Annotated in this window: 92 protein-coding genes (1 of these 92 running past the window's edge); 54 read left to right on the forward strand and 38 right to left on the reverse strand. The window is 69.0% G+C overall.

The genetic code is table 11. The features are described from left to right. Together VIL76_RS00355 and VIL76_RS00360 are read right to left on the reverse strand one after the other, a co-directional pair. On the reverse strand, positions 1–1,377 hold a 1,377-nt coding region (locus VIL76_RS00355), incomplete at its 3' end, for an Ig-like domain-containing protein (RefSeq protein ID WP_332042989.1). A 549-nt stretch (positions 1,378–1,926) separates the two neighbouring features. Then, positions 1,927–3,291, reverse strand: coding sequence for a sensor histidine kinase (locus VIL76_RS00360; RefSeq protein ID WP_332042990.1), 1,365 nt, complete (start codon positions 3,289–3,291; stop codon positions 1,927–1,929). Between the two features lie 239 nt (positions 3,292–3,530). On the opposite strand from VIL76_RS00360, the gene VIL76_RS00365 reads away from it, so the two are divergent. From VIL76_RS00365 to VIL76_RS00375, 3 genes are read left to right on the forward strand one after another with little or no spacing between them, the layout of a single operon-like run. Further along, positions 3,531–5,228 carry a DUF3363 domain-containing protein gene (locus VIL76_RS00365; protein WP_332042991.1) on the forward strand — a complete coding sequence of 566 codons (1,698 nt, stop codon included), beginning with the start codon at positions 3,531–3,533 and terminating at the stop codon, positions 5,226–5,228. Beyond that, positions 5,225–7,180 (forward strand): conjugal transfer protein TraG, encoded by a 1,956-nt coding sequence (locus VIL76_RS00370; protein ID WP_332042992.1) that lies wholly within the window; start codon positions 5,225–5,227, stop codon positions 7,178–7,180. The genes VIL76_RS00365 and VIL76_RS00370 overlap by 4 nt, the downstream gene beginning before the upstream one ends. Beyond that, positions 7,177–7,638, forward strand: coding sequence for a CopG family transcriptional regulator (locus tag VIL76_RS00375; RefSeq protein ID WP_332042993.1), 462 nt, complete (start codon positions 7,177–7,179; stop codon positions 7,636–7,638). The genes VIL76_RS00370 and VIL76_RS00375 overlap by 4 nt, the downstream gene beginning before the upstream one ends. A gap of 31 nt (positions 7,639–7,669) precedes the next feature. Here VIL76_RS00375 and VIL76_RS00380 read toward each other — a convergent pair whose 3' ends face one another. Next, on the reverse strand, positions 7,670–8,467 hold the full coding sequence (locus tag VIL76_RS00380) for a DJ-1/PfpI family protein (RefSeq protein WP_332042994.1): 798 nt from the start codon (positions 8,465–8,467) through the stop codon (positions 7,670–7,672). A gap of 84 nt (positions 8,468–8,551) precedes the next feature. Between VIL76_RS00380 and VIL76_RS00385 the strand changes: the two genes are divergently transcribed. Continuing rightward, the gene (locus tag VIL76_RS00385) at positions 8,552–9,496 is read left to right on the forward strand and encodes a GlxA family transcriptional regulator (RefSeq protein WP_332042995.1); all 945 of its coding nucleotides are present in this window, start codon (positions 8,552–8,554) and stop codon (positions 9,494–9,496) included. 172 nt (positions 9,497–9,668) lie between these two features. On the opposite strand, the gene VIL76_RS00390 is transcribed toward VIL76_RS00385, so the two are convergent. Further along, complete coding sequence (locus VIL76_RS00390) at positions 9,669–9,902, reverse strand: hypothetical protein (protein ID WP_332042996.1); 234 nt, start codon at positions 9,900–9,902, stop codon at positions 9,669–9,671. After that, positions 9,899–12,832: a PAS domain S-box protein gene (locus VIL76_RS00395; protein ID WP_332042997.1), complete on the reverse strand. Its 2,934-nt coding sequence runs from the start codon at positions 12,830–12,832 to the stop codon at positions 9,899–9,901. The genes VIL76_RS00390 and VIL76_RS00395 overlap by 4 nt, the downstream gene beginning before the upstream one ends. Positions 12,833–13,146: 314 nt before the next feature. Between VIL76_RS00395 and VIL76_RS00400 the strand changes: the two genes are divergently transcribed. From VIL76_RS00400 to VIL76_RS00415, 4 genes are all read left to right on the forward strand, one after another. Then, complete coding sequence (locus VIL76_RS00400) at positions 13,147–13,821, forward strand: response regulator transcription factor (RefSeq protein ID WP_332042998.1); 675 nt, start codon at positions 13,147–13,149, stop codon at positions 13,819–13,821. Continuing rightward, positions 13,818–15,173, forward strand: a complete 1,356-nt coding sequence (locus tag VIL76_RS00405; protein WP_332042999.1) for a HAMP domain-containing sensor histidine kinase — start codon at positions 13,818–13,820, stop codon at positions 15,171–15,173. Before VIL76_RS00400 ends, VIL76_RS00405 begins: the two co-directional genes overlap by 4 nt. A gap of 41 nt (positions 15,174–15,214) precedes the next feature. Then, positions 15,215–15,712, forward strand: a complete 498-nt coding sequence (locus tag VIL76_RS00410) for a hypothetical protein (RefSeq protein WP_332043000.1) — start codon at positions 15,215–15,217, stop codon at positions 15,710–15,712. 308 nt (positions 15,713–16,020) lie between these two features. Beyond that, positions 16,021–18,015, forward strand: a complete 1,995-nt coding sequence (locus tag VIL76_RS00415) for a redoxin domain-containing protein (RefSeq protein ID WP_332043001.1) — start codon at positions 16,021–16,023, stop codon at positions 18,013–18,015. Between the two features lie 27 nt (positions 18,016–18,042). On the opposite strand, the gene VIL76_RS00420 is transcribed toward VIL76_RS00415, so the two are convergent. Both VIL76_RS00420 and VIL76_RS00425 read right to left on the reverse strand, forming a co-directional pair. Next, entirely contained in the window at positions 18,043–18,492 is a 450-nt protein-coding gene (locus VIL76_RS00420) for a hypothetical protein (protein ID WP_332043002.1), read from the reverse strand. Between the two features lie 10 nt (positions 18,493–18,502). Further along, positions 18,503–19,651 (reverse strand): zinc-dependent alcohol dehydrogenase, encoded by a 1,149-nt coding sequence (locus VIL76_RS00425; RefSeq protein ID WP_332043003.1) that lies wholly within the window; start codon positions 19,649–19,651, stop codon positions 18,503–18,505. Between the two features lie 604 nt (positions 19,652–20,255). On the opposite strand from VIL76_RS00425, the gene VIL76_RS00430 reads away from it, so the two are divergent. Then, positions 20,256–21,575, forward strand: a complete 1,320-nt coding sequence (locus VIL76_RS00430; RefSeq protein WP_332043004.1) for a CHASE3 domain-containing protein — start codon at positions 20,256–20,258, stop codon at positions 21,573–21,575. After that, on the forward strand, positions 21,572–22,744 hold the full coding sequence (locus VIL76_RS00435; RefSeq protein WP_332043005.1) for a sugar ABC transporter substrate-binding protein: 1,173 nt from the start codon (positions 21,572–21,574) through the stop codon (positions 22,742–22,744). The genes VIL76_RS00430 and VIL76_RS00435 overlap by 4 nt, the downstream gene beginning before the upstream one ends. 1,247 nt (positions 22,745–23,991) lie before the next feature. Here VIL76_RS00435 and VIL76_RS00440 read toward each other — a convergent pair. Then, positions 23,992–24,756, reverse strand: a complete 765-nt coding sequence (locus VIL76_RS00440) for a hypothetical protein (RefSeq protein ID WP_332043006.1) — start codon at positions 24,754–24,756, stop codon at positions 23,992–23,994. Between the two features lie 159 nt (positions 24,757–24,915). Between VIL76_RS00440 and VIL76_RS00445 the strand changes: the two genes are divergently transcribed. Both VIL76_RS00445 and VIL76_RS00450 read left to right on the forward strand, forming a co-directional pair. Continuing rightward, complete coding sequence (locus VIL76_RS00445; RefSeq protein WP_332043007.1) at positions 24,916–25,680, forward strand: FkbM family methyltransferase; 765 nt, start codon at positions 24,916–24,918, stop codon at positions 25,678–25,680. Between the two features lie 255 nt (positions 25,681–25,935). Then, positions 25,936–26,010 carry a DUF2274 domain-containing protein gene (locus tag VIL76_RS00450; protein WP_332043320.1) on the forward strand — a complete coding sequence of 25 codons (75 nt, stop codon included), beginning with the start codon at positions 25,936–25,938 and terminating at the stop codon, positions 26,008–26,010. On the opposite strand, the gene VIL76_RS00455 is transcribed toward VIL76_RS00450, so the two are convergent. After that, on the reverse strand, positions 26,011–26,193 hold the full coding sequence (locus VIL76_RS00455) for a hypothetical protein (RefSeq protein WP_332043008.1): 183 nt from the start codon (positions 26,191–26,193) through the stop codon (positions 26,011–26,013). A gap of 66 nt (positions 26,194–26,259) precedes the next feature. On the opposite strand from VIL76_RS00455, the gene VIL76_RS00460 reads away from it, so the two are divergent. Beyond that, the gene (locus VIL76_RS00460; RefSeq protein ID WP_332043009.1) at positions 26,260–26,823 is read left to right on the forward strand and encodes a hypothetical protein; all 564 of its coding nucleotides are present in this window, start codon (positions 26,260–26,262) and stop codon (positions 26,821–26,823) included. A 77-nt stretch (positions 26,824–26,900) separates the two neighbouring features. Continuing rightward, positions 26,901–27,107 (forward strand): hypothetical protein, encoded by a 207-nt coding sequence (locus VIL76_RS00465; protein ID WP_332043010.1) that lies wholly within the window; start codon positions 26,901–26,903, stop codon positions 27,105–27,107. A 68-nt stretch (positions 27,108–27,175) separates the two neighbouring features. Here the strand turns inward: VIL76_RS00465 and VIL76_RS00470 are convergent, their stop codons facing one another. After that, a complete protein-coding gene (locus tag VIL76_RS00470) occupies positions 27,176–27,412 on the reverse strand; it encodes a WGxxGxxG family protein (RefSeq protein ID WP_332043011.1) in 237 nt (78 codons plus the stop codon). A gap of 257 nt (positions 27,413–27,669) precedes the next feature. Here VIL76_RS00470 and VIL76_RS00475 point away from each other — a divergent pair, with 257 nt between their 5' ends. After that, the gene (locus VIL76_RS00475) at positions 27,670–27,846 is read left to right on the forward strand and encodes a hypothetical protein (protein WP_332043012.1); all 177 of its coding nucleotides are present in this window, start codon (positions 27,670–27,672) and stop codon (positions 27,844–27,846) included. 115 nt (positions 27,847–27,961) lie between these two features. Here VIL76_RS00475 and VIL76_RS00480 read toward each other — a convergent pair whose 3' ends face one another. Continuing rightward, complete coding sequence (locus VIL76_RS00480; RefSeq protein ID WP_332043013.1) at positions 27,962–29,059, reverse strand: helix-turn-helix transcriptional regulator; 1,098 nt, start codon at positions 29,057–29,059, stop codon at positions 27,962–27,964. A 248-nt stretch (positions 29,060–29,307) separates the two neighbouring features. Between VIL76_RS00480 and VIL76_RS00485 the strand changes: the two genes are divergently transcribed. Together VIL76_RS00485 and VIL76_RS00490 are read left to right on the forward strand one after the other, a co-directional pair. Then, positions 29,308–38,178, forward strand: coding sequence for a hypothetical protein (locus VIL76_RS00485; RefSeq protein ID WP_332043014.1), 8,871 nt, complete (start codon positions 29,308–29,310; stop codon positions 38,176–38,178). 247 nt (positions 38,179–38,425) lie between these two features. Next, positions 38,426–41,803 carry a VCBS domain-containing protein gene (locus VIL76_RS00490; protein WP_332043015.1) on the forward strand — a complete coding sequence of 1,126 codons (3,378 nt, stop codon included), beginning with the start codon at positions 38,426–38,428 and terminating at the stop codon, positions 41,801–41,803. A 58-nt stretch (positions 41,804–41,861) separates the two neighbouring features. Here VIL76_RS00490 and VIL76_RS00495 read toward each other — a convergent pair whose 3' ends face one another. Next, complete coding sequence (locus tag VIL76_RS00495) at positions 41,862–43,133, reverse strand: DUF418 domain-containing protein (RefSeq protein ID WP_332043016.1); 1,272 nt, start codon at positions 43,131–43,133, stop codon at positions 41,862–41,864. A 186-nt stretch (positions 43,134–43,319) separates the two neighbouring features. Here VIL76_RS00495 and VIL76_RS00500 point away from each other — a divergent pair, with 186 nt between their 5' ends. Then, complete coding sequence (locus VIL76_RS00500; RefSeq protein ID WP_332043017.1) at positions 43,320–43,802, forward strand: response regulator; 483 nt, start codon at positions 43,320–43,322, stop codon at positions 43,800–43,802. Further along, positions 43,799–44,296, forward strand: coding sequence for a response regulator (locus VIL76_RS00505; protein ID WP_332043018.1), 498 nt, complete (start codon positions 43,799–43,801; stop codon positions 44,294–44,296). The genes VIL76_RS00500 and VIL76_RS00505 overlap by 4 nt, the downstream gene beginning before the upstream one ends. A 2-nt stretch (positions 44,297–44,298) precedes the next feature. Here VIL76_RS00505 and VIL76_RS00510 read toward each other — a convergent pair whose 3' ends face one another. Continuing rightward, entirely contained in the window at positions 44,299–44,715 is a 417-nt protein-coding gene (locus tag VIL76_RS00510; RefSeq protein ID WP_332043019.1) for a response regulator, read from the reverse strand. A gap of 386 nt (positions 44,716–45,101) precedes the next feature. On the opposite strand from VIL76_RS00510, the gene VIL76_RS00515 reads away from it, so the two are divergent. Further along, a complete protein-coding gene (locus tag VIL76_RS00515) occupies positions 45,102–45,938 on the forward strand; it encodes a flagellin (protein WP_332043020.1) in 837 nt (278 codons plus the stop codon). Positions 45,939–46,036: 98 nt separating this feature from the next. On the opposite strand, the gene VIL76_RS00520 is transcribed toward VIL76_RS00515, so the two are convergent. The 5 genes from VIL76_RS00520 to VIL76_RS00540 all read right to left on the reverse strand — a co-directional run bounded on the left by VIL76_RS00520 (position 46,037) and on the right by VIL76_RS00540 (position 51,004). Beyond that, complete coding sequence (locus VIL76_RS00520; protein ID WP_332043021.1) at positions 46,037–47,059, reverse strand: hypothetical protein; 1,023 nt, start codon at positions 47,057–47,059, stop codon at positions 46,037–46,039. Between the two features lie 67 nt (positions 47,060–47,126). Further along, entirely contained in the window at positions 47,127–48,017 is an 891-nt protein-coding gene (locus VIL76_RS00525; protein WP_332043022.1) for a DUF4886 domain-containing protein, read from the reverse strand. A 108-nt stretch (positions 48,018–48,125) separates the two neighbouring features. After that, positions 48,126–48,539 (reverse strand): DUF2442 domain-containing protein, encoded by a 414-nt coding sequence (locus VIL76_RS00530; protein WP_332043023.1) that lies wholly within the window; start codon positions 48,537–48,539, stop codon positions 48,126–48,128. Further along, positions 48,529–48,771, reverse strand: a complete 243-nt coding sequence (locus VIL76_RS00535; RefSeq protein WP_332043024.1) for a DUF4160 domain-containing protein — start codon at positions 48,769–48,771, stop codon at positions 48,529–48,531. The genes VIL76_RS00530 and VIL76_RS00535 overlap by 11 nt, the downstream gene beginning before the upstream one ends. Before the next feature lie 64 nt (positions 48,772–48,835). Then, complete coding sequence (locus tag VIL76_RS00540) at positions 48,836–51,004, reverse strand: hypothetical protein (RefSeq protein ID WP_332043025.1); 2,169 nt, start codon at positions 51,002–51,004, stop codon at positions 48,836–48,838. Positions 51,005–51,272: 268 nt separating this feature from the next. On the opposite strand from VIL76_RS00540, the gene VIL76_RS00545 reads away from it, so the two are divergent. From VIL76_RS00545 to VIL76_RS00570, 6 genes are all read left to right on the forward strand, one after another. Then, positions 51,273–51,962 (forward strand): TetR/AcrR family transcriptional regulator, encoded by a 690-nt coding sequence (locus tag VIL76_RS00545; protein ID WP_332043026.1) that lies wholly within the window; start codon positions 51,273–51,275, stop codon positions 51,960–51,962. Between the two features lie 32 nt (positions 51,963–51,994). Further along, positions 51,995–53,251 (forward strand): serine hydrolase domain-containing protein, encoded by a 1,257-nt coding sequence (locus VIL76_RS00550; protein WP_332043027.1) that lies wholly within the window; start codon positions 51,995–51,997, stop codon positions 53,249–53,251. 157 nt (positions 53,252–53,408) lie between these two features. Continuing rightward, the gene (locus VIL76_RS00555) at positions 53,409–55,643 is read left to right on the forward strand and encodes a TonB-dependent receptor (protein WP_332043028.1); all 2,235 of its coding nucleotides are present in this window, start codon (positions 53,409–53,411) and stop codon (positions 55,641–55,643) included. Positions 55,644–55,700: 57 nt separating this feature from the next. After that, entirely contained in the window at positions 55,701–56,969 is a 1,269-nt protein-coding gene (locus tag VIL76_RS00560; RefSeq protein WP_332043029.1) for an MFS transporter, read from the forward strand. 303 nt (positions 56,970–57,272) lie between these two features. Further along, a complete protein-coding gene (gene gltB / locus VIL76_RS00565) occupies positions 57,273–61,925 on the forward strand; it encodes a glutamate synthase large subunit (RefSeq protein WP_332043030.1) in 4,653 nt (1,550 codons plus the stop codon). A gap of 20 nt (positions 61,926–61,945) precedes the next feature. Next, a complete protein-coding gene (locus VIL76_RS00570; protein WP_332043031.1) occupies positions 61,946–63,382 on the forward strand; it encodes a glutamate synthase subunit beta in 1,437 nt (478 codons plus the stop codon). On the opposite strand, the gene VIL76_RS00575 is transcribed toward VIL76_RS00570, so the two are convergent. From VIL76_RS00575 to VIL76_RS00610, 8 genes are all read right to left on the reverse strand, one after another. After that, complete coding sequence (locus VIL76_RS00575; RefSeq protein ID WP_332043032.1) at positions 63,379–63,930, reverse strand: DUF4142 domain-containing protein; 552 nt, start codon at positions 63,928–63,930, stop codon at positions 63,379–63,381. The genes VIL76_RS00570 and VIL76_RS00575 overlap by 4 nt on opposite strands. A 161-nt stretch (positions 63,931–64,091) precedes the next feature. Next, positions 64,092–65,264 (reverse strand): glycosyltransferase, encoded by a 1,173-nt coding sequence (locus tag VIL76_RS00580; protein WP_332043033.1) that lies wholly within the window; start codon positions 65,262–65,264, stop codon positions 64,092–64,094. Between the two features lie 7 nt (positions 65,265–65,271). Next, entirely contained in the window at positions 65,272–66,696 is a 1,425-nt protein-coding gene (locus VIL76_RS00585; protein WP_332043034.1) for a hypothetical protein, read from the reverse strand. Between the two features lies 1 nt (position 66,697). After that, entirely contained in the window at positions 66,698–67,216 is a 519-nt protein-coding gene (locus VIL76_RS00590) for a protein-tyrosine phosphatase family protein (RefSeq protein WP_332043035.1), read from the reverse strand. Between the two features lie 4 nt (positions 67,217–67,220). Continuing rightward, positions 67,221–68,141 carry a beta-xylosidase gene (locus VIL76_RS00595; RefSeq protein WP_332043036.1) on the reverse strand — a complete coding sequence of 307 codons (921 nt, stop codon included), beginning with the start codon at positions 68,139–68,141 and terminating at the stop codon, positions 67,221–67,223. Then, positions 68,138–68,920, reverse strand: a complete 783-nt coding sequence (locus tag VIL76_RS00600; protein WP_332043037.1) for a TIGR04290 family methyltransferase — start codon at positions 68,918–68,920, stop codon at positions 68,138–68,140. The genes VIL76_RS00595 and VIL76_RS00600 overlap by 4 nt, the downstream gene beginning before the upstream one ends. Beyond that, positions 68,917–69,513 (reverse strand): histidine phosphatase family protein, encoded by a 597-nt coding sequence (locus VIL76_RS00605; protein ID WP_332043038.1) that lies wholly within the window; start codon positions 69,511–69,513, stop codon positions 68,917–68,919. Before VIL76_RS00605 ends, VIL76_RS00600 begins: the two co-directional genes overlap by 4 nt. After that, the gene (locus VIL76_RS00610; RefSeq protein ID WP_332043039.1) at positions 69,510–70,634 is read right to left on the reverse strand and encodes an inositol-3-phosphate synthase; all 1,125 of its coding nucleotides are present in this window, start codon (positions 70,632–70,634) and stop codon (positions 69,510–69,512) included. The genes VIL76_RS00605 and VIL76_RS00610 overlap by 4 nt, the downstream gene beginning before the upstream one ends. Before the next feature lie 570 nt (positions 70,635–71,204). Between VIL76_RS00610 and VIL76_RS00615 the strand changes: the two genes are divergently transcribed. From VIL76_RS00615 to VIL76_RS00650, 8 genes are all read left to right on the forward strand, one after another. Next, entirely contained in the window at positions 71,205–72,317 is a 1,113-nt protein-coding gene (locus VIL76_RS00615) for an NAD-dependent epimerase/dehydratase family protein (RefSeq protein WP_332043040.1), read from the forward strand. Then, positions 72,314–73,381, forward strand: coding sequence for an SDR family NAD(P)-dependent oxidoreductase (locus tag VIL76_RS00620; protein ID WP_332043041.1), 1,068 nt, complete (start codon positions 72,314–72,316; stop codon positions 73,379–73,381). The genes VIL76_RS00615 and VIL76_RS00620 overlap by 4 nt, the downstream gene beginning before the upstream one ends. 38 nt (positions 73,382–73,419) lie before the next feature. Further along, positions 73,420–74,508, forward strand: a complete 1,089-nt coding sequence (locus VIL76_RS00625) for a glycosyltransferase family 4 protein (protein WP_332043042.1) — start codon at positions 73,420–73,422, stop codon at positions 74,506–74,508. Then, positions 74,505–75,602, forward strand: coding sequence for a CgeB family protein (locus VIL76_RS00630; RefSeq protein WP_332043043.1), 1,098 nt, complete (start codon positions 74,505–74,507; stop codon positions 75,600–75,602). The genes VIL76_RS00625 and VIL76_RS00630 overlap by 4 nt, the downstream gene beginning before the upstream one ends. After that, entirely contained in the window at positions 75,602–76,696 is a 1,095-nt protein-coding gene (locus tag VIL76_RS00635) for a CgeB family protein (protein ID WP_332043044.1), read from the forward strand. The genes VIL76_RS00630 and VIL76_RS00635 overlap by 1 nt, the downstream gene beginning before the upstream one ends. Beyond that, positions 76,693–77,799: a CgeB family protein gene (locus VIL76_RS00640; RefSeq protein WP_332043045.1), complete on the forward strand. Its 1,107-nt coding sequence runs from the start codon at positions 76,693–76,695 to the stop codon at positions 77,797–77,799. Before VIL76_RS00635 ends, VIL76_RS00640 begins: the two co-directional genes overlap by 4 nt. A gap of 70 nt (positions 77,800–77,869) precedes the next feature. Continuing rightward, on the forward strand, positions 77,870–79,294 hold the full coding sequence (locus tag VIL76_RS00645) for a phosphomannomutase/phosphoglucomutase (protein ID WP_332043046.1): 1,425 nt from the start codon (positions 77,870–77,872) through the stop codon (positions 79,292–79,294). A gap of 17 nt (positions 79,295–79,311) precedes the next feature. Further along, complete coding sequence (locus tag VIL76_RS00650; RefSeq protein ID WP_332043047.1) at positions 79,312–80,529, forward strand: MFS transporter; 1,218 nt, start codon at positions 79,312–79,314, stop codon at positions 80,527–80,529. On the opposite strand, the gene VIL76_RS00655 is transcribed toward VIL76_RS00650, so the two are convergent. Together VIL76_RS00655 and VIL76_RS00660 are read right to left on the reverse strand one after the other, a co-directional pair. Continuing rightward, positions 80,526–81,260 (reverse strand): nucleotidyltransferase family protein, encoded by a 735-nt coding sequence (locus tag VIL76_RS00655; RefSeq protein WP_332043048.1) that lies wholly within the window; start codon positions 81,258–81,260, stop codon positions 80,526–80,528. The two genes, VIL76_RS00650 and VIL76_RS00655, sit on opposite strands and share 4 nt — an antisense overlap. Beyond that, entirely contained in the window at positions 81,260–82,342 is a 1,083-nt protein-coding gene (locus tag VIL76_RS00660; RefSeq protein ID WP_332043049.1) for a CgeB family protein, read from the reverse strand. Before VIL76_RS00660 ends, VIL76_RS00655 begins: the two co-directional genes overlap by 1 nt. 160 nt (positions 82,343–82,502) lie before the next feature. On the opposite strand from VIL76_RS00660, the gene VIL76_RS00665 reads away from it, so the two are divergent. Continuing rightward, positions 82,503–82,997 (forward strand): DUF1003 domain-containing protein, encoded by a 495-nt coding sequence (locus tag VIL76_RS00665; protein WP_332043050.1) that lies wholly within the window; start codon positions 82,503–82,505, stop codon positions 82,995–82,997. On the opposite strand, the gene VIL76_RS00670 is transcribed toward VIL76_RS00665, so the two are convergent. Together VIL76_RS00670 and VIL76_RS00675 are read right to left on the reverse strand one after the other, a co-directional pair. After that, entirely contained in the window at positions 82,994–83,740 is a 747-nt protein-coding gene (locus VIL76_RS00670) for a metallophosphoesterase family protein (RefSeq protein WP_332043051.1), read from the reverse strand. The genes VIL76_RS00665 and VIL76_RS00670 overlap by 4 nt on opposite strands. Further along, a complete protein-coding gene (locus VIL76_RS00675; protein ID WP_332043052.1) occupies positions 83,724–84,503 on the reverse strand; it encodes a nucleotidyltransferase in 780 nt (259 codons plus the stop codon). Before VIL76_RS00675 ends, VIL76_RS00670 begins: the two co-directional genes overlap by 17 nt. Before the next feature lie 299 nt (positions 84,504–84,802). Here VIL76_RS00675 and VIL76_RS00680 point away from each other — a divergent pair, with 299 nt between their 5' ends. Further along, on the forward strand, positions 84,803–90,682 hold the full coding sequence (locus VIL76_RS00680; RefSeq protein WP_332043053.1) for a HAMP domain-containing protein: 5,880 nt from the start codon (positions 84,803–84,805) through the stop codon (positions 90,680–90,682). 1 nt (position 90,683) lies between these two features. Next, entirely contained in the window at positions 90,684–92,765 is a 2,082-nt protein-coding gene (locus VIL76_RS00685; protein ID WP_332043054.1) for a response regulator, read from the forward strand. Between the two features lie 217 nt (positions 92,766–92,982). Here the strand turns inward: VIL76_RS00685 and VIL76_RS00690 are convergent, their stop codons facing one another. The 4 genes from VIL76_RS00690 to VIL76_RS00705 form a co-directional block, all read right to left on the reverse strand. Next, entirely contained in the window at positions 92,983–93,213 is a 231-nt protein-coding gene (locus VIL76_RS00690) for a hypothetical protein (protein WP_332043055.1), read from the reverse strand. Positions 93,214–93,388: 175 nt separating this feature from the next. Further along, the gene (locus tag VIL76_RS00695; protein WP_332043056.1) at positions 93,389–94,468 is read right to left on the reverse strand and encodes an aldose 1-epimerase; all 1,080 of its coding nucleotides are present in this window, start codon (positions 94,466–94,468) and stop codon (positions 93,389–93,391) included. 8 nt (positions 94,469–94,476) lie between these two features. Beyond that, positions 94,477–95,820, reverse strand: a complete 1,344-nt coding sequence (locus VIL76_RS00700) for a family 1 glycosylhydrolase (protein ID WP_332043057.1) — start codon at positions 95,818–95,820, stop codon at positions 94,477–94,479. A 75-nt stretch (positions 95,821–95,895) separates the two neighbouring features. Continuing rightward, on the reverse strand, positions 95,896–96,129 hold the full coding sequence (locus tag VIL76_RS00705) for a hypothetical protein (RefSeq protein WP_332043058.1): 234 nt from the start codon (positions 96,127–96,129) through the stop codon (positions 95,896–95,898). Between the two features lie 180 nt (positions 96,130–96,309). Between VIL76_RS00705 and VIL76_RS00710 the strand changes: the two genes are divergently transcribed. The 4 genes from VIL76_RS00710 to VIL76_RS00725 all read left to right on the forward strand — a co-directional run bounded on the left by VIL76_RS00710 (position 96,310) and on the right by VIL76_RS00725 (position 99,764). Then, positions 96,310–97,140 (forward strand): SMP-30/gluconolactonase/LRE family protein, encoded by an 831-nt coding sequence (locus tag VIL76_RS00710; RefSeq protein ID WP_332043321.1) that lies wholly within the window; start codon positions 96,310–96,312, stop codon positions 97,138–97,140. Between the two features lie 107 nt (positions 97,141–97,247). Next, positions 97,248–98,318, forward strand: coding sequence for a response regulator (locus VIL76_RS00715; protein WP_332043059.1), 1,071 nt, complete (start codon positions 97,248–97,250; stop codon positions 98,316–98,318). Between the two features lie 139 nt (positions 98,319–98,457). After that, complete coding sequence (locus tag VIL76_RS00720) at positions 98,458–99,096, forward strand: cupin domain-containing protein (protein ID WP_332043060.1); 639 nt, start codon at positions 98,458–98,460, stop codon at positions 99,094–99,096. Positions 99,097–99,263: 167 nt separating this feature from the next. Further along, positions 99,264–99,764 carry a sigma-70 family RNA polymerase sigma factor gene (locus VIL76_RS00725; RefSeq protein ID WP_332043061.1) on the forward strand — a complete coding sequence of 167 codons (501 nt, stop codon included), beginning with the start codon at positions 99,264–99,266 and terminating at the stop codon, positions 99,762–99,764. Between the two features lie 122 nt (positions 99,765–99,886). Here the strand turns inward: VIL76_RS00725 and VIL76_RS00730 are convergent, their stop codons facing one another. Next, positions 99,887–100,195, reverse strand: a complete 309-nt coding sequence (locus VIL76_RS00730) for a hypothetical protein (RefSeq protein ID WP_332043062.1) — start codon at positions 100,193–100,195, stop codon at positions 99,887–99,889. A gap of 10 nt (positions 100,196–100,205) precedes the next feature. Here VIL76_RS00730 and VIL76_RS00735 point away from each other — a divergent pair, with 10 nt between their 5' ends. The 6 genes from VIL76_RS00735 to VIL76_RS00760 all read left to right on the forward strand — a co-directional run bounded on the left by VIL76_RS00735 (position 100,206) and on the right by VIL76_RS00760 (position 104,140). After that, positions 100,206–100,889 carry a hypothetical protein gene (locus VIL76_RS00735; protein WP_332043063.1) on the forward strand — a complete coding sequence of 228 codons (684 nt, stop codon included), beginning with the start codon at positions 100,206–100,208 and terminating at the stop codon, positions 100,887–100,889. 84 nt (positions 100,890–100,973) lie between these two features. Continuing rightward, the gene (locus VIL76_RS00740; protein WP_332043064.1) at positions 100,974–101,357 is read left to right on the forward strand and encodes a hypothetical protein; all 384 of its coding nucleotides are present in this window, start codon (positions 100,974–100,976) and stop codon (positions 101,355–101,357) included. Positions 101,358–101,402: 45 nt separating this feature from the next. Next, entirely contained in the window at positions 101,403–102,092 is a 690-nt protein-coding gene (locus VIL76_RS00745) for a C39 family peptidase (RefSeq protein WP_332043065.1), read from the forward strand. Continuing rightward, positions 102,089–102,631, forward strand: coding sequence for a hypothetical protein (locus tag VIL76_RS00750; protein WP_332043066.1), 543 nt, complete (start codon positions 102,089–102,091; stop codon positions 102,629–102,631). Before VIL76_RS00745 ends, VIL76_RS00750 begins: the two co-directional genes overlap by 4 nt. Before the next feature lie 68 nt (positions 102,632–102,699). Further along, on the forward strand, positions 102,700–103,926 hold the full coding sequence (locus tag VIL76_RS00755) for a transporter (protein WP_332043067.1): 1,227 nt from the start codon (positions 102,700–102,702) through the stop codon (positions 103,924–103,926). Between the two features lie 16 nt (positions 103,927–103,942). Continuing rightward, positions 103,943–104,140: a hypothetical protein gene (locus VIL76_RS00760; RefSeq protein ID WP_332043068.1), complete on the forward strand. Its 198-nt coding sequence runs from the start codon at positions 103,943–103,945 to the stop codon at positions 104,138–104,140. Here the strand turns inward: VIL76_RS00760 and VIL76_RS00765 are convergent. Beyond that, a complete protein-coding gene (locus tag VIL76_RS00765; protein WP_332043069.1) occupies positions 104,137–104,478 on the reverse strand; it encodes a hypothetical protein in 342 nt (113 codons plus the stop codon). The genes VIL76_RS00760 and VIL76_RS00765 overlap by 4 nt on opposite strands. A 16-nt stretch (positions 104,479–104,494) precedes the next feature. Then, positions 104,495–105,694 (reverse strand): amidohydrolase family protein, encoded by a 1,200-nt coding sequence (locus tag VIL76_RS00770; protein ID WP_332043070.1) that lies wholly within the window; start codon positions 105,692–105,694, stop codon positions 104,495–104,497. A 103-nt stretch (positions 105,695–105,797) separates the two neighbouring features. Here VIL76_RS00770 and VIL76_RS00775 point away from each other — a divergent pair, with 103 nt between their 5' ends. Genes VIL76_RS00775 through VIL76_RS00795 form a run of 5 tightly spaced genes read left to right on the forward strand, consistent with a single transcriptional unit; the run spans position 105,798 to position 110,068 of the window. After that, complete coding sequence (locus VIL76_RS00775; RefSeq protein WP_332043071.1) at positions 105,798–107,522, forward strand: IlvD/Edd family dehydratase; 1,725 nt, start codon at positions 105,798–105,800, stop codon at positions 107,520–107,522. Then, positions 107,522–108,271, forward strand: a complete 750-nt coding sequence (locus VIL76_RS00780; RefSeq protein ID WP_332043072.1) for an SDR family oxidoreductase — start codon at positions 107,522–107,524, stop codon at positions 108,269–108,271. The genes VIL76_RS00775 and VIL76_RS00780 overlap by 1 nt, the downstream gene beginning before the upstream one ends. Next, the gene (locus tag VIL76_RS00785; RefSeq protein ID WP_332043073.1) at positions 108,271–109,188 is read left to right on the forward strand and encodes a 2-dehydro-3-deoxygalactonokinase; all 918 of its coding nucleotides are present in this window, start codon (positions 108,271–108,273) and stop codon (positions 109,186–109,188) included. Before VIL76_RS00780 ends, VIL76_RS00785 begins: the two co-directional genes overlap by 1 nt. Next, positions 109,185–109,808 carry a 2-dehydro-3-deoxy-6-phosphogalactonate aldolase gene (locus VIL76_RS00790; protein ID WP_332043074.1) on the forward strand — a complete coding sequence of 208 codons (624 nt, stop codon included), beginning with the start codon at positions 109,185–109,187 and terminating at the stop codon, positions 109,806–109,808. Before VIL76_RS00785 ends, VIL76_RS00790 begins: the two co-directional genes overlap by 4 nt. Before the next feature lie 47 nt (positions 109,809–109,855). Continuing rightward, entirely contained in the window at positions 109,856–110,068 is a 213-nt protein-coding gene (locus VIL76_RS00795) for a hypothetical protein (protein ID WP_332043075.1), read from the forward strand. 11 nt (positions 110,069–110,079) lie between these two features. Here the strand turns inward: VIL76_RS00795 and VIL76_RS00800 are convergent, their stop codons facing one another. Beyond that, on the reverse strand, positions 110,080–112,335 hold the full coding sequence (locus VIL76_RS00800; RefSeq protein WP_332043076.1) for a family 1 glycosylhydrolase: 2,256 nt from the start codon (positions 112,333–112,335) through the stop codon (positions 110,080–110,082). Between the two features lie 114 nt (positions 112,336–112,449). On the opposite strand from VIL76_RS00800, the gene galE reads away from it, so the two are divergent. Beyond that, positions 112,450–113,502, forward strand: coding sequence for a UDP-glucose 4-epimerase GalE (gene galE, locus VIL76_RS00805; protein ID WP_332043077.1), 1,053 nt, complete (start codon positions 112,450–112,452; stop codon positions 113,500–113,502). Positions 113,503–113,786: 284 nt separating this feature from the next. Further along, positions 113,787–115,343, forward strand: the 5' portion of a protein-coding gene (glf, locus tag VIL76_RS00810; protein WP_332043078.1) for a UDP-galactopyranose mutase. It continues 738 nt past the right edge of the window; only the first 1,557 of its 2,295 coding nucleotides appear in the window; it begins with the start codon at positions 113,787–113,789; its stop codon lies off the right edge, out of view.

Raw genomic sequence — 115,343 nt, forward strand, 5'->3', positions numbered from 1 at the left:
CAGGGTCACGGTGGAGCTCGACTGGGCGCCGTGCTCGTCCTGCATGGTGTAGGTGAGGGTGACGGTCTCGCTGACGCCGAGCGCCAGGTGGTCGAAGTCCGCACCCGGGTTGAACGCCAGCTTGTTGTCGACGATGGCGACGGAGCCCTTGCCGGCCGGCGCGCCGACCGCAACCAGGGTGAAGACGTGGCCGTCGTCGACGTCGGTGTCGTTGGCGAGCACGTCGACCGTGATCGCCTGGTTCTCGGTGGTGGAGGCGGCGTCGGCCACGGCCACGGGGCCGTCGTTCGTGCCGGTGACGGTCACGGTGACCGTCGAGGTCGCCTGCGCCCCCTGGTCGTCCTGCATGGTGTAGGACAGGGTGACGGTCTCGGTCGCGCCCTGGGCGAGGTGGTCGAAGGCCGCGCCCGGGTTGAACACCAGCTGGTTGGCGACGACCGAAGCCGAGCCCTTGCCGCTGGGCGCGGTGGCCGACACGAGGGTCTTGGTCGCGCCGTTGTCCACGTCGGTATCGTTGGCCAGCACGTCGAGCGTGAGCGTCTGGTTCTCCGCGCCCGCGCCGCTATCCGCGTTGGCGACCGGACGATCGTTCGTGCCGGTGATCTTGAAGGTGACGGGCTGGGTGGATGCCGCGTTGTTGTTGTCCTTGATGGTGACGTTGTAGGTCACCATCAGGGTCTCGCCTGCGGCCAGGAAGTCCGTGAGGTTGTCGGCGAGCGAGAAGTTCACGCCGACACTGCCGACGCCGCTTCCGGTGGAGTCCGTGACCGTTGCGCTGGCCGCGGCGGCCAGCGCCGCCAGGGTGGCGGCCGGGATGACGGCGCCCCCGGACCAGGTGGCGGCGGGTGCGCCGAGGCTGACGGTATGGGTGTCGTTCAGGTCCAGGTCGGTGAAGCCGAGCGTCGCCGAGGATGCGATGACGCCCGCTCCGTCCGTGGCGCCGGCGATCTCGCTGAGCGCGTGGACCGCCGTGGTGTCGGCCGCAAGGACCGGCCCGTCATTGGTCCCCGTGACGGTCACGGTGACGGTGGCGGTGCTGAGCGCGCCGTTCGCCAGGCGGATCACGTAGGTGAAGGTGTCGGTGGCGGTCTGCCCGGCCGCGAGCTTGTCGATCTGCGAGCCGTTGGCGACGTAGCGGACCTTTCCGTCCACCATGGTGACCGTCGCGCCCAGCGCGGTCGTGGCCGTGGTAGCGACCGTAAGCGGATTGGACTGATCGACAGAGTAAAGGGACTTGGCGCTCCCGCCCAGGTCGTTGGCCATCACGTCGATCACAAAGACGCCGTTCTCGGCCCCGCTGGCGACGTCGTTCTTCGCCTGCGGCGTGTTCGAGATGCTTACGGCGGCGCCCGGATTGGTGTTCGGATCGGTCGGCATTTAGTCCCCCAGATACAATGGCTTGCGCATGGTGAGGCCACGCGTTTTCGTCGCCGCAATCAGCGGCGTTGTTCATGCTTGCCCTGGGTGATGGTCCCCCGGCCCGGACAGCCCCTCGGCGCACAGCGGTATCCGGTATCCTTCCGCGCACAAACCTTTTTTTCGAAAGCGCCCAAATGTCGCAAGAATTTCAGCGTGCGGTTGCGGAACTTCTTCTGAAATTCAACCTGAGAACCAGTCGACAGAAGGCTGCTCAACTATTTGGCTCAGTCCTGGTCTGGAAAATACTAGCGCGTGTATTCGTCTCGGACAGGGCTGGCGTTCGCCTGGGGCGCGAGCAGAATCAGGGCGCACGTCGTGGAGCCGAGGGCGCTAGCGCAAGGAGAGGCGGCTTCGCTGGCCGCCCAGCCAAGCGGGTCGCGAGAGAGGCAGCCACATCGTTCCTGGTAAGCGCTGTGCGCCAGAGGCTGGCGGCGGACCGACACACTAGCTGCGCCCACACAGCGCCGGAGGTGTGGTTTGGATGTTCGGTGCGCAAGGGCGCGGTCCTCAGCCGGAGCGCCCCTCAAGCCTGAACACGAGGCCGTTCGGCAGGTAGGCCGCTTCGGCATGACCGCCGAGATCGCCCCTGGCGAGCTTCTCGATGAGCCTGCCCCCGAAGCCGGATTGCGCCGGCGGCGTGACCGCGGGCCCTCCGCGTTCGGTCCAGACCAGGGAGAAGGCGCCTTCCTGGGGGACCGTCCAGGCGATGTCGATGCGACCTTCAGGAGTCGAGAAGGCGCCGTATTTCGCGGCGTTGGTGCAAAGCTCGTGGACGATGAGCGCCAGCGCCACGGCCCCCGTCGTCGAAAGGTTCACGGAAGGACCGTTGATGCGCACCCGCCCTTCGTGGGTGGCGAGCTCGCGCTGCAGCACCACGCTGAGCTCGGCGCCCGTCCAGGCGGTCTGCGTCAGGACATCGTGGGTGCGCGCCAGCGCCATCAGCCGGCCCTCGAAGTCCTGCATGAACTGCCCGAGCCCGCGCGCCCTGCGCGCGCTCTGCGCGGCGATGGATTGCACCGTCGCCAGGTTGTTCTTCACGCGGTGGTTCAGCTCGGCGACCATCATGGCCTGCTTCTCGCGGCTCTCGACCTCCTCGGTGACGTCCTGCACGGTCCCGAGCACGTGGCTCGGTCGGGAGTCGGCGTCGAAAAGCACCTGGCCGTGGCCGCGGATCCAGCGCCGTCGTCCGTCGCGGCCTACGGCGCGATGGACGACCGTGTAGCGGCCGCCGTCCTCCCCGAGAAGCGCCGCATCGAGGCGCGCGCGCATGCCCGGGATTTCCTCGGGCTCCAGCCGCGAGACGTAGGTCGCGTAGTCGATCGGCGCGTCGGGCGCGACCCCGAAGAGCTCCCGCGTGCGGGAATCCCACCGGACCGAGTCGGCCGCCAGGTCGAACTCCCAGAGCCCGAGGCCCGCGGCGCTGAGCGCCAGGTCCAGGCGCGCCTGCTGGCGCTCAGCCTCCAGCTGCGCCTGCGTACGCTCGGTGACGTCGACGAGGACGAACGAGACACGGGGCTTCTCACCCGGGATCGGCGAGAAGGTGCCGAGGAACCAGCCCGCGCGCCCCTGGTGATCGAAAGGATACTCGCGGGTGATCGTCCGCGCCTGGTCCCAGCAGCGGCGCAAGGTGGCGAGCCGCAGGGAGATATGGGCTTCCGAGACCCCCAGCTCGCGGCCCGTACGTCCAACAAGGTCGTGGGGCTGCAGGCCGTAGAAGGCGGCTACGCTCGGGTTTGCGAGCAGGTACCGGTAATCGTTGTCGAGCAGCTCGAAGGCTCCGGCCATGAGGCCGGAGCTCTCGAACATCGCATGCCATAGCGCCGCCTCGGCCGGGTCGCGGGAGTCCGCCCGGATGTCTGATGTGGAACTCACGCTGCGGACCTCACCATTCGACCGACCTAAGACCATGCCGCGCCGCGGAATGGCAATGGCCGCGGCCCAGTCGGGGCGCGCCCGTCTGGCCCCGCCAAGAGCTCGGCTCTTCTCCCGCTCGGCTGAGGGGGCGGCCTATTTCGCCTTCTCGAACCGCCTGTCCAGAAGGCGGGCAAATTCGCAGGGCGGCGGGGAAACGTCGGAGGGCCGGAAGCGCCGCCTTTCGATAGCTTCAGGGTATGACTGTACAAGAGGATTTCCGGGTTCGGCCGGGACGCATCGGCGCCCGCGGGGCGCGCAGCCGGGCGTTCGTGGCGCAGGTGCTGCAGGCGGCCGTGAAGGCCGGCTACGTGGCCCGGCGCGGCGGCGTCGGGCGGCGCGCTGCGGGCCGCGGACGGGGGGCGGCGATCGTCGCGGGCCTGCGGAGCCCGGCCAGGCGCGTCATCGTGAAATCGCGGATCGTCCGCCATGCGGGGCGCAACTGGCGGGCCGCGCCGCTCGGGGCCCACATCGCGTACCTGAAGCGGCACGGCGTGGACCGGTCGGGCGCCGACGGCGGGATGTTCGATGCGCGGGGGGCGGCCGACGAAGGAGCCTTCGCCGAGCGCTGCGAGGGCGATCGCCACCACTTCCGGTTCATCGTCTCGCCGGAGGATGCCGCCCAGCTGCAGGACCTGAGGGGCTTCGCGCGTGACCTCATGCGGCGCGCGGAGTCGGACCTGGGGACCCGGCTCGACTGGATCGCGGTGGATCACTGGAACACCTCGCACCCGCACCTGCACATCCTGGTGCGTGGGGTGGACGGCGATGGCGCCGACCTGGTGATCGACGGCCAATACCTGTCACGGGGCCTGCGGGCCCGGGCGGAGGGGCTGGTGGCCCTGGAGCTGGGACCGCGCACCGCGCGGGAGGTGGCCGCAGGGCTCGAGCGCGACGCGGTCGCCGAACGCTGGACGCGGCTGGACGCGCTGCTGGGGGCGCAGGCGCGCGACGGCGTCGTGGACCTGCGGCCGGGTCCCGGCGCGGTCGAACCCTCGCTGCGGCTGCTGCTGATCCGGCGCGCCGAGACCCTGGAGCGCCTAGGGCTGGCGTCGCCCGAGGGGGTGGCGGTGTGGCGTATCCGGCCCGACACCCAGGCCGTGCTGCGCGAGCTTGCCGAGCGCGGCGACATCATCGCGAGCCTGCACCGGGCGGCAGGGGAGGGGCGCCGGCTCGAGGACCTGCGGCCCTATGCCGACCAGGCCGAAACGCCGGTCCTGGGGCGGCTGGTGGAGCGGGGCCTGCACGACGAGCTCACCGGCCGCGCCTATGTGATCGTGGACGGGGTCGACGGACGGCTGCACCACCTGCGCCTGCGCGACCTGGAGGCGGCGGGCGACACGCCCGTCGGCGGCATCGTCGAGAGCCGGACGGTCGAGGACGGCGTGAGGCTGCTGCACCGCGCGGATCTGTCGGTGGGGGATCAGGTGGGGGCCTCGGGAGCCACCTGGCTGGACCGCCAGCTGGTGGCGCGAGAGCCCGCGCATCTGGGTGACCGCGGATTTGCGGCGGAGGTGCGCGAGGCGCTTGCCGCACGGGCCCGGCGTCTGGTGGACGAGGGGCTTGGCTCCGAGGGCGCAAGTGGACGGTTCCGGTTCGGGCCGGACCTGCTCTCGCGCCTGCGGACGCGGGAGCTGGCGGCCGTGGCCGCTCGGCTGTCGCGGGAGACCGGCCTGCCGCTGCTGCCGGAGTCGGACGACGGACGCGTGCGGGGACGCTATGTGCGCCGGCTCGACCTGGCGTCGGGACGCTTCGCCATGCTGGAGGACGGGCTGGGCTTCCGCCTTGCGCCCTGGGCGCGGCTGCTGGACCGGCGGCTCGGGCAGGAGGTGAGCGGTACTCTCGTCCGCGGCGGTGTCGACTGGGATCTCGGCCGCCGGCGGGGACTGGGCCGGTGAGGACCCCCGCTGCAGTCTGGGGGACGAAGGTGCTCTGGGGCCAGGTGCTCGCCGTAGCCGTCACCGTGGCGGCCTTCCTGGAAGCGGCGACCCAATGGACGGCCTGGAGGCTCGCGTTCCAGCCGCAGCTCGGCGCGCCCGTGTTCGAAGCGCTCGGCTGGCCAGTGCACCCGCCGTGGCGGATCTTCGCCTGGTGGTTCGCCTACGAGGCCTACGCGCCGGGTGTGTTCCTGGTCGGCGGCGGGATCGCGGCCTCGGGCGCCGTGGCGGCTGTCGCGGTCGCGGTGGCCATGAGTCTTTGGCGGGCGCGGGAGGCGGAGAACGTCACCACCTATGGCTCTGCACGCTGGGCGAGGCTTTCGGAGGTGCGGCGGGCGGGGCTCTTCGGCGCCGACGGCGTTGTCCTCGGGCGGTTGGCGGGTCGGTACCTTCGGCACGACGGCCCGGAGCACGTCCTCTGCTTCGCGCCGACGCGGAGCGGCAAGGGCGTCGGGCTTGTGGTCCCGACCCTGCTCACCTGGCCCGGCTCGGTCCTGGTGCACGACATCAAGGGCGAGAACTGGATGCTCACGGCCGGCTGGCGGGCGCGTTTCGGGCGGGTGCTTCGCTTCGATCCCACGGATCCGGCGAGCGACGCCTGGAACCCGCTGATGGAGGTCCGCCCCGGCGAGGCAGAGGTGCGCGACGTCCAGAACATCGCCGACATCCTGGTGGACCCGGAAGGCGCCCTGGAGCGGCGCAACCACTGGGAGAAGACCAGCCATTCCCTGCTCGTGGGCGCGATCCTGCACGTGCTCCACGCCGAACCGGACAAGACCCTGGCCGGGGTGGCGGCGTTCCTGTCGGACCCCGGGCGACCCATCGAGGCCACTCTGCGGCGGATGATGGTGACGCCGCACCTGAAGGACGGGGTGCACCCTGTCGTCGCGCAGGCCGCCCGCGAGCTGCTCAACAAGAGCGACAACGAGCGCTCCGGCGTGCTGTCCACCGCCATGAGCTTCCTGGGCCTCTACCGCGATCCGGTGGTGGCGCGGGCGACAGGCCGCTGCGACTGGAGGATCGCCGACCTGGTCGAAGAGGCTCGGCCGGTGAGCCTCTACCTGGTTGTGCCGCCCAGCGACATCAGCCGGACCAAGCCGCTGATCCGGCTGATCCTCAACCAGGTCGGCCGGCGGCTGTCGGAGGACCTGGAGGCGCGCTCACGTGGGCGCCGGTTGCTGCTCATGTTGGACGAGTTCCCCGCCCTGGGCCGGCTGGATTTCTTCGAGAGCGCCCTGGCGTTCATGGCGGGCTACCGGCTGAAGGCCTTCCTCATCTGCCAGAGCCTGAACCAGCTGGAGAAGGCCTACGGCCCGAACCACGCCATCCTCGACAACTGCCATGTGCGGGTGGCCTTCGCCACCAACGACGAGCGCACGGCCCGGCGCGTGAGCGACGCCCTGGGCGCCGCCACCGAGCTGCGCAACATGAAGAACTACGCCGGCCACCGGCTCGCGCCCTGGCTGGGACACCTGATGGTGAGCCGGCAGGAGACGGCGCGGCCGCTGCTGACGCCGGGCGAGGTGATGCAACTGCCCGCGGACGACGCGCTGGTGCTGGTGAGCGGCTGTCCCCCGGTCCGGGCGAAGAAGGTCCGGTACTTCGCGGATCCGCAGCTCCGGGCGCGCATCCTGCCCGCGCCGCCGCTCGATGGCGGTTCGGAATGGGCGCGCTACGCACCGGAGCCTTGGTCGGCGTCCGCGACGGGCCTCGCATCAGCGCGCCTTCAAGACGGTGAAGGGACGGGGCTCGGGCAGGACCAGGAGACGGAGGGCACAGAGCCGCCTCTCGGGGCGCCGGAGCTCGAAGCCGAGATCGAGCCGGCGCTGAAGCTGGAGGTCGCCGCGGGGCCGCCTACCCCGGCGCGCGATCACCGGCGGGGCGTGGAAGCAGACGACGGGATCCCGCTGTGAAGGGCAAGCTCGTCCAGACGAAGGTCTTCCTGCCGTACGACCTTGTGCGGGACCTCGACGCCCGCTCGAAGCGGCTGAGGATCACCAAGTCCGAGCTGGCCCGGACCGCTCTCGCCAGCTGGCTTTCGCCGGATGGGCCGGAACAGCTCGAGGCGGCGCTGGTGAAGCGGCTGGACCGCCTTTCGCGAGCCATGGAGCGGCTGGAGCGCGACCTCGCCATCTGCAACGAGGCGCAGGCCCTCTTCATCCGCGCCTGGCTGACCGCGACGCCGGCGGCGCCGGAGGGCCCCGCCCGCCTGGCCATGGAGGCCAAGGGGCGGGAGCGCTACGAAGGTTTCCTGGAGGCTCTGGGGCGGCGGCTGGCCGCGGGGCGGACGCTTGCCCAGGAGGTGCTGGAGGATCGGCCGGGGTCCCGCCCTGAGCCACAGCACGCCGAAGCGGAAGACCGCCAACCGTGAACGGCGGGCCGCCTCGCTTCGACGGGCGCCTCTAGAGCACGCGGAGGGCGGCGGCCTCGGCGGTGAAGGGTGACAGCGCCGCCTTCAGGAACTCGGCGATCTCCGGCCGCGCCGTGCGCAGCGAGCCGCCGCGGATCGGCGGCTGCGGGTCGTACTCGGCCAGCAGGACCGCCGCTTCCGCCGCGGGACGCCCCTGGATCTCGGCCACCAGGCCCGAGCCGAAGTCGAGGCCTGCGGACACGCCCGCGCCGGTGATCACATTCCCATCCCGCACCACGCGCTCCCGCACGGGGATGGCCCCGAACTTCTCGAGCAGAGGCACGGCGGCCCAGTGGGAGGTGGCGCGGCGTCCCTTGAGAACCCCCGCAGCGCCGAGGATGAGGGAGCCCGTGCAGACGCTGGTCACGTAGCGGGCGCGGGCCGCCCGGTCGCGCATGAAGGCGACGGTCGCAGCGTCGCGGGCGGCGGCCACAGTCCCTGCCGTGCCGCCGGGCGTGAAGAGCACCGTGAGCTGGTCCGGGCAGTCCTTCATCAGGGTGGTTGGCTGGATGGCCATGCCAAGGTCGCTGGGCACCGGCCGCAGGTCGGCCTGATTGGTGACCAGGTGGACCTTCGCTCCCGGCATCGAGGCCAGGAAGTGGTAGGGCCCCACGAAGTCGAGCGCAGTCATGCCCGGATACAGCAGCATGGCGATCTGCTCGACGCCGCCGGGCCGAAGGCCCGCCTTCGTGGCCAGGGTGCGGATGTCGGCCTGCGGCGCCTGAGCTGCCGACGGGCCGGCTGCGGCCAACCCCGCCGCCGCGGTGATGAGGGTGCGTCGCGTCATCATCGTCAGATCCTTCCTGTCTCGATGGGAGCTTGACTACGACGGCCCCGCAATGACCTAAAGGTCATAGATCGTGCAAAAAAGGTCATGCCGGTGCGTGCCGTCACCTTCCTTGTCTTCGAGGGCTTCCAGCTCCTCGATGTGAGCGGCCCTGCCGCCGTTTTCGAGGTCTCGGCGCAATTCGGCGGCGCCTATGAGGTGAGCCTCGCGTCGGTGGCTGGCGGCCCCGTGCGGAGCTCCTGCGGCTTCGTGCTCCACACCGGCGTTTTCGAGCCCGGCTTCGGCACCCTGGTGGTGCCGGGCGGCGACACGGTCCGGGAGGGGCTGCGGGACGAGGCCTTCCTTGCCGCGATCCGCAAGGCTTCAGTCCAGGGACAACGCGTGGCGAGCGTCTGCTCCGGCGCCTTCATCCTGGCTGCGGCGGGGGTGCTGGACGGCCGCAGGGCGGCGACCCATTGGGCGGCCGCGGCGGACCTGAGGCGGCGTCATCCTGGGGTGCGTGTGGACGCCGACAGCATTTTCGTGGAGGACGCCGGCGTTTGGACCTCAGCCGGCGTGACGGCCGGCATTGACCTGGCGCTCGCCATGGTGGCGCGGGACCACTCAGACGCCGTGGCGCGGCGCGTGGCCCAGCAGCTGGTGGTCTACTACCGCCGGCCAGGCGCCCAATCGCAACACTCCGCTCTTCTCGACCTCGTGACCCCCGACAATCGCTTCGCGCCGGTTCTGCAGTGGGCGCGGGAACGGCTGGCCGAGCCGCTTCCCGTGGAGCGACTTGCTGAGCGCGCCGCACTCAGTCCACGGCAGTTCACGAGGGCCTTCACCGCGGCGACCGGGATGGCGCCGGCGAAGGCGGTTGAACGGCTGCGCGTAGAGACGGCGCGTTCCGCCATCGAGGCCGGCGCACGGTCCCTCGACGAGGTGGCCCGGCGTACGGGTTTCGGCAGCGCACAACGCATGCGCCGCAGCTTCGTGAAGCTCACGGGCCAGCCGCCCTCCTATCGTCGGGTGCGATCGCGCGAGGAGGCGTGACGCGTCTTCCCGTCCGACCCGGGCGGGCACGTGACGTTCTAGCTAGGGCCGAGCCGCGCGAGCTCCTCGGCGCAGACCTGGCGCAGGCAGCCCCTCAACCAGCGATGCGCCTCCTCAGGAGCAGCGGGATCAGACAGCGGATGTCCCGCTCTCGACCTTCCGACGTGGACGGTTACGCGGCGTCTGAACCTGGATCGATCCTCGCGTGCCAGCTTCGCGCCTCCTCCTCCTCACCGGGGTGGGCGAGGTCGGGGTGCTTCGCAATGAGTTCGAGACGATCGACGGACAGCTTCTCCCAGTGCTCCGCCATCTGCAGCATCATCTGACGCTGGTCCTCGGATGGCATCCCGGCGGCCAAGTGCCGGCACTCGTGGGCATGCTGGCGATACTCGGACGCCTTCTTCATCGAGGCTGCTCCTTGTCCAGGACGGCGCGAACCTTCCGGGCAAGGTCGGCGATGCTGAAGGGCTTGGGCAGGAAGTCGACACCAGCGTCGACCACCCCGTTGTGTACCACGGCGTTGCGGGTGTAGCCGGTCGTGTACAGCACCTTCACGTGGGGGGCCTGCGCGCGGATACGGTCGGCGAGCTGGCGCCCTGTCATGCCCGCCATGACGATATCCGTAAATACCAGGTCCAACCGCTTCAGCGTATCGATGACCCTCAGCGCCTCGTCCCCGCTTCCCGCCTGATAAACGATGTAGCCGAGCTCCTTCAGCGCATCGACGCTCATGGCGCGGACGCGCTCCTCGTCTTCCACCACCAGCACAACTTCCGTGCCTGTGCCGTCCGGAGCCGGACGCGCAGTGATCGTCGAAGGCATATCCTCGGCGGCTCCGACGTGGCGAGGGAAGTAGATCTTGACTGTCGTGCCCTGGCCGACTTCGGAGTAGACGCTCACGTGCCCTCCGGACTGCTTGACGAAGCCGTACACCATGGAGAGTCCCAGGCCCGTCCCCTTGCCAACCGGCTTGGTGGTGAAGAACGGGTCGAACACCTTCGCGACAACATCGGCGGGCATGCCATGGCCCTTGTCGCTGACCGCCAGCATTACATACTGCCCTGCGCTGAGGCCGATGTGGTCCCGTACATATTGGTCATCGAGGTGCGCGTTGGCTGTCTCGATGGTGAGCTGCCCCCCGTCAGGCATGGCGTCACGAGCATTCACCGCCAGGTTGAGAATGGCGCTTTCCAGCTGATTGGGATCCACGTTCGCGAGCCACAGGCCTCCGGCGAGCACAGTCTCGATCTCGACTGTCTCGCCCAGCGTCCGTCGCAGCAGTTCCGACATCCCGCCGACCAGCTTGTTGAGGGACGTCACCCTCGGGGTCAGAGGTTGTTGCCGTGAGAAGGCCAGCAGCCGCTGGGTTAGAGATGCAGCTCGCGAGGCTCCCTCGTGCGCCGCCTCGAGATACCGCTCCGCGCCCGGTTGACCCCGGTCCAGTCGGCGCCGAGCGAGGTCGAGGCTGCCGATCACGATGGCCAACATGTTGTTGAAGTCGTGAGCGACCCCGCCGGTGAGTTGCCCCACGGCCTCCATCTTCTGGGCCTGGCGCAGCGCCTCTTCGGTGCGGCGAAGCGCCTCCGCCGCGTCGCGTTCCGCGGTGACGTCCCGCGCGACCGCGTGGATGAAGCCCTGGTCCGGGACCGCCGTCCAGGACAAGCAGCGATAGCCACCGTCCTTATGCTGATAGCGGTTCTCGAAGCTGAACGTCGTCGCCCCCTCCGAGAGCCGGCCCACTTCCTTGAGCGTCGGCTCCACGTCGTCGGGATGCACAAGGTCGAGGAACTTGCGCCCGTGAAGCTCTTCGGGCGCCCATCCGAGCGCGGTTTCCCATGCCGGATTCGCCGAGACGATCGTGGCCTCGAAGTCGGCGACGAGCATCAACTCCGCCGAGAGGCGCCACATGCGATCGCGCTCGGCGGTGCGCGCCTCCACCTGCTCAGCTAGTTCTTCTGCGAATCTGGACTGGGTCGCCTGCGCCGCTTTCCTCTCGGTGATGTCGTTGAAAATGCAGATTGCGCCAGCGTTCCGGCCATCCCGCACCAGAGGCTCGACCCAGTATTCCACCGGGACAGCCGTCCCATCGAGTTTGAAGAAGTTTTCATCCGGTACGTGAGCGGCGCCCCCGCCGGCCGCCGCGATGTAAATGGGGCACTCTTCCTTCGGGTAATGGGACCCGTCTGGATGGGTGTGGTGGATCAGGTCGTGGAGCTTCCGGCCAACAGCGGCATCTGCACTCTCAAAGCCCAGGATCCTCAGGAAGGCCGGATTGCAGACTGTAGTGACGCCTTCGTTGTCGACGGCGTAAAAGCCTGCTGGTGCGGAGTTGAGGATCAACCGCAGGAACTCTTCGCTGTCTCGTAGAGCTGCTTCGATTTCAGTGCGTCGCCGAAGTTCCTCCTGTGCGGCCTGGTAGAGGCGCGCATTGTCGACTGCAATGGCTGCCTGCGCGGCTATGCCGATCATCACCCGCTCGTCCCGTGCGTCGAACTGCGCGGGCTCGCTGTGACCGAAAAACAGCCCCCCTATGATCTCTCCTGAACGAGACGCGACCGGGACGGCTAGGTAGCTCCGCACCGGGAGATGCCCCTCCGGCATCCCGTGGTGCGGGCCCATTTTGCCGTAGCGGACATCCTTGGTGATGTCGTCGGAGCGAACGATCCCCTCGCCGGCGAAGGTGGGATGGAAGACCGGGGTGGCGCGCGGCATGCCGAAGGTCTCGAAAGCCGACCTTGGGGCCCCGGACAGCGCATAGAGCATGTACGCTCCGCCGTCTTCGCGCAGGACATTGTAGAAGAAAGCACCGAACTGGGCGCCCGTGAGGGAGACCCCGGCGTCCACCACCGCCTGCACGATCCGATCAAGGTCGAACTCGGACGCGACGAGCGCGCCAGTGCTGTTGATGATCTCCAAGGAACGGACTTCTTCGGCGAGAGCAAGTTGCTCCTGCTTTCTCTCCGTGACGTCCTCCACACGCCCGCGCATGCCAAGGACGCTGCCCTGGTCGTCATAGCTTGGCCGGCCCGACGCCAATATCCATCGCAGCTCACCTGCCGGTGTCGTGATGCGGTACTCGATGCGGTACTGGTCTCGCTGGTCCACCGCCGCGGCGACTGCGGCAGAGGCCTTGGGAGCGTCTTCAGGGTGCAGCAGGCGCTCTTGCAACTCTGTCCATGTAATCGGCGTCCCCTCAGCGAGGCCGAAGATGCGATAGCCAGCTTCTGAGAACTGGACGTCGTCGCTCTTGGCGTCCCATGTCCAGACGCCGACTTCGCTGAAGTCGAGGGGTTCGATTGCGATCGGACGGTGCAAAGCCGGCGAGATGGTCGGCACGAACTACCCCAGGCCGGCGCTCACCGGCATAGACTGTCCAACCCGCCCCCGCTGAGCTGATTATCCTTTAGCTAGTGGCCATAGGGGGGACAAGTTCATAGTCGCGCCTGCAACCAGGCGGGTGGGCGGCTCCAGATGGCAGACAGCTGGGGGAAATGGCGACGACGGGGGCGTCGGTTGCGCTTGGAGCACCCCTCATTAGCCGCTCCGTCTGGCCCATGATCGACGACGACCTTCCGATACTGACGGCGTCCGTTGGGGCGTCAGCTTGCCGTAAGGGTTGTCCTGGACACTCGCCTTGGAGGACCGCTCCCTTGCGCATCCTGCTTGCTGAGGACGACCCGGCACTCGGACCGGCGCTGCAGTCCAGACTCCGGAGCGATGGCTTTGTCGTCGATCTGGTGACCACCTGCGCCGACGCCGACGAGGCCCTGCTCGCGACCAGCTACCGAGCCGTCCTACTCGACCGCCGCCTCCCGGACGGCGACGGACTGGAGGTGTTGGCCAAGCTGCAACGCCGTTCGGAAGCGCCGCCTGTCTTGATCATCACGGCTCTCGAGGACGTCGTAGACCGTGTCGCCGGCATCGAGGCCGGCGCCGAGGATTACCTCGTGAAGCCGTTCGCCTACGACGAACTTCGCGCCCGTTTGCTCTCGCGGCTTCGTCGCCCTGCCGCGGCCGCCGCACCCTCCGTCACGCTGGGCCGGCTGCGGTACGACGTGGCCCGCCGCGAGGTCTGGATCGGGAGCGAACCGCTGACCGTCCCCCGAGGCGAACTCGCCGTGCTTGACTGCCTGGCCCGTCGAGCGGGGCGCGTGGTCCTTCGAGAGCACCTGGAAGCGGACGTCTATGGCTATGACGACGATGTGCAGGCCAACGCCCTGGAAGCCCAGGTCTCCAGGCTGCGAAAGCGTCTGGCCGACGCGGGCGCCGAGGTGGCCCTGCATGCCGTGCGCGGGGTGGGCTACATCCTCCGCGCCCAGACATGAGTCGCAGCCAACCTTCACTGGCGCGCAGGCTTGCCCTGAGTTTCGTCATCGCCACGACGGTGTTGGCGAGCGCCGGGGTGACGCTCGCGCTCGTGGCGCTGGACGGGACCTACGCCGCCGTCATGCACGCAAGCCGCTCGGTGGCAGGTGACTTGCGTCGCGCCGCGAACGGCTCCCTCGCGCTGGCCACCTCGGGAACCACGGCGAACCTCCGACGCCGCAATCCCGGCTTCTGGGCGCTCGCCGTGGACGACCGGGGCGCGCGGCTCCAGATCGGGGAGCCACCGCGTCTCGCAGTGCGATTTCTGGAAGCGACGCCCGCGACGATCACCGGCGCCTCCGGTATCGATTTCAGGATCGAGGGCCCTGGCCGTACGAGCCAGGCTCGTCTGGTGCGCACCGGGAGCCCGGCCGGCGTGGTTCGGCTTGCGGTTGGGGGTGTAGATCCTGGGACAGTGTCGCCGCTGGCGTGGGTGGCGACGGTGCGCGGGATCGGGCTCGTCGCAGCGCTCATGGTGCTGGCGGTTCTGGTCATTGCGCTTTGGCTGCTGCTCGTGCCCCTGGTGTTGAACGGACTGCGACCCCTGGCGCGCTCCGCCGCGCAGATTGATGGGAGCGACCCCACGCGAAGGCTGCCCGAGGCAGGCGTGGTGGTTGAGCTGCTTCCGATGGTGCGGGCGTTCAATGGCGCGCTGGACCGGCTGGAGGACGCGCTGGAGCGGCGGGCGCGGTTCATGTCCGACGCGGCGCACGAGCTGCGCACCCCGCTGGCCGTCCTCAACTTGAAGCTCGAGGACCTGCCGACAGGACCTGTGAGGACTGAGCTCAGGCAGAGTGTCTTTCGGCTGAGCGGGATGGTCGGCCAGATGCTCGACGCCGAGCGCCTCAGAGCGTCCCCGCAGGTCCGCCGGCCGGTGGATCTTGTCGCGCTCGCAAGGACGGCGGTGGCCGACGTGGCCCCGCTTGCCTATGCCGCAGGGTACGAGCTGGAGCTCAAAGCCGAGACTGACCGGGTTATGGTCGATGCAGATCCGCCGTCCATTCGCAGAGCTCTGACCAACCTGCTGTCCAACGCCGTCGCTCACGGCGGTGGCTGCGGCATGATCGAAGTTCGGGTGGCGCCCGAAGGCGCGATAGAGGTCTCCGACGCGGGGCCAGGGGTGCCGGAGGCGGAGAGGGAGCGGATCTTCGAGCCGTTCCACCGCGTCCAGTGGGACCGCGACGGCTGTGGGCTGGGACTTTATCTGGTGCGGGAGATCATGCGTCTGCACGGCGGGGATGTCGCCTTGGTGGCCGATCGATCTCCCGGGGCCTGCTTCAGGCTTTCTTTCGGGGGTGTCAGGCCGACGTAAGCCTGCGGGTTCATAGTCTTCGGACCAACCGGAAGGCGACCATGACCCGACACCTCCTGACACCACTTTTCTGCAGCCTTGCCCTGGCTGCCGTTGCAGCTCCGATGCCGGCTTCGGCCGAAGCGGCGAAGCCTCCTGCGCCGGCGACCCTCGCGGCGCCGGCAGAGTTCAAGCAGCGTGCGGATGAGCTGGTCCTCATCTTCAACGGCGAACGCCAGCCGAGCGCATCCTTCTCCCAACTGGCCCTGGAGAAGGGGAAGATCTCGGCCAAGCAGCTGGACGAGCGCCTGGGCAAGTTCACCGGTCAGGCGCGCGACAAGTTCGGACGGGTCGACGGCATCGTGGAAGTTCTTGCTGTCGGCCCGCACGAAGCGATCGTGGTCCTGAGCGGCAAGAAGGAGGAGCTGCCCGTTCGCCTGACGCTGGAGCCGGCCCCGCCCTACGGGATCGTGGGGATCGGAGCCGGGCCCGCGGTGAACCTCGAGGCGGCCCTGCGCAGGGAAATGGCGGCGGCGGGCGGCTCGGCCTCACAGCCCTAGCGCCAAGTGGTGCAGCTGCAGGGGGCTTGGCTGCGCGCCTGGTAGCGCATGCGCCGGGAGCGGCTGCATTCGCCAACCGCTAGCGCGCTACTTGGCAGCCCGTCCTCGACAGCTCTCCTGCGGAATTCGGACAGTCAGGAGATTGCAGCCGCGCCGGCGAATTTCGGCGGAGCCCGTGCGGCGCCGTTTCAAGGGTGTGCGGCGAGGCGTGGCCGAAGGCGCGGAGAAGGTGACGGTGGCGTCATTTTTCCTGCATGCCGCAAGGATCTGGAGTAGGGTAGGGCGTCACCTCCGAGAAACCGAACACCATGCGCCGCGGCTTGATCTCCTCCCTCTCCGTTCTAACCTTGGCCGTCGCGGCCGGATCGGTCGCGATCGCCGCTGCGCCTGCCGCGCCCCCCGCGGCGAGCCCCAGCGCAGCGCAGGTCGACAACTTCCGCCTCGTCACCGCGGCGGGGCGCTCGGAGGACCTCTACCGGTACCAGGACTCCAAAGCGGTCGTCATCGTGATGCACGCGGTCGGCAGCCCGGAGGTTCGGCGGATCGCCCCCGCGCTCGCCGCGCTCGAAACCAAGTACGCCCCCACGGGCGTGAAGGTGATGCTCCTCAACTCCACAGCCAAGGACACTCGCGCAGCGGTGCTCGCCGAGGCCAGGGCGTTGAAACTGAACCTGCCCGTGCTCATGGACGACAACCTCCTGGCGGGAGACCAGCTGGGCGCCACCCGCGTCTCGGAGGTGTTCGTCATCGACCCGCGCGGATGGCGCGTGGCCTACCGGGGTCCGCTGGCGGACCCGGCCAAGGGGAACCTGGCGGCCGAGGCCGTCGACGCGCTGATCGCGGGGCGGCCCGTGCGCGTGGCGTCCGCGCCGCCGACGGGCGCGCTGATCAACTTCCCCGACCGCAGCCCGGCGGCACAGGCGGCCTTCCAGAAGATCTCCTATTCGAAGACCATCGTACCTATCCTCGAAGCCAAATGCGTGGCCTGTCACCAGCAGGGCGGCATCGCCCCCTTCGCCATGGACAGCTACGAGAAGGTGAAGGGCTTCGCGCCCATGATCCGCGAGACTATCCGCACCGACCGCATGCCGCCCTGGGACGTCGATCCCAAGGTCGGTCACTTCAAGAACGACAAGAGCCTGACGCCCGCCGAGATCCGGAGTCTGGTGCGCTGGGTCGAGGCTGGCGCACCCCGGGGCGATGGCCCCGATAGGCTCGCGACCACGAAGCACGTCGCGCCGGAATGGCCGCTGGGAAAGCCGGACCTGATCGTCGAGATCCCGTCCTACAAGATCCCCGCGAGCGGCATCGTCGACTACCAGTATCCGGTCATGGACAACCCGCTGACCGAGGGGCGCTGGCTTCGCGCCTCGACCGCCCGCGTCCAGCAGCGCCAGGGCGTCCACCACATCCTCTCAGGCTACATCCCCCCGGGCCAGAACAAGCTGGGCGGGATGGCGAATTGGGGCGGCAGCGTCGGCGGCTACACCGTCGGGATGGAAAGCATCGTGCAGCCCCAGGGCATCGGCACCTACATCCCTGCCGGCGGGTCGATCGGTTACCAGATGCACTACACCCCCTTCGGCAAGGAGGTGACCTCGACCCAGCAGATCGGCCTCTACTTCTACCCGAAGGGCGAGACGCCCAAGCTGATGATGCGCGAGAACACAATCGTGCAGCAGTTCATCAAGATCCCGGCCAATACCGAAGCGCACGAGGAGACCGCCTACCTCGACTTCCCGCACGAGGCCCTGGTCTATTCGGCCGTGGTCCACGCCCACTACCGCGGCACCTATTCCAACCTGAAGATCCGCTATCCGGACGGTACGGAGAAGATGCTCCTCAACGTGCCCCGGTACGACTTCAACTGGCAGCGGATGTACGAGTTCGCCGAGCCGATCCGCGTACCGGCCGGCTCGAAGATGATTGCCACCTACATCTACGACAACTCGAAGCGGAACCCGGCGAACCCCGACCCCAGCCAGGATGTGGTCTGGGGCGACCAGTCGTTCGAGGAGATGTTCTTCACTCAGCTTCGCTACCGCTGGGTCGACGAGACCGCGGCCAAGCAGACCACCTACGACGACGACATGATGAAAACCCGCCTCATCGGGATGATGGACCCGAACCTGGACGGCAAGATCCAGCTCGGCGAGCTGAAGGGCGGGATCGGGGACGCCATCCGTCCGCGGTTCGCCATGGCGGACGCCAACAAGGATGGCGGCATAGACGCCAAGGAGTTCGAACCTATCCTGCAGATGATGGGCAATCGGCGCCGCACACCAGCCGTCGCAGCCAAGTAGCCGTGCGGCCGACCGTATCGGCTCTGTCTAGCTGTCCATCCTGCGCGCGGACGGACGCGCGACGCCCATCTCTTGGAATGGTCTTGGCCGTTTGCCCCGCTTCAGGTCGCTGAAGATGCCTTCGATGCTGTCGACCCGGTCGGCCAGCATCAACAGGAGCCAGTGACCCCACTGGCTCTCGCTGAACCGGAAGGCCTTGCGGCGAATGACGCCGCTGAGGCCGTGGGGCGGGGTGGAGGTGCCCACCGAGGCCGGCTGGCGCAGGTGCTCCACCGACTGCAGGATCTCCACGTCGGGATGCTGCACCGGCGGGCGCTCCCAGTTCAGTCCGGGACCGTCGTCCCTAGAGCGGTCGCGCATGGGCCAAGTGGGATCGTTCTCCGGATCGGCGTCGACGCCCCAACCGACCACGCTGGCCGGATCGATCCGCGGGCTGGCAGTCTCGGCGGCGGCGTTGGCCTTGTCGCTCTGTGTCACGGGGGATCTCTCAGGCGGCGTTCGGCAACAGGACGGGCTTGATGCAGCCGTCCCGTTTCGCCGAGAACAGGTGATAGGCTTCCGCAACGTCCTCGAGAGGGACGCGGTGGGTGATGATGGCCTTGGGATCGATGCGGCCGGCCTGGACGTGGTCGATCAGGCGTGGCAGCAGGCGCTTCACCGAGGCCTGGTTCGCGCGGATGGTGATGCCCTTATTCACGACGTTTCCAATCGGGATCATGTTCCCGGTCGGGCCGTAGACGCCGACGATTGAGACCACGCCGCCCTTCTTCACCGAGTTGATGCACCAGTGCAGGGGCACGGCGTTGCCGGCCTCGAGCTTCAGCTTCTTGCCGAACACGGTGTGCCAACCATTGCCGGAGGCGTCGCCGCCGACCGCGTCGATGCACACATCGGCGCCGAGGCCGCCGGTGGCCTTCTTGAGGAAGACCACGGGATCGCCGATCTCGCGGAAGTCGTAGACTTCGGCCGGGCAGTAGGTCCGGGCGAAGTCCAGCCGGTACTCCACATGGTCGATGACGATGACGCGGCCGGCGCCGAACAGCCAGGCGCAGCGGGCGGCGAGCAGGCCGACGGGGCCGGCCCCGAACACCACGACGGTGTCGCCCTTCTGGATGCCGCCCATCTCGGCCGCCTGGTATCCGGTGGGCACGACGTCCGTGAGCAGGACGGCGTCGTCCGGGTCCATCCAGTCGGGAATCTTCGTGGGGCCGAAGTCCGCGTACGGCACCCGAACGTACTCAGCCTGGCCGCCGTCATAGCCGCCCGCGGTGTGCGAGTAGCCGAAGATCGCCCCCACGGCCGTCGCGCCGGGGTTGGACTCGTGGCAGTTGCCGAATAGGCCCTGTTTGCAGAAATGGCACTGGCCGCAGGCGATGTTGAACGGCACGAGCACATGGTCGCCCCGCTGCAGGTTCTCGACCCCTGGGCCAACCTCTTCAACAACTCCGCAGAATTCGTGTCCGAAGGTCATGCCCACTCGCGTGTCGGGGACCATGCCGTGATACAGGTGCAGGTCTGAGCCACAGATGCATGAGCGGGTCACGCGCACGATCGCGTCGCGCGGATGCAGGATCGTTGGGATGGGCTTTTCTTCAACGCGGACCCGCCGCGGGCCACGGTAGTTCATCGCCCGCATGAGCGCTCTCCTCGCTTCCCTGCGGCGTGAACCGACGCGTCGCGTGTAGGTTCCACGGGCCTTCAGGGCCCGCCGCGGGGGGGGGGGCGGCCAAACGGAGGCGCTCATCCGGTTGGGGATCGACGTCGAGGATGCGCTCGACGGATCTGAGCGGATCCGGCTGTATGCCTGATTGGCAGGTCTGCCCTAGTGCGCCGCAATGGGTGGAGAGCTGACGTTGCTCCGTGCCTGCCACAGCCACCGGCCCCCTGAGTGGTCGCTGCCGATGGTGAACGATGCAACGCGGGTTAAATTGAGCCGTAAACGGCGCCGCCGACAGATGGCGAAGGTGGCGCGCCCGTGGGGGAAGCGCCGCTGGTGACGCTCTATCGGGCGAAGTTGTGGCGCCTCAGCTGGTTGGCCCTGTTCCCAAGTCTCTAATGGCTGGAAGCGACCTCCGCCGCTCCTCTCCCAAAGCCGCTGCTCGGCTGGGTGCATAGGTCTGCTTTGCGACCCGTAGCTGACATTCCGATCCCATGTTATCCGAGCTTAGCGTTGGCGAGGGGGCCCGCAGTCGAGCGCCAGGCATCAGGTGACCACGAAATTAGCAAGCAGTCGCCTAGCCTTGGGTGTCGCCGGCGGCCTTGTCATCGGCTTTCTCGCGCTCCTCGTGATTGTGGGGGCGACGGTTTGGCTCGGCGAAAGGTCCAACACGCTCTTCCAGCAAACGGCGTCGCAGCGAGACACCCGCATCGCCTCCGTTGAACTGCGCGATTCCTTGCGAACGGCGGAGTCCAGCCAGCGCGGTTATCTTCTCACAGGCAATGAGATCTACCTGGCGCCCTATGACACGGCCAAGGCTCGCGCCAGGCAGCAGATGTCTGACCTGGAACGCTTCCTTGCCAGTGCGCCACAGCCACCGCCGTTCCTGCCCCGACTGAGAGAGGCTGTGGATGAGAAGCTTGGGGAGATGGATGAAAGCATCGCCCTCAAGCGCGCCGGCTCAGATTTCGACGCCCTGTCGATCATCCGCAGCAATCGGGGCAAGGCGCTGATGGATGAAATCAACGTCTTCCTGTACGGCGCGATGCTGGATGCCGACGAAAAATCCACCTCGTTCGAGGTCGAGCAGCAGCACAACGCAGCCACGCTGCGATGGGTCTCCATCGCCGCCACGTTCGTCATCGTCCTTGTCGTGGCCGCGGTGGCCTTCACGGTCTATCGCAACAGGCAGGAGATCGCACAGGCGCGTGACGAAGTGCGTGCAATCAACCTCACGCTCGAGGAACGGGTGGAAAGTAGGACGCATGAGCTAGCGCTCGCCCGGGAACGCGCGGAAGTCCTGCTGTCCGAAGTCAATCATCGCGTCGCCAACAGTCTCCAGCTCGTGGCGGCGCTGGTCCACATGCAGTCCAAGACTGTCACGGATGAATCGGCTCGGGGCGCGCTGCAGGAGACGGAGAGCCGGATCCAGGCGATCTCCCAGATCCACAAGAGCCTCTACACCTCGAGCGACGTCACATCGGTGGCGTTGAACGATTATCTTGGCGTGATGCTGGACAATCTTGGCGTCGCCATGCGCAACGAAGGCCATACGGCCCAGCTTACGAGCATGCTCGAGCCGGTTTCCTTACCGACAGACCAGAGCATCAGTCTCGGCGTGGTCGCCACGGAACTGGTGACCAACGCCTTCAAATACGCCTATCCGGCCGGACAGTCGGGCGAGATCCGCGTCGTGTTGCGGAGGCTCCCGGAGGAGCGGGCGGAGCTTGTCGTCCAGGATGACGGCGTCGGGCTAGGCGGCGCCGAGCGTCGAGGCGGCACGGGGCTGGGCTCGAAGATCATCGCTGCGATGGCGGCCGCGCTGAAAACGAATGTCGAGTATATCAACCGGGCGCCGGGCACCGCTGCCCGGCTGGTGTTCTCAACCGCACAGACGGCATGAAACGTCCCGTTCCATCAGCGTCGATGCAGTCATTCAGGGTCGCGCTCAGCCGGTTGGTGCGCGGCTCGCTGGCGGCGCTTCTTGCGATCGCTTCGCCGTTGGCCGCTTACGCGCAAGGCAATGGCCTGACCAGGCCGGTTGTGCTTCCGGCCTTCGATCCGGCAAGGCAAGCTTGTAGCAAGCCCAGAGGCCTGCGAAGGGAACTGGTATTCGTCCAGGACAATAAACGCGAATTCATTCAGGGCATTGGGCGGGGATTGGCGATAGCCGCTGCAGAGCGCGGGCTGTCGTACCGCGTCTTGCGCGCCGACAATGATGCGACCCTGATGGTGAAGCAGATCAATCGCCTGCATGCCAGCAAGACCGGCTCAGTCGTCGTCGCTCCCATAGATCCGCCCTCGCTGAGCCCGAGCCTGAAAAGGGTGATCGGGAGCGGAGCCTATGTCGGGGCGATCGTGCCGCCGCCCGCCACGACCATTTTGAACGCGCCGCAGTATCAGACCGGCAAGGTGCTGGGGGACACCGCGGCAACCTATATCCGCACCCGCCTGGGCGGAAAGGCCAAGGTGGTGTTGCTGACCCACGACAATTTGCAGTTCCTCGCGCCTCGCTTCACCGCGATGCGCGATACGTTGCGGCAGTTGCCCGGCGTGACCATCGTGGCCGACATCTCGCCCGCCACCGTGGACAGGGCCGGCGGATATCGCACCATGAAGACGATCCTGCTTGCGCAGCCGAATATCGACGTGGTCCTGGGCGCCGATACCGTAGTCCTTGGTGCGCTGGACGCATTGCGTGACGCCGGCAAGGCGCGACCAACCCAGTTTCTGGGGGGCATTGATGGAGAGCGCGAGGCTGTTGCGGAGCTGAAGAAGGCGGGGAGCCCCTACAAGGCGAGCATCAGCTTGGCGTCGCCCGTTTTCGGTTACGCGATGGGGCGCTTCGCGTCCGACTGGCTGGATGGGAAGAGCGTGCCTCAGGCGATGGACATCCTTCCAAAAGCTCTGACCATTGCCAACATCGGACAATATGAGCGCGACGTCGCCGACCCTGCGGCCGTTTATGCCGACCCGGCGCGCCGCAACTCCTATTTGAGGATGTACGGGAACATCTGCTTTGATAGCCGCGACCGGTATATGAATTTTCCCTGGTCTTCTGAACGCAGGTAGTCGTGGCGGCGATCCGCCCGCTCAATCCTCTCCGCATGCTCGCTGTTCCCCGCCTCGCCCGCGCCCACCAACCTGCGCCAGGCCGCGGCTATGTTCAGGCAGGCGTCGGGCGGAGGCACAATGTCCGCGCCAGACCCATTGCGGTCATTGGTGAGCCGTTGGGAGCATCCCGTTGCAGCTCCGCCTCCGCAGCCGCTCCCCTAGGTTGGTCGCGACCTAGCAGCCCTCTGAAGGCATAGCGGCCCTGATGCGCGCCGCGATTGGCTCAAGTTGCTCCTTCGTCATTGGAGTGGGTGGCGGGCTGAAGGCCCGATCCCCGTAGGTGGGGATCAGGTGGAAGTGGATGTGGCCCACATGCTGGTTTGGCGCACCGTTGTTTTGACTGAGGGAAATACCCGTTATCCCATCCGCCTTGAACGCGGCCGTCTGCGCGATGGCGACGCACCGCGCCTGAGCCATAACCCCTGTCAACTGCTTAGGCGTGGAGTCCAGTAGGGATACCGTCCGCGACTTAGAATGACGAGGACGTGCCCCGGCCGGCTCGGCCGGTAGTCCATGAAGGCCAAAGCCGACTCCGTTTCGGCTACGATTGCGTTCGTTGGCGACCCTGCGAGGATGCGAGCGAACGGATTGCTGCGATCGTAGGCCGCACCCAGCGGCACGGCCTTTGGCGCAGATGCCGGAGCCGCAGCCGGGGTCTGCAGCAACAGGGCCGCCGCCAACAGCAGGTTTGAAAACACGGATACACCTCGCCGCGAGGGGTGAGCCTAACAAGGTCTGCTAGAGCCTCAAGCGTCCATGGGGCAGATCAAACAGTCTGCGCTAAGCACCCATTGCGGACCTTGGGGGGGAGCGATCGCTTCGGGGTGGACAGAGGGGTCGCCGAGAACGCTTTCAGAGTAGGCGAACCCGACGTACCTTGGCTCCGCGATGGCGTCCGTTGCCCAGGGCGCCGGTCGCGGAGAATGGGCCCCGCCGCCCAAACGGTGAGGCGGGTCCCTTTCTTTGCATCGCCGGGCGGAACTGCTGTCCCCGCTAGGCGAAGCTGAGCACCTGGCTTGCAACCGCCGCCATGCAGCCAGCGACTACCAGGACGAGCAGGACGATCTCGGAGGGGAACCCCTCCTTTGTCGGCGTTTCCATGACTCTCCTCCCCGAGAGTTCAATTGTTGCCGATAGCGTAGCTTGTTACGTTCCTGTAACAACCATCCCTAGGTTGTTGTGACGGCGCGGGAGAGGCGCCGCGCCTAGTCGAACTCCTGTCCGGTCTCCATGAACTTGAGCAGGATGTTCGTGCGGCGGACGGAGTAGCGGACGGTGGCGCGGTCGACGCGGCCGTGCGGCAGGTCCTGTATTGCGCGGAAGACGCTGCGGTCGGAGTGCACGCCGGGCCCCTCGGTCCAGCGCCCGAGCGGGCGCGAGGCCTTGACCTTGTCGATCATGAGACAGCTGGGATCGACCATCCCGCCCTGGTCGGCGAAGCGGCCCCGGCCCACGCCGACGGCGTCCCAGCGGTCGACGCCGAGCTCTTCGCCGCTCTTCTCGTCCACCAGCATGCGCAGGGAATGGGCCCAGTACTTGTCCTGGATCGCCTCGAGCAGGCTGGCGAGGTGGTCGGGCTCCCAGACGTTGTCGTCGTCGAGGTAGGCGACGTAGCGCGAATTGGCGATGAAGCTGAGGACCGCCCTCAGCGAGCCGCCGTCGGTGGCGCCGTGCACCCCGCCATGGCGGACGGAGGTGGAGAACGGCAGGGTCAGTGCAATGGCCGACACGTGGTCCGGCTTGCGGCTCAGCGGGCCCTTGAGCCGGTCAGGGTCGCCCAGGATCTTGTCGACGCCCACGAGCAGCTGGATTCGGCCGGCATCCTTCTGGGCGAACACCGACTCCAGGGCGGCCTCCAGGGTCGGCCGCAGCACGGTGGGCATGATCACCGCCACGTCGGCCGGCGACTGCGGGTCCTCGGTGTCGTGGAAATAGGTCCCGATCGAGACTGGCCGGCGATCGTTCGCCATCTATGAGAGACTCCATCGCCGGCGCGATCCCGGCCGGCCGTGGCGCTCCTATTATACGAGCCCGGACCGCGCCAGTCCCCTCGGCTGGCGCCCCGCAGACGCGCCCGCTACAAGCCGGGCCGGGAGGGGCCAAGTCCCCGCAACCGGCTGTGAACCCGCATGGCGTCGCCGCGCATCATCTACGACTTCGGCGCCAACAACGGCGACGACATCCCGTACTACCTGCTGAAGGCCGAGCGGGTCGTGGCGGTGGAGGCCAATCCCGTCCTCGCGGACCAGATCCGGTCCCGCTTTGCCGACGCGATCTCGGCCGGCAGGCTGTCGGTGGAGAGCTGCGCCCTGACCGTCGGCGAGTCGCCGGACAGCGTGCCGTTCTACGTGCACAAGACCGAGCATGTGCTGAGCCAGTTCCCGCAACCGGCCCCGCGCTACCTGTCGTCCTACGACCGCATAGAGGTCCCGGCGCGCAACGTGCTCGACCTGGTGCGCGAGCACGGCGCCCCACACTACATCAAGATCGACATCGAGCACTTCGATCACGTCATCCTGCGCGCCCTGTTCAACGCCGGCATTTACCCGCCGTACGTCTCGGCCGAGGCGCACACCATCGACGTCTTCGCACTGCTGGTGGTCGGCCGGTACGCAGCCTTCAAGCTGGTGGACGGCAAGACCGTTCCCACGAAGTACAAGAACTGCCAGGTCGCCACGCCGGATGGGCCCCAGACCTACTCGTTCCCCGAGCATTCGGCCGGGCCGTTCGGCGAGGACATCTCCGGACCCTGGATGAACAAGAACAACTTCTTCCGGGTGCTCTCCTACGCAGGCCTCGGGTGGCGCGACATCCACGCGAGTCGGGTGGACGAGCCGGATCACCGCCATGCCCCGCAGCCGCGCTTCGAGGTGAACGTCAGGGTCGACTACTGACCGGCTGATCGTCCCTTGCGCCTGCCTTGGCGCGCCAGGGCGCTACGACCCTGAAAGCCTTGTTGATCCGGAGCCTGGGCGGGCTTCTTTGGGTGTCTCCTTCGCTCCGGAGACGCCTGTGTCCGTTATCGCATTCCACGAGGAAGTGGCCGCCCGCTCGCTGCGCATGCTGCGCTCCGCCCTGGGGCCGCAGGTCTGCGCCTGGCCGCCGAGGCGCTGAAGCGCCAGACCGGCGCGGAGGCGGAGCCGGCGAAGCTGGTGGCGCCTATGCTGGCGAGGTTCATGGCCTCCGACCGCGCCTTCGTCCGCGCCCGCGGACGGCCCCGCTAGCTACTGCAGCAGGCGGGTGTCGCCGGCGTGGGCGCGGCGGTTGAGGAGGTCGGCGGTGTGCTCGGCGTCCTCCCGCGAAAGGCCGGTCTGAGGGACCATGGCGATCACCGCCGGCTCTCCGGTCCAGATGTCGCTGACGGTGAAGCCCTCGCGGTCGGGGCGGACGAGGTAGCGGTCGATCATCCGGCGATCATCGCAGGGCCGAAGCGACTCGCCAAGGCTTGACGTTCTGCATACGTTCTCGCGCCCATGTCCTTCGTCTTCGGCCCCGATCGCAAGCCTCCCGCCGGGTGGCGGGTCTCGCATGACGGCGAGCTGGTGGAGGACAGGAGCGTCGCCGGCTATGTGGCGCGCGGCCGCGAGGTGAAGGGCCTCTGCCAGCTGCGGGACTGCCGCCGCCGCTGCCATCTGGATCTCGAGCGGCTGGCGGAACGGGGCCTCGGGGCGCTTTCCATCGGCGAGCTGAAGCCGCTCTATCGTTGCCACCGCCTCGACGGTTGCGGCCTGGACTTCAGCGAGCAGTATGGGGCCGAGCTGACCCTGGGCATGTTGGCGGGGCGGGACCATGTGGGCGTCCGCGTCGCCTGCGGCGGCTGCCGCAAGTCCACCGTGGTGCGGCCGGAACAGGTCATCGAGCGTCTGAAGCTGGAGGGCCGTGGCGGGTCCGACACCCCGGTCGCCACCCTGGCAGACCTCGCGCGCCAGCCCTGCCCGAAGTGCCAGGCGCGCCGCTGGACCGTGGCGGTGCTGTGGCTGGATCCTGCCCAGACGCCGTCGTGGCTGCGAGACCGAGGCAATCGGCCCGCGGGCTGAGGCCGGGCGTCTTCAACTCCTGGGTGATGGACCGCCGGATGGACTCAGTGCGTGCTGGTCCGCAACGGGAGCCTGCCATGTCCGACGCCACCTATGTTTCCTACGTGCCGGCGTCGCGCCGTGCGAAGCTGCGCGAGGTGCTGCAGGCGGAAGAGACCGGGGACCTCGCCTGGCGCGAGCGCAAGGGACTGTTCCGGAGCGAATTCTACTTCTCCGGACCCCCCGGGCTCGCCCGGCGCACGCACGCCTTTGTCACGGCCTGGCTGAACCGGCTGGACACCTGAGCCGACCCTCCGGCGGCCCGAGCCTAAGGCTCCAGCCGGCAGGCCGGAGCCCTGGATACACGCCTTGATCAGCGCGCCGTGGTGTTGCGCGTGACATCGGGGCGGTGATCGCGGCGACGCAGGCCGAGGAGCCCCGCGAGGCCGAGGAGGCCCAGCCAGCCGAGGTCGAAGCCCTCGTCCTCATGTTCAACCTCGGTCGTCACCGGCGCGGTGGTCGTGGTGGTGGCGGTATCTTGGGCCAGGGCCGGCGCAGCCGCAGCCGCGACGATGGCGGCCGCGATCGCGGCGCTCAGGGTCTTGCGCAATGTTCTCTCCCATCCTTGGGCAGGCCACTCCTGCCCGGGGCCGATCAACCGGGAGCGAGGCCGTTAGGTTTCGCGGCTAGGCCCTTCGCGGGGGAGGCGCTGCCCGCGCCAACCCGGCCGCGCCGGCCTCGTCCCTGAGGGGGGCCGTCCTGCGATGGAGCCCGACGGCGACGGGCCGTGCGAGGCTTGGCGGGGATCGCTACGGTTAACTCTTCGATAACCTAACGAGGCGTAAACGGAGGGGACGGAGGTGCGGCGTGTACCGGGTTGAAGTTCGATACCTCGGCGACACCGTCTGGCGCGCAGGCGCCCTGCCGCTCACCCTGCAGGCCGCCTTCGGCCAGGCGCGGGTGATGTCGGGCAGCCGAACCGCCGACCAGGCCCGTGTCGTCCAGGCTTCCGCCCCGCCCGCCGGCGTTAACCTCCGCGTCTAGAGGCGGGCCGGCGTCAGGCCTGTGCGAAGACGCTGCAGTCCGCTCGCGGATGGCCGCCGGAAGCCGCCCCTGGTCGTGCAAGGGGCGCAGGCGCATCCGTGCCACCTGATGTTCGTCAGAGTTCGTTGACCCGCGCCGCCAGCTGCGCCTGGCGGCTCACGCCCAGCTTCCCGAACACGGATTTCAGCTGCGAACGCAGGGTGCCGACCGCGACGCCTCGGCGGATGGAGATCTCGCCGAGGCTCTGCCCGCGCGCGAGGGCCAGGGCGATCTCGGTCTCGGCAGGCGTGAGGCCGTACTGGGACTGGAGCATGGCGCCGCGCTCGTCCGGCGCCCGCGCAGCCCGGGCGACAACGAGGGTCGCGGCGTGGAAGCGGAAGGCGTGGTCCCGTTTGGGCAGGGGCGCCACCTGCAGCTGCAGCGGCCGCGAAACGCCCGGTGCGTGGATGAGCAGCTCCTGGCTCACGGGGATAGCGGGCCAGGGGGCGCCCGCTTCGGCGATGGCGCGGGCAAGCCGCGTCTCGTCCTTGGCGGTAGCGGCCTTCAGCCGCCCGCGCGCCAGCGACAGGTGCCGCTGCTGGCTGACGATCTTCTCCGCCGACGGCGTCAGCGCGCGGACGAAGCCGTTGCGGTCGCAGATGAAGGCCGCGACGTTGACCGACTCGAAGCCGCCGGCGATCAGCTCCGGCGCCTGCTCCTCCATCGCCACCTGCAGAGCGATGGCCGCCCGCGCGTGTCCGGCAAGGGTCCTGAAGGCCCGGCGGGCCGGCGCCTGGACCGGCCCCTCCTTCTCGCCCTGCAGCACGGCCATGCCCACGACGAATCCCGGCTGGCGCACAAGGGTGGTCTGGCAGCTCTGGTTGATGCCGTACTTGCGATAGAGCTTGTAGACGGCCGAACGCAGGTCCTCGTCCGTCGCGAACTCGGGATCGATGGTGTCGGCCATCTCGCGCGCCAGCAGGCCGGTGCGCACACGGGCGTTGGCGCGCGGGTCGGGGCCGTCGATGTCCAGCCACTCCAGGAGCGCCTCGGGATCGAGGTCCGTGATCCAGTTGAACGGCACCGCGGCGTCGGAGCCGACGCCGATCAGCTGCGCCCGGGGCGCGCCTGTGGCCTCCGCGAGACCGGAGAGGGCGTGCTCCCAGGAGCCACCCATGGCCGCACTCGTGAACCGCTCCGCAAGCCGACGGAGGTGCTCCTCGTTCCTGATCACTCAGCCCCACAAACGCTACGCGCACCCAGTCGGCGATACCTACGGTATCCCGGAAGCGCTGCCCAAATGCTGGCGGTTGAAACCAACCGGTCTTCCGCACGCTGAGGTTTAAATCCGGGCGCTGACGACCCGCTGTGACCTGGGTCACACCGCCGCAAGCTCGCCTGACAGGATTACCCCATATGGGGGACGCGCCGCCGCCGGCGGTCTGCATGATCGCCCCCGAATTACCTTTGGGGGACAAGAACATGCCTGTCGTCGACACTCTGGGCGCTGAATTCCAGGTTAACACGCACACCGCGGCCAGCCAGTACGGCGTGAGGATCGCCGTGCTGCCGGACGGCGGCCATGTGCTCGTCTGGATCTCGGAAGCCCAGGACGGTTCCGGCGAGGGAATCTACGCCCAGCGCTACGACGCGACGGGGGCCAAGGTCGGCGGTGAGTTCCTCGTCAACTCGACCACTGGGCTCAACCAGACCATGCCCAGCGTGGCCGCGTTCAGCGACGGGAGCTTCGTCATCACCTGGGCCTCGCAGGGCCAGGACGGCTCCGACTACGGCGTCTACGCCCAGCGTTACACCGCGTCCGGCGCGCGGGTGGGCGGCGAGATCCAGGTCAACACCTTCACCCCCAACGCCCAGCTCGACCCCACCGTCGCGGTCCTGTCGAACGGCAACTTCGTGGTCACCTGGATGTCCCTCGACGATCCGGGCGGGGACTGGAACACCTACGCGCAGATCTTCGACGGCTCGGGCGCCAAGGTCGGCGCAGAGTTCATGGTCAACACGAACACCACGTGGGGGCAGTACGAAGCCGACCTCGCCGCGCTGCCCGGCGGGGGCTTCGTGGTGGCGTGGACGACGCACTTCCAGGACGAGCCGGGCTACAACGTCCGCCTTCAGATGTTCGACGCCGCAGGGAACAAGGTCGGCGGCGAGAACCTCGTCAACACGACCACCCAGGGCAACCAGAAGGACGTCTCGGTCGCGGTCCTGAACGACGGCGGCTTCGTGGTGGTGTGGCGCTCCTACGAGAACGGCGCCGACGACGGGATCTATGCCCAGCGCTTCAACGCGGCCGGCGCGATGGTCGGGGGCGAGACCCAGGTCAGCACGGCTGACGGCCTGCAGATCAACCCGTCGATCACTGCGCTTTCCAACGGCGGCTTCCTCGTCGCCTGGCAGTCGCAGCAGGCCGGCGGGGACGGCTGGGACGTCTACGCCCAGGAGTACAACTCGGCCGGCGCCCCGGTGGGCGGCGAGACCCTGCTCAACACCACCACCGCGATCGATCAGGGCGGCGTCCAGGTCGCGGCCCTGCCCGGCGGCGGCGTGCTGGCGTCGTGGCACTCCTGGAACCAGGACGGCAACGGCTACGGCATCTTCCAGCGCTCGACGCTGGACCCCCTTAACGGCATCAACGGCACGGCCGGGCACGACAACCTCGTCGGCACGGTCGGCCGCGACAGCATCAGCGGCCATGACGGCGACGACCACCTGGAGGGCCGCGCCGGCAACGACACCCTCGACGGCGGGGATGGCGAGCACGACTACGCGGTCTATGTGAACGCCACCGCCGGAGTGACCGTGGACCTCTCCAACAACGGCGCCCAGAACGTGGGCGGCGGGCAGGGAGTGGACACCCTCGTGCGGATCGAGGGCGTGAACGGCTCGAACTTCGCCGACACCCTGACCGGCGACGCCGGCAAGAACCATTTCGAAGGCCGTGGCGGCGACGACCGCATCGACGGCGCCGGGGGCATGGACTGGGCGAACTACTGGAACGCCACGGGCTCGCTGAACATCAACCTTAACCAGCAAGGTTCGGCCCAGAACGTCGGCGGCGGCCAGGGCGCCGACACCCTGATCAACATCGAGGGCGTCTCCGGCGGCGCCTACGACGACGTGATCACCGGTGACGGCAACGACAACCAGCTCGACGGCGGCGGCGGCGACGACACCCTGAGCGGCGGCGCCGGCTGGGACGGCCTGCATGGCGGCGCCGGCAACGACCTCCTGATGGGCGGCGATGACGGCACGACCCAGGACCACGCCAACTACTGGGGCGCGTCGAGCGGGGTGAAAGTCACCCTGATGATCCAGGGCGTCGGCCAGAGCGTCGGCGGCGGCCACGGCGTCGACACCCTGATCGGCATCGAAGCGCTGGCCGGCTCGGAGCACAACGACACGCTCACCGGCAACAACGGCGACAACAACATCCAGGGCCAGGGCGGCGACGACCGTCTCGACGGCATGGGCGGGGTCGACAGCGTCGACTACTGGAGCGCGCCGCAGGGCGTCCAGGTGAGCCTTGCGCTGCAGGGGCAAGCCCAGAACACCGGCCCGGGCGGCATCGACACCCTGTTCAACTTCGAGAACGTGCTGGGCTCGCACTTTGCCGACACCATCACCGGCGATGGCGGCAACAACTGGTTCGTGCTGCGGGCCGGCAACGACATCCTCGACGGCGGCGCCGGCATGGACAGCGTCAGCTACCACGAGGAGACCTCGGCGGTGTCCGTCGACCTGGCCCAGAGCGGCGTCAACGTCGCCGGCGGCAGCGGCGACGACACCCTGATCAACATCGAGAACGTCCACGGGACGAGGTACAACGACACCCTCCAGGGGAGCGAGGCGGGCGAAGGCTTCGAAGGCGACGCCGGCGACGACCTGATCGACGGCCGTGGCGGAAGCGACGGCACGGGCTTCTGGGACGCCACCTCGGGCGTGACGGTGGACCTCTCCGTCACCACCGCCCAGTCGGTGGGCGGCGGCCTGGGCAACGACACCTTCCTCAACATCGAGAACGCCTACGGGTCCCACTTCGGGGACACCCTCACCGGCAGCGCCGAGCGCAACTTCCTCGACGGACGCGAGGGGGCGGACTCCCTCTCCGGCGGCGCAGGCGACGACAACCTGTACGGCGGCGCCGGCGACGACGCCCTCTCCGGCGGGCTGGACAACGACAACCTCAACGGCGCCGAGGGCGATGACGTCCTCGCCGGCAACGAGGGCAACGACTTCATCCAGGGCTCGACCGGCCGCGACACCGTCCTTGGCGGCCAGGGCGATGACAACCTGCTCGGCGGCGCCGGCAACGACGTCCTCGACGGGGGACTCGGCCGCGACGTGGCCCAGTTCACCCTGCCCCAGGGCACGACCGGCTCGCTGCGGGTGGTGCAGGGCGCGGGCGCCGACGCCGGCAAGCTGATCGTTCAGCGGGTCGACGGCAACGTCGTGGAAGACGTCCTGGCGATCACCCGCAACTCGGCGTCCGATTTCACTGTCGAGGGCCGCGGCTCGGCCGCCGGCATGGGCGTCGACACCGTTACGAACACCGAGAACATCTTCGTCTTCGTGGAGACGGCCAGCTGGCCGCCGCCTGCGGAGCTGTTCTTCCGGATCACGCCGGAGGCCTGGGAATATGCGCCCAACAGCCACGTGGGCGTGTTCGGCAGCGGCTTCGGCGAGACGATCGACCTGTCCAACTACCACCAGGACAAGGATGGCTCGTGGCAGCGGTTCGTGGATGCAGGCGGCGGGAACGACTCCGTGTCGGGCAGCGCGTTCCGTGACCGGCTCTCGGGCCAGGACGGCAACGACACCCTGTCCGGCCAGGGCGGCGACGACGACCTCATCGGCGGCGCGGGCAATGACCTGATCAGCGGCGGCGCCGGGCGCGACACCATCACCTTCGAGATGCCGTCAGGGACGCAAGGCCAGCTGCGGCTGGTCGCCGGCGCGCAGCCGGACTCGGCCATCGTGCAGCGGGTCGACGGCAATACCGTCGAGAACCTGGTCCTGCTCACCCGCAACGGGGACGGCTCGTTCACCACCCAGGGCCTCGGCACGCTCGCCGGGCAGGGGACGGACACCGTCACCGACATCGAGGGCTTCAGCTTCTTCTCCCCCAATGGGACCTTCGGCGGCTACGTGCCGGCGCAGCCCGAGGCCTGGGTCTATGTTCCGAACCACGACGTGGGCGTGAACGGCTCGCCCTTCGGCGACGTGATCCAGGTCGCCAATTTCCATCAGGACAAGGACGCCACCTGGGACCGCTTCGTGAATGCGGGCCTTGGCGACGACTCGGTCGCGGGCTCCGGTCTCAACGAGGGCCTGAACGGCGAGGGCGGCAATGACACGCTCTTCGGGCTCGGCGGCGACGACCACCTGGATGGCGGTGCGGGCAACGACCTGCTGCAGGGTGGCGACGGCCGCGACGTGGCGGACTACCGGCTGGCGGACGGCATGACCGGCCAGCTGCGGGTGGTGGCCGGGGCGCAATCCGACACGGTGCTCGTCCAGAGGGTGGACGGCTCCACGGTCGAGGACCTGGCGCTGATCAGCCGTACGGGGGCGACCTCCTTCACGGTGCAGGGCCTCGGCTCGAACGCGGGCATGGGTACGGACACGGTCCAGGACGTGGAGGGCTTCAGCTTCTTCTCGCCGGGCGGGCCGGGCGCCTTCGTGCAGACGACCCTCAACGCGTGGGTGGGCACGAACCAGAACGTCGGCGTCGACGGCACGGCGTTCAACGACGTCATCGACCTCAACAACCACCACCAGAGCGTGGACCCCACCTGGCGCCGGAACGGCAACGGCGGCGAGGGCGACGACCAGATCAGCGGCACCGAGGGCGACAACAGCCTCAACGGCAATGCGGGCAGCGACACGCTCGTGGGCCGTGGCGGCAACGACGTCCTCGACGGCGGCGCAGGCAACGACCGCCTGGACGGCGGCGCCGGCACGGCCGACATGGCCCGCTACTTCGACGCCGGTCCCGGCGGCGTGCAGGTGAACCTGGCGACCGGCCAGGCCACCGGCTCGCAGGGCAACGACACCCTGGTGGGCATCGAGAACATCCACGGCAGCCAGTTCAACGACGTGCTCACCGGCGACGGAGTGGCCAACTTCATCGATGCGGAAAGCGGCGACGACTATGTGGACGGCGCCGGCGGCGCCGACAACCTGCGCGGCGAGGGCGGCTCGGACACGCTGGCCGGCGGCGCGGACAACGACGTCATGGACGGTGGCCAGGGCGACGACCGCATCGACGGCGGCGCCGGGACCGGCGACATGGCGAACTACCAGGACGCCAGCTCCGGGGTAACGGTCAGCCTCCTGCTGCAGGGCGCGGGGCAGGCGGTTGGCGCCGACCAGGGCTCCGACACCCTGGTGGGCGTGGAGAACCTCGGCGGCAGCCAGCACGGCGACACGCTCATCGGCGACGGAGCCAACAACTTCTTCGACGGCCGTGGCGGCAACGACTCCATCAGTGGCGGCGCGGGCGCGGACAACGTGTTCGGCGGCGCGGGCGACGACATCGTGGCCGGCGAGCAGGACAACGACGTTGTCCAGGGCGGTCTGGGCAACGACACCGTGCTCGGCGGCCAGGGCAATGACCAGATCATCGGCCAGCAGGGTAACGACCTGCTGGACGGGGGCGACGGCGTCTCCGACATCGCCATCTACTCGGTCGCAAACGACGGCGTGACGGTCGACCTGTCGGTCACCGGCTACCAGGCGGTCGGCGCCGATCAGGGCTCCGACCAGCTGGTGAACATCGAGCAGCTGTTCGGCTCGAGCTTCGCCGACACCCTCAGCGGTGACGCCGGCAGCAACTTCCTGGGCGGCAATGCGGGCAACGACAGCCTGAACGGGCGCGACGGGCAGGACTTCCTGCGCGGCGACGCGGGCGACGACTACCTGGACGGCGGCGCCGCGGCGCCGGTGCTGGGGAACGGCCGCGGTCTGGTTGGCGGCGATTACGCGCAGTACAACATCGCCGGGCTCACGAGCGGGGTGACGGTGGATCTCGCCATCACCACCGGCCAGAGCGTCGGGGCTGGTCTCGGCGTCGACACCCTCGTCAACATCGAGAACCTCACCGGCACGACGTTCAACGACACCCTGCGCGGTGACGCCGGCTCGAACTACCTGAGCGGCGGCCTCGGCGACGACCTGCTCGAGGGCCGTGACGGCGCCGACGTGCTCGACGGCACGGGCGGCAACGACACGCTCGATGGTGGGGCGGCCGACGACTACGTCACCTTCGGCTCCGCCAGCGGCGGGATCACGGTCGACCTGCGGGCCACCGGCGTCCAGAACGTCGGCGGCGGCTTCGGCTCCGACGTCATGCTCAACTTCGAGAACGTGTTCGGCAGCCAGTTCGGCGACAACATCACCGGGTCGGACGTGGCCAACACGGTGGATGCGTCGGGCGGGGCCGACACGGTCCAGGGCCTGGGCGGCTCCGACCTGCTCCAGGGCGCCGCCGGCGACGACAGCCTCTCGGGCGGCGAGGGTGGCGACACCCTGGCCGGCGAGGCCGGGCTGGACGTCATTGACGGCGGCGCCGGCGTGGACGTCGCGCTCTACTCGGGCGCGCGCAGCGACTACCAGGTGACGGTGCAGTCGGACGGCTCCGTCGTGGTGACCGACCTCCGGTCGGGCGGACCCGACGGCTCGGACACGCTCACGGGCGTCGAGAGCCTGCAGTTCTCCGATGGCGTCGTCTCGGCGACCGCCGGCCAGAACCAGACCGGCGGGGCGGCGGACGACTTCTTCGGCGGCACGCCGGGCGACGACACCTACAGCGGCCAGGACGGCTCCGACGCGCTGAACGGCGCCCAGGGCGCTGACCTCCTCATGGGTGACGCGGGCGACGACTTCCTGCGCGGCCAGGGCGGTAACGACACCCTGGAAGGAGGTACGGGCGACGACTACCTCGCCGGGGCGGCCGGAGACGACCGGCTGATCGGCGGGGAGGGCTGGGATCGGGCGTCCTACTTCCGCGACGATGGCCAGGGCGTCACGGTCGACCTTCGGATCACCGGCGCCCAGGACACGGGCTTCGGCGTCGACACCCTGCAAGGGGTCGAGCATGTCTCCGGCACGGCGGCCAGCGACACTCTGATCGGGACCGACGGGGCCAACTGGCTCTGGGGCTCCAATGGCGGCGCCGACAGCCTGGCCGGCAACGGCGGGGACGACCTGCTGACCGTCGGGACCGGCGACCACGTCCTGGACGGCGGCGCCGGACGCGATGCGGTATCGCTCAACAGCGTGACCGCCGGCGGTGTGAACGTCTCGCTCGCTGTCCAAGGGGTCGCGCAGGCGACGGGCCAAGGCTCGATGACGCTGGTGGGCATCGAGGACCTCTCCGGCTCCTCGCAGAACGACGTCCTCGGCGGCGACGGAGCAGCCAACACCCTGGCGGGCAGCGAGGGCGACGACGTCCTCAGCGGCGAAGGCGGCGACGACGTCCTCCACGGTGACGCCTTCATCGAGGTGGACGGGATCGGCGGCAGCGGGCCCATCGCCCTGCTTCCCGACGTCCGCGAGCTGGGCGGTGTCGCCGGGAACGACACCCTGAACGGCGGCGCGGGGAATGACGCCCTGCACGGCGGCGGGGGCGCCGACTCGCTCTCGGGCGGTGCGGGCCAGGACGTGGCGGTCTTCACCGGCGCCAGCAGCGACTACCAGGTGTCGGTGCAGTCGAACGGCTCGGTGGTCGTCACGGATCTTCGGGCCGGCAGCCCGGACGGTTCGGACACGCTGACGGGTGTGGAGACCCTGCAGTTCTCCAACCAGTCGGTTCCTGTTCCCATGATCGGGAACGGTGGCCCGAACGACGACTTCGTCGTGGGCGGCGCGGGGCCGGACACGCTCTCGGGCGGCGAGGGCAACGACACCCTGAACGGCATGGAAGGCAACGACTCCGTCAGCGGCGGAACCGGCCATGACTTCCTCATCGGCTGGGACCAGGACGACACGCTCGCCGGCGGCGAGGGCGACGACTACTTCTCCGGCGGCTTCGGCAACGACGTCATGGACGGCGGGGCCGGTCTCGACCGCGTGTCCTACGGCGCGTCGGCTGCCGGCGTCACTGTCTCGCTCTCTGTGACCGGTGCGCAGAACACCGGCTGGGGTACCGACGTCCTGACGAACATCGAGCACGTCTCGGGCACCCAATCCTTCGCCGACACCCTCACGGGCAACGAGGCGGGCAACTGGCTGTGGGGCATCGCCGGCGACGACAGGCTCATCGGCCTCGGCGGCGACGACCTGCTCTCCGTCGGACCGGGCAACGCCACGGCCGACGGCGGCGCCGGCATCGACACCGTCACCTTCCTGGGCAACGGCACGCTGTTCACGAGCGGGGTCACCGTTTCGCTGGCCCAGCAGGGCGCGGCGCAGAACACCGGCCAGGGCTCGATGACGCTGGTCGGCGTCGAGAACCTCTCGGGTACGGTGCACGGCGACACGCTCACCGGGGACGCCGGCGCGAACCTCCTGGCCGGTGAGATCGGCGACGACAGGCTGGTCGGCGGCGGGGGCGACGACGTCCTGGCCGGCGACGGCTACGTCGACGTCGACTCCCATGGCCTCGGCGGCTCGGGCGCGATCGTCACCAGCTACACGCAGGACGGCGCGATCGGGAACGACACGCTCGAGGGCGGGGCCGGCAACGACACCTTCTACGGCGGGGGCGGGGCCGACTCGATCTCCGGCGGCGAGGGTCAGGATCGGGCGGTGTTCTCCGGCGCCCAGGCCAACTACCAGGTCGTCGACCTGGGCGGTGGCCTGTGGTCGGTCACCGACACCCGCGCCAACGGCGACGGCGCGGACACCGTGACCGGCGTCGAGGTGCTGGGCTTCTCCGACGGCGACCGGACCCTGGTGGTCCAGGAGCCGGCGGGCGTGGTGAAGCAGGGCGGCAACGGCGCGGACACCCTCGAAGGCACGAACGGCAAGGACGAGCTCTACGGTGACAACGGCCATGACCGGCTGTTCGGCGGCGCGAGCGCGGACAAGCTGTTTGGCGGCAACGGCAGCGACACGCTGACCGGCGGCGCGGGCAACGACACCCTGACCGGGGACAACGGGGCCGACGTCTTCGTCTTCGGCGCCGGCTTCGGCAAGGACCGGATCATGGACTTCGATAACGCGGACCAGATCCGGTTCGAGGCGGGGACGTTCGCCAACTACGCCGACGTCAAGGCGCACGCGGTCCAGCAAGGGGCCGACGTGGTCATCACCGACACCGCCGGCAACAGCGTGACCCTGGTCGGCATGAGCCTGACCAGCCTGAACTCCGGGGACTTCCTCTTCGGCTAGCCGGAAGCGGGCCCCGCGGCGTGCAGCTGCGGGGTCCGATCCGCGGAAGGTCAGGATACGAACAGTCGCAACGTTGCCGAGAGCTCCGCACGCGGAGGTCGAGGCGGGTGCGACATAGACGCCCAGCAGACGGTTAATCGAACGAAATCCGTTCGCTACCGCTGCGAGCTGAACCAAGAACGCCGGTGCGCGAACCTGAATGGGGCGCGCGCCAAATTGTGGGGGCCTGGCCCCGCGGACCATGAGCATGGCCGCGGCCGCCGGCGAGAAGTTGGGGGACTATCTAGTGGCAGCTAACGGGAATTCGATCGGCACCACGCCGCAGGCGAAGGACGACGCCTTCGCGGCGACTGAGGGGACCAGCGTCCGCCTCGACGTCATGGCCAACGACCTGGGCGGGAACGCCAAGACGCTCTACTCGGTGAACCAGGGTCAGCCGTCGCAGGCGGCATCCACGGCCACGACGGCGCTCAACGGGACCGTCAGCATCGTCGACGGAAAGATCCTCTACGTGGCCTCGAGCGCGGCGATCGATGCGCTGGGCGCTGGCGAGACCCGCACCGACACCTTCACCTACACGATTCAACTGGGGAACGGCGCGCTGAGCGTCGCCACCGTCACCGTGACCCTGACCGGCACGAATGATGGGCCGACCATCACCTCGGCGACCGCCACGGGCCAGGTGACGGAGATCGCCGACGGCGCCGCCGGCGAGAACACCTCGGCTCTGGCGACCTCCGGATCGATCGCCTTCGCCGACCTGGACGTCAACGACACCCACAGCGCCACTTTCACGCCTGGCGCAGCGAGCTACGTCGGTACGTTCAGCCTCGGGGCTGTGGACCAGAGCGGCAACACCGTCGGGTGGAGCTTCAGCGTCCCGGACGCGGCGCTGGACGCGCTCGCGGCCGGCGAGACGCGGGTGCAGACCTACACCGTCGAAGTGGCCGATAGTCAGGGCGGCAAGGCCACCCAGGTTGTCACCGTCACCCTCACCGGCACCAACGACGCCCCGGTGGTCTCCGGCGCGGTGACGGGCTCGGCGGCGGAAGGCGCAGCCGCCGTCACGCTGAACGGCCTCGCCAATGCTTCCGACGTGGATCACGGCGCGGTTCTGTCGGTGGTCAATGTACCGGCCACCCTGCCGGCCGGGGTCTCCTTCGACGCCCAGACCAACCGATTCACCCTCGACCCCACGAACGCCGCCTACAATCATCTCGGGCTCGGCGACACCGTGACCGTTACCGTGAACTACGGGGTCTCCGACGGACAGGTCGTGACCGGCGCGCAGGTCTCCTGGACCATCACCGGCACGAACGACGGCCCGGTCGCGACGGCCGACGCCTTCACCGTCAGCGAGAATGGCCTTGCCGCGTTGAACCTCCTGGCGAACGACACCGACGCTGATGATGGCGCCGTGCTCAGCCTCGCGAACGTCTCGCTCGCGCAGGGCCAGGGCCAGGTGTCGATCGTCGACAATAGGCTGCAGTTCGCCCCGGGCGCGGCCTACGACCACCTCGGCCGCGGCCAGACCGCGACTGTGCTGGTGGACTACACCGTAGCCGATCAACACGGCGCGACGGCGACGAGCCAGGCAACCCTGACCATAGTCGGCGCCAACGACGCTCCGGTGGTTTCGGGGCCGGTGACCGCTACGGTGACCGAAGGCCCCGGCTCGCACACCGTGAACGCGCTGGCCAATGCGTCGGACGTGGACGACGGCGACGTGCTCTCCCTGGTCGGCGTGCCGACGCAGCTGCCCGCCGGCGTCACTTACGACGCCGCCGCCAAGACCTTCACCCTCGACGCCAATCACCCGGCCTACAACAGCCTGCAGGTGGGGCAGACGCGAGTGGTCACCGTGACCTACGGCGTTTCGGACGGTGAGCTCAGCCGGGCCGGTTCCGTATCGTGGACGATCACCGGCACGAACGACGCCCCGCAGGTGTTCGGCGAAATCAACCTGAACGTCTTCGAAGGCGGCGGTAACCCGATCGTCAACGGCGTCGGCGCGAACGACCCCGAAGGCGATCCGCTGTCGGTCGTGCTGGGCCAGTTGCCCGCCGGAGTCTCCTTCGATCCGGCGACGAAGCTCTTCACCTTCAACGCCAGCGATCCGGCCTACAATCACCTGGCGGCCGGCGCCACGCAGACGGTGCAGCTGACCTGGGGCATCTCCGACGGCCAGCTCGTCACCCCCCAGACGGCGACCTTCATCGTCCATGGGACCAACGACGCCCCCGTGGTGAGCAGCGCGGTCTCCACCACGGCCGCCGAAGGTTCCGGCATCCATGTGCTCGATGCGCTGGCCAATGCCTCGGACGTGGACGACGGCGCCGTGCTGAGCGTGATCGACGTGCCCGCCAACCTGCCCCCGGGCGTCACCTGGGACGCGGCGACGCACTCCTTCAGTCTCGACGCCAACCACCTGGCGTACAACAGCCTGAAGGCGGGACAGTCGACGACCGTGATCGTCAACTACAGTGTCACGGACGGGAACGCGTCGTACGGGACCTCGGCCCGATGGACGGTGACCGGAACCAATGACGCGCCGGTGGTGACTGCCCTAAACTACGGCACGATCCAGGAAGGCCAGACGCTCAGCATCGGCGCCTTCGGCGGCGTTCAGGATCCGGACGGTGATGCGCTGACGGCGACCGTAGGTGTGCTGCCGGCCGGCGCGACGTTCAACAGCCAGACCAACATCATCACCTTCAATGCCGCGCACGCCGCCTACAATCACCTCGCAGCGGGCGCGACCCAGACGGTGACGCTGGAGTGGGATGTCACGGACGGCGCGGCGACGAGCCACGTCAGCCGTACCGTCACGGTCGTGGGCGTTAACGACCCGGCGAGCTTCGCGGGCCAGAGCACCGGCACGGTGAAGGAAGACACCACCCAGACCGCGAGCGGCCAGCTGAGCGTGGTCGACCCCGACGACAACCAGTCGAGCTTCAACGCCGCGACGGTGAACGGGACATACGGCTCGCTCACCATCAACACCGCGGGGGCATGGACCTATACGCTGAACAACAGCAGCGCGGCGGTGCAGGCCCTCAACACCGGACAGACCGTGAATGACGTGCTGACGGTGACGTCGCTCGATGGCACGCAGAAGGTGATCTCAGTGGCGGTGCAGGGCCTCAACGAGCCGGCGGCCGGTAACCACATCGCCACATTCGACGACGTCTACCAGGTGCCTGCGGGCTACGGCGGCTTCAACTGGGTGGGGACCGGCTCTGCCTACACCAGCAACGGCAGCCATGTGACCTTCTACGGCAGTGACTGGCACCAGAACGGCGGCGATAACGAAGCCTACAACGGTTACGGGCCGAAGGTGATGACCGTCACGCGGACCGATGGCTCGGATTTCGACCTGGTCTCGGTGGAAATGGCCGACGGGGCGTTCTTCAATTACTACGACGACGCGCAGGAGGTGGACATCATCGGCTACGACAACGGGGTGGAGAAGTACCGCCGCCACGTGGTCCTCAGCGACACCGAGCTTGAGAACATCGTCCTGAACTTCAACGACGTCGACAAGGTCCAGATCGTGATCACCAACGGCATCTACGACCAGGGCACCGGCTGGTACGTGATCGACAACTGGGTGACGAACTACTGATCCTGAAACCGGGATGAAGAGAGCCCGGGCCGCGAGGCCCGGGCTTTTTTCATGCCAGCTACTCGGCCGGCGCCACGGCGCGCCCCGGCGCGCCGTTCACGAACGGCTGCGGGCTCCACTTCACGAGGCTGCGCCAAGCCCACTCGAAGGGGCCGTAGTGGAAGCGGGCAAGCCACGGCTGGCTCCACAGCAGGATGAGGGCCCAGACGCCGACCACCACGTAGAGCAGCTCGACCCGCGAGAGCTGGCCGTACAGTCCCAGGCCGAAACCGCAGAACACCAGCATCGTGATGACCGAGGTCAGCAGGTAGTTGGAGAACGCCATCCGGCCGGCCGCCGTCAGCCGGTCGACGAGCCAGCTCAAGGCGCCCGCCCGGACCACCAGGAGCAGCACGCTGGCGTGCGCGAGCCCAACGAAGGGACGCGTGGTCTGCTGCCAGACTTCCCAGCGGTGCAGGGCCAGGGGCTCGAAGCCGCTGCGCCAGATCATCCAGGTGAGCCCGGCCGTGGCGGGGACCGCCACCAGGTAACCCAGCGCGATCATCGTCGTGTACGCCCGGCTGGACCAGCCGAGGGTGAAGAAGCCGCTCCGGAACAGGGCCATGCCGACGAACATCTGGCCGATCGCCTCGGGCAGGGCGTCGATGGGGAAGATCTTCGTCTGGCCGATGATAGCCATCTGGGTGCGCGCCCTGAGCGCGTCCATGAAGCTGCCGCCGAACCCGGCGATCTGCTGCGCGCCCAGCTCGGGCGGGGGCGACAGGAGGAAGGACATCTCCTGCCAGGCCTTGATATCCGCCCCCGAGGCGCCGGGGGCGAGCGCCGCGGCCCGGGCGGCCTCGAACTGGCCGGTCAGGAACAGGTTGAAGGCCAGCAGCCCGAGCAGGATCGCCGCGCCGACCGCCAGTTGCACCCGCACCGGCAGCTTGCGGAACGGGAAGATGACGAGGCCGGCCACCGCATAGGTCACCAGGATGTCGCCCCACCACAGCAAGTAGGCGTGCAGCATGCCGAACACGAACAGCCAGAACATCCGCCGGTAGTGGGTCTCGACCGGCCCCGGCCGGCCCGATTCGGCCCGCTGCGCGATCAGCACGGCGCTCGCGCCGAACAGCATGGTGAAGAGCGCCCGCATCTTGCCGTCGGTGAGCACATTGTTCACCGCCCACATCCACAGGTCGGCCGCGCTCTCGTGGCCGGCGTAGGTGGGGTCGATGTAGGCGAAGGCCGGCAGCCCCATGCCGACGATGTTCATCAGGAGGATGCCCAGCACCGCGAAGCCGCGGACGGCGTCGATCGACTGGTGCCGTATGCTGGCCGTTTCCGACATCTGCATCCCCCCGTTCTCTTCCCCGGCGCGAGCATGGGCGGCGCCCGGACATGGGTCAACGCAGAGACCGGTGTTCGCCCCGTGCGATTTGCGCCTCGAATTCTACCTGACGGCGCATGCGGCAACTGGCGGTCTCGTGCGCGCATTGCGCAAGCGCGCTAGACCCGCCGCGGGGGAGGGGCTGCCGTGTCTTCGTTGAATGTGCTGATCGTCGAGGATAACCGCCAGATGGTGGAGGTCATCCGCGCCGTCCTGTCCGGGCTGGGCGATCAGCGCGCCGAGTTCGCCACCGGGATAGACGCCGGATGGGGCCGGCTGCAGGCCGAGGACTTCGACTATGTGATCGTCGACCGCAATCTCGGCGACGGGGACGGCGTCGAGCTGGTTCGGCGCATCCGCGACCCGAAGCGGTGCAGGAACCCCTATATCCCGATCCTGATGCTGACCGGCTCGGGCGAGCGGCGGGTGGTCGCCGCAGCTCGCGACGCAGGCGTGAGCGAGTTCCTGATCAAGCCGTTCACGGTGGCGGCCATGGCCGACCGGTTGACCGCGCTGATCAATCGGCCGCGGCCGTTCATTCAGTCGCCGGATTACTTCGGGCCAGACCGCCGGCGGCGCAACGATCCTGAGTACAAGGGCGCCGAGCGGCGGAAGGGCCGGGCGCCGTGAGGCTGGCCGACGTCCGCATCCTGCTGGTCGAGGACAATCCTCACATGGCGGAGATCGTGCGGACGGTTCTGCGCAGCTTCGAGGCGCGGATGCTGGACACGGCAGACACGCTTGAAGGCGGTTGGGCCTCCTATGTGAAGGGCGGCCACGACCTGGTCATCCTCGATCGGAATCTTGGGCGCGAGGACGGTCTTGACCTGGTGCGGCGTATCCGGCGGGGCGCGGACAGCCCGACGCCCTTCATGCCGATCCTCATGCTCACCGGCTCGGCGGAGTTGCCCACCGTCGCGGCCGCCCGAGACGCTGGCGTGAACGAGTTCTTGGTCAAGCCCTTTACGGTGACCGCGCTCTATGAGCGGCTGGCGGCCATCGTTCACCGACCCCGTCCATTCATCAGCACCGAGACCTACCTGGGGCCGGATCGACGTCGGCGGGCGGACCCGGACTACGCCGGCGCGGAGCGTCGCGCGGGCGCAGGCGTCGCGGACGCCTGAGCTCAGGCGGCCGCGCGAGCGGCCGCGTCCATGGCCTTGTCCATGGCCTCCAACAGGGTCTCCGGGGTGATCGGCTTGCCCATGTGGCAGTCCGCCCCGGCGGCCTTCGCTTGCAGCAGTTGCTCGGACATGGTGTTCGCCGTCACCACCAGCAGCGGCGTGCGCGGCATGCCTTGCTCGGCCTCGATCCGGCGGATCTCCCGCGTCGCGGTGACGCCGTTCACCGGCATCTGCAGGTCCATGAGGATGATGTCGAACTTGGAGGTGCGATAGGCGTCGACGGCCTGGGCGCCGTCCTCCACGCAGACCACCCGCGCCGCGGCCAGCTCGAGGATCATCTCGAACACGGTTCGGTTGGTCGGATGGTCGGCTACGGCGAGCACGCGCAGGGGAGATCCGGATCTGTCCAGCTGGCCCATGTCGGCTCCGAGTTTCTAGGCACAGCCTAGCCTCACTCTCTAAGCACTCGATTAAGGGGCGCCATGCCGGCCGGCCCTGAGCGGCGATGCTTCCCATGGTAGCAGCCTTGCAATTACAGATTAGCTGGACACAGGTTTCAGTAGAGCTTACCATTCCCGGAAGTTGTGGAAGATGTTGCCGCGATGCGGCACAATATTCCGGCGGGTGGGCAAAATTTTCAGACTTGCTTTCTGCTGGCGCATCGACGGCGGCGTTTTTCGTTGGCGATCTCAATCTCTTCAGTCTTGCCGATTCGCGGCCCCGGCCTTGCCAGCCCTTGCGGCTGAGCAAAATGCTCCCGGTCGCAAAAGCGCGCCGGACATCTTGAAGAGAGAGGGGTGCGCTGATGCCTTACAACAGCGTCAACACCAACGTGGGCGCGATGGTCGCCCTGCAGAACCTAAACACCACCAACGCCGACCTGATGACCACCCAGAACCGGATCAACACCGGCAAGCGGGTGGGCAGCGTCAAGGACAATGGGGCGGTATGGGCGATCGCCCAGAACCAGCGAGCCGCGTCGAGCTCGCTCAATGCTGTGCGTGAGTCCCTGCAGCGCGGCCAATCCACCGTCGACGTGGCGGTCTCCGCCGGCGAGACGATATCCGACCTCCTGATCACGATGAAGGAGAAGGCGCTTACCGCCTCGGACATAACGCTGGACGCCAACAGTCGGGTCGCGCTGAACGACGACTTCATCTCCCTGCGGGACCAGATCGCCAAGGCCGTCGCCAACGCGGAATTCAACGGCGCCAACATGCTGAAGGCGACGGCGCCGACGACCGTGGCGGCGCTGGCCAATGCGGACGGAACCTCCGTCATCACCGTTGAGAGCCAGGCCATGGACCTGGGTTCGGGCGCCTTGAGCGGACTGGCGGCGACGGCTTCGCTCGGCACGGCATCGGAATCCCTGGCGATGATCGCGACCCTGAACACAGCGATCACGAACGTCTCCAGCGCACTGTCCAGCCTGGGAACCGGATCGAAGTCGCTGGCGTCCCACCTGGTGTTCGTGAACAAGCTGCAGGACACGCTGGACGCCGGCATCGGCAATCTGGTGGACGCAGACCTCGCAAAGGAAAGCGCCAAGCTGCAGTCGCTGCAGACCAAGCAGCAACTGGGGGTGCAGGCGCTGTCCATCGCGAACCAGGCCTCTTCCATGGTGCTGGGGCTGTTCCGCTAGCGCCTGACGGGAGGTCCAGCGCCGTGGCCTGCAGCGGCCGCCTCTCGGCGGCGGCTGCAGGGCCTCAGCGCGTCGCGTCACGACGTGGCCAGTGGCCCTCACACCAGCGTGCGTTCCCTGTCGACAGGCTGCGCCTCGCCAGCGGCAGCGCTCTCCTCGGCCTCCGCACGCCAGCGCCGCAGCATCCCCATGCGCTCCAGGCGGACGAGGAGCCGCGCGAGGTTTGCGGCGTTCTCACCCGCCAGCCCCAGCACCTGCGGATGCGACAGGCCGGTTGAGAGCAGGGCCACGCCCTGCGGGGTGCGCGCGCAGACGCCGGCGCGCTCGAGTTCGGCCGCCCTTCGTCTCAGGGTCTCCGGCGGGGTCTTCATCCGTTGGGCCAGCACCGAGATCCGCACTGCCTGAGGCCTGCGCCCTGGAATGGCCGGATCGGGTGGGAGGTCGCCCAGGGGCTCGGTGGCCTCTCGCGCAACCTCCAGCAGGAACAGCCCGGTGAGCGGATCGCCCAGCCGGCGCATGACCCCTTCGATGAAGCGCAGCAGGTATTCGGCGAGGAGGCGGTTCACCACCCGCACGGGAAGGTCCGACGCAAACGGGCCGGCATCCCAAGGCGGCTCAACGCTTCGCGCTTCAGCGAAGCGCGGCGTCGCCTCGGCGGCCAGGAGCTCGAGGTAGAAGCGTCGAAGGCGATCATACCGGGCGAGGCTCATCGCCTTGAAAGCCGGCGTGCCGAGCGCGCCTTCGGCGATGACCACGCCGCCGGCGATCGCGCGGCATGCCCCCTGATCGAGGAGCCTGCGCATCCTGCGGCGCACGGTCTCGTACGGCAGGCCCAGGGATGCGGCGAGCGCATTGACCCGAACCGGCCGGAGCAGGCGCGACGGAGGCGGCGCGTCCAGCGCGCCGTACGCAAACTGCAGCTCGGGGTCCTGCTTGACCGGGCCAAGGTTGGCGTCGATGGCGGCCGCGATCAGCAGCCGGTCGAGGAGGTCGGAGTCGCCGCGGCTGATCCGAATCGAATCCGACAGGTAGCCCAGCGACAGCCGCGTCATCCGCCACAGTCGAGGCGGGATCGCCGGCTCGAAGGCCGGCGCATCGATGGCGTGAGCGGGCTGATTCACGTCCTAGCAGCTCACACGGCCAGGGGGCGGATGTGAAGCGTCCATGCAGGCCGGGGTGCGGGAGCCGTCAGCGGCCCTTGCCCCTGTAGGCGGCGAGCTCGTCGTGGGCGATCTGCTGCAAGGCCGTAGCCTGCGCCGGCGAGAGGCCCAGCTCGGCGGCCGAGGTCTCGCGCGGGCCAAGCGAGAGCGGGTCCTTCCCGGTGATCCGCCCGAACACCATCAGGGCTTCCAGGTAATAGCCGAAGGTGGAGCCGTGGTAGTGATCATAGGTCCACAGGTCGATCTGGTCCGGGCTGATCCCGTCGTAGGGGTTGCCGTCGGCGACGCCCTTGTCGACCGCGCGCTGGAAGGCGTCACCCACGGGGATGACGCTCTTGATCTCGGGTGCGGCCGCCGCGGCCTTGTCGTAGGCGCGGCGCAGGTCCGCGGTCATGATCGCCAGCGACTTGCCCGACCACGGCTGCCCGGGGCGATAGATCAGGTCCGGACGGGCCCAGGTCGCGGTGAGATGGATGTTCGCACGCGCGTTGCGCGCCTTCAGCATGCGTGCGGCTTCGCCGGCGGTGGCGAAGAGGAGGGCGGGATTGCCGGGCTTGGCGCGGTCCAGGGTGGAATAGCCATGCATCACGACGTGGTCCCAGGACCGGTCGATGAGGGCGCGTTTCTCCGCCAGGTGATGGTCGAGTCCTTGCCCGGGTACGGTCTCCAGGCTGACGTCGTAGTCGAGGCCCGCCTGGCGGGTGAACGCCTTGAACAGGGCCGGCACGCCGCCCACGCCCCCCTTGTTGAGGTCGGTGACCGTGTCGGCCTTGTACTTCCAGACCGGCGACATCGCCCCGAAGGTGAAGCTGTTGCCGATGAAGAGCACGCTCTCGGCCGCGACGGCGGGGACGGCGCCCAGGAGAACGGTCAGGGAAAGGCTTAGCGCCGCAGTCGATCGGATCCAGCTCCAGCGCATTCGTGGCTCCCCTGAGGCTCTGCACGCCCTTTGTGCCACGCCGCGCGACGCGTGGCCTAGGCCGCATCTTCGCGGTGCGCCCTCGGAAGATCAGGGCGCCATCGTGACCTAACGCTGCGCGGACTTGTCCTTCCGGGGACGGCCGCCGAGCCGCCCGTTTGCGCGCGCAGCGCCCGACTTGGCCGCCGTACGAGCTTTGCCTCCGGCGCGACCCAGCCGGGATGCCATGAAGCGCCGCGATCCAAGCTGTCCCTCCAGCAGCGCCGGCAGATAGACGTCGGCATCAAGTGTGGGGAAGTGAAGGCCGTAGCCCGACGGGCTGATGACCACCGCGTCGAGGTCGCTCGGCGCCGCCCGCTCGAGGCCCTCGACCCTGCGGTAATCCAGAAGCAGGCCCAGCCCGCTGGACAGTTCGACCAGCAGTCGGTCCTGGGCGGCGGCGTAGCTCGCGCCTACCGCACGCGGAGTCTGATCCAGCCGTTCCTTCGCCGCGGCGTCGGCGGCCTTCACTTCATTGGCCATGGATCCTCACCCACTCCGCAATCAACGCTTCGCGCCTTGCCTCCAGCTCGGCGCGGATCGCCTCGAGCCGCCTGCGACGGAAGCCGTAATTCTCCATCAGGGTCACCGCACCCCCGTCGTCCAACGCAAACCGCGCCTCGTGCTCCGCGTCCATGACATGGATGTGCCTGGGGGGGTGATCGTTCGGGTAGATCACCACCCGCAGCCCGAGCAACGTGGCAACGGTAGGCACGGGCCCCTTCCCAAATCCTAAGCGCTTAGGTTATCTGGCGCAAGCGGCGGCTCGCCTCCCTTGGTTAGACGCACTGGTCACGTCGCTCCTCAGCCGCGTCGCTCCAGACACGGTCCAGCACGCGCGCCGCGCGCGCCGCCTTCTCGCCCGGCAGGAAGCGGCCGTAGTGGTCCACGATCGAGGAGGGCATGTCCTGGATGGCGTAGGCGGCTTCCTCGAAGGACCCGGTTCGCTTCAGCACCTCGGTGGCGAGCACGGCTCGGAGCGCATGCGGCCCGTGCGGCAGGACGCCCACGAGCGCACCCTTGCCCGTCCAGGGATTGAAGACCCCGTAGCGCTCGATCATCCGGCGCCAGGCCTCGTGGAAGCGCCACCGGTCGAGCCCCGGCGGATCGCCCGCAGACTTCACGTGGCGCACGAAGAGCAGGCCAGGGTCGGGGGCGCCGGCGAGCAGCCGCGGGCGCTGGCGTGACAGGTAGTCGTGGAGGCGGGCATAGAGCCCGCCGCGGTCGGCCAGGGTCAGCTGGAACGGCGCCCCGCGGAAGAAGGCCGAGTGCGCGTTCTTGAAGGCCGCAGCCGGCGCAAACACCTCCCAGGTCCCGCGGCTGGCATTCCACCGCAGCTCCGCGGCCCTCAGGTCTGCAAGCTCATGCTCGCTGCGGGGCTTCCGGCCCGGCAGGCAGACGAGGAGCTCGGCCAGGTTGCGCGCCCTGAAGCCCAGGTGCAGGCCGAGCCTCAGCATCAGCCAGGTGCGCATCGCCTCGGCGTGGCGCACGGGTTTCAGGTGCTCGTCCGGGGCGCGGGCGAGGATCTCGTCGCCGATCTTCAGGTACTCGGAAAGCGGGCTGTCGGCCTCCAGGACCGGCAGGATGGCCTCGAAGGGGTCGCGGTGGACGCGGGCGAGCCGCCCGATCTCGCCGGCCCGCATGCGGGCGTAGCGGTGGAGGTCGGCGCAGGCGCGGGGCCAGTCCGCCTGCAGCCGCGCCACCTCCGCCTCGTCGATCAGGCCCGGTATGGGCTTGAGCGTCTCGGCCAGCTGCGGGTTCTGCGTCAGCCACCCGAACCCCGGGTGGACGAGGGCCGCGGCGTTCTCCAGCATGCGCACCTCCCACTTGGTGAAGCAGCCGCGCCGGGCCTCGCGCCAGGCCAGGTAGGCGTCCCAGACCTGTGGGCTGCAGAGCAGCGCCAGCGACAGGTCCTCGAGAGGCGCCCCGTAGCCGTTGAGCGGCGGGCGCCTGGGCGCGGCGAGCGCGCCGAAGAACAGCCCCAGGTGGCGAAGGTTCTGCTGGGTGGTGCTGGGACTCCAGGCGCCGCGCCGTGGGCGGTCCGCCGGGGACAGGCGGGCCGACTTGAATTCGATCAACGCCCGCATCTCTGACGCCAGCGGCTCGGCGGCGAAAAGCTGCGAGGCGTCCGCCCTGCGCCGCCGACCCGTCGCGGTCCTCACCGGCGGCGTCGCGCAGTCCAGGCCCGGGAAGCTGACGCAGAACCGCTGGCGGGAGGCTTCGCGCTGGTAGCGCCGGTAGGGCGTCTGGCGGCTGAAGGTGGCGCGCACCCAGGCCAGGATGTGGCCCTGCTCGGCCTCGCTGCGCTGCGCGAAGTCCTGCGGCAGGTGCCAGGAGACGTCGTAGAGCGCGGCCGGGACGCCCTGCCGCGGAACGATCCGCGCCGCGAGCGCGCCAGGATCGAGGCCGTAGCGCCGCTCGATGGCGGCCACCGCCGCCAGGCTGGCCTCGCCTGCCGGCCGGGCCTGGCCGTCCCGCCACTTGGCGATCCGGCGCGCGGCGCAGGCGCAGCCTTCCTCGGCGAGCGCGCGGGCGAGCGTGGTGGGCGTGTCGTTCCACCGCCGCATCTCGCGCGCCAGGGCGGCGGAGAATCCCCCAGGCTGGGCTGGGGCGAGCGGGGCGGGGGCGGGCGGCCGCGGGCGGCGGCCTGGCGCTGGGCGGGGCTTGCGAACCCGGAGCCTGGGCGCGCGGCCGGGGACGGCGAGGTCGCGCTGGATGGCCGCCAGATGCGGGGCAAGACGGTTGCGGGCGCCGGCGAGGACGGCGGCGTCCAGGCCGCATTCGGCGGCCAGCCGGCTCCAGGCGATCCCGCGTCCGCGGATCGGGAACAGCTCGCCGTCTTCGAGCGCGCGCTCGGCGCGGGCCAGCAGGGCTGCGGCCGCGGCCGGGGGTAGGGCGTCGGGGGCGAGGCGCTGCAGGCGGGCGAAAGCGCGGGCGGCGGTGGTCATCGGGTCGGGTCCTTCCGGGATGGGGGGGCCTGCGCGGCGCGCCAGACTCGCCTGTGGAGCTTTTTCACTTGAACGGCGACGCTAGGCGTCGGACCTACGGGGTCCCCGGGGGACAGCCGGGGCCAGACGCTGCGGCGCCAACGGGGGTCCGTGAGGGCCAAACCAGGCGCCACAGTTGCGTTATTGGGTCAACAACTAGCTGAGATCGTTAGGGAATCTCCGGATTGTGGCTCTGGAGGTCTCCCGTTCGATCCGGGGAGGCTTCTGGGTGAACGACAATCCGGGGGCGACGCCGCGCGGCCGGCGGCCGAAGGGGCAGGGGCCGGACCTCCGCGAGGCGATCCTCGACGCCGCCGAGGCGCTGTTCTGCAAGCACGGCTTCTACGGCGTCACCGTGCGCCAGGTGGCCGCCGAGGCTGGCGTCGACACCGCGCTCATCCACTACTACTTCGGCGCCAAGCGCGAGCTCTTCGACAGCGTCTTCGCCCGACGCGCCGAGGTGGTGAACCAGGCGCGCCTGGACGCCATGGCCGCATACCAGGCGGCGCACCCCGACGACATGACCGTGGAAGGCGTGATCGAGGCCTTCATCGGCCCGCTGCTGGACCGGTCCATGACCAACGACGAGGGCTGGAAGAACTACTTCCGGCTGGTCGCCCTGGTAAACAACACCCCCGCCTGGGGCGGCGAGACGATGCACCGGTTCTTCGATCCAGTGGTGCACCGACTGGTCGACACCCTGAAGGTGGTGCTCCCGCAGGCGGAGATCCGCGACCTATACTGGTGCTACCAGTTCCTCACCGGCTCGATGATGCTGACCCTCTCGGAGACAGGCCGCATCGACCAGCTGTCGGAAGGGCTCTGCCGGTCGAGCGACCTGGAGGCAGTCCGCGGCCGACTTTACGCCTGGTGCGCCGCCGGCATCCAGGAGGTGGTCGGCCGCAAAAGGTCCGCGTAAGGTTCTCCCAAAGAACACTGGGGAGGATTTCCATGACGACCTACGCCGACCGACGCACGTTCCTCGCCGGGGCTGCGGCCGCCGCCTTGGCAGGACCCGCCTTCGCAGCGGTCAAGGTGATGCCGCCGCAGTCGGCCGGCTTCACGCCCGCCGGCGTCGCCGCCGTAAACCGCGAAATGCACGCCCTTGTCGACCAGCAGAAGCTGGCCGGCGTCGTCACCCTGCTGGCCCGTCGTGGCCGGGTGGTGAGCTTCGACGCCTACGGCAAGCAGGACGCCGCCACCGGGACGCCCGTGCGCACGGACAGCATCTTCCGCATCGCCTCCATGACCAAGCCGATCGCCGGCGTGGCCATGATGCAGCTCCACGAGCAGGGGAAGTGGAAGCTCGACGATCCCGTCCACAAGCACATCCCTGAATTCGCGGGGCTGAAGGTGAAGGGGCCGAACGGCACGCTGGTCGAGCAGACCCGGCCGATGACCATGGCCCAGCTCATGAGCCACACCGCCGGCTTCGGTGTGAGTTCCGTCTACGAAAGCGCTCGCCTCTCCGAGACCGATCTGCAGGGGATGATCGACAAGCTGGCCAAGCTGCCGCTGGAGAGCCAGCCGGGCGCGGACTGGGCCTACGGTCCCGTCGTCAACATCCAGGGCTATGTGGTCGAGAAGCTCTCCGGCAAATCGCTGGATCGCTACATGCAGGACCACATCTTCACGCCGCTGAAGATGGTGGACACCCAGTTCTGGGTTGACGCGTCGAAGGTCGGCCGCGTCTCGGCGGTCCACGGCTACGACGCCGCCGGCAAGATCGTGCGGATGGAGCCGCAGCCGCGGGTGGTGACGTCCAAGCCCCGGTTCCTGTCCGGCAGCGGCGGGCTCTACTCGACCGCGGAGGACTACTTCCGCTTCGCCCAGGCCCTGCTGCAGAACGGCGAGCTCGAAGGCGCGCGGATCCTGAAGCCCGAGACCGTCCGGCTGATGCGCCAGGACGTGCTGCAGCCCGGCGTCGGCGTCGACCTCTACGGCCCGGTGCAAAAAGGCCTCGGCTTCGGCATGGACTTCGCCGTCCACCGCCGGCCAGCCGAGAGCGGCCTGCCGCACGGCCAGGACAGCTACTGGTGGGGCGGCGCCTTCGGCACCTGGTTCTGGATCGATCCGGCCAACGAGGTGGTGTTCGTGGGCATGATCCAGAACCTGAACGGCAGCACCCCGGGACGCGGTACGCCCGCGGTTCGGGAGATCTCCGCACGCCAGGTCTACGCGGCCCTGGCGAACCGCGGCCGCGCCTGACCACAGTGACGCTTCCGTAAGCGTCACTGTGGCCTAAACTCATCAGTTAGTGAAAAACCGGCGTTCAGCGGGCCCCACCCGCTGGCGCCGCGCGGGCGAACCGCGGCAGATGTCCTCCAAATTCGCCTATCGGTGAAATTATCGGGAGGACTACCTCATGAAAGCCATCGTCAAAGCGGCGCTCCTGGCGGGCGCCGCCTGGTCCGTTGTTCCCACGCTCGCCTTCGCGCAAGCCGCCGTCGCGGCCGAGGAGACCGGCGTGATCGAGGAGCTGGTCGTCACCGCGCGCCGGCGGGAGGAGACGCTGATCGACGTGCCCGTCGCCGTCACCGCGGTCACCGCCGAGCGCCTCGAGGCCACCGGCGCCACCGACATCACGACCCTGCAGCAGTCGACGCCGAACCTGACGGTCCAGGTGGCGCGCGGCTCCAACTCGACCCTGATCTCCTTCATCCGCGGCGTCGGCCAGCAGGACCCGCTGTGGGGCTTCGAGCCGGGCGTCGGCCTCTACATCGACGACGTCTACGTCGCGCGCCCGCAGGCGGCCGTGCTCGACATCTTCGACATCGAGCGGATGGAAGTGCTGCGCGGGCCGCAGGGCACGCTCTACGGCCGCAACACCATCGGCGGCGCCATCAAGTACGTGACGGCCAAGATCGACGAAGACCCCGAGTTCCGCCTGCGCGGCAACTTCGGCTCCTATAACCAGCGCGACGTCATCGCCTCCGCCAAGGGCATGATCGGCGACACCCTGGGCCTGGGCCTCACCTGGGCGAAGTTCGACCGCGACGGCTTCGGGACCAACCTGTTCACCGGCGCCGAGCACTACAACAAGGACGTGGCCGCCGCCCGCGCGACCCTGGAGTGGAGCCCGTCCGAGGCGCTGTTCTTCCGCCTGGCCGGGGACATCGTCACCGACCGGTCCAACCCGCGCCATGGCCACCGCGAGGTCCCGGCCCTCAACTTCCTCGGCCAGCCCATCCCCGGCGGTCAGGTGCTGCCGGACGTCTATGACACCCGGGCCGGCTCGGGCGACCAGAACCTGGTCGAGACCCGCGGCGTCTCGCTGCTCGGCGAGTACGAGGTCTCCGACACCATCACCCTGAAGTCGATCACCGCCTACCGGGCGGGCGAGACGGAAGGGACCATCGACTTCGACACCCTGCCGGAGCGGATCCTGGACATCCCGGCCCGCTACAACGACCACCAGTTCACCCAGGAGCTGCAGCTGCTCTACACGGGCGAGCGCCTGCAGGCGGTCGGCGGCCTGTTCTACCTGAACGCCACGGCGGCCGGCGCCTTCGACACCGTCCTCGGCCAGGCGAACCTGACCATCGCGACCACGGGCCACGTGGACACCGAGAGCTGGTCGGCCTTCGCCGACGTGAGCTACGACATCACCGAGGCGCTCACCGTCTCGGTCGGTGGCCGCTACACCCGCGACGAGAAGACCGGCCGCGTCTACCGTCAGAACTTCACCGGGCTGGTCAGTCCGCTGTTCGGCAACAACACGGCCGTCCCCGGCCTGGTGCGCTCGAACTTCACCTCCACCGACAGCTACGAGAAGTTCACCCCGCGCCTGTCGCTGCGCTACGAGATGAGCCCGGACCTCACGGGCTATGTCGCCTACTCGCAGGGCTTCAAGTCGGGCGGCTTCGACATGCGGGCCGACGCGATCATCACCCCCAGCTCGACCCAGGGCTACCAGCCGGAGACGGTGGACAGCTACGAGGCCGGCCTGAAGGGCTACTTCTTCGATCGCCGCCTCACCCTGAACACCGCGGTCTTCTACGCCAAGTACCAGGACCAGCAGGTCACCCTGCAGACCCCGGTGGGCGCCACCATCGCCTCCCAGGTGCTGAACGTCGGCGAAAGCCACATGTCCGGCGCCGAGCTCGAGGGCACGGCGGTCCTCACCGACAACCTCAGCGCCAACTTCGCGCTCGGCTACATCAAGGCTGAGTTCGACGAGTACCGGGCGCTCGACCTCACCCAGACCCCGCCCGTGATCCGGGACTTCGCCAACAGCCGGGTGTTCCAGAACACACCGGAATGGACCGGCGCGTTCAGCCTGACCTACCAGCGCGACCTGGGCGACGCCGGCTCGATCAGCTTCATCCCCTCGGCCTCCTACCGGTCCGAGTTCTCGATGTTCGAGGTCCCGTCCTCGCTCGATCAGGGCTCCTACTGGCTGCTGGACGCGAGCTTGGTGTGGACCTCGGCGGACGAGCACTTCCGGGTCGGCCTGCACGGGAAGAACCTGGCGGACGAAACCTATCGCGTCGGCGGCTACAACTTCCCGCAGTCGGCGGGTGTCCTGTTCGGCAATTCGGTGAACGCCTTCTACGGCCCGCCGCGCACCGTGACCCTGGCGCTCGAAGCGAAGTTCTAAGACGCTACAGCGCCCGGCTCTTCCGATGAGCCGGGCGTCCTTCCTTCCGGAGTCATCATGGCCGAGACCGCCGTCGCCGACCGAAAGGCCGCGCGCTACCGCCTCACCGTGCTGGCGGTGCTGATCCTCGCCTACACCTTCAACTTCCTGGACCGGCAGATCCTCGGGATCCTCGCGGGCTCCATCAAGAAGGACCTCGGCCTCACCGACAGCCAGCTTGGCCTGATGGGCGGGCTCGCCTTCGCGCTCTTCTACACCGGCCTGGGCATCCCCATCGCCTGGCTCGCCGACCGCGGCAGTCGCACCTGGATCATGACCGGCGCGCTCGCGCTCTGGAGCGGCTTCACCGCGCTGTGCGGCTTCGCCGGCGGGTTCTGGCAGCTCTTCCTGTGCCGCATGGGCGTCGGCGTGGGCGAGGCGGGCGGCGTCGCCCCGGCCTATTCGCTCATCGCCGACTACTTCCCGAAGGCGCAGCGGGCCCGCGCGCTGGCGGCCTATTCCTTCGGTATTCCGATCGGCTCGGCGCTGGGCATCCTGTTCGGCGGCCTGATCGCCGCCGCGATCGATTGGCGCATGGCCTTCATCATCGTGGGCCTCGCCGGTGTGGCGCTCGCACCGATCTTCCGGCTCATCGTCAAGGAGCCGCCCCGCGGCGCGATGGAAGGCCCGGCGCCCGCCCAGGCTCCGGCCGCCGGCGGCGCCCGCCGGCTGCTCGCCAAGCCCAGCTTCTGGCTCATGTCCCTGGGCGCCGCCGCCTCCTCGGTCTGCGGCTACGGCATCGCCTTCTGGCTGCCGTCCTTCTTCGAGCGCAGCCTCGGCATGAGCCTGGTGGACCGATCGTTGTTCCTGGGCGCCATCACCCTCGTCGGCGGCCTCATGGGCGTCTGGGGCGGCGGCTGGCTCGGCGACCGGCTGGGGCAGGCGAGCCGGCGAGCCTATGTGCTGGTCCCGGCCGCCGCCTTCCTGATCGCGCTGCCGTGCTTCTTCCTCGCGGTGCAGGCCCAGTCGCTGCCGCTGGCTTTCGTCCTGTTCCTGATCCCGCAGGGCCTCAACCTGATGTGGCTGGGCCCGGTGATCACCGCGGTGCAGCACCTCGTGCCGGCGGCGCAGCGCTCGACGGCCTCGGCGCTCTTTCTGTTCGTCAACAACCTGATCGGGCTGGGGCTCGGCACCTGGTACTTCGGCGCCGTCTCCGACGCGCTCACGCCCCGCTTCGGCGACGAGGCGCTGCGCTACTCGATCTACTCGGGCCTCGGCTTCTACGTGCTGAGCGCCGCTCTTTTCAGCATCGCGGCGCTGAAGCTGCCCAAGGATTGGGTGGATTGAGGCTGTCACAGACCGAATTCATTCGTGAATGAATTCGGTCTTGATTTTTGCGCTGCAGCATGGAAATTGGAGGGGCCCTTCGGGGCGTTTCCTCCCTATGACTTACAGGCCGCGCCCTCACGGGTGCGGCCTTTTTTTCTGCCCGCCGCGCGCCCCCCGGCTGACGCGGCCCTAGCATTAGAAAAATCTTCCTCCAGTTCAGCTTTCGGCCCATCGACAAGGGCTGATCCTGCCCTGTAAATGCCCGCGATTGCGCGCAACGGCCCGTCTGGCCGCGTTTCGGCGCGCCCGATGGGGATGAAGATGCGTCTGCCCGAGCGGCAAGGTCTGTACGATCCGGCGAACGAGCACGACGCGTGCGGCGTGGGCTTCGTAGCCAACATCAAGGGCCGCAAGTCCCATGAGGTCGTCAGCGCGGGCCTGCAGATCCTGGTCAACCTCGACCACCGAGGCGCCGTGGGCGCCGACCCGCTGGTGGGCGACGGCGCGGGCATCCTCATCCAGATCCCCGATGCGCTCTACCGCGCCTGGGCGGACGGCGAGGGGATCAGCCTGCCGCCAGCCGGCGAATACGCCGTCGCCATGTGCTTCCTGCCGCGCGACGAGGAATGCCGCACGGCGGCCGTCGCGCAGTTTGAGCACTTCCTGACCGTCGAGAAGCAGCCGCTGCTCGGCTGGCGCGACGTGCCGGTGGACACTACGGGCCTGGGGGAGGCGGTGCTCGCCTCCATGCCGGTGATCCGCCAGGCGTTCATCGGCCGCGGACCGAAGATCCGCGACCAGGACGCGCACGAGCGCAAGCTGCTGGCCATCCGCAAGCAGACCCAGAACCCGCTCGTCGAGCTCGCGAAGAAGCGCGACATGCCGGGGCTGGCCGAGCTCTACATGCCGTCGGTTTCGACCCGCACGGTGGTCTACAAGGGCCTGCTGCTGGCCCATCAGGTCGGCAGCTTCTACAAGGACCTGCAGGACGAGCGGACCGAGAGCGCGCTCGCGCTGGTCCACCAGCGGTTCTCCACCAACACCTTCCCGTCCTGGCGCCTGGCGCACCCCTACCGGTTCATTGCGCACAATGGCGAGATCAACACCGTCCGCGGCAACGTGAACTGGATCAACGCGCGCCGCCGCTCGCTGGAAAGCGACCTGCTGGGGCCCGACCTCAACAAGATGTGGCCGCTGATCCCGCACGGGCAGTCGGACACCGCCTGCCTGGACAATGCGCTCGAGCTGCTGGTGGCCGGCGGCTATCCGCTGGCGCATGCGGTGATGATGCTGATCCCAGAGGCGTGGGCCGGCAACCCGCTGATGGATCCCAAGCGGCGCGCCTTCTACGAGTACCACGCCGCCCTCATGGAGCCCTGGGACGGGCCGGCCGCCGTGGCGTTCACCGACGGCCGCCAGATCGGCGCCACGCTCGACCGCAACGGCCTGCGCCCCGCCCGCTTCATCATCACTGACCAGGACCATGTGATCATGGCCTCCGAGGTCGGCGTGCTCGACGTTCCGGAGGAGCGGATCGTCCGAAAGTGGCGCCTCCAACCCGGCAAGATGCTGCTCATCGACATGGAGGAGGGCCGCATCATCGAGGATGAGGAGATCAAGCGGACCCTCGCCGAGGCGGCGCCCTACGAGGAGTGGCTGTCGGAGACCCAATTCAAGCTGGAGGAGCTCAAGCTCAGCGCCCCGGTCGAGGACCCGCGCGAGAACGATCCCGACGCCCTGCTCGATCGCCAGCAGGCCTTCGGCTACACCCAGGAGGACCTGGCCTTTTTCCTCGAGCCCATGGCCAAGGCCGGCGACGACCCCATCGGCTCGATGGGCCACGACACGCCGATCGCCGTGCTCTCAAAGCGGCCCAAGCTGCTCTACGAGTACTTCAAGCAGAACTTCGCCCAGGTCACCAACCCGCCGATCGACCCGATCCGCGAGGAGCTGGTGATGAGCCTAGTCTCGATGATCGGGCCGCGGCCGAACCTGCTCGGCCGCCAGGCCGGGAACCACAAGCGCCTCGAGGTCAGCCAGCCGATCCTCACCGACGAGGACCTGGCCAAAATCCGCAGCGTCGAGGAACTGCTCGACGGCTCGTTCCGCACCGCGACGCTGGATGCCACCTGGTCCGCGGAAGAGGGCTCCGAGGGACTGGAGAAGGCGCTTGGCAAGCTCTGCTGGGACGCCGTCGACGCCGTCCTGCTGGACCACAACATCCTGATTATCTCGGACCGGGCGACCTCGGCCGAGCGGATCCCGATCCCGGCGGCGCTCGCCACGGCGGCGGTGCACCACCACCTGATCAGCCGCGGCCTGCGCATGCAGACCGGCCTCGTCATCGAGACCGGCGAGGCGCGCGAGGTGCACCATTTCTGCGTGCTGGCGGGCTATGGCGCCGAGGCCGTCAACCCGTATCTGGCCTTCCAGACCATCGAGCAGCTGCGCCAGCAGAACGACCTGACGGTCTCGGCCTACGAGGCGCGGAAGAACTACATCAAGGCGGTGGGCAAGGGCGTGCTGAAGGTGATGTCCAAGATGGGCATCTCCACCTACCAGTCCTACTGCGGCGCCCAGATCTTCGACGCGGTGGGGCTCTCGTCAGAACTGGTGGACCGCTACTTCACCGGCACCGCCACGACCATCGAGGGCGTCGGCCTGCAGGAGCTCGCCGAGGAGTGCGTGCGGCGGCACCGCGACGCCTACGGGGACGCGCCGATCTACAAGTCCATGCTCGACGTGGGCGGCCAGTACGCCTGGCGCCTGCGCGGCGAGGCGCATGCCTGGTCGCCGGAGAGCGTCTCGCGCCTGCAGCACGCCGTGCGCGCCAATCTGCCCGACGAGTACCGGCAGTTCGCCCGCAGCATCAATGAGCAGTCGGAGCGCCTGCTGACCCTTCGCGGCCTGATGCGCTTCAAGACCGCCGCCGAGCCGATCCCGCTGGATGAGGTCGAGCCGGCCGCCGAGATCGTGAAGCGGTTCTCGACCGGCGCCATGTCCTTCGGCTCCATCAGCCGCGAGGCGCACACCACGCTCGCCATCGCCATGAACCGCATCGGCGGCCGCTCGAACACGGGTGAGGGGGGCGAGGAGAGCGACCGCTTCAAGCCGCTGCCCAACGGTGACTCCATGCGCTCGGCCATCAAGCAGGTGGCGTCGGGCCGGTTCGGGGTGACGACCGAGTATCTGGTCAACGCCGACGACATCCAGATCAAGATGGCCCAGGGCGCGAAGCCCGGGGAGGGCGGCCAGCTGCCCGGGCACAAGGTCGACAAGAACATCGCCCGCGTCCGTCACTCGACCCCGGGCGTGGGCCTGATCAGTCCGCCGCCCCACCACGACATCTATTCCATCGAGGACCTGGCGCAGCTCATCCACGACCTGAAGAACGTGAACCCCGTCGCGCGCATCAGCGTGAAGCTGGTGTCGGAGGTCGGCGTCGGCACCGTGGCCGCCGGGGTCGCCAAGGCGCGCGCCGACCACGTGACCATCTCCGGCTTCGAGGGCGGCACGGGGGCAAGCCCGCTGACGTCGCTGACGCACGCCGGCTCGCCGTGGGAGATCGGCCTTGCGGAGACCCAGCAGACCCTGCTGCTCAACGGCCTGCGCACCCGCATCGCCGTGCAGGTGGACGGGGGCCTGCGAACCGGTCGCGACGTGGCCATCGGAGCCCTCCTGGGCGCCGACGAGTTCGGCTTCGCAACTGCGCCGCTCATCGCGGCAGGCTGCATCATGATGCGCAAGTGCCACCTGAATACCTGCCCGGTGGGGGTGGCGACGCAGGATCCGGTGCTGCGCGCCCGCTTCACTGGCCAGCCCGAGCACGTGATCAACTACTTCTTCTTCGTCGCCGAAGAGCTGCGCGAGATCATGGCCCAGATGGGCCTGCGCACGCTCAACGAGATGATCGGTCGCGTCGACCTTCTCGACATGAGCCCGGCGGTCGACCACTGGAAGGCCCAGGGCATCGACCTCTCGCGCCTGCTCTACTCAGCCCCCGCGCAGGGGCAGAAGGGCCTCTGGAACATGGACCGCCAGGACCATGGCCTCGGGCGTGCCCTGGACCACACCCTGATCGCCGACTGCCGCGCCGCCATCGACGACGCCAAGCCGGTGCGCGGGGACTACGCCATCCGCAATGTGAACCGCACGGTGGGCGCCATGCTCTCCGGTGAGATCGCGAAGCGGCACGGCCATGGGGGCCTTCCGGACGACACCATCCAGCTTAAGTTTCGCGGCAACGCCGGCCAGAGCTTCGGCGCGTTCGCCGCGCGCGGGGTGACCCTGGAGCTGATCGGCGACGCCAACGACTACGTGGGCAAGGGACTCTCCGGCGGACGCGTGATCGTGCGCCAGCCGGCCGAGGCGCGCCGCGAGCCCACCCGCAACATCATCGTCGGCAATACGGTGCTCTACGGCGCAATCTCGGGCGAAGCCTACTTCGAAGGCGTGGCCGGCGAGCGGTTCGCCGTACGCAACTCCGGCGCCGTTGCGGTGGTGGAAGGCGTGGGCGACCACGGCTGTGAGTACATGACCGGCGGCGTCGTCGTGGTGCTGGGCGACACCGGTCGCAACTTCGCCGCCGGCATGAGCGGCGGCATCGCCTATGTCTACGATCCCCGCGGCCGTTTCCGGGAGCTGTGCAACTTGGCCATGGTCGAGCTGGACCACGTCGGTCCTGCCCAACAGCCGCCGTTCAGCGCCGCCGAGGAGCCGTTCCGCCCAAGCCAGCGCGCGCTCTCGGTCGACAACAACGGCATGGGCGACATGCTTCGGTTCGACGCCGAGCGTCTGCGCATCCTTGTCGAGCGCCACCACCTGCACACCGGCTCGACCCGCGCCGCCGAAATCCTCGACAACTGGGACGAAGCGCTGAGGAGCTTCGTCAAGGTGATGCCCACCGACTACCGCCGCGCGCTCCTGGAGCTCGCGACCGAACGCGAGACGGCTGCCGCTGTCGCCGCTGAATAAGAGCCGGGGAGAGTAAGAGTATGGGCAAGCCCACCGGCTTCCTCGAGATCGAGCGCACCGACCGCGGCTACGACGCGCCCGCCGAGCGGCTGAAGACGTGGAAGGAATTCGTCCACCCGCTGCCGGAAGCCCAGCTTCGCCAGCAGGCGGCCCGCTGCATGGATTGCGGCATCCCGTTCTGTCACCAGGGCTGCCCGGTCAACAACCAGATCCCCGACTTCAACAACCTGATCTACCGGGACCACTGGAAGCACGCGCTCGACAACCTGCAGTCCACCAACAACTTCCCGGAGTTCACCGGCCGCATCTGCCCGGCGCCCTGCGAGGCGTCCTGCACCCTGAACATCCAGGACACCCCGGTCACCATCAAGACGATCGAGTGCCAGATCATCGACCGCGGCTGGGACGAAGGCTGGATCAAGCCCGAGCCGTCGCCGCGTGGGAGCGGCAAGCGCGTCGCGGTGGTGGGCTCAGGCCCGGCCGGCCTTGCCTGCGCCCAGCAGTTAGCCCGCGCCGGCCATGCGCCCACCGTCTTCGAGAAGTCGGACCGGATCGGTGGCCTGCTCCGCTACGGCATCCCCGACTTCAAGATGGAGAAGCACCTCATCGACCGCCGCATCAAGCAGATGGAGGGCGAAGGCGTGATCTTCCGCTGCGGGTTCGAGGTCGGGAAGGACGTCTCGGTCCAGCGCCTGCTCGATGACTACGACGTCCTGGTAATGGCCGGCGGTGCGGAGGACCCGCGCGACCTGCCGGCCCCGGGCCGCGACCTGGCGGGCGTGCACTTCGCCATGGAGTTCCTGACGCAGCAGAACAAGCGCAACGCCGGCGACGCCGAGGAACAGGCCGCGCCGCAGGGCACGCTGTCGGCAGCCGGCAAGCACGTCGTGGTCATCGGCGGCGGCGACACGGGCTCCGACTGCATCGGCACCTCGAACCGCCACGGCGCGCTGTCGGTCACCCAGCTGGAGATCATGCCGAGGCCTCCGGAGCGGGAGAACAAGCAGGTCACCTGGCCCGACTGGCCTCTGAAGCTGCGGACCTCCTCCAGCCACGAGGAGGGCTGCGAGCGCGAGTTCGCCGTCGCCACCAAGCGCTTCGTCGGCGAGGGCGGCCGCGTGACCGCCATCGAGTGCGTTCGCCTGGAATGGCGCGACGGCCGCATGCACGAGGTCGAGGGCTCCAACTTCGAGCTGAAGGCCGACCTCGTGCTGCTGGCCATGGGCTTCGTCGGCCCGCGGCACGACGGCTTCGTGCAGCAGGCCGGCGTCGAGCTTGATGGCCGCGGCAACGTAAAGGCCAACGTCGACGACTACCGCACGTCCACGGAGAACATCTTCACCTGCGGCGACATGCGGCGCGGGCAGTCCCTGGTGGTCTGGGCGATCCGCGAGGGCCGCCAGTGCGCCCGTGCCGTCGACGAGTACCTGATGGGCGCGACGAAGCTGCCGCGCTAGCCGCCGCTGCCGCCGCCGCCAGCCATGTGCTGGACGTGCTGCAGGTGCTGCTGCACGGCGGGCACGATCTGCGCCGCCGTGGCGCGTAGCGCGGCGTTGTCGCCGCCCTGGGCGTAGCCCTGGTGGAGGGCGAGCGCCTCCTGGTGCGCCATCAGCTGCTGCTGGGCGTAGAGCCGGTCGAAGCCCGCGCCGCTGGCGCCCCGAAGCGCCCTGAGCAGGCCCGCGCGGCGCGCATCGAGCGGCGGCGGCGGGGGCGGGCTGGCGCCGGACGACATCACCGCCTGCATCAGCTGCTGGGTGGTGGTGGTGTGGTCGCGGACCATCATGGCGCCGAACTGGCGGACGCCCGCGGCGCTGCCCTTGGACTGGGCGAGCTCGCCCGCCTGGATCTCGTACATGTCGGCCCGTGCGGCCTCCGCTAGGTAGGCGCCCATGGTGGTCGGCGCGGCGGCCGCCGGCTGGGCCATGCCGCCGGAGTCCATCCCGCTGGCGCACGCGCTCAGCGCAAGCAGCCCGGCCATGGCCGTGGCCTTGAAAAACGTTTGCATTGCATCCCTCCTGGAGGCGGAGAGGGGCCGCCTCACACGAAGGACAACGGGAGGTAGAGGGCGCTGTTCCGGCACGCGTCAATTGCCAGTCCGGTTCTGGCTCCGGCGTCGCCCGCCTGTCGGCCCGTCCGGCGCAGGCCGGGCGGACGTGGGGGTTGCGCTTAAGCCGCCTGCTTCAGCGCCTTTACCAGCTTGCGCGCGCGGTCGGCCCAGCGGTGCTCGGCCTGCGCTTTCTTCGCGCCGGCGCGGGCGATGGCCGCCAGCCGCGCCTCGTCGCCGAGCAGCGCCATCAGCTGACCGGGGGCCTTGTCCATCTGCGGCCAGGCGAACAGGGCGATCTCGCGCCCGGCCTTGAAGGCGTCGGCGTAGTACTTCGACTCGTCGGAGAACACCGCCGCCCCGGCGCACATGGCAGTGAACACCCGCTCGTGGCCGCCGGCGACGAAGCCGTTGTTGATGTTCAGCACCACGCGCGCGCGGCGCAGCAGGTGCAGGGTCTCCTCGAACGAGCCTACGCCTCCATAGGTGAAGCTCGGCTGCCGGTCGACGAGCGGCTCCCAGCCGTGACCCCAGACGTGCAGCGGGACGCCGGCCTCGCCGAGCACGTTCAGCAGCCGCTCGCGGTGGTAGGCCTCTGCGAAGGCCTGCGGCGGCTTCAGGAGCGGGAGGCACTCCGTGAAAAGGTCGGGCGTCAGCGTCGCGCCGAGATCCAAGAGCGCTGCCTTGAACGCCTCCATTACCGGCAGCCGCGCATCGGCCGCCATGCGCTGCGCCACGAGCTCACAGATGGACCTCGCGGGTGTGTCGGCCCAGTCGCGCCACGGCAACTCCGGCGCGCCTCGGTAGGTGCCGGTGAACAGCACCGGTATGTCGCGGCGGGCGAAGGCCTCATCGGAGAGGTCCGGCGGATCGCCGAGTTCGTTGCCGCCGGGTGGCAGGAACCCAAGGTGCGCGTGGCCGCGCGCCTGACCCGACGCGGTCATGAACTGCACGTGGCTGCGGTCCAGGAAGAAGCTCACCTTCTTGCGCGCCGGCGCGGCGAGGCGGGCCTGCATGTGCAGCGGGTGGTCGACGTACAGGGACACATAGCTGGCGCCGAGCCGGTCGTAGGCCGAGGCGCCGCCGACGGTCCAGTCGGCTCCCACGCCCGCGAAACCGAGATAGACCTCGCTGGGCGCGTCGAGGCAGCCCTGCAGCAGGGCGAGCTGGTCGCCCGCCATGAGATCGACCACGCGCGTCACGTGCCCCTGCTCGGCAAGGGCGGCGGCCAGCTGGTCGATGTGCAGGCGCAGAGAGCCGTACTGCGACTGTCCCTTGAAGAGCGTGATGTGCACGCCCCGATTAGTCCACCGATTCCGTCACGCCTGCGAGTTGCGCCAGCCGCTCGCGGTAAGGCGCCGCCTCCCCGCCGAACATCACTGCGCGGCCGGCCTGGAAGGCGGGGTAGGCGACCTCGCAGAGCTGCAGCATCACGGGATCTGCGCCCACCTCGGCGGCGAGCCGCGCCGTCACGGGCCGCGAGAGGCCCAACTCCATCGCGGCGCCGGCGGCGTCCCAGGCGATGTCCTGAGGACCTACTAGGTCGTGCGCCGCTGAACCATCCAGCGCGTCGAGCTTCAAGCCGCCGAGCCAGTTCGCCGCGTGCAGGCGCGCGTCGACGTGCACCGCATGCGGGCGCGCACGATCGAGCGGCAGGGCGGCGAGCCGCGCCTGCACGGCCTGCCCGGCGACTTCGCCGAGCAGCTCGGCGGTGTTGATCCGCGCCATCTCGGCCAGCTCGGTCGGAGAGCCGCCGGGCGCGGCTGGGAAGCGCTCCCGCCGGAAACGGAGATAGGCGGCGAGGCGTCGGGGTGTCGGGCGGGCCGCCGGTCCATCGATCCGCCGCTGGAGGAGGAAGCCTTCGCGGAGCGCCAGCGGCTCGGGTGTGAAGCCCGCGGCGTGGAGCGCCTGCGCGCGGACGAGCTTCGCCTCCCCGAACGCGCCGAGACCCACGAAGCAGCGCGTCGTCGGTCCCGGGATGTCGTCGAAGGACGGCGGCTCGGCGGGCGACACCAGCCGGGTTGCGCGCCGCCATCGCGCGCGATGCGCGGGCGAGGCCTCCGGACCGAGGTCGCCGTCGTGACCGGGCAGGAAGACGATGCGACCGGGGGAGACGCCCAGCGCCTCCAGCAGGTCGGCGGCTGAACCGAACGAGCTGCCCGAGAGCCCCGGCCCCTCGTCGACGATCGCGAACGGGCCGCCGTGCGCGGCCAGCCGGCCGCTCAACGCGGGCGCCAGTCGGAGCTCCCGTCGGAACGGGTCGCCCGTGGGGCGGACGGTGATGACGTCGGTCGCGCGTGCGGCCGCGGCGACGACGGCTGCGAGGCTCGTGCCGATGCTGCGCAGGCCGATCACAAAGGGCGGCCCGCTCCACGCGTGGCTTGCGGCCGCGTGGGCGTAGCTCTGCGGGTGCAAGCCGTAGAAGGCGTAGCCCTCGGGCGTCTTCACTGAGAGGTGCGGCGGCAAGGGCAGGGCGGCCAACGCCCCGATCTGCGAGCGAGCGTCCTCCCGCCTCGCTACGGCGACGCAGAGCGCCATGGCCGCCTGCTGCAGGGGCGTGTCCTCGTCCTGTCCCCGCGCCCCGAACTCGACGTCGGCGAATCCCTGCGCCAGTTCGCCAGCCTCGATCAGGGCGTGCAGACGGTTGCCGCCGACCAGCGCCGAGGCGATCGTAGCCAGCTTTTCCCGAGGGTCCTCCCGCCTGGGCTGGTCGCCGTAGACCAGCACGTCAGGCGCGCTGGACGAGGTGGCGGTAGGCGACGGCCTTGAAGGCCTCGAAGGTCGGCGGCCGCGCGTCGGGCGCTCGTCGCGCCATCCAGGCGATCCAGGCCTCGTATTGCGCCGGGGAAGGGGAGACCAGCGCGCGCACGTCCTTGGCGCGCGTGAGCGCCGCCATAGGGCTCCAGCCGCGGTCCACCAGGACGCACAGCGCGACTGTCGCGGAGCGGCCGATGCCGTGCTCGCAGTGGACGAGGAGCTTCAGCCCATCGGCCCGAGCCTCCGCGGCGAAGGCTACGCCCGCGTCGAGCTTCGGCTGCGTCAACGCATGGTGGTCGTCCGTGGGCAGGTGCAGGAAGCGCACCCCGCATGCCGCGAGCTCCTCACGGTCGTCGCAGGACTCGGAGCGGACATCGATCACTGCGCCCACGCCATGGTCTGAGGCGAGAGCGGCGGCCTTGCCGGCCGGAAAGCTGCCGCCGACCGCCAGGTCGTCGGTGACCCAGCTGAGGTTCGGCGACCACTTCACTGACCTACTCCGCGGCCACGGCTGTAGGCTTCACGCTCGCCTGGCCATACCGGCGGATCATCCGCGCGCAGAACTCGGCGAACTCCTCGGCCACCTGCGGCGGGCTGGTGTGGTGCGGCTCGATCCCGCGGTGCTCGGGCGTGAAGCAGAAGGTGACGGTGACCTCGAAGTCGGCGAGCGCCTCCATCTGCCGGTCGAACCACGCGTCGGCCTCGGGGCGGAAACTGTCGGCCCAGGAGAGGCCGGTGCGCAGGTGGCGGACGCCCAGCCGCTTCATCCAGGCGACCGCCTCGTCGAGCCGGTGGTCGTGGTAGTGGAACCACTGGCACAGGCCCATCTCGGCGGCATAGGGCGCATAGGCCTCCAGCGACGGCTTCGGCGTCCCGTCCTCCCGCAGCAGGCCCATGTGGAAGTGGCGGTAGTAGGAGCTGCCCTCCGCCTCCTTGTGCCGGGTGGTCGCTTCCCAGGTCTTCGGCAGGTCGTAGAGCGAGTACCAGTGGATGCGCGGGACCTTGCCGATCAAGAGGTCGGCGGTCTTCTTCACGCCCCAGGCCTGCACTTCCTCCGAGCCGAAGGAGGAGACGCCCACCTCGGTGATCCAGATCGGCTTGTCGGTGACGGCGCGGATCTCGTTCACCTTCGAGGGCCACTCGTCGATCTGCCAGAGGTTCCAGTCCAGCGGGAAGCCGTGGAGCGCGATTACGTCCACGTGCTCCATCACCCCGCGCTCGGCGAGCCGCTTCACGAAATGCGGATCGATCGGGCTCATCCCGCCCAGCACGCGCGTCAGTCCGGGCTGCTCGGCCGCAATCGCCTGGCCGGCCAGCCTCGTCATGTTGGCGAACAGGTCCCACTCGGGATCGAGGTTCGGGTCCCAGTGCGACTTGTTGTTGGGCTCGTTCCAGATCTTGGCGGCTTCGATCACGAGTGGCCCCTCCCGTTGCCGTTCGTCTTGGGCTTCGCCGGATAGACCGCGCCCATGGGCTTGGGTCGCTCGCTCACCCGGCAGATGAACACCTCTTCCTCCGGATGCTCGACGACTTGGAACCCGGCGCTCCTCAGCATGGCCGCCGAGCACGCCTCGTTGGGCGCCCACCAGTTGGTCCAGTCGTTGGCGTATTCGTGCTCGATGAAGTGCATCTTCGGGTATGTCGGGTCGTCGAAGTGGTCCTGCTCGAAGAAGTCGTAGTTGGCGCGCACCGGGTGCTCGCCGGCCGTCCCGCGCTGCATGGACTGGAAGATCAGCAGGTCGCGGCAGACGTTGTCGTGGATCAGGTCCAGCGCCAGCAGCGGATGGCGCAGGTGGTAGAGGACCCCCATGAACAGGACGACGTCGAACTTCTCGCCAAGCGAGGCCACGTCGTAGACGCTGAGCTGCCGGAACTCGATGTCCATGCCCTTCACCTCGGCGGCAAAGCGAGCCTGCTCGAGGTAGCGCTCGTCGAAATCGACCCCCAGCACGCGGTCGGCCCCGCGCCTCTTCATCTCGAGCGAGTAGAAGCCGCCGTTGCAGCCGATATCGAGCACCGTCTTGCCGGTGAGATCCTGCGGGATGGCATGTTGGAACGTCTTCCACTTCACGTTCGGGTAGTCGTTCAGGAAGTGGTTGGGCGCGGTCTGCACGCCACCCAAATCGATGTTGTGGAACCAGTCGCCGAGCGCGGCGGCGCGCTCGCGGATCTGCTCCGCGGAGAATGACGTCATCTGGGAGCCTCGTTCACGCTCAACACCTTGGTTCCCCAGTCGCCCACGGCGAGCGCGCTCACCGAGCCTGGGTTGATCTCGATCGACGCATGGCGGTCGATGGAGAAGCCGAGCGCGTCGGCCAGCACGGCCTTGATCACGTCGGCATGGCTGACCGCGGCGACGCGGCCGCCCGGATGGCGGACCTTCGCATCGTCGAGGAAGCCGCGCAGCCGCGCCTGCACCTCGTCCATAGTCTCGCCGCCCGGTGCGCGCGTGCCGGCGCGGGCGTCGTTCCAGCGCCGCCAGTGGTCGTCGCCGTCGAGCTCGGCGAAGGCCTTCCCGGTCCAGTCGCCGAAGTCGATCTCCAGCAGGCGCTCGTCCACCCGCGGCTCCAGGCCCAACGCTTCGGAGAGCGCCGCCGCCGTCTCCTGCGTCCGCTGCACCGGGCTCGTGTAGAGCGCTTCGACACGCTCGGCGCGCAGCCGCTCTGCGGCCGCCTGCGCCTCGCCGCGGCCGCGGTCGTTCAGCGGCACGCCTTCCATGCGGCCGGAGATCACGTGTCCCAGATGGTCGGTGGAGCCGTGGCGCACGAGAAAGACTGTGGTCGTCACGACGCCAGCTGCACCGCCGCCCGCGTCTTGGGTTGGACGGCCGGCTCCTCGCCCGCGATGAACCGCTCCGTCCGCTCGCGCGCCTCGTTGTCGGTGTACTGCTCCGGCGGCGACTTCATGAAGTAGCTGGAGGGGGCGAGCAGGGGCCCCGCCAGGCCACGGTCGAGGCCCAGCTTGGCGCAGCGCACCGCATCGATGACGATGCCGGCGGAGTTGGGGCTGTCCCACACCTCGAGCTTGAGTTCCACGTTCAGCGGCACGCCGCCGAAGGTGGTGCCTTCCACACGGATATGCGCCCACTTCCGGTCCGTAAGCCACGGCACGTAGTCGCTCGGGCCCACGTGGATGTCGTTCTCCTCCAGGGGCACGTCGAGCTGGCTGGTCACCGCCTGGGTCTTGGAGATCTTCTTCGACGCCAGCCGCTCGCGCTCGAGCATGTTCTTGAAGTCGGAGTTGCCGCCGAAGTTCAGCTGGTAGGTGCGGTCGATCCGCACCCCGCGTTCGCGGAACAGGTTGGCCAGCACACGGTGCACGATGGTGGCGCCCACCTGGCTCTTGATGTCGTCGCCGATGATCGGCAGCCCGCGCTTCTCGAAGCGCTTGGCCCATACCGGGTTCGACGCGATGAACACCGGGATGCAGTTGACGAAGGCGCAGCCCGCCTCCAGCGCCTGCTGGGCGTAGTACTCCGTCGCCCGCTGCGAGCCGACCGGCAGGTAGGACACCAGCACCTCGGCGCCTGAAGCGCGGAGCGCCTCGGCGACGTCCACCGGCGCCTCGGCGGACTCCTCTATGTCCCCGGCCATGTACTGGCCGATGCCGTCGAACGTGGGGCCGCGCAGGACCTTGACGCCGCTCTTCCGGGGACGGTCGAATACGAAGGTGTTGTTGGGTTCGGCCAGGATCGCCTCACCGACGTCGCGGCCGACCTTGCCGGCATGGATATCGAAGGCCGCGGCCACTTCGATGTCGCCCACGTGGTAGCCGCCGAGCTCCACATGCATGAGCCCAGGCGGCGGCTCGTTGGCCTCGGCGCGCCCATAGAAGCTCAGTCCCTGCACCAGCGAGGAGGCGCAATTGCCCACCCCGACGATGCCCACGCGTACCTTCTTGCGGCTCATGTGACCCCCGTTCCGCCCCACTCCCCAGGGCGAGGTAAGTACCTCTGAGCAAGAACAGCTTGGCCTAAGGTTTGTTCCTTCAACTATCCACAAGGGACGTAGTTATCTTAGGATAATAGTCTCCGATCCGTCATTTGCTTGGGAACCAAGCTGTCAAATGATCAGGGCGGCCCGATCACGAGAATTTGGGGGCTTTGAAAACTTCCCGTTGGAACCAACACTTAGGGCTGACAGGGAACTTACATGAAGATGAAGGGTTAGCTTGGCGGGTGTGTAAGGCGAGGGACCGCCATGGGCCAGGCGAGGAATTTGACGCGTGACGGCCAAATCCTAGCCGGGTCGCGCGCCGAGAACCATAGGCCTCATCGGGTAATGGCTAACGCAGAATTCGCGGCTCAGGCGAGTCTCCGTTTGGCGATGCCACCGCTCCTCGCGCACCTGGCGGCGAATTCCTCCGATCCCGCACCTGAATTCCTCGAACATCCGGAGCTCGCGACAGCCGCGGGCGCCGCGATCGCCGGCCGTAAGATCGGCCGGGTCCTCGTCCTCCGCAAAGGTTGAGTCGCGCACATGGCAGAGACAATCCTCATTACCGGCGGCGCCGGCTTCATCGGGCGCCACCTCGCCCAGGCCCTGCTCGACCGCGGCGACCGCGTCCGGGTGCTCGACAGCCTCATCGAGCAGGTCCACCCGACCCGCTCGCGGCCTGAAGAACTGGCCGCCGATGTGGAGCTGATCACGGCCGACGTGCGCGACGAGGCCGCCGTGCTTCGTGCCCTGAAGGGCGTCGACAAGGTGGTGCACCTGGCCGCCGAAGTCGGCGTGGGCCAGAGCATGTACGCGGTCGACCGCTACACCTCGGTCAACGACTACGGCACCGCCGTACTCTTCCAGCAGCTGATCGACAATCCGGTCGAGCGGGTGGTGGTGGCCTCCTCCATGTCGATCTACGGCGAGGGGCTCTACGTCGGCCGCGACGGGCGCAAGTACGAGGACGTGGTCCGTGAGGGCCGCAACCCCGACGGCACCTGGGACCCGCTGGACGACCAGGGCCGCCCGCTGATCCCGGTGCGCACGCCAGAGACCAAGCCCAGCGCCCTGAAGAGCGTCTACGCCATCGGCAAATATGTGCAGGAGCGCCTGACGCTCACGCTCACCAAGCAGTACGGCATGGGCGGCTCGGCGCTGCGTCTGTGGAACGCCTACGGCCCCGGCCAGGCGCTCTCCAATCCCTACACCGGCGTGCTCGCCATCTTCGCCTCGCGCATCGCCAACGGGCAGAGCCCGATGGTCTTCGAGGACGGGCAGCAGAAGCGCGATTTCGTCCACGTCCGCGATGTCGCCCGCGCGTTCCTGCTGGCCATGGACAAGCCCGAGGCCGACGGCGAGGTGTTCAACATCGGCTCCGGCGTCGACCGCTCCGTCGAGGAAGTGGCCCTCCTGCAGGCCGCCGCCATGGGCCGCCCGGACCTGGAGCCTGAGATCGCCGGCAAGGCGCGGGCCGGCGACATCCGCCATTGCATTCCGGACCTGACGAAGGCGCGCGAAGTGCTCGGCTACGAGGCGCAGGAGGACTTCTCCGAAGGTCTCGCCGAGCTCGCCGAGTGGGTCGCCCGCCAGGAGGCGGAGGACCGCGTCGTCGAGGCGCGCAAGGAACTCGAAATGCGGGGTCTCGTGGCATGAGCAAGCGTCCTGTCCTGGTCACCGGCGGCGCCGGCTTCATCGGCTCCAACCTGGCCGACCGGCTGGCGCGCGAAGGCCACAAGGTCATCGTCTTCGACGCGCTGACCCGCGATGGCGTCGAGCGCAACCTCGCCTGGCTGAAGCGCCGCCACGGCGACCAGATCATCCACATGGCCGCCGACATCCGCGACACCCGCGCGGTGAACGAGGCCGTGCGCGAGTCCCAGGCCGTCTTCCACCTCGCCGCCCAGGTGGCGGTGACCACCAGCATGGTCGATCCCGTAGAGGACTTCGAGGTCAACATCCTGGGCGCGATGAACGTGCTGGAGGCGGCGCGCCGCAGGGGCGCCCGCACGCCGGTGATCTTCGCCTCCACCAACAAGGTCTACGGCGACCTGGCCGACGTGCCGCTGGAGTTGTCCGGCGACGCCTACCGGCCGGTGGACGCCGCGCTGCGCGTCCGTGGAGTCAGCGAGAGCCGGCCGCTCGACTTCCACACCCCCTACGGCTGCTCCAAGGGCGCCGCGGACCAGTACGTGCTCGACTACTCGCGCAGCTTCGGCCTGCCGACCGCGGTGCTGCGGATGAGCTGCATCTACGGCCCGCGCCAGATGGGCACCGAGGACCAGGGCTGGGTCGCCCACTTCCTGATCCGCGCCCTGGAAGGCGAGCAGATCAGCATTTACGGCGACGGCAAGCAGGTGCGCGACATCCTCAACGTCGCCGACGCCGTCGACGCCTACATGGCCGCCTGGAAGAAGATTGACCAGGTCAGCGGTCGCGCCTTCAACCTGGGCGGCGGTCCGGCCAACGCGGTGAGCCTGGTGCAGCTGCTCGGCTACATCGAGGAGATCACCCACCGCAGCGTGGACCTGCAGTTCTCGGAGTGGCGGCCAGGCGACCAGCGCTACTACGTCTCCGATCCCTCCGCCGCGCGGCGCGAGCTCCAGCTCGCCGAGCCCATCGACTGGCGCACAGGGGTCGCGGGCCTCGCCCAATGGCTGGCCGGCGAACGGCGCGAGGTCGGTGACGACCGCGTCGCGCAGGTGGCGGCCGTCGGATGACGGCGGCGCCGCCGCGGTTTGGAGCGCCGCGCGTCCTCATGACCACGGACGCGGTGGGCGGCGTCTGGACCTATTCCATCGACCTCGCCCGGGGCCTTGCCCGAGCCGGCGTGGAGACGGTCCTCGTCGTCCTGGGCCCTTCGCCGAGCGCCGACCAGCAGGCCCAGGCGCGCGCGGTCCCGGGTCTGGAGCTGATCGACACCTGCCTGCCGCTCGACTGGACCGCCACCGAGCCTGCGGAGATCCTCGAGGTCGGCGCAGCGCTGCGCGGCCTGGCCAGGGGCAGGGCGGTGGACCTGATCCACCTGAACAGCCCGGCGTTCGCCGCAGGCGGCGGCTTCTCCGCGCCGGTGGTGGGCGCCTGCCATTCCTGCCTCGCCACCTGGTGGAGCGCGGTGAAGGACGGGCCGATGCCCGTCGACTTCCGCTGGCGCAGCCAGTCGCTGTGGCAGGGCATGCTGGCGTGCGACGCCCTTGTGGCGCCTACGGCCGCGTTCGCCGAGGAGACCGCCCGGGCCTACGAGCTCCCGCGGCCGTTCGTGGTCTGGAACGGTCGGGCGCAGGCCCCCTCCGCCGTCGTCCGCCGCCACCCGATGATCTTCACCTCCGGCCGGCTGTGGGACGAGGGCAAGAACATCCGCGTGCTCGACGAGGCGGCGGCGCTGATCGAGGCGCCGCTGCAGGCCGCCGGCCCCCTCCAGGGCCCCAGCGGCGGCCCGGTGTCGCTGCGCCACGCCCAGGCGCTGGGACGGCTCTCGCACGACCAGGTCGCCCGCTGGCTGGCGCGTGCCCCGGTGTTCGCCTCGGCGGCCCTCTATGAGCCATTCGGGCTCGGTGTGCTGGAGGCTGCGCAGGCCGGCTGCGCCCTGGTGCTCTCCGACATTCCGACCTTCCGCGAGCTCTGGGACGGCGCCGCGGTCTTCGTCGAGCCCAACGACCCGCAAGGCTTCGCGCAGGCCTTTCGAGAGCTGCTGGCCGACCCGGACAGCGCCGAGCGGCTGGGAGCCAAGGCCCGCACCCGCGCGGCGGCCTACAGCGTCCAGGCGATGAGCGACGGCGTGCTCGCGGTCTACCGCCAGCTCAGGCCCGCAGCCTTCCTTCAGACGGCGGAGACGGTGGCGGCATGAGGGTCGTCTATTTCACCCACTCCCTGGCCTCCTGCTGGAACCACGGCAACGCCCACTTCCTGCGCGGCGTGCTGCGCGACCTGATCCGCCGCGGCCACGACGTGGAGGTCTACGAGCCGGCCGGCGCCTGGAGCCTCCAGAACCTGCTGGCCGACCACGGGGAGTCCGGCCTCGAGCCCTACCGCCGCGCCTATCCTGAGCTCTCCTCGACCGCCTTCGACACCACGCCGGCGCTCGAGGGCGCCGACCTCGTGATCGTTCACGAGTGGAACGACCCGGCCCTGGTCGCCGAGATCGGCCGCGTGCGGGCGCGGGGAGGGCGCTTCACCCTCCTGTTCCACGACACCCATCACCGCGCCGTCAGCGACCCCGACGCCATCCGCGCCTTCGACCTCTCCGGCTACGACGGCGTCCTGGCGTTCGGCGAGACGCTCGCCGAGGTTTACCGCCGCTGGGGCTGGGGTGACCGCGTCTTCGTCTGGCACGAGGCCGCCGACGTGGCCCTCTTTCATCCGCCGGCGGTCGAGGGCGAGCGGCAAGGCCTCGTATGGATCGGCAACTGGGGCGACGGCGAGCGCACGGCCGAACTGGAATCGTTCCTGATGGCGCCGGCCGAGGCCGCCGGGCTCTCACTCGACATCTACGGCGTCCGCTATCCGGATGAAGCCAAGGCGATGCTGGCCCGCTACGGCGCCCGCTACCTGGGCTGGCTGCCAAATGCCCGCGCGCCGGAGGTCTTCGCCAGGCATCTCGCGACCGTGCATGTGCCGCGGCGGTTCTACGTCGAGGTGCTCCCCGGCATCCCGACCATCCGCGTCTTCGAGGCGCTGGCGTGCGGCATCCCGCTCGTCTCGGCCCCCTGGTCGGACGCCGAGAACCTGTTCCGTCCAGACGAGGACTATCTGGTCGCCCGCGATGGCGCGGAGATGGAGCGCCACCTGCGCGCGCTCGCCGCCGATCCCGACCTGCGCGCGGCCCTGGTCCGCTCGGGCCTGGAGAGCATCCGCGCCCGCCACACCTGTTCGCACCGCGTCGACGAGCTCCTCACCGTCGTCGCCAAGCTTGCGGCCCCCGCGGCCCTGGAGACCGCCTGATGAAGATCGCCTTCTACGGCTCGAGCCTGCTGTCCGCTTACTGGAATGGCGCGGCCACCTACTACCGCGGCATGCTCTCCGAGCTCGCCCGGCGCGGCTACGACGTCACCTTCTACGAGCCCGACGCCTTCGACCGGCAACAGCACCGCGACATCGACCCGCCGGAGTGGGCGAGGGTGGTGGTCTATCCCGCCACGCCCGAAGCCTGCCGCGAGGTGATCGCCCGCGCCGCCGAGGCCGACGTGGTGGTCAAGGCGAGCGGCGTCGGCGTCTTCGACGACGAGCTGCTCGTCGGCGTGATGGCCGCCGCCAGGCCGCACGCGGTGAAGATCTTCTGGGACGTGGATGCGCCCGCCACCCTGGCCGAGCTGCGCGCCGACTCCAGTCGGCCGTTGCACCACGTGCTGCGCGAGCTGGACCTCGTGCTGACCTACGGCGGCGGACCGCCGGTCGTGGCTGCCTACGAAGGCTTCGGCGCCCGTATCTGCCGTCCGATCTACAACGGCCTGGATCCCTCGACGCACCACCCGACTCCGGCCGATCCGAGGTTCGTTGGCGACCTCAACTTCCTGGCCAACCGGCTGCCCGACCGCGAGGCGCGCGTGGAGCGCTTCTTCCTCGAGCCCGCGGCGAAGCTGCCGAACCGCCAGTTCCTGCTGGGGGGCAACGGCTGGGACGACAAGCCCATGCCGCCGAACGTGCGCCGGATCGGCCACCTCGGCACCGGCGACCACAACGCCTTCAACACCTCCTCTCTCGCCGTGCTCAACGTCGCGCGCGACTCCATGGCCGACGTCGGCTTCTCGCCGGCCACGCGCGTGTTCGAGGCCGCCGGCGCCGGCGCCTGCCTGATCACCGACGCTTGGGAGGGCATCGAGCTGTTCCTCAATCCGGACGAGGAGGTGTTGGTCGCCCGCGACGGCCAGGACGTGGTCGATCAGGTCGCCGCGCTGACGCCAGAGCGCGCGCGGGCCATCGGCGAGGCCGCCCGACAGCGGATCCTCTCGGAGCACACCTACGCTCGCCGCGCGGCCGAGGCCGACGCCCTGATCCGCCGTGAGGCCGTCGCCAAGCCCGAAAGGAGCCTCGCGTGAAGCTGGTTGTCCTGGGCCTCAGCCTCTCCTCCTCCTGGGGGAACGGCCACGCCACCACCTACCGCGCCCTGCTGCGCGCCTTCGCCGAGCGCGGCCACGAGATCCTGTTCCTGGAGCGGGACGTCCCCTGGTACGGCGGCGCCCACCGCGACCTGGCGCGGCCTGACTTCTGCGATCTTCGGCTCTACGCCGATCTGGGCGCGCTGCACCTGCGCTGGCGCGAGGCCGTCGAGCAGGCCGACGCGGTGATCGTGGGCTCCTACGTGCCGGACGGCGTCGCCGTCGGACGCTGGGTGCAGAAGACCGCCCGCGGCGTCACCGCCTTCTACGACATCGACACCCCGGTGACGCTCGCCAAGCTGGCCGGCGGCGACCACGAGTACCTCACCCCGGAGCTGATCCCGGGCTACGACGTGTATCTCTCCTTCACCGGCGGCCCGACCCTGCGCCGGCTCGAGAAGCACTACGGTTCGCCCGCCGCCCGGCCGCTCTACTGCTCGGTGGACGCCGAGGTGTACCGGCCGCTCGACGAGCCCCGCCGCTGGGACCTCTCCTACCTCGGCACCTACAGCCCGGACCGACAGCCGACGCTGGAGCGCCTGCTGATCGAGCCTGCGCGGCGCGCGCCGCACCTGAAGTTCTGCGTGGCGGGGCCGCAGTACCCGGCCGACATCGACTGGCCCAAGAACGTCGAGCGCCTGGAGCACGTGCCGCCCGCCGAGCACCCGGCCTTCTACGCCGCCAGCCGCTTCACCCTGAACGTCACCCGCGCCGACATGATCGCCGCCGGCTGGAGCCCCAGCGTACGCCTGTTCGAGGCCGGCGCGTGCGGCGTGCCGATCATCTCCGACGTCTGGCAAGGGCTGGACGCGCTGTTCCGCCCCGACGACGAGATCGTGCTCGCCGAGACGTCCGACCAGGTGATTCACACGCTCACCCGCACCAGCGAGCCCGCCCGTCAGGGCATGGCCTTCGCCGCGCGCAGCAAGATCCTCAAGGCCCACACCGCCGCCCACCGCGCGGCCGAGCTCGAAACCCACCTGGAAGAGGCCATCGCGGTCTGCGGCGTGCGTACACGTCTGCAGGTGACAGCCGCCGAATGATGGGACCTGGAACTCCGCCGCGGCTGGGCCATTGCAGCCTTGCGGGCCCGACGCGGCGGCGGAGCTAGGCATGACCTTCCAGGCGTCCGACGAGGTTGCCCCGCAGCGTAGCTACGAACGCCCCGTCCCAGAGCTGAAGCGCATCCGCGCCGAAGCCGTGCGCGCCTACGACATCCGCGGTGTCGCCGGCCGCGACATCGATCCCGACGGCGCCTATGCCCTTGGGCTCGCCTATGCGGCGTCGGCGCGTGACGCGGGCCTCTCGCGCATCGGCGTCGGCCGCGACGGCCGGCTGAGCTCGCCGACCCTGGAGCAGGCCCTGGTCTGGGGCCTCATGGACGGCGGGCTGCGGGTTGAGCGCGTCGGCCTCTGTCCCACGCCCCTACTGGGCTACGCGGTGCGGGAGCTGGCGCTGGACGGCGCGATCATGGTCACCGCCTCGCACAACCCGCCGGCCGAGAACGGCTTCAAGATCCTGATGGGCGAGCGACGCGTGCACGGCGAGGCGCTGCGCAAGCTGGTGGAAGCGCCCTGCGCGCGTGGCGCCTGCGGTTCCTCGCGACGGCTGTCCGTGATCGAGACCTACGTCGCCGACCTCCTGCAGGCGGCGGCCGAGATGGCGCCGCTGAAGGTGGCCTGGGACTGCGGCAACGGCGCGACCGGGCCCGTGGTTGAGCGGCTCGCGCCGCACCTGCCCGGCCGCCATCATCTGCTCAACACCCGCGTCGATGGCCGCTTCCCGGCGCACCACCCGGACCCAGCGGTTGCCGCCAACCTCTCCCAGCTGGCCGAGTGCGTCGTCACCAACGGCTGCGACCTGGGCGTCGCCTTTGATGGCGACGGCGACCGCATCGGCGTGGTGGACGCGCAGGGCCGCATCCTGTGGGCCGACCAGCTGATCCTGCTGCTGGCCCGCGACCTCCTGGCCCGCACGCCAAAGGCCACAGTGGTGGCCGACGTGAAGTGCAGCAAGGTGCTGTTCGACGGCGTCGAGCAGGCCGGCGGCCGCGCCGTGCTCTCGCCTTCGGGCTACGTCCATGTTCGTGAGACCATGCTGGCGCAGAAGGCGCTGCTCGGCGGGGAGCTCTCCGGCCACATCTTCTTCGCCGACGGCTGGGGCGGGGTGGACGATGCGCTCTACGCCGCGGTGCGCACCTTCCTCGCCGTCTCGCGCCTGCCGGGCGGCCTCGCCGCCTTCCGCGAAAGCCTGCCGCCCAGCTTCGCGACGCCCGAGTTGCGGATCGCCTGTCCCGAGGCCCGCAAGGCCGAGCTCGTCGCCGAAGTCGCAGAACGGCTGGCCGGGGAGGGGGCGAGCTTCGACGCCAAGCTCGGCCTGCGCATCGAGACCGCCGACGGGTGGTGGCTGCTGCGCGCCTCCGGCACCGAGCCCAAGCTCACCTGCCGCTGCGAATCCCTCCACCCCGATGGCCTCGACCGTTTGCGCGCCGACCTGAAGCGCCACCTGAAGCTCTCCGGCCTCGACTGCGAGGTCTAGCGGCGTTAATCGCCGTCATGCCTCCCCGCTCCGACAGACCGCCGCCAGATGTGCGCCTCGCCGTGCCGGTGCTGCTGTTCATCGTGCTGGTGAGCCTGATCGGTTTCGGCATCGTGATCCCGCTGCTGCCCTTCTATGCGACCGTGTTCGACGCGGCGCCGTGGCAGGTGACCCTGCTGTTCGCCACCTTCTCCGCTGGTCAATTCGGGGGCGAGCTGTTCTTCGGCCGGCTGTCCGACCGCATCGGCCGCCGGCCGGTCCTGCTGCTCACCATGCTGGCGTCGGCCGGCAGCTATGCGGCGCTGGCCTTCGCGCCGAACATCTGGGTGGCCATCCTGATCCGCTGCATCGGAGGCTTCTTCAGCGGCAACATCTCCACCATCCAGGCCTACATCGTCGACGTCAGCCCGCACGAGCGGCTGGCCGGCCGGCTCGGCCTGATCGGCGGGGCGTTCGGTGTGGGCTTCACCCTGGGCCCCTGGCTCGGCGGCGTGCTGGCCCACCCCGAGGCGGGGGCGGCCGGGTTCTATCCACCGCTGCTGACCGCCTCGGCCCTGTCGGTGGTCGCCGCCGTCGGGGTGCTCGCCTTCGTCCGCGAGAGCCGCAGCAAGGAGCAGCACCTCACCGGACGGCCGGGGCCGCTCGCCGCCATCTGCGTCGCCCTTGGCGACCCGGTGCTCCGGCGGCTGCTCGCCACCACCTTCACCGGCTTCGCCTCGTTCTCGGCCTTTTGGGCTGTCTTCGGCCTCTGGGGCGCGGTCCGCTTCGACTGGGGACCGAAGGAGATCGGCACGGTCATGGGCGTCACCGGCGTGGCCGCGGCGCTCAGCCAGAGCTTCCTGTCCGGCATGCTGGTCCGCAGGGCGGGAGAGGTCCCCACAATCATCATCGGCCTGCTCTTCGCCGGAGCCTTCCTTCTCGTGCAGGCCTTCTCCCCGATGTGGCTGGCGATCGTCGCCATGACCGCGGCGGTGACCGGTCACACGCTCTCGCAGCCCGCGACAAGCGCGCTGATCTCGCACGCCGCGCCCGCCGGCCGGCAGGGGGCGATCCTCGGCGCGAACAACGCCGCAGGCTCGGCGGCCCGCGTGCTGGGGCCGGTGATCGCCGGCGTCATCTTCTCCAGCATCGGGCCCAATGCGCCGCTGATCTTCGCCGGCCTGGGGATGGCGCCCGCCGCCTGGTTGGCGTGGCGGGCCGGTCGGCAGCTGGCGATCCGCCAGGGCCGCGCCTAGCCCGCGGGCTCGCTGCTCCCCAGCAGGCGCTGGGCTTCCCGGTACCCGTGCAGGGTGCCCACGTCCACGTAGCCCGTCCCATGCGGGGCGTTCCACGCCTCGCCGCCGCGGGCCATCCAGGCGTTGACCAGGGTGCCCAGGTATTCGTCCTCCCGCTCGCGTTCGAGCCACAGCGCGTGCAGCTCGTGGAACACGTGCCCGGGCATCTTGAAGGCCCCCCAGATCCAGTGGGAGCTCGGAGCGGGGGCCTTGACCTGGATTTCCCGTATCCGTCCGTCCGCGTCGGCTACCACCGCGTCGAAGTGCTGCGGCGCGTCCACCGGGAAGGTGAGGAACGAGAAGCGGTGGTCGGGCAGGCGCGCCAGCCCGTCCTCGGGGAACCAGATGGTGTCGGGCAGGCCCACGGCCACCGGCTCGTCAGGCGAGATCAGCGGCAGGGCGCGGAAGAGGGCGTCGCACAGGCCGGCGGCGCGCGGCTGGACCACATAGGCGAAGTCCACCCCGGCCACGCGGTCGCCGAAGTAGCGCAGGATGTCGGCCTTGTGCGGGCTGATCACGAAGCAGACCTTGGTCGCGCCGCCCAGCCCGAGCCGCTCGACGAGGTACTCGCTCACCGCGCGCGGCCGCTCTGTTCCCCCCTCCCGGCGGACGCCCACCGGCAGCAGTTCCTTGGAGAAGGCGAGCGGCTGGATGCGGGTGCCTTGGCCGGCGGCCGGAATGATGCCCCACATCAGGCGTGCTCCAAGTCCGCCGGGGTGGAAGCCTCGAGGTAGCGCAGCAGGTCGGCGGCCCGGTGGCCGCTGGTGTGCGCGTCGAGCGTACGCTCGCGGGCCGCCCGGGCGATGCGGGCCAGCTCCTCGTCCGCCAGATCGAGAGCGGCGAGCGCCTCCTCCGTGGTCGCGGCGGTGAGGATCTCCCGGCCGGGCTCGAAGAATAGGTCGAGCCCTTCCCAGCTGTCGGAGAGGATCGGCGCCCCGCAGGCGGCGGCCTCGAAGAGCCGGCCCGAGGGGCAGTAGCCCATCTCCGCCATGTCCCGGCGGGTGACGTTCAGCGTCAGCCGCGAGGAGGCGAAGAAGGCCGCGTGCTCCGGCGGCGACACGTGGTCGAGGAAGAAGATGTTGTCGGTCCAGGGGAAGGCGGTGTCGTAGCCCGAGCCGCCCAGCAGGAAGCGCATCTGCGGCCTGAGCTTCGCCGGCTCGGCGAAAAGTGCGTTCACCGCAGGCTGCCGGTCCGCCGCATAGGTGCCGAGGTAGGAGAGGTCGCATCGGTAGCGGTCCTCGGCCGGGGCCGGCCGGTGATGGTCGGGGTCCACGTGGCCGTAGAGGGGCAAGGCGCGCCGGGCCCCCAGGTCGCGCTCCAACTGGACCAGCGCCTCGCCGCCGGTGTAGCTCAGCACCAGATCGAAGCCGCCCAGGCCCTCGGGAGGCAAGTAGGCGACGCTCTCGCCGGCCGCGAGGCGGGCGAGCGTCACCGGCGTGTCCATGTCGTAGAAGATCGAGCGCCGACCGAGCTCGCAAACCAGGGCCGACGCGGCCGGTCCGTCGGGGCAGTAGGAGGTGACCATGGCCGCGTCCGCCGAAGCCGTCTCGGCGCGGGCGCGCTCGGCGACGTCCGCCCAGTCGCGGTAGAGCACCAGCTCGCCGCCGGGCAATGCGGTGAGGTCGCGGTGGCGGGCGTAGTAGGGGACGTCGCGTTCGAAGAATACCACCTGGGCCCCGCGGGCCGCGAGCGCCCGGATCAGCCCGCGCCAGAGCGTCGCATGGCCGTTGCCCCACGACGAGCTCACCGTCAGGCCGAAGATGACCAGTTTCATCGAAGGCTACGCCTGGCTTCCCTTCAGACTGAACCGGCGCCGTAGACGATGGTTCCAAAATGCGCAGCAGCAGGCGGAACAGCTCACGCGGGCGCGGGTTCGGGCGCTTATGAACGCACACCGTCGTCCTTCCGAGGTGACCGATCGGCGCCAGCCGGACATGGCCTCCGTGCTCCGGCGCAACATCGACGCCATGCGCGAGGAGCGTGAGCGGGCGGAGGCTCAGGCCAGCTGGGGCGAGAAGCTGGCCGCGCGGATCACCGATTTCACCGGGTCGCTGCTGTTCGTCTATCTGCACCTGGCGCTGGTGGGGGGGTGGGTCGCCGTGAACCTGGGCGTCGTGCCGGGCGCGCCGAGGTTCGACCCGACCTTCGTGATCCTGGCGACGGTGGCCTCGGTCGAGGCCATCTTCCTCTCCACGTTCGTGCTGATCAGCCAGAACCGGATCGCCGCCATCGCCGACCGGCGCGCAGCGCTCGACCTCCAAATCAACCTGCTGGCCGAGTACGAGATCACCCACCTGGTGAAGCTCACCCGCGCGATCGCCGAGAAGATCGGCGCCGACCATGCGCTCGATCCCGAGCTGGAGGAGCTGATCCGGGAGGTGGCGCCCGAGGCTGTGCTCGAAGAGCTCGGCGAGGACGAGGACTCCTAGACCTCGAACAGCGCGTACTCGATCCCGAGGTCGCGGTTCAGCACCGGCTTGGCGACGTTGTAGACCGGCGTGCCGCGAGCGGTGCGGCCCTCGTAGGCGCCGCGGTGGGCGTGGCCGTGGAGGACGCACTTCACGCCGTCGAACCGGTCGATGGTCTCTCCCATCCGCGCCGAGCCCAGGAACGCGAAGATCTCAGGCGGCTCGCCCTCGACGGTGTCCTGCACGGGCGAGTAGTGCAGCAGGACGACGTTGCGCTCCGTGCGCAGCATCCGCAGGCTGGTCTCCAGCTTCAGGTTCTCGTCGACCGCGGCCTGGACGAAGGACTTGATCTCGGGCTCGCCGAAGGCGGTGAGCATGTGACGGCCGTAGCCGCCTATGAAGCCTTTGCAGCCGGCGAAGCCGACGCCGTCGATCTCGATCGCCTCGCCGTCGAGCAGGCGCAGACCGCCCTCGTGCAGGATGCGGGCGACCTCCTGCGGCTGGCCGCACTCGTAGTCGTGGTTGCCGAGCACGCCAACCACGGGGATGGAGCAGGCCCGAAGGTCTTCGGCGAGGATCTCGGCCTCGGGCGTCTTGCCGAAGTTGGTGAGGTCGCCGCAGAGCGCCAGGACGTCGGCCTCGTCGCTGATCCGCTGGAACAGCTCGCGGTAGGGATGGACGTGGTTCTCGCCGACGTGGAGGTCGCCGATGGCGGCGAGCTTCATGCGGCCGTTCGGCTGTGGGGTGTCAGGCGATAGGCTCATGACGCTCCTCGAGGCCTTTGCCGACCACGTCGGCGAAGCCCCACTCGGTGATGTCGGTGACGTAGTCGCGGGGACTGAACAGGCGGCCGCGGCAGACCCTTACCCGGGCGGCCGGCAGGCCGACCTGGGCCTGTAGCCGGCCGGTGAGCTCGTCCATGACCCAGCGGGGGATCAGGTCGCGTTCGGTGGGGTAGATGAAGCGGAAGTTGATCAGGTGGCTGAGCAGCACCTCCCAGTAGGGCTCGGTGTAGCGGAGCAGCAGCTTCCAATCGATGCGGTCGTTGGCCTTCAGGATCACGTGGGCCACGTCGGCGCCGTCGTAGCGGTAGCGGTCCTGGATGAAGATCTTGGAGAGGATCAACTGGGTCGGCGGGGTGATCTTGGCTTCGGTGCCGTAGACCGTGATGGTGTCGTTGTTCTCGAACCACTCGTCGGTGATCGGGGCCGTGCCGTTGGACATGGCGAAGATCACGTCGAAGAACCGGTTGTCGGACCAGACCTTGGCGATCCAGCGCTCGTCCTCAACGTCGGTGCGGTAACCGCGGTCCTGGAAGAAGGCGAGGATGCGGGGGTAGTCGCCGGCCTTGCAGAAGACGTCGAGGTCCTTCGTGGGGCGCACGATGCCGGTGTAGGCGGTCACGGCGTAGGTGCCGGACAGCAGGAAGGGGATGCCGCTCTCGGTGAGGAGCTTCAGGCTCTCGGCGTAGAAGGCCTCGGCCTCGGGCGGCGGCTCGAAGGCGGCGTCTTCGTACGGTTGCGACATGGCCCCCAAACGGCAGGCCGGCGCCGCGGTTCCGGAGCGACGTTCGGTGGCAGGAGGCTGCCGGGTCCAGAACGACGGAATCCAAAGCTTAGCAGTTGATCCGGCTCGATTTTTCAGGCATAGGTGGGAGGCGCTCCGGATTCGGGAATCCCCGCGCGTCGCTCACGAAAATTTTTTTATAGCCAAGCTGGAACCAGACGGCGGAACACGCTGTTTACCCGAAAGGGCGGGGGTGTGTCTTGTCGCAGGGGCGACGAGCATTCCCTCGCTGTCGGTCCAGACCGCTCCCCGGGGGAACAATGTCGCAAGCTGCCGCCGCCACGCCGAAGTCGGGCAAGTCGTCCATCAAATCCGCCGCCCGCAAGAAGGCCGACCGGCCGGCCTTGCAGACCTCCGAGCTGCTGGCGGCGCTGCGCGCCTTCCGGCGCGGGGACTTCTCGGTACGGCTGCCGCGCGGCATGAGCGGGGTCGACGGCGAGATCGCGGAGGCCTTCAACGACGTGGTCGAGCTGAACGACCGCATGACCAAGGAATTCGAGCGGCTCGGCGAGACCGTGGGCCGCCAGGGGAAGATCAACCACCGCGCCCGACTGCCCGCCGCGACCGGGTCCTGGGCCGCCTCGGTGGACGCGGTGAACACCCTCATCGCCGACATGGTCCACCCCACCGCCGAAATGGCCCGCGTGATCGGCGCCGTGGCCAAGGGCGACCTTAGCCAGACGATGGACCTGGAGAACGAGGAGCGGCCGCTGCGCGGCGAGTTCCTTCGGATCGGCAAGGTCGTGAACACCATGGTGGGCCAGCTGGGCTCGTTCGCCTCGGAAGTGACCCGCGTGGCGCGTGAAGTGGGCACCGAAGGCAAGCTGGGCGGCCAGGCGCAGGTGCGCGGCGTGGCCGGCACCTGGAAGGACCTCACCGACAACGTGAACTTCATGGCCGCCAACCTGACCGGCCAGGTGCGTAACATCGCCGAGGTGACCACCGCCGTGGCCAACGGTGACCTTTCCCGCAAGATCACCGTGGACGTGAAGGGCGAGGTGCTCGAGCTGAAGAACACCATCAACACCATGGTGGACCAGCTGAACTCCTTCGCCTCGGAAGTGACCCGCGTGGCGAGGGAAGTGGGTACGGAAGGCAAGCTCGGCGGCCAGGCCCAGGTGAAGGGCGTCGCCGGTACGTGGAAGGACCTCACCGACAACGTGAACCTGATGGCCGCCAACCTGACCGGCCAGGTCCGTAACATCGCCGAAGTGACGACCGCCGTGGCCCGGGGCGACCTGTCCAAGAAGATCACCGTGGACGTGAAGGGGGAAATCCTCGAGCTGAAGAACACCATCAACACCATGGTGGACCAGCTGAACGCCTTCTCCTCCGAAGTGACCCGCGTGGCGCGCGAAGTGGGTACGGAAGGCAAGCTGGGCGGTCAGGCCCGAGTGGAAGGGGTGACCGGCGCCTGGAAGGACCTCACCGACAACGTGAACTTCATGGCCGCGAACCTGACCGGCCAGGTCCGTAACATCGCCGAGGTGACCACCGCCGTGGCGAACGGGGACTTGTCCAAGAAGATCACCGTGGACGTGAAGGGCGAGATCCTGGAGCTGAAGAACACCATCAACACCATGGTGGACCAGCTGAACGCCTTCGCCTCGGAAGTGACCCGCGTGGCCCGTGAAGTGGGCACCGAAGGCAAGCTGGGCGGCCAGGCGAACGTGAAGGGCGTCGGCGGCACCTGGAAGGACCTCACCGACAACGTGAACCTGATGGCCGCCAACCTGACCGGCCAGGTCCGTAACATCGCCGAAGTGACCACCGCGGTGGCCATGGGCGACTTGTCCAAGAAGATCACCGTGGACGTGCGCGGCGAGATCCTGGAGCTGAAGAACACCATCAACACCATGGTGGACCAGCTGAACTCGTTCTCGTCGGAAGTGACCCGCGTGGCCCGTGAAGTGGGTACCGAAGGCAAACTCGGCGGCCAGGCCCAGGTGAAGGGCGTCGCCGGCACCTGGAAGGACCTCACCGACAACGTGAACCTGATGGCCGCCAACCTGACGGGTCAGGTGCGTAACATCGCCGAGGTGACCACCGCCGTGGCCAACGGCGACTTGTCCAAGAAGATCACCGTGGACGTGAAGGGGGAAATCCTCGAGCTGAAGAACACCATCAACACCATGGTGGACCAGCTGAACGCCTTCGCCTCGGAAGTGACCCGCGTGGCCCGTGAAGTGGGCACCGAAGGCAAGCTCGGCGGCCAGGCCCAGGTGAAGGGCGTCGCCGGCACCTGGAAGGACCTCACCGACAACGTGAACTTCATGGCCGCCAACCTGACGGGTCAGGTGCGGAACATCGCCGAAGTGACCACCGCGGTGGCCATGGGCGACTTGTCCAAGAAGATCACCGTGGACGTGCGCGGCGAGATCCTCGAGCTGAAGAACACCATCAACACCATGGTGGACCAGCTGAACTCCTTCGCCTCGGAAGTGACCCGCGTGGCGAGGGAAGTGGGTACGGAAGGCAAGCTCGGCGGCCAGGCCCAGGTGAAGGGCGTCGCCGGCACCTGGAAGGACCTCACCGACAACGTGAACCTGATGGCCGCCAACCTGACCGGCCAGGTGCGTAACATCGCCGACGTGACCACCGCCGTGGCCAAGGGCGACTTGTCCAAGAAGATCACCGTCGACGTGCGCGGTGAAATCCTCGAGCTGAAGAACACCATCAACACCATGGTGGACCAGCTGAACGCCTTCGCCTCGGAAGTGACCCGCGTGGCCCGTGAAGTGGGCACCGAAGGCAAGCTCGGCGGCCAGGCGCAGGTGCCCGGCGTGGCCGGCACCTGGAAGGACCTCACCGACAACGTGAACATGATGGCGGCGAACCTGACCGGTCAGGTGCGTAACATCGCCGACGTCGTGACCTCGGTGGCCATGGGCGACCTGAAGCGGAAGCTGACCCTGGACGCCAAGGGCGAAATCGCCGCGCTGGCCGACACCATCAACGGGATGATCGAGACCCTGGCCACCTTCGCCGACCAGGTGACCAACGTGGCCCGCGAAGTGGGCATCGAAGGCAAGCTCGGCGGCCAGGCCCGGGTGCCCGGCGCCGCCGGCCTGTGGCGCGACCTGACCGACAACGTGAACGAACTGGCCGCCAACCTGACCACCCAGGTGCGCGCCATCGCCGAGGTGTCCACCGCCGTGACGAAGGGCGACCTGACCCGGTCGATCACCGTCGAGGCGTCGGGCGAGGTGGAAGAGCTGAAGAACAACATCAACGAGATGATCCGCAACCTGCGCGATCAGACGCTGAAGAACACGGAACAGGACTGGCTGAAGACCAACCTGGCCCGCTTCACGCGGATGCTGCAGGGCGAGCGCGACCTGTCGACGGTGTCGAACCTGGTGCTCTCCGAACTCGCGCCGCTGATCAACGCCCAGCACGCGGTGTTCTACGTCTCCGACCGGGACGAGGACGGCGCCATGGTGCTGAACCTGGCCGCCTCCTACGCCTTCAACAGCCGCAAGCACCTGGCCAGCCAGTTCAAGCTGCGCGAAGGGCTGATCGGCCAGTGCGCCTACGAGAAGTCGCGGATCCTGCTCACCAACGTACCGAAGGACTATGTGCAGGTGTCCTCGGGCCTGGGTGAGGCGCCGCCGAGCAACATCATCGTCCTGCCCGCCCTCTTCGAAGGCGAGGTGAAGGCGGTGATCGAACTGGCCACCTTCGGCGAGTTCAACGAGACCCAGCAGCAGTTCCTCGACCAGCTGATGGAATCCATCGGCATCGTGCTCAACACCATCGCCGCCAACATGCGGACGGAAGGCCTGCTGAAGCAGTCGCAGCTCCTGACCTCGGAACTGCAGGCGCAGCAGGAGGAGCTGAAGAAGACCAACGACCGCCTGGAGCAACAGGCCGCGTCGCTGCGTCAGTCGGAAGAGCTGCTCCGCACCAAGCAGGAGGAGCTGCAGCAGACCAACGCCGAGCTCCAGGAGAAGGCGCACCTGCTGTCGATCCAGAACCAGCAGGTGGAAGCCAAGAACCGGGAAGTGGAACAGGCGAAGCTGGCCCTCGAAGAGAAGGCCGAACAGCTCGCCCTGACCTCGAAGTACAAGTCCGAGTTCCTGGCCAACATGTCCCACGAGCTGCGGACGCCGCTGAACTCGCTGCTCATCCTCTCGAAGCTGCTGGCCGACAACGGCCAGGGCAACCTGACGGACAAGCAGGTGGAGTTCGCCCGCAACATCCACGACGCGGGCACCGACCTCCTGGGCCTCATCAACGACATCCTGGACCTGTCGAAGATCGAGTCCGGCACGGTCACCCTGGACATCTCGGAAATGTCGTTCGCCAGCCTGCGCGACCAGACGGACCGGACGTTCAGCCAGATCGCGGCGGACAAGAAGCTCGACTTCCAGGTCGAGCTGGACCCGGCGCTGCCGCGGTCGATGTACACCGACGACAAGCGCCTGCAGCAGATCATCAAGAACCTGCTGTCGAACGCCTTCAAGTTCACGGAAAAGGGCCATGTGAAGCTGAAGGTCGCCCGAGCGCACGGCGGCTGGCACCAGACCAACGACCACCTCAACACGGCGGGCCAGGTGCTGGCCTTCCAGGTCGAGGACACCGGCATCGGCATCCCCGAGGACAAGCAGCGGATCATCTTCGAGAGCTTCCAGCAGGCCGACGGCTCGATCAGCCGGAAGTTCGGCGGGACGGGTCTCGGGCTGTCGATCTCCCGCGAGATCACCCGCCTGCTCGGCGGCGAACTGAAGGTGCAGTCGGTGCCCGGCAAGGGGTCGACCTTCACCCTCTACCTGCCGCTGAACTTCAGCCCGGCCGCGCAGCCGGCGCCGAGCAACCGCCCGCCGTCGGCCGCCATGCCCAGCCTGCCGCGTCCGATGCTGATGCCGTCGACCTTCTCGGACGAGCCGGTGGAAGCCGTCGCCGACGACCGCGACAGCATCAACTCGGGCGACAGCGTGGTGCTGATCGTCGAGGACGATCCGCGGTTCGCCTCGATCCTGCTCAGCCTCGTGCACGAGAGCGGGTTCAAGGGCGTGGTCACGGGCGAGGGCGGAGCCGCCCCGTCGCTGGCGCGCCGCTTCGGGCCTGACGCGATCATGCTCGACATCGGCCTGCCGGACATGGACGGCCTGGCCCTGCTCGACCTCCTGAAGCGCACGCCCGAGACCCGGCACATCCCGGTGCATGTGATCTCGGCGGACGACCAGAAGGGCCTGGGCATCTCGATGGGCGCCTTCGGCTTCACCCACAAGCCGGTGGAGCGCGAGGTGGTGGTCTCCACGCTGCAAGGCGTGAAGACCTTCGTCGACAAGGTCGAGCGGCGGATCGTGCTGGTCGGCGCCGAAGGCGAGGCGGCCGACACCCTGCGTCAGTGCTTCACCGACGTGGAGCTGGCCTCCGACCTGGCCGAAGTGCTGGCCCGGCCGCAGGCCGAGCGGCCCGACGGCCTGATGATCGAAGCCACGACGCTGCCGGCCACGGAGATCGTCGAGCAGCTGAAGCAGTCGGACGGCCGGATGGTGCCCGCGGTGGTCTACGTCCCCGAGGAGCTCGATCCGGAAGACGACCGCCGCCTGCGGCTTGCGGTGTTCGGCGGCCTCGTCCGCCTGGCCCGCACGCCGGACCAGCTGGTCGACCAGGCGAGCCTCATGCTGCACGAGCCGCTGGAGCGCCTGTCCGCGCCGGCCAAGGCCAAGCTGAACCAGAGCAAGCACGACGACTCCGTGCTCTCGGGCCGCAAGGTGGTGGTCATCGACGACGACATCCGCAATATCTTCTCGCTGGCCTCGGCCCTCGAGGAGTACGGAATCGAGCTCAGCTACGCCGAGAGCGGCCGCGCCGGCCTCGACGTGCTGGACGCGAAGCCGGATGTGGACGTGGTGCTGGTGGACATCATGATGCCGGACATGGACGGCTACGAGACCATCCGCGAGATCCGCGCCCGGCCGGGCATGGGCGACCTGCCGATCGTGGCCGTCACCGCCAAGGCGATGAAGGGCGACCGTCAGAAGTGCATCCAGGCCGGCGCCTCGGACTACGTCTCCAAGCCGGTGGACATCGACCACCTGGTGTCGGTGCTGCGGGTCTCGATCCAGCGCGCGGACGCCATGCGGCTGGCCAGCGACACGGTGGTCTCCCTGATGCCGCAAGCGAGCTGATGTGACCCGAGCCTCACCCGCCAGTCTCCTGACAAGGTCCTGGCGGGCGGAGCCTCAGGCGCCGCCCGACCTGGACACGCCGATCAAGGCGCGTGTGCTCATCGTCGACGACGACGAGCGCAACGCGTTCGCGGCGGTGCAGGCGCTGGAGGAGCTGGGCCACGAGCTGGTGACCGCGAAGTCCGGGGAGGAGGCCCTGCGTATGCTCCTCACCGAGGAGTTCGCGGTCATCCTGCTGGACCTGCACATGCCGGGCATGGACGGCTACGAGACGGCGGCGCTGATCCGGACGCGCAAGCGGACGGCGCGGACGCCCATCGTCTTCCTCACGGCGATCTTCCGGGACGAGGCCCACGTCTTCCAGGCCTATTCCGCCGGGGCCGTGGACGTGGTGTTCAAGCCGGTCGACCCCTTCATCCTGAAGTCCAAGGTGACGGTCCTGGTGGACCTGTACATGAAGACCGAGGAGGTGAAGCGGCAGGCCGCCTACCAGCAGTGGCTGCTGGACGAGCACGCCCGGCTACAGGCCGAGAAGGCCCAGACCGAGCGGGCGCTGCGGCGCACCGAGGCGCGGCAGGAGGCGATCCTGCAGTCCCTGCCGATCGTCTTCACCTCGCGCAGCATCGATCCGCCGTTCGCCCCGCAGTTCGTGTCGGAATCGGTGAAGGACATCACCGGCTTCCCGGCCAGCCGCTTCGTGGACGAGCCGGAGTTCGGCTCCAGCCGCATCCATCCGGAAGACCTCGACCGGGTGATCGAGGCGGTGTCGGGCGCCGCGCGGACCGGCCGCTACGCCTGCGAGTTCCGCTGGCTGTGCGCCGACGGCCAGTACCGGGTGCTCTCCGACCAGGGCGTGGTGGCGCCGGGCGAGGGCGGCGAGCCGCGGGAAATCTTCGGCGTCATGCTGGACGCCACCGACCGGCACAGCCTGGAAGAGCAGCTCGCCCAGGCGCGCAAGATGGAGGCGGTGGGCCAGCTCACCGGCGGCGTCGCCCACGACTTCAACAACCTGCTGACCGTCGTGCTCGGCAACATCGACATGCTGGGGCGGAAGAAGGACGAGGACGAGGCGCGCCGGATGCGCCGGATCGACGCCATCCGCCAGGCCGCAGAGCGCGGCCGCGACCTGACCCGCCAGCTGCTGGCCTTCTCGCGCCGGCAGCACCTGTCGCCGGTGACGGTGGACGCCAACGCCCTGATCCGCGACTTCGCGCCCCTGATGCGCCAGGCGGTGGGCGAGGCGGTGACCATCGACCTGCAGCTCTCGGACGAGCAGCTCTGCGCCCACGTGGACCCGACCCAGCTGGAGACGGCGCTGCTGAACCTGGCCGTCAACGCCCGAGACGCCATGCCCGACGGCGGCACGGTCACCATCCACACCACGCGCGAGGGCGAGCGCATCGCCATCGAGGTGCGCGACACCGGCGTGGGCATGTCGCCGGAGGTGCGCGACCGGGTGTTCGAGCCGTTCTTCACCACCAAGGAGGTGGGCAAGGGCTCGGGCCTGGGCCTGTCCCAGGTCTACGGCTTCGTTCGGCAGTCGGAGGGCGAGGTCCACGTCGAGAGCGCGCCGGGCAAGGGGACCAGCTTCCAGCTCATCCTGCCGGCGTCCACGGCGCCCCTGGAGCCGATGGCGGCGGACGTGCGGCCGAAGGTGATCCGCGGCGGGGACGAGCGGATCCTGCTGGTGGAGGACGACCCCACGGTTCTGGCGCTGACGCTCGATATGCTGACGGGCCTGGGCTACCAGGTCCACACGGCGACGAATGCCGCCGAGGCGCTGGAGTTCCTGCACACCGGCGAGGAGATCGACCTGCTGTTCACCGACGTGGTGATGCCGGGCGGGGTGAGCGGCGTGAGCCTGGCGCGTACGGCGCGCGAGCTGCGGCCGGGCCTGAAGGTGCTGCTGACCTCGGGTTTCGTAGGCGAAGGCGCGGTGATCGAGAACGCCGAGTTCCCGCTGCTCGACAAGCCGTACGAGACCGCGCTGCTGGCCGCCAAGCTGCGGCGCCTGCTGGACGGGGAGGAGCCGCCGAAGCGCAAGGGCCGCCCCAAGGCCGAACGGGCCGCCGCCGCGGAGTAGGGGCTTAGCAGCTCAGGCGCGGGAGGCGGCGAGGCCGCCTTTATTGAACCACGGACGACACGGACCACACGGACGGCGTTGCCGGCCGCGCCGCAGGCGCGATCTGTTCGCCGATCGAGGAGGAGTCCCGCTCGCTGCCGCTCGCAAAGGTGCGTCCGTGTTCGTCCGTGTCGTCCGTGGTCAAACAACGACCTCGCGGAAGCGCGGCGCTCGGCGGCTAGCTCTCGGAGCCCTTCGCCAGGTGGCGCAGGGCGGCGGCCATGCGGCGGGCGCGAGCGCGGTGCATCCAGCCGTCGCGCTGGCCTGAGGAGAGGGAGGCCGCCATGGCTTCCAGCTGTTCCGCGCGGCCTTCGGGGGCGAAGGCCTGGGCCAGCATGGAGGCCTCGGTCAGGAGCTCGGTCCGCAACTCTGGGCTGCAGGCGTTGAGCAGGGCTTCGTCGAAGTCCAAGATCTGGGCGCCGGTGTGCGACGCGGGTCTTCGTAGCGCACGTTCCATAAGCCAAAGTCCCTTTGGCCCCGGGTAACCCTTCGACCTTCGTCAGGTTCCTAGGGCGCAGTTTGCAACTGCGCCCAAGCTGTTGATTTGGCGCGCGCTTCGGGCGGCGAACCGGCACCCGCTTCGCCTAAGGGTGCGGCAGGGCAAAGGCGCTTACCCGCACCTCGTAAGGCAATTCCTCACCGGGCTTGAGCGTGGCCATTCCGGTGTCGGTCCCCTGCGGCCAGACGGCGCTGTAGGGGTCAGCGAGGTTGAACTGCGGCTCAACCACGACGAAAGCCTTATCGGGCGGGGCGTAGACCTGGACGGCCTTCACCTGGGGGGTCGGCGATGCGATCCGAAGACCCAGTTTGGCGGCGGGATCGAAAATCTCCACCACCGCCTCGCCGTTTTCACGGCCAAGGTCGGTGAAGCAGTCGTCGAGGTAGAGGTCGCCGAGCGGGGCGCCGCCGGCGGCGTTGAAGTCGAACGTCGTGCCGGTGACGTCGGACAGCACGCCGGTCGGCAGGACCTCGTCGTAGTCGTTGACCTCCGCCCGGTGGGCCGCCGGCAGGCGCAGGCGGGCCTGGCTTCGCTTGCCGCTCGGCAGGGCGAAATAGGGATGCCAGCCCAGCCCCAGCGGGAGGATGTCGCGGCCGACGTTCCTGGCCACCACCTTCAGCACCAGGGCGCCGGCGGTGAGCCGCCACTCGAAGGACAGCTCGGCGCGCGACGGCCAGCGGCCGTCGAAGTCGCCGGCGTTGAGGCGGCCCTGGACGCGGTCCGGCGAAGGCTGGGCAAAGGGGACGGTGGCCTCGAGGATCAGGCCGTGCATGGCGTACTGCTCGGCGCCGTCGGCCTTGCCGCCCCAATTGCGGGGCAGGCGCACGCTGCGGCCGTCGACCGTGGCCTCGATCTCCCGCGAGCCCTCCAGCGCGGTCCCGCGGATGCGGTTGGCGAAGGGGGCGAGCAGGGCGCCTCCGAAGGCGAAGGAGCGGTTGCCGGCGAAGTCCTCCTCGCCGCCGAACTCGCGGGCGGCGTCCTCAGGGGCGGGGGCGGCGAGCGCGTCGACGACGCGGCCGTCGGGCAGCCGCAGGCGCGCCTGCAGCAGCATCATGCCGCGTCCGGGCAGGACCGAGGCCTCCAGGAAGGCGGGGCCCTCGGCCGGCGCGTCCTGGGCTGTGAGGGTCAGCAGCGGCTGGCCGCCGAAGCGGAGCGGGTCGACCACGGCGGCCGTCAGGCCTGGCGCCGCTCGTCGGCCTGGGCGAGCTCGACGGCGCGCAGGTGACGGGCGTCGGCGCGGTGCCGCTCGCTGACCGGCTCCTCGTACTCCGACGGCGGCACGATCGGCACCGACAGGCAGACGCTCTGGGTCGGCAGCACCTCGCCCCAGTCCTTGATCAGCTGCTGGTAGGAGCGGCCGACCGGGCGGATCTCGCGGTTGAGGTCGTAGAGGCCGACGGGGTGGACGCGGCCGTTCTGCTCGCGCAGGCCGACGTCCCAGTCGATCTGGTCGGTGAGCGAGTACCAGGTGAAGCCCACGGTCGGCACGCCGTCGTTGCGCACGCGCAGCACGTTGGCCCATTCCTTCCAGAGCCAGTTCACCGCCTCGTCCCCGTTGGGGCCCTCGGCGATGTTGGTCTCGGTGTGCATCACCGGCAGGCGGTAGCGGTTGTAGTACTGCCGGGTGATCTCGGAGTAGCCGAAGATCTCGCCGGACGCGCGGCTGGAGCCGTCGGCGGAGACCCGGTGCTCGTTGGTCCAGTAGTAGTCGTTGCCGAGGATGCAGTGGTGGTGCAGGGCGTTGCCGAGGAAGAAGTGGTACTCCTCCCGCGTCATGCCGTTGTCCATCAGGTACTCGTACATCTCCGAGTCCACCCGGTGGCCGTAGTTCAGGTCCAGCGACAGGAAGCGGCGTGAGTTCTCGATCTCGGCCGGCTTGATGGCCGCGGGGTTCTCGGCGTGGAAGTACTCCGAGCTCTCCGACTGGATGAAGATGGCGTCGGGGCGGACCTTCAGGATCTCCTGCATGGCCCGCACATTGGCCTTCACGATGTGCTTGAGCGCGGTGACGAAGGTGCGGTCCGTGGTGCCCTGCTCGTTCCACCAGCCGTACTTGGCCGAGAACTGGGCGCAGATGAACATCTCGTTGACCGGGGTGTAGAGCTGCACCCAGGGGAAGCGGCGCGCGAAGGCGTAGGCGTAGCGGGCGAAGACTTCGGGGAAGTCGGGGTTCTGGAAGTCGCCCAGCCAGTCGGGCAGGCCGAAGTGGCAGAGGTCGACGATGGGGACGATGTCGCGCCGCTTCAGCTCGGCGAAGGTGACGTCGGCGAACTCCCAGTCGAACTTGTCGGCGGCCACCAGGGTGGTGTGCAGCGGCGGGCCGTAGCGCAGGAACCTGATCCCGATCTCCTCGAGCAGGTCGAAGTCCTTCCGCCAGTGGCGGTAGTGGCCGCAGGACTCCATCTGGTCGACGCGAACGCGGCCGCCCTTGATCTTCGGGATGCTGTTCTCGATCCCGGTGGCGAACATGAAGGCGGAGATGGCGGATCCTCCGGATAGCCGCGCAGGCACGGTCATTCCCAGGCCCAGAGAACTCGGGACCGTGCGGGTGGGTTCACGAAATTAGCGTCGGCGCGCCGACCGAGGGAAGGCCTATTCGGCGGCCTGGGCGATCGGCTGGCCGTTGATCTTGCGGCAGCGGCAGATCATCGCCAGGTGGTCGGCCCCGGTCTGCACGTTGCGCACCCAGGCCTTGTCGCCATGGACGGCCACGACCTCGAAGTGCGGGAACAGGTTGGGACCCGTGCGAACCAGGTCGCCGGCGTGGATGTCCTCGTCGTAACCACGGTCGTGGTCGATGGAGAACACGTCTGAGTAACTGGACAACGACATCTCTTGGGATCCCCTCCCGATTCTGTCGATTATGATAGTGGACCCAAGACTCTGAACGGAACCGAAACGGCGACGTCAGGATGTCGCAGGCTTCGCACGACGTTGTTTTCTGCACGGTTGCATGATTCTGCGAGAACTTAACCACAGGAGCCCGGCTTGAGCGTACGTGTGGCGGTGCAAGCCTCTGACAAACTTGGAGAAGGGCCGTGCTGGTCCCCTGTGGACAACCGGCTCTACTGGTTCGATATCAAGGGCCGCAGGTTGTCCTCCTTCGAGCCTGCCACCGGGGCGCGGCGGGTTTTCGAACTTCCGGTGCGCGCTAGCGCCGCAGCCCCCAAGGCCGACGGGACCCTGCTCCTGGCCACCGAAGCCGGCCTGGCGTTCTTCGACCCCCGTTCGGGGAGCTTCGAAGTGCGGCAGAAGATGGACCTAGGGCCCGGCTTCCGGAGCAACGACGGGGTGATTCTCGGCGACGGCTGCTTCTGGTGGTCGAGCATGGACGACGCCGGCGGGGCGCGGGCGGGGGTGATCTTCCGCACCTGCCCCGACGGGTTCACCGAACCGTTGATCGAGGGCATCCACATCGCCAACAGCCTGGCCATGAGCCCCGACGGGCGCAGGCTCTACCTGGCGGATTCCAAGAAGCAGACGATCTGGGCCTACGACACCGCCGACCTCTCCAGGCGCGAGGTGTTCGCCGCGACGACGCTGGGCGGGCCCGACGGCAGCTGCGTGGACGCCGAGGGCTACCTGTGGAACGCGGAGTGGGGCGCCTGGCGGGTGGTGCGCTACGCCCCCGACGGCGGCATCGACCGCATCGTGGAGACGCCGGTGGAGCAGCCCAGCGCCTGCATGTTCGGCGGCCCGGACCTGGCGACCCTCTACGTCACCAGCGCCTGGGAGGACCTCTCGGACGAGGCGCGGGCGAAGCAGCCGCTGGCCGGGAGCCTGTTCGCCTTCGAGCCGGGGGTGCGCGGCCTGCCGCTGCCGGTGTTCGAAGGTTAACGCGAGGGGCCTGCGGCTTAACCACGTCCGTACACCCACACCTTAAGGTTGGCCCGGCTAGGGTACGTGCCGGCGCGCAGAAGGCGCCGCAAGACCGAGCGCGATCCATGCCCAAGGCCGCCTTTCCCCCCCGCCTGCTCGTCGCCCACCCGGACAGCGAGGTGCGCACCTTCCTGCGCCGCCGCTTCGGCAGCCTGGGCTATCAGGTGAAGGAGGCGGGCGACCACGCCACGGCGCTGGAGCTCACCGCGGGCCTGGCGTTCGACCTGGCGCTGGTGGACCTGCGCACGGCCGGCGCCGACGGCGAGGGCGGGCTCGAGCTGCTGCGCCGCCTGCGCGAGGCCTCCCGGGAGCTGCCGATCCTGGCGGTCGCCGCGGAGTCCGCCAACGACGAGGCCGTGGAGGCGCTGGCGCTGGGCGCCGACGACTGCCTGCTGCGCCCGCTCTATTTCGACGTCGCCCGCGCCCGGACCGAGATGATCCTCGGCGCGCGCGCGGCCAAGACCCCCAGCGGCCGGGGCGATCTCATGGCCCGCCTCGACACCCTGGAAGCCTCCGCCAGCCGCTCCCAAGCGGTCGGCGCCGCGCTCGAGGCGCTGGGTCACGACCCGAGCGCGCACATCAACAGCCTGCTGGGCGCCACCTCGGTGCTCACGCGGGTCTGCAGCACCCCTGAGCTGACGCCGGCCATCGACCGCATCGAGACCGCCGCCGCAGCCCTGGACCTGGTGATGGTCCGCGGCCTGGGCCGGGCCGACCGCCGCAGCCGGGAGCCGAAGAGCAAGCTCGACATCCTGCTGGTGGACGACGACGCCACGAGCCGCCACGCGGTCCAGCAGCTGCTGGAAGCGGCGGCCGTCGAGGTCAACCTCGTCACCGTGGCCAACGGCCAGGACGCGGTCTTCGCGCTCGATACGAATTTCTTCGACCTGATCGTCATGAACCTGGCCGCGCCGGACACGATCCCGGGCATCCGCGCCATCCGTCACGTCGAGCGTCGCAACACCATCCGCCGCACCCCGGTGCTGGTGATCGGCGAGGCGGCGAAGGACGTGGTCCCGACGCTGGAAGCCGGCGCCGACCTGTTCCTGCGCCGCCCCTTCAGCGCCGAGCGCCTGTTGGCCACCCTGGCCGAGGCGCTGGTCCGCGAGTCGGAGGACGTCACCGCCGTCGCCTGACCTCCAAACCGCTGGCGCCGGCTTAGAAAAGCGAACAACTGTCGTCGAAGCCGCGTTATGTCGGCCATCGCACCGTCGCGGCATCAATTCGCCGCGTTTTGGCGACAGGCCTAGCCCGACGCCAAGGAGGACAGGTTCGTTGAGTTCGCATCGCCCCGCAGCCCACCCGAGCCGAGAGCTGCTGAGCGCGTACGCTTCCGGCTGGATCGCATGGTCGGCCGGTCTCTGTGTTCGAGTTCACCTGGACGCCTGTTCCGAATGCCGCGATGCGGTCGCGACCCTGGAAGCGGCCGAAGAGCCTTTCATCGATCAGTTGCCAGAGGCGCCGCTCCCCGAAGATGCCGTGTCGGCGCTGCTCGTGAAGCTGCAATCGACGCCCGTGGAGACGCGCGAGCCCAAGGCCGTCGGCGACGTGCAGTTGCCCGGCGCGATGGCCCATGTCCGCGTGGCTTCCCGCCGATGGATCGCGCCCGGCTTCTGGGTGGCGCACCTGCCGGAGGGACGGCAGGAAGGCTGGCGAACCTACATCCTCAGAGCCCCGCCCGGCGCGCGGCTCCCGATGCACGGGCACGGTGGCCCGGAACTCGTGTGCGTTCTATCCGGCGCGTTCCGCGATCGACGGCGATATGGGCCGGGCGACTTCGTGGAAATGCCGGGCGGCTCCGACCATAGCCTGGTGATCGACTCGCAAGGCCCCTGCGCCTGCCTCATCGCAAGCAAGGGTGCGATCCAGTGGAAGGGCGCGGCCAAGCTTTTGAAGTCAGCCCTCTCGGTTTAGATAAGCAAAGTACAGCCAAGCTTTCGCGACAGTGGCGCTGCATAAAAGAGCAGCCTTATTGTCAAACGACGATGGCTCGCGAGCCGCGAATAATATACATGGGTTAAATCCGTAGGTTGAACTTACGAACATGGCCTGCCCAGCTGGGCAGACCCGGGGGAGGACGTTTGTCTGACCGGCTACTCGCACAGATCACTCCGCTGATCCCCAAGCTGCGGGCCTATGCGATCGTCCTGACGAGGTCGGCGAGCGACGCCGACGACCTGCTGCAGGATACCCTCCTGCGGGCGTGGCGGTTTCGCGAAGGGTATGCCGAAGGCACGAACCTCAAGGCCTGGCTCTTCCGGATCCTCCGCAATGAGTTCCTTCGGCGCGCCCAGGCGGCGAAATTCATCACCGAGGACATCGACGGCAAGTACGCAGCGCAGTTGGTCACCAACCCGGACCAGGAGTTCAACCTGCGCTATCAGGAGCTGCTCGGCGCCATGGAGCGCCTCTCGGATGGCACGCGTGAAGCCTTGTTGCTCACCGTCGGGGCCGGGTTGACCTATGCCGAGGCCGCCGACGCCTGCGGTTGTCCGATCGGGACGATCAAGAGCCGGGTGAACCGCGCCCGCGAGCTCCTCCTGTCCTACGTGGACTTCACCCCCGATCCCCAGACCTGCTGAGCCCGACGCCGGGCCGATCGTAGCTTGGCTGCGATCACGGAAGCGTGCGCCGAACAGTTCGGGAGAAGGCCCGGTTCTGGCCACCCGGAGGAACGTCCTCCAACGCACGCTCCCGGAGGGCACTAAATGACCTTGAGATTCCTGGCTTCGGCCTCAGCCTTCGCGCTGGCCGCTGTTCTGTCCACGAGCGCCATGGCGCAGGTGGCGGAGCCCGGCTCGACCACCACCAGCACGTCCACCACCGACAATTCCAACAACTCCACCAACACGTCGGATTCGGGGAACACCTCGACGAGCGACTCCTCGAACAACTCCACCAATACGTCGGACTCGGGAAACACCTCGATGCACGACGCGTCGAACAACTCGACGAACACCAGCACGAACACCGACGCCTCGACCCGGACGCGGACGGTCACCGACTCGAACAACGACAACTCGATGCGTTGGGCGGACTCCAACAACGACAACTCCGACCGGTCCACCCGCATGCGCGACTCGGGCAACGACAATTCGGACCGGTCCATGCGCTGGGCCGACTCCAACAACGACAATTCGGACAACTCGAACCGCTCGGTCGCGGACTCGAACAACGACAACTCGAACCGCGCCGACAACTCGACCCGCAACTCGAACAACGACAACTCGGATCGTTCGATGCGTTGGGCCGACTCCAACAACGACAACTCGGACAACTCTGACCGGTCCGACAACTCGACGCGCAACTCGAACAACGACAATTCCGACCGCTCCATGCGCTGGGCGGATTCCAACAACGACAACTCGGATAACTCGACGCGCAACTCGAACAACGACAGCTCGGACCGTTCGATGCGCTGGGCGGACTCCAACAACGACAACTCGGACAACTCCGTCCACACGACCACCCAGACCATGTCTACGCAGGACCTGGACGGCACGGTGAGCGGCATCACGGTGTCGTACGGCGAGCCGACCAACGCGGGTGATCAGGCAGGCATGCTCACCACCGGCGGCATCAGCGCCAACGGGGCCGCCTTCGCGGGCGTCCAGACGGCCAGCATGAACACCGGCGTCGGCGGACTGAACCAGGCGGCCACGTCGCTCGCGGCGAACGCCAACATCAGCTTCGGCTCCGCACCCTAAGCGAGGCCCGCGCCAGGTCGTGGTTGTCCCGACCTGGCGCGACCTTCGTCCGCCGATCCGCAAGCCGACCTGTTGGAGATCCCGATGCGCCTCATAGCCTCTTCACTGTTCCTGGCCGCCGCCCTGGCGGCCGGCGCCGCTGCGGCCGAGCCCCCCCAGGCCCGAGCGACCGAAGCGGCCGAGGCGCTGGCCCAGCGCTCGGAACCCCTCGCGCTCACGGCAGAGGAAATGGAGAGCGCGAGCGGCGGGCAGGGCATCTCCGTGGAGGTCCTCACCCGCCAGCAACTCAGCGGCACGACCAGCGGAAACACCGTTACGGCCGGAACACTCACCTCCGGCGACGTGAGCTTCGGCGCCGACGCGCTCGACGGCTTCAGCGGCGTCGGCAACTTCGTGATCAACACCGGGGCCAACAACACCCTGCAAGGCGCCATCAACATCAGCGTCGTCACGACGCCGGCGAGGTAGCCGATGCCTCGGCAGACCCAACCCGGGCGTGCGGCGTGCGCCGCGATGCTGGTCGCGTTCACGGCGCCGGCCTGGCCAGCCGCTGGCCAGGCAATGTTCAACCTGGCGGGGGACAGCGCCGCCGTCCACGTCACCAGCCTGCGCGACATGCCGTTCAAGACGGTGGTCCGCCAACAGTACGACTACAGCTGCGGATCGGCGGCGCTCGCGACGCTGCTTACGCATCACTACGGCCGCCGAACGGGCGAAGCGGCGATCTTCGAGGCGATGTACCGGTCGGGCGACCGGGAGAAAATCCGCAAGGTCGGCTTCTCGTTACTGGACATGAAGCGCTACCTGGGGAGCCAGGGCCTCAAGGCGGACGGCTACCGCTGGACGCTCGAGGACCTGCAGCGCGCCCGCGCGCCGGCGATCGCGCTGATCAATGTCGGAGCCTACCGACACTTCGTCATCCTCAAGGGCTTCCGCCACGGCAAGGTGCTGGTCGGCGATCCGGCCGAGGGGCTCAAGCTGTACCGGCTCGAAGACTTCGGTCGGATCTGGAACGGCGTGGTGTTCATGGTGGACCCGAACGCCCAGGCTCCGGCCGCCTACGACCTCGCCGAGGAATGGTCGCGGCTGACCTTGGGGCCCCTGGATCCGCTCGACGATTCAACCCTCTCAAGCTTCACACGCGAGTTGCCGCCGATCTTCCAGGTCGTGGCCTTGCCGCATGGCGGCGGAGCGATCCGATGAGACGCGCATGGCTTGTTCTGGGCGCCATAGGCGCGTTGATCGCTGAACCCGCGATGGCCCAGGCCGCCGACGTGCAGACGCCGGACCCGCCTGCCGCCCTGACGGACCGGGCTCTCGGCGAGCAGCGCGGCGGCCTTGCCACGCCGCTGGGGGTGGACATCGGCTTTGGCGCCTCAGTGCGAACCTACGTCGATGGCAGCCTCGCCCTCGAGACACGCCTGACCTGGACCGCCGACGGGGTCCAGGCCGATCGCGTGTTCGAAAGCGAAGCGGCGCGGTCCCTCACCGCAAGCCAGGCGGGAAACCCGACCCGCGCCCCCGTCCAGGTCGCGGCTGGCACCAGCGTGATTCACGACCTCGCAGCAAACCGCATCGCCAGCGTGATCCTCAACACAGCCAATGACCGCGTCATACGTCAGGAGACCGACGTCACGCTTCACCTGCCGCAGCTGCCGGACCTGCAGCAGCGCATCGGGTCCGAGCGCCTGGGCCAGGCGCTGCAGGGCCTCAGCCCGCAGGCCGCGGGGCGCGGCCAATGAGGAACCGATCAATGACGTCACCTTCGCCGGCCGCTGGGTCACGGAGCGCAGCAGCCGCCGTCGGCGCTGTGGTCCTCACCCTGGCGTGCGCCGCACCGGCCGCGGCCCAACCGGCCGCCGAGGCGCTTGCCCGGATCGAGGCGGAGTTGGCGGCGCAGGCTGAGCGTCTCGCGGCGCAGGAGGCTCGCCTGCAGGCGCAGCAGGGCCAGATCGAGGCCCTTGAAGCCGAGCGGGACCAGCTGCTGGCCGGTCTTCGTGCAACCGGGGCCGGCTCGTCCACCGCCGCGGCGGTGCGGACGTTCGCCTCGGTCGACCAGGTTCCGAACGCCGTGACGGAGTTGCCGTCCGGGCCGGTCGGGCAGCCGCCGCAGACGGCGGCCGCGCCTTCGGTGACGGCGATCCCCGCCGCAATGAACGTGCTCACCCCGCGCGGGCGGCTGATCCTCGACCCGTCGATCGAGTACGTGCGCACCAGCAACAACCGTCTGGTGTTTCGCGGGGTCGAGATCGTGCCGGGCATCCAGTTGGGTGTCATCGAGGCCAGCGATGTGGCGCGCGACACGGCAGTTGCGACCGTCGCCGCCCGCTATGGGCTAACCAGCCGGCTCGAAGTCGAGGCCCGCGTCCCATACGTCTACCGCCATGACCGCCTGAGCCTGCTGGCTCGCTCCACGCCCGACTTCGAAGGGCAGGAGCAGGAGCTGGAGGAGAGCAGCCTGGGGGACGTCGAGGTCGCCGCCCGCTACCAGTTGAACAGCGGCCGGGGCGGCTGGCCGATCTTCGTGGCCAACACGCGGGTGAAGCCGCCTACGGGCATCAGTCCGTACGACGTCAGCTTCGACGAGATGGGTGTGGCGCAGGGCCTCGCCACCGGCTCCGGCTTCTGGAGCATGGAGGGCGGGGTGACGATGATCTACCCCAGCGAGCCGGCGATCATTTTCGGAGGCCTGACTTACCTTCACAATTTCGGCCGCGACGTCGATACGCTCATCGGCGAGCGGCGCGTCGGCCGCGTGGAGCCTGGCGATTCGATCGGGGCGCAGGTGGGCTTCGGGCTGTCCCTCAACCCCCGTTTCTCCGTCTCCTTCGGGTACAGCCACAACTATATCTTCCCGACCAAATCGGAGATCGGAACGACGCGGCAGGAGTCGCGCAGCCTGCAGGTCGGCAGCTTGCTGATGGGTTGGTCCTTCCGCCTGTCCAACCGCCTCACGGTCAACAACAGCTTCGAGTTCGGCGTGACCGAGGAAGCGCCCGACATGCGCTTCGTCCTGCGATTGCCATACCGCTTTTGAGAGCTGGGGGGCTCCCATGCGTTCGTTCGAATGCCTGATCACCGACGACCGGTTCAGCGTACGCCAACTGACGTGGATCGTGGTGGGCAGCGAGGAGAGGGCGCACGAGCTCGCGCGCGAGGAGTTGCGCCGCAACAAGCACTGCGCCGCCGTGGAGCTGCGTGAGAACGGGCGTTTGCTCGCCACGATGATACGCCACGAGGCGGGCGCCTAGTGGCCGCCTTCGACCCAGGGGACGCCCGCGCGGGCGAACTCTTCGGCGAGCGCCGCCTCCAGGTCGATCGCCTCCCAGCGCCGCATGGGGTTGAGGTGGGCCACCAGCCCGGGCAGCAGGCGCACGCCGTAGCGGTTCACGTAGCGGCTCGCCTTGTAGCCCGTCTTGTGCTGGTCGAACCGCAGGTCCGGATCGCGCGAGGTCTCGCCGACATAGAGCCCGAAGCGGCAGGCCCGACGGCGATCCTCCAGTAGCGCCACATAGACGAAGTGGTCCGCGCCCTTCGCGTCACGCGTCGTGGCGCGCAGCGACAGGGCGGCTCTGCGCGCCGCGGCCATCCAGTCGGGCAGGGACTCAGGCGTGGACGGGCGCGCCCATCATTTCTTGGAAGTTGGCGTAGTAGAACTTCTCCTTCGCCTCTTCCGAGATGTCCTTGAAGGTGCGCTCGAAGCGGCCGATCGGGTCGTCCGTGCCTTCCGGGTGCGGGTAGTCGCTGGAGAACAGGAAGAGCTCGGGTCCAGCGTCGGCGATCATCCGGCCCACGTCCTCGCCAGGGAAGGGCGTGAACTTCACCGCGCGCCGGATGTAGTCGGACGCCTTTAGCGGAAGCTCCGCGACGCTCGGGTCCGTGCGCTTGAAGATCTTCTGGCTGAGGTCGAGCGTACGCAGGAACTCCGGCACCCATCCGGCGCCCAGTTCGATCACTCCGCCCCGCAGCTTCGGGAAGCGTTCGAAGACGCCGTCGAACACCAGGGCCGTCAGAAATTGCTGCGGGCCGACCGAGAGCAGCATGAAGTCGCGGACCCGCAGGTTCTCGCCGCCCTCGGCGCCGGTGATGTCCTTCGGCCGCGGCTTGCCGTTGTTCTCATAAGCCGGGAGCTTGGTCGGGCTGTTGGGCCCCACGTGCAGCATGAACGGCACGCCGAGGTCGCAGAACGCCTGCCACACCACGTCGAAATCAGGATGGCCGGGCGACTTGTCGCCCACCGGCGTCCCCGGCACCCAGAAGGCGCCGCAGCCCAGGCGGACGCCCTCGCGCATCTCCTCCACGCACCGCGCCGGGTCGGCCAGGGAGAGCTGCCCCACCGCGATCAACCGCGGGTCGCCCTGGCAGAAGGCGGCCATGGCGCGGTTGTGCGCGCGCACGCCCCCGTAGCGGATGTCCATGTCCGGGTGGGACAGGTACTGGCCGGCGGAGAAGGTGGAGAACACCAGCTGCCGCTCGAAGCCCAGATCATCCAGGGCCTTCTTGCGCTCCGCCGGGTCGAAAGCCCCGTAGGCGCCCCAGCCCTTGGTCCCGCGCACCACGTCGGTCAGCACCTCGCCCGCCGCCTCGCGTTCCTTCTGCTTCGCGACCGCCTTGTTGATGAAGTCGAACGTGGCCGTGGCGGATTTCACCAGGCTGAGCTGCGGGATCCTGGCCCGGACGTCGTCGTCCGCATGCCGCTCGATCCAGTCCACGGTTTCCATGATGTGGCTGTCGGCGTCGCAAAACCGACGATGGGCGCCATAGGTCATCGCTTCCTCCACCACCTTCTTCTTTGACGCCATCATACCCGATGCTCGAAGCCGGGCCAGAGCTTCCGCCGCCTGAACCGGCGCCGCCTCTTGCGGGTTAAGCCTTGGCATCATCCACCATTGGCGTAAGGGGTCGCGCATGGCGAAAAAACCGCTGCGCAGCCAGAAGAGCTACGGCAAGCTCGACCGTGACGGCTTCATCCACCGAAGCTGGATCAAGGCCACCGGCCTGCCGGACCACGTGTTCGACGGCCGGCCGATCATCGGCATCGCCAACACCTGGAGCGAACTGGTCACCTGCCAGGTGCACCTGCGCGAGCTGGCGGAGTTCGTGAAGCGCGGCGTCTGGGAGGCGGGCGGGGTGCCCATCGAGTTCCCGGCCATGAGCCTGCCCGAGACCCAGATGCGGCCCACGGCCATGCTGTTCCGCAACCTGCTGGCCATGGAGGTGGAGGAGAGCATCCGCGCCAACCCGATCGACGGGGTGGTGCTGCTGGGCGGCTGCGACAAGACCACGCCGGGCCTGCTGATGGGCGCCGCCAGCGTCGACCTGCCGGCGATCTTCGTCTCATCGGGGGCGATGCTGAACGGCAAGTTCGAGGGCCGCGACATCGGCTCGGGCACCGACGTCTGGCGGTTTTCCGAGATGGTCCGCGCGGGCGAGATGACGCTCCCGGAATTCCTCTCGGCGGAATCGGGCATGAGCCGCTCGGCCGGGGTGTGCAACACCATGGGCACGGCGTCCTCGATGGCCTGCATCGTCGAGGCGCTGGGGATGAGCCTGCCGAACAATGCGGCGCTTCCGGCGGTGGACGCCCGGCGCCGCGTCCTGGCGCACATGACCGGCAACCGCATCGTGCAGATGGTGAAGGACGACGTGAAGCCGTCGGACATCCTCACCCGCGCGGCGTTCGAGAACGCCATCATCATGCACGCGGCGACCGGCGGCTCGACCAATGCGGTGGTGCACCTGCTGGCCCTGGCCGGGCGGGTCGGCGTGCCGCTGACCCTGGAGGATTTCGACAACATCGGCCGCGAGTGCCCGCTGCTGGTGAACCTGATGCCGTCGGGCAAGTACCTGATGGAGGACTTCTGCTACGCGGGCGGCGTGCCCGCGGTGATGAACGAGCTGGGCGCCGTCTTCCGGCGCGAGGCGATCACCGTGTCGGGCCTGACCCAGGGCGAGCTCGCCGACGCCGGCAAGGTGTTCAACCGCGACGTCATCGGCAGCCTGCAATCGCCCGTCGGGCCGTCGTCCGGCGTCTGGGTGCTGCGCGGCAACCTGTGTCCGCAGGGCGCGATCCTGAAGCCCAGCGCGGCCTCGCCCGAGCTCCTCACCCACCGCGGGCGCGCTGTGGTCTTCGAGGACATCGAGGACTACCACGCCCGCATCGACGATCCCGACCTGGAGGTCGACGAGACCTCGATCCTGGTGCTCAAGGGCTGCGGCCCGAAGGGCTATCCGGGGATGCCGGAGGTGGGCAACATGGCCCTGCCGCCGAAGCTCCTGCAGAAGGGCGTGCGCGACATGGTGCGGATCTCCGACGCGCGGATGAGCGGCACGGCCTACGGCACGGTGATCCTGCACGTGGCCCCCGAGGCCGAGGCGGGCGGCCCGCTGGCCCTGGTGCGCAACGGCGACGAGATCGCCTTCGACGGACCCAACCGCAGCCTCGAGCTGCTGGTCGACGACGCCGAGCTGGCGCGGCGGCGCGAGGCCTGGGAGGCGGCGCGCGCGCCCTCCAAGTTCGACCGCGGCTGGTACAAGCTCTACATCGACACCGTCATGCAGGCGGACCGCGGCGCCGACCTCGACTTCCTGGTCGGCAAATCGTCGAGCGAAGTGACCCGGGAATCCCACTGATGGCCTTCGCCAGCTATCCCAGCCTGAGGGACAAGGTGGTGTTCGTCACCGGCGGCGCCTCCGGCATCGGGGCCACGTTCGTCTCGGAGTTCCACGCGCAAGGATCCAAGGTCGCCTTCGTGGACCTGTCCGAGGACGAGGGCAGGGCGCTCTCGGGGAAGCTGGCGGGCTCATGGTTCCGCCGCTGCGACGTCACCGACGCGTTCGCCCTGCAGTCGGCCATCCGGGACGCGGCCGAGGCGCTGGGCCCCATCACCGTCCTGATCAACAACGTGGCCAACGACACCCGCCACGACGCCGCGTCGGTGACGCCGGAGCAGTGGCGCAAGGCGCTGGCGGTGAACCTCGACCCGGCGATGGTCGCCTCGGTCGCGGTCTATCCGATGATGAAGCAGGCCGGCGGCGGCTCGATCGTGAACGTCAGCTCGATCAACGCGATCTGGGGACCCGGCCACATGCCGGCCTATGTGGCGGCCAAGGGGGCGATCAACTCGCTCTCCAAGGGCCTGGGCCGCGAGTGGGGACCCGACCGCATCCGGGTGAATGCGCTCTCGCCCGGCTGGGTGATCACGCCGCGCCAGCTGGAGCTGTGGCTCACGCCGGAGGCCGAGGCCGAGTGGTCCAAGCTGGTGGCGCTGAAGGACCGGCTGATGCCGGAGGACATCGCCCGGATGGCCATGTTCCTGGCCGCCGACGACAGCCGGATGATCACCGGCCAGAACTTCATCGTCGACGCGGGGCGGCTCTGATGAGGAAGGCGGCGCTGCTCGCCTGCGACTGGGGCACCACCAACCTGCGCGCCTGGACCCTCGACGAGGCCGGCGGGATCGTCGCCCACCGGGAGTTCGACCTCGGCGTTTCCAAGCTGAAGCCGGGCGAGGCCGGCGAGCGGTTCAACCGGGAGGTCCAGCCGGCGCTGGAGGCGGCGGGCCTGCCGGCGATCCTCTGCGGGATGGTGGGCTCGAACCTCGGCTGGACGGTGGCGCCCTACGCCGATTGCCCGGTGGGCGTCGGGGAGCTGGCGGCGTGCCTCGTGCCTGTGGAGGCGCACGCGGCCTGGGTGCGCATCGTGCCCGGCGTCCGCGGGCCCGGCATCACCGGCGGCGTCGACGTGATGCGCGGCGAGGAGACCCAGCTGATGGGCTGGCTGCACGCCAACCCAGAGCGCTGCCGCGGCCGCCACGTGGTCTGCCACCCGGGCACCCACGCCAAATGGATGCTGGTGGAGGACGGCAAGCTCATCCGCTTCGCGACCGCCATGACCGGCGAGCTGTTCGCGGTGCTCGGCAAGCACAGCGTGCTCAAGAGCGAGGCGGCCGCCGAGGACGAGGCGGCCTTCGAGGAGGGCCTGGCGGCGGCGGGGGAGGGCGACGCCCTGGCCGCGCGGCTGTTCACGGCGCGGGCCCGCGTGGTGGGGGGCGGGGCGCCTGCGGAGAGCACGCCGTCGTATCTCTCGGGCCTGCTGATCGGCTCGGAGGTCGCCGCCGTGCCGAAGCTGCTCGGGCTATCGGGCGAGGAGCCCGTCGACCTGCTCGGCGACGAGCGGCTCTGCCGCCTCTACGCCCGCGCCCTGGACCGGCGCGGCGTGGCGCACGAGACCTTCGACGGCGAGCAGGCCGCGATCGCCGGGCTCTTCGCCCTCTACGGCATGGGAGGATCGCGATGAGGCTGGAAGACGCCCTGGCGCAGTGCCCGGTGGTGGCCATCGTGCGCGGCGTCCGTCCCGACGAGGTGCTGGACCACGCCGCCGCCCTGCTCGAGGCCGGGGTCGTGGGCGTCGAGGTGCCGCTGAATTCCCCCGACCCCATCGAGAGCATCCGCAGGCTCTCCGCCGAGTTCGGCGAGCGCATGACGACGGGCGCCGGCACGGTGCTGACGCCGGAGCGGGTGGACGACGTCGCGGGAGCCGGCGGGCGGATCATCGTCTCGCCGAACACCCAGCCGGCGGTGATCCGCCGCGCGGTCGAGCTGGGGCTGGATCCCGCGCCGGGCTTCGCCACCGCCAGCGAGGCCTTCACCGCCATCGAGGCCGGCGCGAGGCACCTGAAGCTGTTCCCGGCGGCGACCTATGGGCCGGGGCATGTGAAGCAGCTCAAGGCCGTGCTTCCCGCCGAAGCGGTGGTCTGGGCGGTGGGCGGCGTGGGGCCCGACAGCATGGCCGAATGGTGGGCCGCGGGCGCACGCGCGTTCGGCCTGGGCGGGGAGCTCTACAGGGCCGGCCAGTCCGTGGCCGACACCCGCGAGAAGGCCCGCAGGGTCGTGGACGCGGCGCGTAAGCTGGGCTGAACCATCACCGAGCCAGCGGGTTTTACCAGCCTGTGGAAGGGACCCCCATGAGACAGCTCGCAAAGTTCTCCATCACCGTGCGCGAAGAGGACTTCGTGCTGCACCTGGCCGACGACTCCGGAGAGACCATCGAGTTCGCGGCCTCGCCGGAACAGCTGGACGCGGTCATCGACGCGCTGGACGAGCTCCTGTCCGAGAACGAGGAAGACCTGTTCGAGGTTGAGGACGAGGGCGAGACCTACCAGAAGCCGCTCGGCTAGCTGACGGTGGCCTAGCTGACGCCGGCGCTGGAGCGGGCGAAGAGGTCGGGCCGGCTGCCGTCGGCCAGGGCTTCAGCCTCTCCGGCGAACTCCGCCTCAGTGACGATCGAGGCATAGCGCGCGATCGCGTTCTCCAGCGTCGGCATCACCTCACCGCGCTCGGTCGCCAGCGCCGCAAAGGCGGGGCGCTCGGCGGGCCAGGCGAAGCTCGCCGCGGGGCGGCCCTTCACCCGCGATGGGTCCAGGCCGACCGCGCCGGCCACCTGCCGGGCGAACTCGGCCCAGGAGACGGCGCCGCGGTTGGCGAGGTGGCGTATGCCGGTCTCGCCGTCGATCATCAGGTCCAGGGTGGCGTCCACCAGGTCCGGCACATAGGTGGGCGAGACCACCAGGTTCTCGGCGGCGTGCAGCTCCTGTTCCGCCCGCAGGGTGCGCAGAACGTGGGCGGCGAAGTTGTAGGCGTCGAAGGGCGAGAAGAACGCCGCGGTGCGGATCATCAGGGCCCGGCCGCCGAGCTCCAGGATCTCGGCCTCCGCCCGGGCCTTGCTGGCGCCGTAGACGTTGAGCGGGCAGGGCGGGTCGCTCTCGACATAGGCGCGGTCGATGCGGCCGTCGAACACCAGGTCCGACGAGTAGCCCACCAGCGGCAGGCCGCGGTCGCGGCAGGCGCGCGCCAGGCGGATGGCGCCCTCCGCATTGGCGGCCATGCAGGCCGACGCCTCGGCCTCGGCGTCGTCGACGCGCACCCAGCCGGCGGCATTGATGACGCCCCAGGGGTGGCACTGGTCGAGCACGCGGGCGATGGCGTCGTCGTCGTCCAGCGGCAGCTGCGCGCGGCCGGTCAGCAGGTAGTCGATGCCGCGCCACTCGCAGGCCCGCGCCAGCGCCTTGCCCAGCGTGCCGGTGGCGCCGGCGATCAGCAGCGGCCGCGCCGGGGCCGCTGGCGTGCGGACCGAGGGACGAGGCTCGGGGGAATCCATGGTCCGGAACACCGGGCGGAACTCCATGCGGATATCGCGCCGCCACCAGCCGGGCCCCTGGGTGGCCGGGTGGGCCTCCCCGGCGCCGGTCCCCAGCCGCCCGAGCTCGGCGGCGATGGCGGTCGGCCGCGGCGGGTCGACCCGTACGTCGAAGGCGCCGACCTCGTAATGGCCGACGTGGCGGGTCAGCAGGCTGTTCCAGTCGAAGGTGCCGAGCAGGGCCCAGGCGGTTACCGCGTCCACCTGCACGCCGCGCGCGCGCAGCCGCAGGGCAGACTCCCAGGCCTCGCGGACCCAGCGCACCTGCTCCTCGCGGGTGCAGCCGTTGTGGCTCTCGGTGACGGCGAGCGGGCGGCGGTAGCGGGCCCAGGCCTCGTCCAGCGCGCCTTCCAGGCCGCCGGGGCCGGGGAGGGCGACGCGGACCGCCTCCACGTCGGCGAAGGCCATGAACTGGTTTCCGCCGCGCCGCTCGGGCGGGTAGTCGTCGACCCGGTGGTCGAGGAAGCGGTCGGAGGTGAGGTAGTGGTTCACCCCGATCACGTCGGGCGGGCACGGATTGTCCGCGATCGCCTTCAGCCGGTCGCCGAAGCCCATGCCGTCCAGCCGGTCCCACAGGATGTGCCCTGGCGTGACCTCGCCGCAGAGCAGGTCCCAGGTCATCCAGCGCCGGGCGTTGTCGAAGTCGGCCTGGTGGCCCACGGCGCGGGTGGAATAGGTGCGGCCCAGGTCCTCGGTCTGGATGAGGCGGGCGGCGGGGTTCACCTGCCGGATCTCGGCCATGGCCAGGCGCGTGGCGTCGATCTGGTTCAGCAACGCCGCCCAGAACATGTGCTCGTCGGTGAGGTGCGGATACCAGTGGCCGTAGAGGGCCGAGAAGCGCGCGGTGGTCAGCGGCTCGTTGACCGGCGTCCAGTCCTCGATCCAGGGGTAGCGCTCGGCGGCGGCGCGCGCGTAGCCGGCAAACAGGGGGGCGAAGTTCTGGTCGACGAGGCTGGTGTACTTCGGCCCCGAGCCATGGTGGACGAGGCCCGCGATCGGCCGCATGCCGAGCTCGCGGATGCGCGGCAGGCGCGCGTCGGTCCAGGTCCAGTCGAGCCTGTCGGGGCGGTTGGGCGCCACCCTCTCCCAGAGCACCGGATAGCGCAGCGCCTTCAGGCCCAGCGCGGCGAACCGCTCGAGGTCCTCGGGCCGGTCGTGGTGGCCGGAGCGCACGGTCTGGTCGTGGAACGTCCCGCCCGTGCGGTTCACGGTGCACTCGTGACCGCCCCACAGCTCAAGATCGCGCATAAACCCTGGCTTTCCCGTCACATCCCAAGGTTTAAAGCCGACCTCCTGCGAAATCGTTCCAAATCCTCCTTTGACAGCCTTGGAACGGCTTGGCTGTCCGAGGGTTAAGCCGTCATGGATCGGGGAACGAAGCCCGCCGTGCTGGTCACGGGCGGAGCCGGCTATATCGGCGCACACACTGCAAAGGCCCTGCACGAACTGGGCTACCTTCCTGTCGTCTACGACAGCCTGAGCTCCGGCTTCCGCGAAGCCGTGCGCTGGGGCGTGTTCGTGCACGGCGACATCCGCGACCACGAGGCGTTGGGCGAGGCGATCGACGCCCACAACGTCAAGGCGGTCATCCATTTCGCCGGCCTGATCGAGGTCGGCCGCTCGGTGGTGAAGCCGGACCTGTTCTGGGACGTCAACGTGGCGGGCACCACCAGCCTGCTGTCGACCATGCGCGACAAGGGCGTGGAGCGGCTGGTGTTCTCGTCGAGCGCGGCCGTCTACGGCCAGGGCGGCCGCGGGCCGCTGGAGACCATCCGCGAGGACGCGGAGAAGGCGCCGGCCAGTCCCTACGGCGACACCAAGCTCGCCTGCGAGTGGATGATCGAGGCGCAGTGCCGGGCCTATGGCCTGAGCGCGGTGGCCCTGCGCTACTTCAACGCCGCCGGCGCCGACCCATCGGGCCTGATCGGCGAGGCGCACGAGCCGGAGACCCACCTGATCCCGCTGGCCATGGCCGCGGCCCTGGGCGACGGCAAGCCGCTCACGGTGTTCGGGGACGACTTCGACACCCCCGACGGGACCTGCCTGCGCGACTACATCCACGTGAACGACCTGGCCGAGGCCCACGTGGCGGCGCTGAAGGTCGAGCTTTCGGCCGGCCAGTACGAGGCGGTCAACGTCGGCACCGGCAAGGGCGCCTCGGTCATCGAGGTGGTGGAGGCCGTGGGCCGCGCCGTCGGCCGTCCCGTGCCGCACAGCGTGGGCGCCCGGCGCGCCGGCGACCCGCCGAGCCTGGTGGCCGACCCCTCGCGGGCGCGATCCGTGCTAGGATGGACGGCGACGCGCTCGTCCCTGGACCAGATCGTCACCGATGCGCTGCGCTGGGAGCGCAACCCCAGGTATGGCGCGGGTGTCCGCAGCGGCCGGCTGCAGTCGACGCTGACTGTCGGCGGTTAAGGTGTCGGGTAGTCGACGATAGAGCGTCTCTATTCGTCGGCGCCCGTCTGTATCATTTGATTACTGAAGATGTGATCCCCGCATCTGCATTCGTGGCGGAACCTTTTGTCCCGGCAAGAGTTACTTCCGCGGGCTTCGTGTGTCGTTTTTCAAAAAGGAATGCGCCCTTGAACACTCAGTGGTTCCCGAGCGCCGATGGCGCTGCGCCGTTTTCAACTCAGCCGGGACCTCGTGCTCAGGGTCGACAGACGCTTATCTGCTTCTCCCACCTGCGGTGGGATTTCGTGTTCCAGCGTCCCCAGCACCTGATGACCCGCTTCGCGCGGGCCCGGAAGGTGATCTTCTGGGAAGAGCCGGTCCCCGGTCCGGCGGATGAGACGCCGCGCCTGAACAGCCGCGTCTGCGAAGAGAGCGGCGTGGTGGTGGTCACCCCGGTGCTGGTGGAGGGCCTGTCCACGGAGGAGCGCGACGAGCAGCTGAAGGGCCTGCTGGACGCCATGCTGGCCGGCCTCGAGGGCGATCTGATCCGCTGGTACTACACGCCGATGATGCTGAACTTCTCGCGGCATCTGGAGGCGGTCTGCACCATCTATGACTGCATGGACGAGCTGGCGAACTTCAAGTTCGCGCCGCCCGAACTGACCATCCTCGAGAAGGAGCTGATGGGCCTGGCCGACGTGGTCTTCACCGGCGGCTATTCGCTGTGGGAAGCCAAGCGCGACCGGCACCCGAACATCCATCCCTTCCCGTCGAGCGTGGACCGCGCCCACTTCGCCAAGGCCCGCGTGCTGCGCGACGAGCCGAGCGACCAGGCCAGGCTGCCCTGGCCGCGCCTGGGCTTCTACGGCGTCGTCGACGAGCGCATGGACCTCGACCTGATCGCCGCCCTGGCCGACGCCCGGCCCGAGTGGAGCGTGGTGATCGTGGGGCCGGTGGTGAAGATCGACCCCGCCGACCTGCCGCGGCGCGCCAACGTCCACTACCTGGGCGGTAAGGGCTACGACGACCTGCCGCGCTACCTGGCCGGCTGGGACGTGGCGCTGATGCCCTTCGCCATCAACGAGAGCACCCGCTTCATTTCACCGACGAAGACGCCGGAATACCTGGCCGGCGGGCGGCCTGTGGTCTCCACGCCGATCGTCGACGTGGTCCGCCACTACGGCGACCTGGAGGCCGTGAAGGTCGCCGGGACCCAGGACGAGTTCATCACCGCCTGCGACCAGGCCCTGGCCCTGTCGCGCATCAAGGGCGAGTGGCTGAAGGAAGTCGACACGGCGCTGTCGGCGCTATCGTGGGACGAGACGTTCACGCGGATGAACCTGGAGATCTCCCGCGCCGTGGCCCGCCGCAACGAGACGGCCGCCACCGAAATCCTCTCGGGCGCCGTCGCCGCGCCTGCGGTGCGTCCGGCCTCGCGGGCCAAGCCCTACGACTACCTGATCGTCGGCGCGGGCTTCGCGGGCTCGGTGCTGGCGGAGCGGCTCACCAGCCAGCTCGGCAAGCGCGTGCTGCTGGTCGACCGCCGTCCGCACATCGCGGGCAACGCCTACGACGAGAAGGACGCGGCCGGGGTGCTGATGCACAAGTACGGGCCGCACATCTTCCACACCAACTCCGACGAGGTGGCGGCGTACCTGTCGCAGTTCACCAAGTGGCGGCCCTACGAGCACCGGGTGCTGGCCTGCGTGAAGAACGGCCTGCACGTGCCGATCCCGATCAACCGCACGACGCTGAACACCCTCTACGGCCTGAACCTGACGACCGACGACGAAGCGGCGGCCTATCTCGCCAGCCGCGCCGAGCCGGTGGAGAAGGTCCGGACCAGCGAGGACGTGGTGGTC

Origin of the sequence: Phenylobacterium sp. (assembly GCF_036563285.1) — a bacterium.
Lineage (GTDB): Bacteria > Pseudomonadota > Alphaproteobacteria > Caulobacterales > Caulobacteraceae > Phenylobacterium.

Excerpts from the sequence above, each read along its gene's own strand:
- VIL76_RS00785 (WP_332043073.1), top strand. The coding sequence starts at position 108,271 with ATGAGGAAGGCGGCGCTGCTCGCCTGCGACTGGGGCACCACCAACCTG.
- VIL76_RS00760 (WP_332043068.1), top strand. The coding sequence starts at position 103,943 with ATGCGTTCGTTCGAATGCCTGATCACCGACGACCGGTTCAGCGTACGC.
- VIL76_RS00635 (WP_332043044.1), top strand. The coding sequence starts at position 75,602 with ATGAAGATCGCCTTCTACGGCTCGAGCCTGCTGTCCGCTTACTGGAAT.
- VIL76_RS00365 (WP_332042991.1), top strand. The coding sequence starts at position 3,531 with ATGACTGTACAAGAGGATTTCCGGGTTCGGCCGGGACGCATCGGCGCC.
- VIL76_RS00425 (WP_332043003.1), bottom strand. The coding sequence starts at position 19,651 with ATGCGGGCGATGAACTACCGTGGCCCGCGGCGGGTCCGCGTTGAAGAA.
- VIL76_RS00715 (WP_332043059.1), top strand. The coding sequence starts at position 97,248 with ATGCCCAAGGCCGCCTTTCCCCCCCGCCTGCTCGTCGCCCACCCGGAC.
- VIL76_RS00445 (WP_332043007.1), top strand. The coding sequence starts at position 24,916 with ATGGCGTCGCCGCGCATCATCTACGACTTCGGCGCCAACAACGGCGAC.
- VIL76_RS00655 (WP_332043048.1), bottom strand. The coding sequence starts at position 81,260 with ATGTGGGGCATCATTCCGGCCGCCGGCCAAGGCACCCGCATCCAGCCG.
- VIL76_RS00615 (WP_332043040.1), top strand. The coding sequence starts at position 71,205 with ATGGCAGAGACAATCCTCATTACCGGCGGCGCCGGCTTCATCGGGCGC.
- VIL76_RS00570 (WP_332043031.1), top strand. The coding sequence starts at position 61,946 with ATGGGCAAGCCCACCGGCTTCCTCGAGATCGAGCGCACCGACCGCGGC.
- VIL76_RS00405 (WP_332042999.1), top strand. The coding sequence starts at position 13,818 with ATGAGTCGCAGCCAACCTTCACTGGCGCGCAGGCTTGCCCTGAGTTTC.
- VIL76_RS00740 (WP_332043064.1), top strand. The coding sequence starts at position 100,974 with ATGCGCCTCATAGCCTCTTCACTGTTCCTGGCCGCCGCCCTGGCGGCC.
- VIL76_RS00795 (WP_332043075.1), top strand. The coding sequence starts at position 109,856 with ATGAGACAGCTCGCAAAGTTCTCCATCACCGTGCGCGAAGAGGACTTC.
- VIL76_RS00575 (WP_332043032.1), bottom strand. The coding sequence starts at position 63,930 with ATGCAAACGTTTTTCAAGGCCACGGCCATGGCCGGGCTGCTTGCGCTG.
- VIL76_RS00390 (WP_332042996.1), bottom strand. The coding sequence starts at position 9,902 with ATGAAGAAGGCGTCCGAGTATCGCCAGCATGCCCACGAGTGCCGGCAC.
- VIL76_RS00515 (WP_332043020.1), top strand. The coding sequence starts at position 45,102 with ATGCCTTACAACAGCGTCAACACCAACGTGGGCGCGATGGTCGCCCTG.
- VIL76_RS00780 (WP_332043072.1), top strand. The coding sequence starts at position 107,522 with ATGGCCTTCGCCAGCTATCCCAGCCTGAGGGACAAGGTGGTGTTCGTC.
- VIL76_RS00380 (WP_332042994.1), bottom strand. The coding sequence starts at position 8,467 with ATGATGACGCGACGCACCCTCATCACCGCGGCGGCGGGGTTGGCCGCA.
- VIL76_RS00665 (WP_332043050.1), top strand. The coding sequence starts at position 82,503 with ATGGCCTCCGTGCTCCGGCGCAACATCGACGCCATGCGCGAGGAGCGT.
- VIL76_RS00670 (WP_332043051.1), bottom strand. The coding sequence starts at position 83,740 with ATGAGCCTATCGCCTGACACCCCACAGCCGAACGGCCGCATGAAGCTC.
- VIL76_RS00790 (WP_332043074.1), top strand. The coding sequence starts at position 109,185 with ATGAGGCTGGAAGACGCCCTGGCGCAGTGCCCGGTGGTGGCCATCGTG.
- VIL76_RS00415 (WP_332043001.1), top strand. The coding sequence starts at position 16,021 with ATGCGCCGCGGCTTGATCTCCTCCCTCTCCGTTCTAACCTTGGCCGTC.
- VIL76_RS00735 (WP_332043063.1), top strand. The coding sequence starts at position 100,206 with ATGCGTTGGGCGGACTCCAACAACGACAACTCCGACCGGTCCACCCGC.
- VIL76_RS00620 (WP_332043041.1), top strand. The coding sequence starts at position 72,314 with ATGAGCAAGCGTCCTGTCCTGGTCACCGGCGGCGCCGGCTTCATCGGC.
- VIL76_RS00455 (WP_332043008.1), bottom strand. The coding sequence starts at position 26,193 with ATGATCGACCGCTACCTCGTCCGCCCCGACCGCGAGGGCTTCACCGTC.
- VIL76_RS00800 (WP_332043076.1), bottom strand. The coding sequence starts at position 112,335 with ATGCGCGATCTTGAGCTGTGGGGCGGTCACGAGTGCACCGTGAACCGC.
- VIL76_RS00560 (WP_332043029.1), top strand. The coding sequence starts at position 55,701 with ATGGCCGAGACCGCCGTCGCCGACCGAAAGGCCGCGCGCTACCGCCTC.
- VIL76_RS00555 (WP_332043028.1), top strand. The coding sequence starts at position 53,409 with ATGAAAGCCATCGTCAAAGCGGCGCTCCTGGCGGGCGCCGCCTGGTCC.
- gltB (WP_332043030.1), top strand. The coding sequence starts at position 57,273 with ATGCGTCTGCCCGAGCGGCAAGGTCTGTACGATCCGGCGAACGAGCAC.
- VIL76_RS00495 (WP_332043016.1), bottom strand. The coding sequence starts at position 43,133 with ATGTCGGAAACGGCCAGCATACGGCACCAGTCGATCGACGCCGTCCGC.
- VIL76_RS00675 (WP_332043052.1), bottom strand. The coding sequence starts at position 84,503 with ATGTCGCAACCGTACGAAGACGCCGCCTTCGAGCCGCCGCCCGAGGCC.
- VIL76_RS00650 (WP_332043047.1), top strand. The coding sequence starts at position 79,312 with ATGCCTCCCCGCTCCGACAGACCGCCGCCAGATGTGCGCCTCGCCGTG.
- VIL76_RS00540 (WP_332043025.1), bottom strand. The coding sequence starts at position 51,004 with ATGACCACCGCCGCCCGCGCTTTCGCCCGCCTGCAGCGCCTCGCCCCC.
- VIL76_RS00750 (WP_332043066.1), top strand. The coding sequence starts at position 102,089 with ATGAGACGCGCATGGCTTGTTCTGGGCGCCATAGGCGCGTTGATCGCT.
- VIL76_RS00770 (WP_332043070.1), bottom strand. The coding sequence starts at position 105,694 with ATGATGGCGTCAAAGAAGAAGGTGGTGGAGGAAGCGATGACCTATGGC.
- VIL76_RS00485 (WP_332043014.1), top strand. The coding sequence starts at position 29,308 with ATGCCTGTCGTCGACACTCTGGGCGCTGAATTCCAGGTTAACACGCAC.
- VIL76_RS00550 (WP_332043027.1), top strand. The coding sequence starts at position 51,995 with ATGACGACCTACGCCGACCGACGCACGTTCCTCGCCGGGGCTGCGGCC.
- VIL76_RS00460 (WP_332043009.1), top strand. The coding sequence starts at position 26,260 with ATGTCCTTCGTCTTCGGCCCCGATCGCAAGCCTCCCGCCGGGTGGCGG.
- VIL76_RS00630 (WP_332043043.1), top strand. The coding sequence starts at position 74,505 with ATGAGGGTCGTCTATTTCACCCACTCCCTGGCCTCCTGCTGGAACCAC.
- galE (WP_332043077.1), top strand. The coding sequence starts at position 112,450 with ATGGATCGGGGAACGAAGCCCGCCGTGCTGGTCACGGGCGGAGCCGGC.
- VIL76_RS00530 (WP_332043023.1), bottom strand. The coding sequence starts at position 48,539 with ATGGCCAATGAAGTGAAGGCCGCCGACGCCGCGGCGAAGGAACGGCTG.
- VIL76_RS00660 (WP_332043049.1), bottom strand. The coding sequence starts at position 82,342 with ATGAAACTGGTCATCTTCGGCCTGACGGTGAGCTCGTCGTGGGGCAAC.
- VIL76_RS00440 (WP_332043006.1), bottom strand. The coding sequence starts at position 24,756 with ATGGCGAACGATCGCCGGCCAGTCTCGATCGGGACCTATTTCCACGAC.
- VIL76_RS00775 (WP_332043071.1), top strand. The coding sequence starts at position 105,798 with ATGGCGAAAAAACCGCTGCGCAGCCAGAAGAGCTACGGCAAGCTCGAC.
- VIL76_RS00525 (WP_332043022.1), bottom strand. The coding sequence starts at position 48,017 with ATGCGCTGGAGCTGGATCCGATCGACTGCGGCGCTAAGCCTTTCCCTG.
- VIL76_RS00680 (WP_332043053.1), top strand. The coding sequence starts at position 84,803 with ATGTCGCAAGCTGCCGCCGCCACGCCGAAGTCGGGCAAGTCGTCCATC.
- VIL76_RS00645 (WP_332043046.1), top strand. The coding sequence starts at position 77,870 with ATGACCTTCCAGGCGTCCGACGAGGTTGCCCCGCAGCGTAGCTACGAA.
- VIL76_RS00745 (WP_332043065.1), top strand. The coding sequence starts at position 101,403 with ATGCTGGTCGCGTTCACGGCGCCGGCCTGGCCAGCCGCTGGCCAGGCA.
- VIL76_RS00465 (WP_332043010.1), top strand. The coding sequence starts at position 26,901 with ATGTCCGACGCCACCTATGTTTCCTACGTGCCGGCGTCGCGCCGTGCG.
- VIL76_RS00385 (WP_332042995.1), top strand. The coding sequence starts at position 8,552 with ATGCCGGTGCGTGCCGTCACCTTCCTTGTCTTCGAGGGCTTCCAGCTC.
- VIL76_RS00625 (WP_332043042.1), top strand. The coding sequence starts at position 73,420 with ATGACCACGGACGCGGTGGGCGGCGTCTGGACCTATTCCATCGACCTC.
- VIL76_RS00700 (WP_332043057.1), bottom strand. The coding sequence starts at position 95,820 with ATGACCGTGCCTGCGCGGCTATCCGGAGGATCCGCCATCTCCGCCTTC.
- VIL76_RS00410 (WP_332043000.1), top strand. The coding sequence starts at position 15,215 with ATGACCCGACACCTCCTGACACCACTTTTCTGCAGCCTTGCCCTGGCT.
- VIL76_RS00610 (WP_332043039.1), bottom strand. The coding sequence starts at position 70,634 with ATGAGCCGCAAGAAGGTACGCGTGGGCATCGTCGGGGTGGGCAATTGC.
- VIL76_RS00490 (WP_332043015.1), top strand. The coding sequence starts at position 38,426 with ATGGCCGCGGCCGCCGGCGAGAAGTTGGGGGACTATCTAGTGGCAGCT.
- VIL76_RS00510 (WP_332043019.1), bottom strand. The coding sequence starts at position 44,715 with ATGGGCCAGCTGGACAGATCCGGATCTCCCCTGCGCGTGCTCGCCGTA.
- VIL76_RS00600 (WP_332043037.1), bottom strand. The coding sequence starts at position 68,920 with ATGACGTCATTCTCCGCGGAGCAGATCCGCGAGCGCGCCGCCGCGCTC.
- VIL76_RS00435 (WP_332043005.1), top strand. The coding sequence starts at position 21,572 with ATGAAACGTCCCGTTCCATCAGCGTCGATGCAGTCATTCAGGGTCGCG.
- VIL76_RS00765 (WP_332043069.1), bottom strand. The coding sequence starts at position 104,478 with ATGGCCGCGGCGCGCAGAGCCGCCCTGTCGCTGCGCGCCACGACGCGT.